The sequence below is a fragment of the Mesorhizobium helmanticense genome, from assembly GCF_003034915.1.
In the GTDB taxonomy this organism is placed as follows: domain Bacteria; phylum Pseudomonadota; class Alphaproteobacteria; order Rhizobiales; family Rhizobiaceae; genus Mesorhizobium; species Mesorhizobium helmanticense.
The window spans coordinates 55837-166608 of record NZ_PZJX01000050.1; the positions used below are offsets into that span (position 1 = coordinate 55837).

Sequence of the window (110772 nt, forward strand, 5' to 3'; positions counted from 1 at the left end):
GATGTCCAGGATGGCCAGGTGCTGATTGACGACCAGGATGTCAGGGACGTGACGCAGGAGAGCCTGCGCGCGTCGATCGGCATGGTGCCGCAGGACACCGTGCTGTTCAACGACACCATCGCCTACAACATCCGCTACGGCCGCATCGACGCCAGCGAGGACGACGTACGCAAGGCCGCCGAGCTTGCCCAGATCGGACCTTTCATCGACCGGCTGCCCGACGGTTACCGTTCGATGGTCGGCGAGCGCGGGTTGAAACTCTCCGGCGGCGAGAAGCAGCGCGTGGCCATTGCCCGCACCATCCTGAAGGCGCCGCCGATCCTGATACTCGACGAGGCGACCTCGGCGCTGGACAGCCACACCGAGCAGGAGATCCAGGCCGCACTCGATCTTGTCAGCAAGGGCCGCACCACCATCGTCATTGCCCATCGGCTGTCGACTGTGATCACCGCCGACGAGATCATTGTGCTCAAGGACGGCCAGATCGCCGAGCGCGGCACCCATGCCGATCTGCTGCGCAAGCACGGCCTCTACGCCTCGATGTGGGATCGTCAGCGCGAGGCGACCGAGGCCGAGGAGCGGCTGCGCATCGCCCGCGAGACCGACGAGCTGGGTGTGGTGGTGCGGCGGCGGACGTCAGAGGTGTCGTAGCGCCACTTTCCTTCTCCCCTTGTGGGAGAAGGTGGCCTCGCGAAGCGAGGTCGGATGAGGGGTGCTGGAAGGATCGCCGCCTTGAAAGCAAGCGATTGAAATCATTCGATATTTTAACACATGGTGTTTCTTCCAATACCCCTCATCTATCTCGGCGCTACGCGCCGATCCACCTTCTCCCACAAGGGGAGAAGGCTAAACCGAAATTCCCGCTTGACCTCAACTTAAGTTGAGATCGTAGACGTCGGCCGAAGGTGCGTCGTGCGCCTGTTTGCGATCGGAGACAGACGAAATGAATCAACTGAATCAAAAGCTTGGCAATGACAGCGTGTTCAGGGTCGACAAGTTCGTCGTCCCGGCCGAGGCCCGCGAGGAGATACTGCGCAAGGTCAGGGCGACGCATGAATTGCTGCGCCTCCAGCAAGGCTTCGTGCAGGATTTCCTGCTCGAGCAATTCTCGGGGCCAGGCGAATTCAACCTCGTCACCATCGTCGAATGGGAGAGCCAGGCGGCCATCGACAACGTCGTGCCGATCGTCAGGGCGGCGCATGAGCGGGCGGGCTTCAACCCGCAGGAGACAATCGCCCGGCTTGGCGTGCGGGCCGACATCGCCAACTATCAGCGCTTGCCCGAGTTGTAGGAAGGTTAGCCCGCGCCTGGCGCCGGGTGAGCCAGGCCACTCCCATTGTTGCGTTGCGGGAAGGGGGGCTTTCGGCTATTGAGGCCGGACCTGAAACAGGGACCGCCCCCATCCCATGAGCTCCATCCAATGAGTATCGTCGATACGATCAAGAATGCGTTCGTTCCGATCCATCGCGAGGGCTATCCCTTCATTGCCGCCTTCGGCGCGGCGACGTTGGTGCTTGGGTATTTCTCCACATTCCTGTTCTGGATTGGCCTCATACTGACGGCGTGGTGCGCCTATTTCTTCCGTGACCCCGAGCGCGTCACGCCCGTCGACGACCGGCTGGTGGTGAGCCCCGCCGACGGCATCATCTCGGCGGTTGGCCCGGCCGTTCCGCCGCGCGAACTGGGTCTCGGCAGTGGCGAGATGACCCGTATCTCGGTGTTCATGAACGTCTTTTCCTGCCATGTGAACCGCGCCCCGGTGCGTGGCCGCATTTCCAGGATCGAGCACCGGCCGGGCAAATTCCTCAATGCCGAACTCGACAAGGCAAGCTCCGAGAACGAGCGCAACGGGCTGGTCATCGACAGCCCCAACGGCACGGTGGCGGCGGTGCAGGTCGCCGGGCTGGTGGCGCGGCGCATCGTCTGCTGGGCCGAGCCCGGCAACGCGCTTGCCATCGGCGAACGTTTCGGGCTGATCCGCTTCGGCTCGCGCGTCGACGTGTTCCTGCCGTCCACCGCGACGCCGCGCGTTGCCGTCGGCCAGACCGCAGTCGGCGGCGAGACCGTATTGGCCGAATTCGGCGGCGTTGCCGCGACGCCGCTCGTGCGGATTTCCTGACCGGTGGGCGCGCCGTTCAAGAAATTCGAGGCGCATGCCAGCGGCGGCCCGCGCATCCGCGAAATCCCGATGCGCATGGTGCTGCCCAACCTCGTCACCGTGCTTGCCATCTGCGCCGGCCTGTCCGGCATCCGCTTCGGCTTCGAAGGGCGCTTCGAGCCGGCGGTGGTCATGGTGCTGCTTGCCGCCTTTCTCGACGGTATCGACGGCCGCCTGGCGCGGATGCTGAAAGCGACCTCCAAATTCGGCGCGCAGATGGATTCGCTGGCCGACATCGTCAATTTCGGCGTCGCGCCGGCATTGGTGCTCTATGCCTTCCTGCTCGATCGCGCCGGCTCGCCCGGCTGGATCGCGGCACTGTTGTTCACCATCGCCTGTGGGTTGAGGCTTGCCCGCTTCAACGTGCTTGACGAGGAGAAGGCCGAACGTCCGCTTTGGCAGAGCGAATATTTCGTCGGCGTACCGGCGCCGGCCGGCGCCGTGCTGGTCATGCTGCCGCTCTACCTCTATTTCCTGCGCCTTGGCCTGGAGCCGAGCCGCCTGGCCGCCTTCATCGGCACCGGCTTCACCATCCTCGTCGCCTTCCTGCTTGTCAGCCGGCTTCCGGTCTATTCCGGCAAGAGCATAAGGATACCGGGCGACAAGGTGCTGCCAGTTATTCTCGGCGTCGTCCTCTATGTGCTGTTGCTGATGACCTACCCCTGGTACACGCTGACCGCGTCGGTCGCCGGCTATCTGATCTTCCTGCCGTTCAGCGTGCGTGCCTATACCAGGCGCGCCAAGCGCGAGGGCGAGAAGGTTCCACCTTCTGATATTGGTTAAGAAACGCCGGGCAAGCCGCTGATCGGATTCAGGCCGCCGCGCTCAGCCCCAGCCTGTCGATCGCCAGCTTGCGGGTCGAGACATAGTCGGTCTTGCCAGAACCCAGCACCGGGATCTCTTCGACCTTGATGATGTCGTTGGGCACCATCAATTCGGCGGCACCTGCCTTCTTGCCGAACTTGCGCAATTCTTCCGCGTCGGCGTCGTCCGCGGTGGTGACCAGCACGATGCGCTCGCCGCGCCGTTTGTCCGGCACCGAGACCGCGGCATGGCGTTCTTCCGGCCACAGCGACTGCACCAGCATCTCCACCGCGCCCAGCGATACCATCTCGCCGGCGATCTTGGCGAAACGCTTGGCGCGGCCGCGAATGGTGATGAAGCCCTCGCGATCGATCGAAACGATGTCGCCGGTGTCGTGCCAGCCCTCGAGCGGCTGCAATTCGCCTGGCCGGTCCGCGGTCATGTAGCCCATCATCAGGTTTGGCCCGTTGAGCCACAACTGCCCGGCATCGCTGATGCCCTCGACCGGTTGCAGCTTCATGCGTATCGCCGGCAGCAGGCGTCCCACCGTACCGTCGCGGCCGTGGATGGCGGTGTTGACGGCGACAACGGGGGCGGCCTCGGTCAACCCGAAGCCTTCGATGATCTCGGCCTGGAAGCGCTCGCGGTAGACGCGGCGCGTCTCCGGCTTCACCGCCTCGGCGCCGGCGACGACGAAGCGCAGGCTGGAGAAGTCGCCGTCCTTGGCGGTGCGCGCATAGTTGGCGAGGAACGTGTCGGTGCCGAACATGACGGTCGGCCGCACCTTGCGCGCGATCTCCGGAATGATCTTGTAGTGAAGCGGCGAGGGATAGAGGAACAGCCTTACCCCGGTGACCAGCGGCAGGATGGTGCCGCCCGTCAGACCGAAGGAGTGGAACACCGGCAGCACGTTGAGCAGGATATCGGCCGGCGAGATGGTGATGCGGGCCTCGGCCTGCATGGCGTTGGCGTAGAGGTTCCGGTGCGACAGCAGCACCGCCTTGGGCGTGCCTTCCGAGCCTGACGTGAACAGGATCACCGCCGGCTTGGCCGAGTCCTGCCGCTGCAGCGGCCAGCGCCAGCGCAAGGCTGCCGCGAACTTCTCCAGCGTGGTCACGCTTTCGCGGATATCCTCCAGCCACAACAGCTTCGCGCCACCCTTCTCGACCGCCGCCACGATGTCGGCAAGGTCGGCCTTTTCGACGAAGGCGCGGGACGAAACCACCGTGCGGATCACCGCCGTGCGCACGGCTGCGGTGACGCTGGCCGGCCCTGCGGTGTAGTTGATCATCGCCGCCACCCGGCCGGCCGACAGCAGGCCGACGAAAGACAACACGACGCCATTGGCATTCGGCAGAAGCAGCCCGACCGCTTCGCCCGGCGCGGTTACAGCTTCGAAGCGGCGGCCCAGCACCCGCGCGCCGATGAACAGTTTTCGGTAGCTCAGCGCGCCCGAGATGACGTCCTCGACGATCGGGTGCGAGGCGCCGACGCGGTCGGCGGCGTCACGCATGGCCAGGAACAGACCGCGATCGAGATCGCTGCCGAACAGGCGGGCCTCGGCAACGCGGTCGAACAGCGCATTGGTGTTCGAGGCCTGGTCGGGGTTTCGCGCCACGAGCTCGGCGATGGTCAATGGCTCCAGCACGCTGATCGACAGGCGCGCAAACCAGTGGCGCGGCGCCTTGTCCGCTGGCGTCAACGACGCCGGCAAGGTGCGCGTACCGGCGACGAAGATCGGCACGATGCTGGCGTTGGCTTGCATGGCGATGCGGGTGACGGCGCGAAACAGGCGAAACGTCTTGACGTCGGGCTCGACCGCGTCGGGCAGGTAGACGGCGAGGCGGCCCTTGCCCTTCAGCACTCGTACCAGCCGGCGGCTGACGAAGACATGCTCGGCGTTGAAGGTGATGGTGCGGCCAAGCTCGCGCCACGGCTCCAGCCAGGGAGACCGCGCCGAGACATCGTCGAGGATGTGCAAAGTGTCATCAGGCAAGAGCGACAGCATCAGCGCCGGCTCGATGCGCGACTGGTGGGAGATGACATAGATGACCGGCGCTGGCGCGTTGCGCGCGATCCTGATGCGGTCGTCGCTGATTCGGTAGGCAAGCTTGAACGGCACATAGAGCAGCGCCTGGGTAAAGCGCAGGCCGAGGCGGAACTTTTCCACCACGCCAATCAGCAGCCAGGCCGCAACGAGGCCCGCAAGCAACGCCAGTGTCAGGATCATTGCCGCATCTCTCCCAACGGATTTTCGCACCACGGCTCTTTCACGGCCGCTTCGGGGGAGAACCTAGCGAAAGTGGGGGAGACGTCAATGCGGAGTGAGGACGCTCTGACCTTCTCCTGCATGGGAAAGGGAAGTCGGCCTCCTCACACTGCCTTCAATCTGCCGCTGATGAAGCGGAATTCCTGCGACTTGCCGCCGAAACCATAGGCGGCCGCGGGGACCTCGTGCACCAGGGCGTAGCTTTCCTCGTGCACATTTCCCAGGATCTGGCCGAAGGCGGCAAAGATCGCTCGCAGATAAGCCTCCAGCTCGAGCTTGGTGTTGGTGCCATCGACGACCTTGATGTCGAGCCAGAAAGTGTTGGCGCTATGCTCGGCCAGTGACTTGCCGCCGGCGAACCAGTGTTGCGGGTCGAGATAGGTGATCGCGACCGCGGTAATCGTCGGGTCCTTGCGCAGATGCGTGGCGGTCAGCCCGGTGACTTCCCTGGCGATTGTCGCGGACAAGGCGGCGTCCGGCTTGCCGGTGACGCTGACATTGATGATCGGCATTTTTCTCTCCTTGGTTTGGGACGGACGGCTATCAACCGCCGAACAAACCATGCCATTACAGCCACATCAAAAAAATCAAATTGTTTTCAAATAAAGGTTCGATAAAATCGAACTATGCAGATGCTCGATCCAGACCTCCTGAAAACCTTCCTCGCTTTCGTCGACGGCGGCTCGCTGGCACAGGCGGCGACGATCGTCGGCCGCTCACCCTCGGCCGTCACCACGCAGATGCAACGGCTTGAGGAAATCGTCGGCGAGCAGCTTCTGACGCCAAAGGGCAGGGGCCGCGGCCTGACACCGGCGGGCGAGGACCTCGTCGGCCACGCCAGACGCATCCTGGCGGCTCATCGCGAGGCTTGGCTGGCGCTGAAGGGCGCGCGGGCTGCCGGGCACGTCGCCATCGGCACGACACAGGATTTCGCCGATAGCGGTTTGCCGGACCTGCTGCGGGCCTTCGCCGTCAGTCATCCGCGCGTCAGGATCGAATTGCGCGTTGGCCGCTCCGCCGAATTGACCCAGGCGCTGCAGGCCGGCGGTCTCGATCTGGCGATCGCCATGCGCCAGGCCTCCGCGCCGGACGAAGTCGGCCTGCTCAGGGAGCCGATGGTGTGGCTCTGTTCACAAAAGGGATTGGCCGTGCGCCAGGACGAGATACCGCTGGCGCTGCTCGATCCGCATTGCGGCTTTCGCGAAGCAGCGATCGCCGCACTTGATGCGGCAGGCCGCCGCTATCGCATCGCGGCTGGCAGCGCCAGCCTGGCCGGCCTGCGCACAGCCGTGAATGCCGGCATCGCGCTGACGTTGAGGACGGCGCGCTTCGCCCACTCCGGCATCGTCGAAGCGCCGCGCGATCTTGCCCTGCCGGCGGTTCCGATTGCCGAATTCGCCATTCGGCTGCGCAAAGGCGCCGAGCGGCCGGCGCAGGATCTTGCCGCGCTGCTGAGCGCAGTCTTTCAATGTCCGCCTGATCGTCGCAAAGAGTGGGCGCCCGCAAGAATGAGCGCTGCAAAGAAAAAGCCGACCTTACGATCGGCTGGAGGTTAGACGGGTCGAGGGGTTTGGGGGGACTTGGGGGTGACCCGTCACGGCCACAATGCCTAAACCCCGTGATGGTTCCATGACTTTGCAGATTTATTTCAGCACATGATCAAAGTGCGGCGCGTTGCCTTGCCACCAGCCAGTCGCGCCCGGCATGGGCGAATACGGCGCAGAGCACGATGGCGCCGCCGATCATGCTGGCGGCCGGCGGAATCTCGGCCAGGAACAGGAAGGCGAACAGGATCGCAAACGGCACTTCGGCCGAACCGAGCAGGCCGGATTCCGCCGCTGGAATGAGGCGCGCGCCCTCCGTCCACAGGATCGAGGCGAGTGCGAAGGAGGCGCCAAAGGTGGCGAGCAGCACGGCATCCCTTGGCGACACCGCCAGCGGATCGGTAACGAGCCAGCCGAGCACGAACAGAAGGAATGCCGCCACCGCACCGGCCCACACCACCGGCGTATCGCGAAAGGCACGCACCATGATCATGTAGAGCGCGCCGCCGATCGTCATCAGCAGCGCCAGCCCGTCGCCCAACAGATGCCCGGTGCCGAAGCCGGACCAGACCATGATGCCCACGCCGCAGAGGGAGACGGCGGCGGCCAACATCGTCTGCAGCCGGAATCTCTCGTGCACCAGAGCCCAGGCCAGCAGCGCGGTGACGAAGGGCGCGGTGGCGTAAATGACGGCGACATTGGCGACGTAGGTGAATTTGAACGCAGAGATGAAGGCGATGCTGGCCAGCGCTCCCTCGACGGCCAGTAGCCAGCCTCGCCAGCCAAGCCGCAGGCTTTCGCGCCCGCCGGAGCGGCGGCGGCGCCAAAGCACATAGAGCGTGATCAGGATCGAGCCGACAAAGCCGCGCCAGCAGGTGATGGTCAGCGGATCGGCATGGATCGACTTGGTCAGCACGCCGGTGAGGCCGAAGACAGCCGCCGACGCCGAAACCAGGATGATGCCAAGGGTTCGCTCGGCGGCGGCGTCGGTGGTGCCCGGCATGCTCAAGACCTCTGTCATTTCGCCAGACTACGCCGTCTCGTCCTGACACCATACTGTCAGCAGGATTGCCAGATCCTACAGCCGCTTGCGGGAATGTTCGTTGCCAACGATCAGCAGGCCGGCCGTGAAGATCAGGGCAGCCTTTGGCCGCGGGACACACTTCGAACGTCGCTGTTGACTTGGCCCCTGGGTCAGCCCCGATAAGATAAGAAAGCGGTCAGCCAGCAACAAGGTGATTCCATGCGCTCCTCCGCCCAGTTCCTGAACGCTTCCGAAGCCGCCAGCCGGCTAGGCGTGTCGGCCAAGGCCCTGCGGCTCTATGAGCAGCGAGGCCTGATCGCTCCGATCCGCACCGCGGCCGGATGGCGGGCCTACGGTCCTGTCGAGATGAGCCGCGCGGCCGAGATCGCGGCATTGCGCGGACTTGGCTTCAGCCTGGCCCAGGTGGCGCGGGTGCTGGAGGGCGACGCCAGAGGCATGGAGCCAGCCTTGGCCGCGCACCAGGCGGTCCTCGAGGGTCGCCTGCGTCAGCTTGTCGGCATTATCGAGAAGATAGGCAGCCTGCGGGATGGCCTCGCTGGAGGCGAAGCGCCAACCATTGCGGAACTGGCGTGCCTGATGATGCCAGATACCGGACCCGGCGTCGCTTTCGACCTTCCCTGGCCCTGGGGTGGCGAGCGGTTCGAACTGGGACCGGTCCGGACGCTGAACTACATCGTCGGTCCGCTGGGCAGCGGCAAGACCCGGCTGGCGCGGCGCCTTGCCGAGAGCCTGCCCAACACCGCTTTCCTTGGCCTGGACCGTTTGGCGGACGGATGTGCTGTGGCTCTTGCCAGCATGGACGCCGATCCGGCGCTAAGGGCACGGGTCGACCGGACGCTGGCCTGGCTCGTGGAGGATGGCGCCGCGGTGTCGGACGCACTGCTTGCCCTCCTCGCTGGGTTGGAAACCGAAGGTCCGGCCGTCCTGGTCGTCGACATGATCGAGCAGGGGCTGGACCAGGCCTCCCAGGAGGCGCTGATTGCCCATCTGCGCCGCCGTGGCCCCGGTGGTCGGCCGCTTTTCCTGCTCACGCGCTCCTGCGCAATCCTGGATCTGGCGGCGGTTGGCATTGATGAACCGATCATCCTCTGCCCCGCCAATCACAGTCCGCCAACCTATGTCGCCCCATACCCCGGCACTCCTGGCTACGAGGCCGTTGCCACCTGCCTGGCCTCGCCTGAGGTGCGGGCGCGGACGGAAGGCGTTGTTGCATGGCGGCCTGAGGTCGCCTGAATCCCTCACTCCAGCTGCGACGCGCTCACTGCGTCGCCTGGTAGAGTTCCGAAGCGGCCTCTTTCAGCGCGCGTCGGCCGTCCGGCCTGAAATACATCATGTGCCCACCCTCCACTACATCGAGGCGGATGGGTTTTGCATCGGTGAGCGACGGGATCTGATTCACCAGATAGCGCGAGGCCAGATAGGGCGTGACGAGATCGGTGTAGCCGTTGACGATCACGACGCCGAGCGCAGGGTTCAACGAGCGCGCCCGCTGCAGATCGTCCATCACCCCGGCATAGCCTTGCCGCGAGGTGCCGTAGTCCCAATTGCGGCTGATCTCGCCGTTGAGCAACCGGTAGCTGACATCGGTGCGGTAGTTCAGCTCGTCGCTGATATAGCCGGTGAAGGCCGAGGTCAGCACCGGTACGCTGCGGTCGAGCACCGGATCCGGGCCGGCGATGCGGGCGCTCTCGGGCGCGATATCTGCCGTGGCGATCGTGCCATCATAGGGACTGAGCACTTTGCCGTTGGCGCGGGCGAACTCCCTGGCGAACAGGCCGGTCGGGATGCGGGCAAAATTCCGCTGGACGAGTTCGAGCGGCAGGCCGGTGATGTCGGCCACGCGCTGGCTGGCCACCCGCCCGCCTTGTTCCAGCCCGCTGGCCAAAGCCGTAAGATAGCCGCCCAGCGCATAGTGCTCGACCTCGGCGAGCTTCTCCTGAAGCGCATGGCCGGTAATGCCTTCGCTGCGCAGGCGTACCGCCGCGAGCGACGGCAGTTCGAGCGCCCAGTGCAGCGGCTCGAATTCGTCGGGCTGCACCAGCATGAACTCCAGCGCCGGCGAGATCAGCACGATACCGTTTGGGCTGATGCCGATATCCTCCTGCAAGGTCCTGGCGAGCAGCGCCGCCCGGAACCCGCCATAGCTTTCGCCGGCGAGGAAGAGCGGCGATGCGGTGCGGCCGTTCTGCGCAAGATAGAGCCGGATGAAGGCGCCTATCGAACTCGCATCCTGGTTGACGCCCCAGAAATCGTGCGTGTTCTGGCCCGGCGCCTCGCGGCTGTAGCCGGTTCCGACGGGATCGACGAAGACGAGGTCGGTCATGTCGAGCCAACTGTCTGGATTGTCGATGAGTTTTTGCGGCGAGGGCAGGAATTGCCCATCGTTTCCGGTGCCGATTACGCGCGGGCCGAGCGCGCCGAGATGCAGATAGGCGGACGCCGCTCCGGGGCCGCCATTGAAGACGAAGGTGATGGGACGCCGCGGCTCCTTCGCCGCGTCGTCTGGCAACCGCCTGACATAGGCGACATAGAAGATCTCCGCTGTGACCTCGCCCTTGCCGGAAAGCAGAGACAACGTGCCGGCCTTAGCCTGATAGTCGAGCTTGCGCCCGGCCAGCGTGATCGAATGGTCTGTGGTCTGCGGTGGCGGCAGCAGCGACAGCACGCCGCCCGTGGGCGCCGGGCGCCCAGCCGTTTCGGCCAGGACAGGCTGCGCGAAGCCGGCAAGCACCAGCAGGATGAGGGAGATCAGTTTCAGCTTGAACGGCATGACAGCTCCGCGAGAACAACTCCCGCATAGGTATGGCCGAGGCGATCGAAGTCAAAGGAAATGGTCTGTGCGGTCCAAGCAATCTGCCACTTCGGTTTCGCTCAAACACAGCGGCTGCTATCAAGGCGCGAAAGACTGTCGAAAGGAACGGAAATGGACGTGACCGCACTCAAGGCCATGCAGGCGCCGCTGAAGGAGGCCTATCGGGACGATGCGTCGCGCGCGCTGATCACGCTAAGGGCCAAGGGCTCGATCGATGACGAGTCGATCGCTTGCAAGGTCGAAACGGGCAGGGCGCTTGCCGTTGCCGGCCTGCATCCCGCAACCGGCGGTTCGGGGCTCGAACTCTGCTCCGGCGACATGCTGCTGGAGGCGCTGGTCGCATGCGCCGGCGTGACGTTGAAGGCGGTGGCGACGGCGCTGGAATTCAGGCTCGGCGCCGCCACTGTGGAAGCCGAAGGCGATCTCGATTTTCGCGGCACGCTTGGCGTGGCAAAAGATGCGCCGGTCGGCTTCCGCGCCATCAGGCTTAATTTCGGCCTCGACACCGACGAGCCGCAGGAGCGCATCGATGCGCTGCTTAAGCTGACCGAACGCTATTGCGTGGTGTTCCAGACCATCAACACCAAGCCGGAACTGACCGTAAGCGCGCGACGTTGACGCTGCCAATCTCCCCCCTTGTGGGGGAGATGCCCGGCAGGGCAGAGGGGCGCGCTGTCCCGCCGGCCTCTCAGCACTGTTCAATCAGACCAAGCCCGTTCGTAACGGATAGATTAAGCGAAGGTCGGCGATCCTTCACGCCCCCCTCTGTCCTGCCGGACATCTCCCCCACGAGGGGGGAGATTGCAGTTGCGGCGCCGCTTCCCTACTGTGCCGATGGTTCCTCGGCATCGCCTTCATCGGTGAAGGGCGAAGCGCTCGGCACACACTGCACTGCCCAGCCGGTCGGCGTCGGCTGCTTCTGGTACTCGGTGACGGCATTGGTGCATTGTTCGCGGGTGTCGAAGGTGCTGGGCAGCACGACCATGCCGCCTTGCGGACCGGCGATCACCAGATACCAGACCAAAGCTACGCTCGAAGCCGCCATGGGAATTTCCTCGCTGTGATTGTTGTGGGAGTCGCGACGATCCTATCAACTCCGCATGACAGACGAAAGCGCGGCCGGGGCGCGGCGATGCGCCACGGCATCACAGCCGCGTGATAGCGCGATCCTCTCCGATTTCCGGAAAGGATCATGCGTTAAGGGTTTGCGAATACCGGCTCAGTTCGTTGCAAAGCAATAGAACAGGCCGTCGCCGCCGGTGCCCTTCAGCGCGTCCTGGCTACAGCCGCCGCGCGAGGCGTGCGAGGAGTTCCACGATTTGGCAGCGGCCGAATCGTCGAGGCCCATACGATCATGATGACCCACCATCGCCGCGCCTTCGGCCCCGCCCATTGTCCAGTCGCCGCAGGTCTGGTCGGCGATCTTCGTTCCATCGGGCTTGGAGCCGGTCAGTATGTCGTGCCGGTTGGGCTTGTCGCCGCGGCCGTTGACGACCTCGCCCTTTTCGTCGAGCGCTGTCTGCTTGGTGATGGCGTTAGCGTCGCTGTGCAGCGAAGCGACGTCGTCGGCGATCTTGACGCCCTTGGCGTCGAACCACGGCCCCTTGCCGATGCGGTCGCGTGCATCGGTGTCGCTGGTCGAGAGATAGGCAGCCCAGGTCTTGCCGGTGACGCCGGCGGCTTCAGCCAGCGAGGCGCAATGCGCGTCCGCACCCTTCAGCCCACCGAGATCGGCACCCTTGCCGGATCCCACGCTGGTGACGAAGAAACTCATCGTCGCATCCTGTGCCGAGGCAACGCCGGCGGCTGCAAGCAAGGTGGCGGCGGTAACGAGAAGCAGTCTGCGCATGATGGTCCTCCGGTTTCGAATGTTACATTCGAAGAACGTAGCCGGAGGCCTATTTCATCCCTCTTGAAGTCAAGTTTATTCCGGCTGCCGGTAGGCGACAAAGCGGTTGTGCTTGGCCTGGAAGATCAGCCCGGTTTCTTTCAGATCGGGGCTCGCCAGCGGCACGATGCGCTTGGCGATCTCAGACGGGTGCGGCAGCGTTTCCGGATCCTCGCCGGGTACGGCCAGCGCCCGCATGGCGGTACGGGTGGCGCCGGGGTCGGCGGCGTTGACGCGTAGCGCCGAGTTTTCCGCCTCATGCGCCCAGGAGCGCATCATGGTTTCGACCGCCGCCTTCGAAGCCGCATAGGGCGCCCAGAAGGCGCGCGCCGAATGCGCGGCGTTGGACGACAGGATGATGGCGCGGCCGGCGTCGGAGAGCCTCAGCAGCGGGTCGACCGAGCGGATCAGCCGCCAGGTCGAGGTGACGTTGATGGTCATCACCTTCTCGAAGGTCTTGGCCTCGACATGGCCGATCGGCGAGATGACGCCGAGCACGGCGGCGTTGGCGACCAGGATGTCGAGCTTGCCCCAGCGCTCATGGATGGCGCCGCCCAGCCGGTCGATGCCTGCCATGTCGGCAAGGTCGAGTGGCACCAGCGTCGCTTGTCCGCCAGCCGCCTTGATCTGGTCGTCGAGTTCCTCCAGCCCGCCGACAGTGCGCGCGACCGCAATCACATGCGCGCCGGCGGCGGCCAGTTCCTTGGCGATGAAATAACCGATGCCGCGAGAGGCACCGGTGACGACCGCGACGCGGCCGGAGAGGTCGAGGGCAGGGGTCACCGGGCAGCTCCGAAGGTTAGTGCTCTATGGCGAACTTTGTCCTGCCCAGTCGACCTGTGCGATTGGCGAAAGAGGAGATGAGAGCTCGATCTCCCGCCTTGCGGGGGAGATGTCCGGCAGGACAGAGGGGGGTGTGAAGGATCACGGCGTACCGAATTGAGCCGATTCGGATGGTAAATCAGCCCGAGGGCACTGCTAGGATTGATTGACAGGCCGGAGGGACAGCACCCCCCTCTGCCCTGCCGGGCATCTCCCCCGCAAGGGGGGAGATCAGATATTCCGCCGGTTTCGCCAATCACAGTTGCGACAAGACCTAAGCCCCGCTCGCCGCCAGCAGCGACAGCGTGCGTACATTGTCGGAGCCTTCGAAGTCGGCAAGCCGCGTCGGGTATTGCCCCGTAAAACAGGCGTCGCAGAATTGCGGCTGCTCATTGTCGCGGCCGGCTTCGCCGACGGCGCGGTAGAGGCCGTCGATAGTGAGGAAGCCAAGCGAATCGACGCGGATGAAATCGGCCATCTCTTCCACCGACATGCGCGATGCCAAAAGCTTCGATTTCTCCGGCGTGTCGACGCCATAAAAGCACGAGGCGCGCGTCGGCGGCGAGGCGATGCGCATATGCACTTCCTTGGCGCCGGCGTCGCGCACCATCTGCACGATCTTCTGGCTGGTGGTGCCGCGCACGATCGAGTCATCGACCAGCACCACGCGCTTGCCTTCGATCATGCGGCGGTTGGCATTGTGCTTGAGCTTGACGCCCATGTGGCGGATCGAATCGCCCGGCTGGATGAAGGTGCGGCCGACATAGTGGTTGCGGATGATGCCAAGCTCGAACGGAATGCCCGCGGCCTGGGAGAAACCGATTGCCGCCGGCGTGCCCGAATCCGGCACCGGCACGACGATGTCGGCCTCCACGGGGCTTTCGAGCGCCAGCTCGGCGCCGATGCGCTTGCGCACCTCATAGACGTTGCGGCCTTCGACCGAGGAATCCGGTCGCGCGAAATAGACATATTCGAAGATGCAGAAGCGGGTCTTCTGCGGCTCGAAGGGGAACAGGCTCTCAATGCCCTTGGCGGTGACGACGACCATCTCGCCGGGCTTCAGGTCGCGCACGAAACGCGCGCCGATGATGTCGAGCGCGCAGGTTTCGGAAGCCAGGATCCAGGCGCCGTCGAGGTCGCCCAGCACCAGCGGGCGGATGCCGAGCGGATCGCGGCAGCCGATCATCTTCTTGGCCGTCATCGCCACCAGCGAGAAGGCGCCTTCGACCTGGCGCACCGCGTCGATGAAGCGCGAATTCAGGTCGCGCTCCTTTGAGGTGGCGACCAGATGCAGGATCGTCTCGGTGTCGGAGGTCGACGAAAAGATCGCGCCCTGTTTCTGCAGCGCGCGCTGCACGGTCATGGCGTTGGTGAGGTTGCCATTGTGGGCGACGGCGAAACCGCCATCGGCGAGTTCGGCGAAAAATGGCTGGATGTTGCGCAGGCCGGCGCCGCCGGTGGTGGCGTAGCGCGTGTGACCGATGGCGCGGTTGCCTTGCAGGCTGTCGATGACATGCTGCTTGGTGAAGGTGTCGCCGATCAGGCCGACATGGCGTTCGACATGGAACTGGGTGCCGTCATAGGAAACGATGCCGGCCGCTTCCTGGCCGCGATGCTGGAGCGCATGCAGACCGAGCGTGACGATGGCTGCGGCGTCCTGCCGGCCGAAAATGCCGAACACGCCGCATTCGTCGTGGAAATGGTCGTCGGCTTCGGCGGAAAGCACGTCGTCTGCGTCTGCCATCTCTTAGAGCCTCATTGTGGAAAGGCGTCATATAATGCAGTCGGTCAGTCAATGCCACTGGCAAATCAGAATGCCGCGTTGTTATGCTTGTCAACTATTCGGTAGCGTTGTCCTCCACACAGGTCGTTGCAAATGCAGGATGAACCCGACGAGGCCGAAGAAGAAGCTTGGTGCGAATCGCAACGCCAATACGTGCTCGGTTATCTGGGTCGCGAGAATTTGAAACATGGCAGGGTGGGAGAATGGCCTGCCTGGCATGTTTATCCGTATGTTGCGGTTTGGGCGATCGAAAGCATCGAGCATCCAGAGTGGGTTGGTTGGTGGGCAATCTCTGGCGACCTACCAACCGACTACATCAGCTGCGGACCGGACGGGACTCCTCGGGCCGCCGTTCGGGACTTCGGCTTGCGCTGGAAGGAAGTGGCGGCAGCAATGGCTGAAGGACGAGAGCACGAAGAATTTACAACCGGCGGCCCTGAACACGCCACAACATTGGCGCCTCTGCTTCGATCGAGGGCAAAGATACTGCTCGACTGGGCGAGTGACGATAGCGTTTGGGATGCTCCCGAAGCGCCCTCGAAAGCTTGACCCAATGCGCTGAGGCAGAACTTCAGTTTGCCGGCGCCGGAGTAGCCGGTGGGGTGGCTGGGGCGTTGTCGGCCGGCGGCGCGTCGGTTTCGCTATCGTCTGGCACCGGGGCTTCGTCGCCGGTTGCCGGGGCATCAGCCGCAGGCGCGTCGGGAGCCGCCGGCGTCTCGGCGCCGGCCTCGGGTGCGGCCGGCTGATTCGGGTTGAGCTGCTTGAGGATGGTGTTTTCCGGATCCTCGGGCAGCATGCTTTCGAGTTTGGCGCCGATCGATTCCAGCAGCGGCCGCGATTTGGCGTTGGCGACCCATCCTGGAGCCTTGGTGCCGGCCAGCCAGTTGAAGAACAGCAAGGCCACCGCGACGACCAGGATGCCGCGCGCCGCGCCATAGAGGAAGCCCAGCGTGCGGTCGAGCGCGCCGATCCTGGAATCGATGATCCAGTCGGCGAGCTTCATGGTGATGACGGAAACCACGATGAGCGCAATGACGAAGACGATGCCGGCGGACGCCGCCATGGCGATCTTCTCATTGTCGATATAGGGCTGAACGTAAGGCAGGACCGGCTTGTACAGGAAGAATGCCGCAGCCGCCGCTGCTATCCAGGCGATGATGGACAGGATCTCGCGTGAAAAGCCGCGAACCATGGCGAGCATCGCCGAGACCAGGGTGAAGCCGACGAGAATTCCGTCAAGCAGCGTAATCGGCATGTCTTTGGCCCCACTCCGATCTCTTTTTCACAACTCGGGCGAGTCGCGTCACTCTTGCTCGTCGGCGCGGCTGCGCCGTGAGCCGGCTATCCGCGCCACGAGGTCGGCCAGTTCGGTGGGCTGGAAAGCGCAGGCCCCTATCCCCCCGGCTCCATTGCCACCAACAAGTTCCTCGCTGCCCAAGGGCAGAACCGCACTTCCAAAACCCAGCTTTTCGGCTTCCTTGAGGCGCTGCTGCGCATGCGCAACCGGCCTCACGGCGCCCGAAAGGCTGATTTCGCCGAAATAGACGCAATCGGCCGGAAGGGCAAGACCGGTGAGCGACGAAACCAGTGCAGCGGCAACCGCGAGATCGGCGGCAGGCTCCGTGATGCGGTAGCCGCCGGCGACGTTGAGATAGACGTCGTGCGTGCCGAAGCGGACCCCGCAATGGGCTTCGAGAACGGCGAGGATCATCGACAGCCGGGCGCCGTCCCAGCCGACGACGGCACGGCGCGGCGTGCCCAGCGACGAGGGCGCCACCAGCGCCTGGATCTCGACCAGCACCGGACGCGTACCTTCCATGCCGGCGAAAACCGCGGCACCCGGCGATTTTGCATGGCGTTCGCCGAGAAAGAGTTCGGACGGATTGGCGACCTCGCGCAGGCCCTTGTCCGACATTTCGAAGACGCCGATTTCGTCGGTCGGTCCGAACCGGTTCTTGACCGTGCGCAGGATGCGGTAGTGGTGGCCGCCTTCGCCCTCGAAATAGAGCACGGCGTCGACCATGTGCTCGACCACGCGCGGCCCGGCGATCTGGCCTTCCTTGGTGACGTGGCCGACGAGCACGATCGCCGCGCCTGTCGATTTCGCATAGCGGATCATCGCCTGGGCGGCGGCGCGCACCTGGGTGACGGTGCCGGGCGCCGAATCGGCCATGTCGGTCCACAAGGTCTGGATCGAATCGAGGATCACCAGGTCCGGCCGCTTGCCGTCGGCGATGGTGGCCAGAATGTCCTCGACATTCGTCTCGGCCGCCAGCTCCACCGGGGTGTCGGCAACGCCGAGCCGCTGCGCCCGCAACCTGATCTGGGCGACGGCCTCTTCGCCCGAGACATAGACGATGCGGTGGCCCTTTGCCGCGAGTGCCGCGGCCGCCTGCGTCAAGAGCGTCGACTTGCCGATCCCCGGATCGCCGCCGACCAGAAGTGCGGAACCGCGGACAAAACCGCCGCCGGTGGCGCGGTCGAGCTCGCCGATGCCGGAAACGATGCGCGGCGCATCCTCGATGTCGCCGGAGAGGCTGGTCAGCACCACGGCGCGGCCCTTGCGCGCGTTGCGGGTGTTGGCCGGGCCTGAACCTATACCGCCTGCCGTGCCTTCCTCGACCAGCGTGTTCCACTCGCCACAGGCGTCGCATTTGCCGGCCCAGCGCTGATGCACCGATCCGCAATTCTGGCAGATGAATTGGACGCGCGATTTGGCCAATCTGCTACCTTCCCGCCAATTGGCGAGGGCCGTGATCTTTCGCGCCCCCCTCTGTCCTGCCGGACATCTCCCCCACGAGGGGGGAGATCGGACTGCGCGTGGGGTTTCGCCAAGTTTCTGTTGCGACCGAGGACAAGCGGCTACTCAAACCTCTCCGCAATATGATGCTCTTCCGCAAGGTCGGAGAAGCGGGTGAACTCGCCCTGGAAGGCGAGGCTGACCGAGCCGGTCGGCCCATGGCGCTGCTTGGCGACGATGACCTCAGCCTTGCCGCGCATCTCGTTCATCTCGTTTTCCCATTTGATGTATTCGTCGGTGCCGGGTTTCGGCTCGCGGTTCTTCAGATAATATTCCTCGCGGTAGACGAACATCACCACGTCGGCGTCCTGCTCGATCGAGCCCGATTCGCGCAGATCGGAGAGTTGCGGGCGTTTGTCGTCGCGGCTCTCGACCTGGCGCGACAGCTGCGACAGCGCGATGATCGGCACCGCAAGCTCCTTGGCCAGCGCCTTCAGCCCGGTGGTGATCTCGGTGATTTCCTGTACGCGGTTCTGCGAGGCCCTGGCGCTCGATCCTTGCATCAGCTGGATATAATCGATGACGATGACGTCGAGGCCGCGCTGCCGTTTCAGCCGACGCGCGCGCGCCGACAATTGTGCGATGGAAATACCGCCGGTCTGGTCGATGAACAGCGGGATCTTCTGCATGGTCTGCGAGCAGGCGACCAGCTTCTCGAAATCCATCTCGCTGATCTCACCGCGGCGGATTTTCGACGACGGGATTTCGGTCTGCTCGGAGATGATGCGGGTGGCGAGCTGTTCCGACGACATTTCGAGCGAGAAGAAGCCGACGACGCCGCCATTGGCCGCCTTGAACGAACCGTCGGCCTGCTGCGCCGGCACATAGGCCTCGGCGATGTTGAAAGCCATGTTGGTGGCAAGCGAGGTCTTGCCCATGCCGGGACGGCCGGCGATGATGATCAGGTCGGAGGGCTGCAGGCCGCCCATGCGGCGGTCGAGATCGCGCAGGCCCGTGGCGACGCCCGACAAATGCCCGTCGCGCATATAGGCGGCGTTGGCCATGTCGACGGCGGTCTTGACCGCGTCGGTGAAGCTCTCGAAGCCGCCATCGTAGCGACCGGTCTCGGCCAATTCGAACAGGCGCCGCTCGGCATCCTCGATCTGCTCGGACGGCGACATGTCGACCGGCGCGTCATAGGCGATGTTGACCATGTCCTCGCCGACGGTGATCAGCGCGCGCCGCGTGGCGAGATCGTAAATGGCGCGGCCGTAGTCGGCGGCGTTGACGACGGTGACAGCCTCGACGGCCAGCCGCACGACATATTGCGCCACCGTCATGTCGCCGACCTTCTCGTCGGCCGGCAGGAAGGTCTTCAGCGTTATCGGCGTCGCTATCTTGCCCATGCGGATAAGCTCGGCCGCAACCTCGAAGATCTTTCTATGCAGCGGCTCGTAGAAATGACCCGACTTGAGAAAGTCCGAGACACGGTAGAAGGCATCATTGTTGACGAGGATGGCGCCGAGCAGCGCCTGCTCCGCCTCGATGTTGTTCGGTGCCTCGCGATAGAGCGGTTGTTCCGCGACGCCGAATTTTCGCGCTGCCTCTGCCATGATGTCCCCGATTTCGATCCCGGCCCCTCGATACCAGAACGAGAAAGAGCCGGTGCTGACTTATATGCATCACTCGTACTCAATCGGCGTTGATGCCCGCTGTTCACAGGAACGGCAAACAGTCCACAGGACAGAATTCCCGGGCTCTGATTCCATTTGACTCGGCAAGGCTGCGATTCTACGCGATGCATTGAACAAATCAAGAACAAAAATCGGAGAGCCGGACGCTGCGCGAGCCATCGGCGCGAGATTAGATTGAGTCGCCCCAGTCGAGCCGTCGCGCCAGCCTGAACGCATCGCCATCGCGCTTGGTGAACAGTTTTTCGCCGGCGCTGCCATCCTTTTGGCAGAGCTTGAGCAGAACCTTGCCTGAACCGGATTTCGGCGGCGCGATCACCCGCGCGGCACGGGATGGGGCAGGGTGCCGCGAGGCGGCGACATAGATGAATTTCTCGTCCTCCCAAGGCACGTCGGCGTCCTTGGCCAGCCGGTGCAGGCGCGAGCGGGCGACGCGACGCGAAAAATGGCACCAGTCGGGCGCGGCGAGCGGGCAGGGCATCTCATGCGGACAAGGCGCAAGAACATGCGCGCCGGCCTCGACCAATTGCCTGCGCGCGGCAAGAATCCGCTGCCAGCCGGCCGGCGTGCCCGGCTCGACGATCAGGAGGGTATCGGCAGTGAGCTGCCAGAGCCTGGCGACGAGCTTGGGCAGCGACGCCGGCGTAATCTCATCCAGCACATAGGCACAGGTGACCAGATCGGCCGGCTTGAGCGCGCCAAGGTCGATGGTGACATCGCCGGCCAGCCAGGCGATCCTGGCCGTGATCGCCTCAGTGGCAAGAGCCTCGCCGACCCGGCGCACCGCGGCGCTTGCCTCGATCAGCACAGCATCTTCGAGGTCGGGCCACAGATCGGCCGTGGCCCAAAGCACCGTACCAGGGCCGGCGCCGACATCGAGCAGGGTTTTCGGTGTGTAAGCGGGCCGCGCCTCGCTGACCGCATCCAGGCAGGCGCGTACGGCGGCGTAGGTCGCCGGCAGCCGCGTCGCCAGATAGGCCTTCACCGCCATCTCCTCGGCCATGTGCAGGCGGCCGTCGCGCAGTTCGGCGCGGTAGCGGTCCGATAGCGTCCTTGCCGCTTGCTTGAGCACAGCCAGCGGCACTTTTTCGAGAATGCGCTCGACACCTTGCCGAAGTGGAGCAGGCAGCTCCATCACGCCCCCCGAGGCGCAAGCAGGATGACCGAGGCGCCAATGATGGAGAGCGCCGCACCGGCGAGATCCCAGCGGTCGGGGCGCACCCCTTCCACCAGCCACAGCCAGCCCAGCGCTGCCGCGATGTAGATGCCGCCATAGGCGGCATAGGCGCGGCCGGCGGCTGACGTGTCGACCAGAGCCAGCAGGAAGCCGAACAAAGCGAGGCAGACGAGGCCCGGCACCAGCCACAGCGGCGACTTTTCCAGCCGCCACCACGCCCAGAACGAAAAGCAGCCGGCGATCTCGGCAAGTGCTGCGGCGACATAGAGGAGATAGGTCATGAAAAAGGTCTCGCGGTGACGAGACCTTTTTCAGCGTGCAGGCCTGCAATGGCAAGCGGCAATGGCGCAGTCGCCGGGTCTATTCCGGATCCGCCACCTTGCGGCGCCGGGCGGGCTTGGCGGCAGGGGCCTTTTCGCGATGCCCCATGTCGCGCATCTCCAGCGCCTTTTCGCATTTGGCCATGTAGTCGCGCGACATCGGCAGCGTGTCGTTCTTCTTGGCGATCTGGATCTGGAAGATCACCAGATCCTGCCAGCGGAAAGCGGCTTCCGAGGCTGCCAGGTAGAACTCCCACATGCGGCAGAAACGCTCGTCATAGATCGCCTTGGCCTTGTCGCGGTTGGCGGCGAAGCGCTGGCCCCAGTGCTTCAGCGTGTCGGCATAGTGCAGCCGCAGGATCTCGATGTCGGTGACGACAAGCCCCGACTTCTCGATCGCCGGCATCACTTCGGACAGTGACGGGATATAGCCGCCCGGAAAAATATATTTGCGGATGAAGGCGCTGGTCGCCCACGGCACCCCGGAGCGGCCGATCGTGTGCAGCAGCATGACGCCGTCCGGCTTGAGCAGCGTCGCCGACTTGTCGAAGAAGGTGCGGAAATGGTTGACGCCGACATGCTCGAACATGCCGACCGAGACGATGCGGTCGAAACGCTCATTGAGTTCGCGGTAGTCCTTCAGTTCGAAGTGCACCCGGTTTTCCAGGCCTTGCGCATGGGCGCGATCGGTGGCGACGCCATGCTGCTCCGTCGACAGCGTCACGCCCTGCACGTCCACGTCGAACGATTTCGCCAGATAGAGGCCGAGCCCGCCCCAGCCGGAGCCGATGTCGAGCACCGTCTGGCCCGCCTTCAGCCTGAGCTTGGCGGCGATGTGGCGTTTCTTGGCGGCCTGCGCCTCGTCGAGTGTCATATCCGGCTGCTCGAAATAGGCGCAGGAATACTGCATGTCCTCGTCGAGGAAGAGCCGGTAGAGGTCGCCCGACAGGTCGTAGTGGCGCTGCACGTTGCGGCGCGCTCGCGCGGCCGTGTTGATCTGCTGCAGGCGACGAAAGGCGTGGCGCAGGCCCTCGATCGCCTTCGACCAGGTGGCGTCGATGCCGCCGCTGCCCATGTTCTGGAAAGCGATGCGCATCAGACCCAGAACGCCGCCTTCAAGGATGTCGAGCTCGCCGTCCATGTAGGCTTCCGGCACCGCCAGCATTGGATCGAAGGTGATGGCACGCTCGGCGTGCCTGGTCTTGATGTGCATGTGTACCGGCTCGCCGGAACCGTCGCCGAAAATCACTGACAGGCCCTTGGGTCCGGTTACCTTGAGATTGCCGGTACGCACCAGGCGGTCAAGTACGCGCTTCAACAGAATATTCATGACCAAACGTCCCCTCTCGGTCAGACAGGCTGTTCGCGCATGAAATCGCTACCGATTTCGGCAAGGAGCATGCGCCCTAGTCAACGTGCCACAACGTCCTTTGCGCGTCCAAACGACGCGCGACGTCGTAGTCTGCAACAATATATAGGGGTTCGAAAAGTTCCTTTTGGCACAAAAATGCCCGGGCGAGAGGCCCGGGCATTGGTCCAGAATAACTGGAAGCCGACAAAATCGATCAGGGGGCCGTTTTGGGCCCCGCAATGCGCAATCAGGCGTTGTCTTCCTCGCCTTCGAGCTCGGCATTGGGGTCGAAGAAATTTTCCGGCCGCGCATTGTCGTTGATGTCTTCGCCATAGATGGCTTCGGCGGTGGTCAGCGTCTCGCCCTTGGCCTGGCGCTCGGCTTCGTCGGCCGTGCGCGCGATGTTGAGCGTGACGGTGACCTCGACTTCCGGATGCAGCGCAATCGCCACATTGGTAAGGCCGATGGTCTTGATCGGCTGGTTGAGCAGGATCTGGTTGCGGTTGACCGAGAAGCCTTCCGCCGTCAGCAGCTCGGCGATGTCGCGGGTCGAAACCGAACCGTAGAGCTGGCCGGTCTCGCCGGCCGAACGCACGGCGATGAAGCTCTTGCCGTCGAGCTTCTCGGCAACCTGCGTGGCTTCCGACTTGCGCTCGAGGTTGCGGGCTTCGAGCTGGGCACGCTGTCCCTCGAATTTCTTCTTGTTGGCTTCGTTGGCGCGCAGCGCCTTGCCCTGCGGCAACAGGAAATTGCGGGCAAACCCGTCCTTGACCTTGACGGTATCACCCATCTGGCCGAGGCGGGAAACGCGTTCGAGGAGAATGACTTCCATGGTTTTGTTCCTTTAGGTTAGGCGCGGACGCCGAATTCATGGGAACAGGTCAGGAAGCTTGAGCGCCTTGGCGCTGGTGTCGCTGTCCTGCCTGTCGGCAGTTAGGATTTCTTTCGAAATCCAACTCGGGATTTGATGTTCGAACCGGCCATGCCCGTCACGGTCGGTGAAAAAAAGCGGGCGGCGAACCGCCCGCTTCGAAAGACTTAGCGTACCACGTAGGGCAGCAGGCCGAGGAAGCGTGCCCGCTTGATCGCCTTGGCGAGTTCGCGCTGCTTCTTCTGGCTGACGGCGGTGATGCGCGACGGCACGATCTTGCCGCGCTCGGAAATGTAGCGCTGCAGAAGACGCACGTCCTTGTAGTCGATCTTGGGCGCGTTGGCGCCGGAGAACGGGCAGGTCTTGCGGCGACGGTGGAACGGGCGCCGGGTCGGGATCTGATTGATGTCGACCATTATTCTGCACCCCCTTCAATGCTGCGTGGCGGACGGTCGCCACGGTCGCGGTCGCCGAAGCTGCGCGGCGGACGATCGCCACGGTCGCCGCGATCGCGGTCGCCGAACGAGCGCGGGCCGCGGTCGCGGTCGCCAAAGCCGCCGCGCTCCGAGCGCTCTTCGCGCTTCTGCATCATCGCCGACGGGCCTTCCTCATGCGCATCGACCTTGATGGTGAGGAAACGCAGCACGTCCTCGGACAGGCCCATCTGGCGCTCCATTTCGTTGAGAGCGGCCGGCGGGCAGGTGATATCCATCAGCGTGTAATAGGCCTTCCGGTTCTTGTTGACCCGGTAGGTGAGAGACTTCAGTCCCCAGTTCTCGACCCGGCCGACGGACCCGCCATTCGCTGATATGACGCCCTTGTACTGTTCGACAAGCGCATCGACCTGCTGCTGCGAGAGGTCCTGCCGGGCAAGAAACACATGTTCGTAGAGAGCCATATAGTTCTTTGCCTTTCTTCGTTTCTCTCCCGGTTCCCGGCGGCAAAAGCCTCTGCAACTTCTCTGACCCGCTGGTCCCGAAGGGGCGGGGAAGAAAGGAGCATCACGAGACGGTCGAGAGCGGAGACACGGGAGGCGGAAGCGCTTCTGGCTTCACGCGAAGATTTTCGAAAAAACCTCCGGCCCTCCGTTCAGCCCCCAGCAAGGACCGGCAGATTGCGGGCGTCTATACAGCAATCCGGCTGGAAGGCAAGGGCAGGCGGAAAATCGGCCGTCGCGCGGACGATATGTCTCTCAGCTCGTATGCGGGCCGAGCTTGTCCACCGTTTCGGGGAAGAAGTCGGGCGCCGCGCGGCGTTTGCCGAACATCATGTCGTACTGCAGCAGGCGGAAATTGTTGATGGCCGGGTCGATGTTCTTTTGCCGTGCCCAGTCGGGGACGGCTTCGCCGGTCGGCGTCAGCAACAGATTGCGGTCGACGACGCGGTAGCGCTCTCGCATCTGGCCAAGGAAGCCGGTGTAGTAGGGATGGCTGATCCCGGCGGTCGTCAGGATATGGTAGGGCAGGAAGGCTGGGCTCACCGCGCCCATGTCCTCGGCCGGACCGGTGCGGTTCGACCAGATGACCAGCGGCGTCTGGTGATGCTGCAGCATCTGGTCGGCCGGCTCCTTGCGCGGCGCGACATTGTCCTTCATGAAGCCGGTCTCGACATAGACCGGGCCAAGCGGCGGCAGATGGTCGCCGAAGAAGGCGATGACCGTCGGCCGCTCGCGTTTCTTGGCCCATTCTATGAGGCGCTCAAGGCCGCGGTCCGCGTCCGAAGAGCCTTCCGTGTAGCTCAACAGCGATTCACGCGCCCACCGGCTGATCGGGGCCTGCACCTTGTGGGTCGGATTGTAGTAGCGGTATGGCTCGTAGGGCCCGTGGTTCTGCAGGCTGACGGCGAAGAAGAAGACAGGATCGGCGCTGGCGTCGGCCTCGCGGATGATCTCGTCGGTCATCGACGCGTCCGATGCCAGCGGCCCGCGCTTTTGCATCGGCGGCAAGGTCTCTTCCGACTTGAAGTCGTTGAAGCCGAAATCTGCGTAGACCGCGCCGCGGTTCCAGAACCAATTGGTGCCCGGATGGATGGCGCGTGCCCGGTAGCCTTCGCTTTTCAGGAAGGTCGCCAGCGAGGGCGTCGGCGAGCGCACATATTGCTGGTAGGGAATGCTGCCTGCCGGCAGGAAGGCGTTGGAAAAGCCGGTCAGCGCCTCGAACTCGATGTTGGCGGTCATGCCGCCGAATTCCGGCGAGAACATGTAGCCCGAGCGCAACGCTCGCACATTGGGGATCGGGTCGGGCGTGATGGTGACGCCCGGCAGCTTGGTCGGATCCCAGAAGGATTCGCTCATGACGACGATGATGTCCGGCTTCTCGGCCGGCATCGTGGCCGTCACACCGGGCCTGTCGATCGCCGCGATCGCCTTGTCGGAATAACCTGCCGGCGCCGAGACATGCGCCATCGGCACATTGAGCGCGAAGGCGAGCGCAAAGCCGTTGGAGGCATAGTTTTCCTTCTGGTCCCACATGATCGGGATGATCTGCAGCCGGTCGCGGGTCCACGAGAAGGTGGCATAATCCATGATCGAGACGAAGAAGGCGAGCAGCGGCACCGTCAGCGCCAACCGGGCGAGGCGGCCCTTGTGGCTGAGTGCCGGCACCCGCCGGCGCCATAGCCGCCAGCCATAGACGAGCAGCGACAGGCCGCCGATGATGCCGACCGCCATGGCGATGGCGGTTCCCGGGCGATCACGCACCAGAAGCGGCATCAGCGCCACGATCTGGCGGGAATAGAGGAAATCGGTCGGATAGAGGGGATCGCCGAGATAGTGAGATTTCTGATGGCCGACAAAGGCCAGCGCCAGCGCCAGCGGCGCGACGATCATCAGGCTCTGGTGGCTGCGGCCAAGCACGGCGTCGAGCCCGACCAGAACCAGCGCGAAGATGATGATGGTGGTCCAGCCCGGCTTGAAGGGCTGCAGGAAGAAGGAGACGGTGCCGGCGAAATCGCCGCGCACGATCAATTCGATCGCAAACACCAGGATGGTGGCGGCGAGCAGGCTGGCGAGGCCATAGCGGATAACCGGCCATTTCCGCCCCGGCAGATAGCCGGTGGACGGATCGCCTTCCAGAAACTGTGGCGCAGCCTTGCCCGCGCTCTTCCTAATCCTTGCCACCTTGATCTTTCCCCGGCCCGTAACATTAGCTTCACTGAAATGTCATCGTACTGTCACGAAAAGCTAGCGCCTGTGGCGAAAATAAGAAGAGCCAGCAAACGATTCGTGAGCGATTTTCATCATGAGTGATCGCCAAAAAGCCTTTTGGAACAGGCGCTCGGCCGCCATCGCTGTTCCGAAACGGCTGCGGATCGGCTCATCACGGGCTTGACTTGGCCGGTTCCCTTGGTCACAGGCAGGGAAAACCAGCCTCTGGGAGCCGCATATGGCCGTCGCATTCACCTTTCCGGGACAGGGCAGCCAAGCTGTCGGCATGGGCAAGGATCTCGCCGAAGCATTTCCGGAATCGCGGAAAATCTTCGAAGAGGTCGACGATGCGCTCGGTGAGAAGCTGTCGAAGCTGATCTGGGAGGGGCCGGAAGAAACGCTGACGCTTACCGCCAATGCCCAACCGGCGCTGATGGCGGTCTCGCTTGCCGCGATCCGGGCGCTGGAATCGCACGGCTTCTCGTTGAAGGACAAGGTCGCCTATGTCGCCGGACATTCGCTCGGCGAATATTCGGCACTTGCCGCCGCCGGTTTCGTTTCGGTCGCGGATGCCGCCCGGCTGCTGCGCATCCGCGGCAACGCCATGCAGGCAGCGGTGCCGGCCGGCGAGGGCGCCATGGCGGCGATCATCGGGCTGGAACAGGCCGATGTCGAAGCCGCCTGCGCTGAGGCGTCCAGGGGGTCAGTCTGCCAGATCGCCAACGACAATGGCGGTGGCCAGCTCGTTATCTCCGGCGCCAGGTCCGCCGTCGAACTGGCGGCAAGACTATGCACCGAAAAGGGCGCCAAACGGGCACTGATGCTGCAGGTCTCGGCGCCTTTCCATTCGGCGCTGATGAAGCCGGCGGCCGAGATCATGCGCGAGGCGCTGGCCGGCGTCGCCAAGCACGCGCCGGTCGTGCCTGTGATCTCCAACGTCTCTGTCACTCCGACCAGCGATCCGGACGAGATCGCGCGGCGCCTGGTCGAGCAAGTGACCGGACGCGTGCGCTGGCGCGAGACGGTGGAATGGTTCGGCGCCAACGGCGTTACAACGCTCTACGAAATCGGCGCCGGCAAGGTGCTGTCGGGACTGGCGCGGCGCATCAACCGCGATATCGCCACCGGTGCCGTCGGCACGGCGGCCGATGTCGAGGTGGCAGTGGTGGCGCTGGCATAATCCACTGGCGATGTGGACGCACCCATGTGAAGGGTGTTCTCTGAAGATCGGGAGACAAAAATGTTCGAACTGACTGGCCGGAAGGCGCTTGTGACAGGCGCATCGGGAGGCATCGGCGAGGCGATCGCCAGGGTGTTGCATGCGCAAGGCGCCATCGTCGGCCTGCATGGCACCCGTATCGAGAAACTCGAGGCGCTGGCCGCCGAACTCGGCGAGCGGGTCAGGCTGTTTCCAGCCAATCTTTCGAACCGCGACGAGGTCAAGGCGCTCGGCCAGAAGGCAGAGGCCGATCTCGAAGGCGTCGACATTCTCGTCAACAATGCCGGGATCACCAAGGACGGGCTGTTCGTGCGCATGGCGGACGCCGACTGGGACAGCGTGCTCGAGGTCAATCTGACCGCCGTGTTTCGGCTGACCCGGGAGCTCACCCATCCGATGATGCGCCGCCGGCACGGCCGCATCATCAACATCACCTCGGTGGTCGGCGTCACCGGCAATCCAGGCCAGACCAATTACTGCGCTTCCAAGGCCGGCATGATCGGGTTTTCCAAGTCGCTGGCGCAGGAGATCGCCACCCGCAACATCACTGTCAACTGCGTCGCCCCGGGCTTCATCGAATCGGCAATGACCGACAAGCTCAACGACAAGCAGAAGGAGGCGATCATGGCTGCGATCCCGACAAGGCGCATGGGCACCAGTGCCGAAGTGGCCTCCGCCGTCGCCTACCTCGCTTCCAACGAGGCTGCCTATGTCACCGGCCAGACCATTCATGTTAACGGCGGCATGGCGATGATTTGACAGTTGCGGAAAACACCCATTTCGCCTTGGACCCAGACCGATTTTCGTGTAATGCGGCCCGCAACCCGGCGGTTCGGGCAAAAACCGGTCCGGCGCCGTAGCGTTTCTGGCAGGACCATCTTTCAGCTTGATTAGCGGCATTCTGCCCGCTAACGAAGACAGACAACCAAAAGACGAGGATGCCCCAAATGAGTGACACCGCAGAGCGCGTCAAGAAGATCGTCATCGAGCACCTTGGCGTCGATGCCGACAAGGTGACGGAGCAGGCGAGCTTCATCGATGATCTGGGCGCGGACAGTCTCGACACGGTCGAACTCGTCATGGCGTTCGAAGAAGAGTTCGGCGTCGAAATTCCCGACGATGCGGCCGAGACCATCCTGACCGTCGGCGATGCCGTGAAGTACATCGACAAGGCCTCGGCCTGAAGCTTTCCGCAGGCATCACCTGGGAGGACCTGCGATGAGGCGTGTCGTCGTCACGGGCCTTGGGCTGCTTTCGCCGTTCGGCATGGGCTTCGAGCATAGCTGGAAGGAACTCCTGACCGGCCGCAGTGCCGCCAAGCGCATCACCGAGTTCGAAGTGGAGGATCTTGCCTGCAAGATCGCCCACGTCATTCCGCGTGGCAACGGCGAGAACGCCACCTTCAATCCGGAGGCCGTTCTCGAGCCGAAGGAACTGCGCAAGATCGGCGACTTCATCCTATACGGGATCGCGGCCGCCGATGAAGCGCTGAAGGACTCCGGCTGGGCGCCGAAGACGCATGAGGAGCAGTGCGCCACCGGCGTGCTGATCGGTTCCGGCATTGGCGGCATCGAAGGCATCGCCGAGAACGCGATGATCCTGAAGGAGCGCGGTCCGCGCCGCATCAGCCCGTTCTTCATCCCCGGCCAGATCATCAATCTCGTCTCCGGCCAGGTCTCGATCCGGCATGGGCTGAAAGGCCCCAACCACGCCGTGGTCACTGCTTGCTCCACTGGCGCCCACGCCATCGGCGATGCCGCCCGGCTGATCATGTGGGGCGATGCCGACGTCATGGTCGCGGGCGGCGCCGAGGCGCCGGTGACGCGGCTGTCGATCGCCGGCTTCGCCGCTTGCCGGGCGCTGTCCACCGAGCGCAACGACGCTCCGCAAACGGCCTCGCGCCCTTATGATCGCGACCGTGACGGCTTCGTCATGGGCGAGGGCGCCGGCGTCGTCGTGCTGGAAGCCCTCGAACATGCCGAGGCGCGCGGCGCCAGGATCTATGCCGAGGTCACCGGTTACGGCCTGACCGGCGATGCCTATCACATCACAGCACCCGCCGACGACGGCGACGGCGCCTTCCGTTGCATGACGGCGGCACTGAACCGGGCCAAGCTGACGCCCGCCGATGTCGACTACATCAACGCGCACGGCACTTCGACCATGGCCGACACGATCGAACTCGGCGCCGTCGAGCGTCTGGTCGGCAATGCCGCGTCGAAAATATCGATGTCGTCGACCAAGTCGTCGATCGGCCATCTTCTGGGAGCGGCCGGTGCGGCCGAGGCGATCTTTTCGATCCTCGCCATCCGCGACAACATCGCGCCGGCCACCATCAACCTCGACAATCCCGAGCGTGAAACGTCGATAGACCTGGTGCCGAACCAACCGCGTGCGCGCCAGATCGACGTGGCGCTGTCCAATTCCTTCGGCTTCGGCGGCACCAACGCCTCGCTCGTCTTCCAGCGTTACAATGGCTGACCGGTCCGCCGACCGGCACGGCCCATGCGTGTCGTCAATTTTGCCATATTCGCCCCTACTCTGCCGCAGGGGATTCGTTGCAAGATCAAACGGTAGGGCGCTATGAACACAAGTCCGGCGGACAACGGAGAATTCGGACAACGGCAATCGCCGCCGCCAGCCCCGATCGTGCCGAAGACGGCCAGCGAAGCCTTGCGGCCTGAAGCCGGTACGCCGCCGCCCAAGCGCTCGCGCGCCTCGCGCGGCCAGTTCGTCGTGTTCATGAACTTCGTCATCACCTCGATAATGCTGGTGGTTCTGGCAGCCGGTGTTGCCCTGTATTTCGGCAAGCAGGAGTTCAACGAGCCCGGCCCGTCGGCCACTGGCGACACATTCCCGGTCAAGCCGAATTCCGGCGTCCAGGATATCGCCGACCAGCTCGAGCGGCGCGGGTTGATCAGCGATGCCCGCATCTTCCGCCTTGGCGTGCGCGCCTATGGCAACGATTCGGCGCTGAAGGCCGGCGAATACGAGATCAAGCCGCGCGCTTCCATGCACGACATCATGGAGTTGCTGAAGAGCGGCAAGTCGGTGATGTATTCGCTGACCATCCCGGAGGGACTGACGGTCGAGCAGGCGCTGCAGCGCATAGCCGACCAGGGCGGGCTTGCCGGCGATATGCCGGCAAGCGTTCCGCCCGAGGGCAGCCTCGCCACCGACACGTTGCGCTTCACGCGTGGCGCGACACGCCAGCAGATGGTCGACAAATTGCTGGCTGACCAGAAGAAGCTGGTCGACGATGTCTGGCAGCGGCGTGCCCCGGACCTGCCTCTGGCCAATGTCGAAGACTTCGTCATCCTGGCCTCGATCGTCGAGAAGGAGACGGGCAAGGGCGATGAACGCTCGCGGGTCGCCGCCGTTTTCCTCAACCGGCTGGCCAAGGGCATGCGGCTGCAGTCGGATCCGACCATCATCTATGGCCTGTTTGGCGGTAAGGGCAAACCCGCCGATCGCCCGATCTACCAGTCGGACATCAAGAAGCCGACGCCCTACAATACCTATCTTATCAATGGCCTGCCGCCGACGCCGATCGCCAATCCCGGCCGCGCCTCGCTGGAGGCCGTGGCCAATCCGTCGAAGACCAACGACCTTTATTTCGTTGCCGACGGCACCGGCGGTCACGTTTTTGCCGCGACGCTTGCCGAGCATAATGAAAATGTCGCTCGTTACAGGGCACTCCAGAAGAAGCAGGCCGAGGACGCCGCCAAGGGCGATGACGCCAAGGTGGACGGTCAAACCGATGCTCCGGTGGAAGGCGGCGACGCCGATGGCGATGCGGGCGCTGCCCAGTAGCGTCAGATATTTGAATCGTCCCTTGCGGATGCCGCAAGGGAGACACTGATATTTTCGACAGGAGCGTCCTAAAGTCGGTTTAGACGTGCGGGAAACGCTTTTGCATTGTAAAGCCGCGTATGGTCCGGTCCGAAGACCGTGTCCGGGATCATGCGCCAGGGGGGACACGCGGCATCATGAATTTGCAAAGCATGACCGGTTTTGCGCGTGCCGTCGCCGAGCATGACGGCACGTCGATCGCCTGGGAGGTCAAATCCGTCAACGGCAAGAGCGTCGAGGTCAGGCTGCGGCTGCCGCAGGGCTTCGAGCGGCTGGAGCCGGCCGTCAGGCAGACGGTACAGAAGCGCTTTGCGCGCGGCAATTTCCAGGCGACTCTGACCATCGGCCGCGCCGCCGGCCAGCAGGTGCAGCCGATTGTTAACGAAGCCTTCCTGAAAGACCTGGCGGGGCTGGCCAAGCGGCTGCAGGAGCAGTTCGGCGTGGCGCCCGCGACAGCCGACGGTCTGCTTTCGCTGCGCGGCGTGCTCGATATTCCCGAAACCACGGAGACCGAAGAAGCACGAGCCGCGCTTGACGCCGCGATAGTGTCAGCGCTGGAGGTTGCGCTGAGCGGGCTGGAGCAGGCGCGCCAGGGCGAGGGCGCCGCACTCCGTTCATTGTTGGCCGGCCATATCGACGCGATCGAGGCGCTGACGCTCAGAGCCGAGGCCGACCCCTCGCGCGAGCCGGCGGCGATCCGCGAAAGGATTGCCGAGCAGGTGCGATTGCTGCTGGACGCCTCCGCCAATCTCGACGCCAGCCGCTTGCACATGGAAGCGGCGTTCCTGGCCACCAAGGCCGACATCCGCGAGGAGATCGACCGGTTGAAGACGCATGTGGCGTCGGGCCGGGTGCTTCTGGCCGGCGGCGGCGCCATTGGCCGCAAGCTCGATTTTCTGGCGCAGGAATTCAATCGCGAATCGAATACGCTATGTTCGAAGTCGAATGCCGCCGCGGTGACCGCCATCGGGCTGGAACTGAAGGCGGTCGTCGACCAGTTTCGCGAACAGGTTCAGAATCTGGAGTAACCCGTGGTTGCCAAGGAGCCCTTGATTGCCATGACCGCAAAGGATTTGGGTTCGCGCATCCGCCGCCGCGGGCTGATGCTGGTGCTGTCGTCGCCATCCGGCGCCGGCAAGTCGACGATCGCGCGCAATCTGCTGGAAAGCGATGGCAGCCTCGAACTGTCGGTCTCCGTCACCACGCGACCGCGTCGAGGCAGCGAGATCGAGGGTGTCCATTACCACTTCCGCACCATGCGCGAATTCGAGCGGCTGCGCGATTCCGACGCGCTTCTCGAATGGGCCGAAGTGCATGGCAATTGCTACGCTACGCCGCGCGAGCCGGCGGAACTGGCGCTGGCGCAAGGCCGCGACATGCTGTTCGACATCGACTGGCAGGGCGCCCAGCAGCTCAAGGAGAAGATGCGCGCCGACATCGTCTCGATCTTCATCCTGCCGCCATCGATGAAGGAGTTGAAGGCGCGGTTGAAGCGCCGCGCCGAGGACCAGGAGCAGGTGATCGAGACGCGGCTGAAGAACGCCCGCAACGAGATCGAGCACTGGAAGGAATATGATTTCGTCATCGTCAACGACGATCTCGACCGTGCCTTCGCCGAGGTTCGCGGCATTGTCACCGCCGAGCGGCTGAGGCGCGACCGCCGGCCCGGCCTGTTCGATTTTGTCTCAGGGCTGTTGGACGAGAAGACAGACTGAGGCGGTGGCGCCTCTCCTTCTCCCCTTGTGGGAGAAGGTGGATTGGCGCGTAGCGCCAAGACGGATGAGGGGTGCTGGCCGGAGCGCTGTTGATGCCAAGCTGGAACACCCCTCATCCGACCGAGCTTCGCTCGGCCACCTTCTCCCACAAGGGGAGAAGGGAAGATCGGCGCTCAAACCGCATTCGTCAGCCGCACGAATTCTTCGACGCTCAAGGTTTCGGCTCGCCGTGTCGGATCGATGCCGGCGCGGGTGAGCAACGCTTCGCCACCGAGGCTTTTCACGCTCTGCCGCAGCATCTTTCTGCGCTGGCCGAAGGCTGCTTCGGTGACGCGGCCGAGTTTTTTCACTTCAGCCGGAAGGGGGCTGGCGCGCGGCACCAGATGCACCACCGAGGATGTCACTTTGGGCGGCGGCGTGAACGCCTGTGCCGGCACGTCGAAGGCGATTTTTGCCTCTGTCCGCCAGCCGGCCAGCACGCCGAGCCGGCCATAGGCATCGCTGCCGGGGCAGGCGACGATGCGCTCGGCTACCTCGCGCTGGAACATCAGCGTCATCGACGTATAGAAGGGCGGCCACTCGGTGACCGTCAGCCAGCGGATCAAGAGTTCGGTGCCGATATTATAGGGCAGGTTGGCGACGATCTTCACGGGACCGCCGCTTGCCGCGCCGGCAAGGGAGGCGAAATCCATCTTCAGCGCATCACCGGCAATGACCTCAAGCCGACCGGGATAATGGTTGGAGACTTCGGCCAGCGCTTCCAGGCACCGCTCGTCGCGCTCGATGGCGATCACCCGTCGTGCGCCACTGAAGAGCAGCGCCCTGGTCAGCCCGCCGGGGCCAGGGCCGACCTCGATCACGGTTGCATCGGCAAGATCGCCTGCGGCGCGCGCGATCTTGCCGGTCAGGTTGAGGTCGAGCAGGAAATTCTGGCCGAGCGACTTCTTCGCCTGCAGCCCGTGGCTCTCGATCACCGCGCGCAGCGGCGGCAGCCCGTCCATGCTCATGCGAAGACGCTCATGCGGCCGCGGCCTTCGTTTCGCTATCGGCCAGCCGGCGGGCGAGTTTCAGCGCCGCAATCAGGCTATCGGCCCGAGCCAGGCCCTTGCCGGCGATGTCGAAGGCGGTGCCGTGGTCCGGCGACGTGCGTATGAAGGGCAGGCCGAGCGTCACGTTGACCGCTTCGTCGAAAGCCAGCGCCTTGGCGGGGATCAGCGCCTGGTCGTGATACATGCAGATTGCCACGTCGTAGCCGGCCCTTGCACGGGCATGGAACATCGTATCGGCCGGCAGGGGCCCGAATGCGTCGATGCCTTCCGCCCTCAGCCTCTCGATTGCCGGGCGGATGATCTGCTCGTCCTCAGCACCCATCGCGCCGCCTTCGCCGGCATGCGGATTGAGGCCGGCAATGGCAAGCCGCGGCCTGGCGACGCCGAAGCGATGTTCGAGGTCGGTGGCGGTGATGCGGGCGGTCGCGACGATCAGGTCGCTCGTCAGCGCCTTCGGCACCTCGGCCAGTGCGATGTGGATGGTGACCGGGACGGTGCGCAACTCGGGGCCGGCAAGCAGCATCACCGGCATCGCGTCCGCGCCGGCATGGAGCGATGCCAGATGCGCCAGATATTCGGTATGGCCGGGAAAGCGGAACCCGGCATCATAGAGCGGCTTCTTGGCGATCGGGCACGTCACGACCGCGGCGGCGCGGCCGCCAAGGCAGTCGGCAACGGCGCGGTCGATAGCCTCGATGATGCCGGCGGCGTTCTCCGGATCCGACTGGCCGGGACTATCGATGGAGCGGGCGGCAAGCGGCGCGATCGGCAGAGCCCGCGAAAAGGTCAGTTGCGCCTGCGCCGGCGTGGTTTCCGCCATCGCCACGCTGGCGCCGAGCCGACGCGCCCTTGCGTCAATTAGTGCCGGATCGGCGAGGAGATAAAAAGGCGGCACACCGGCGCTATCACGCGCCTGCCAGGCGGCGATGGCGATCTCCGGCCCCACGCCGGACGGATCGCCGACACTCAACGCCAGCGGAAGCTTTGCGTCCGGCACGGCTATGTCGACTTCAGCGCTCGACGATGCGGGCTTTCTTCCGCAACTCCTCGACGTACTTCTTGGAGAGTTCGTCGGAGTTCTTGTCGTTCGAGCCTTCGCTCTGGAACACCATCTGGGCGGCCTTGTCGTCCGACACTTCGCGCGACGAGCAGATGCCGATGAACTCGACGCCGCGGTCCGTCTCGCGCGTTGCGGTAGCGCCGCCAACCTTGGTGGCCTTGATCTGCTCGGCCCAATCCGGCGGCAATTGCGGCGCCAGCACCCGGCCGAGGTCGCGGACGGTGACGTCGATCAGGCCCTTGGCGAATTCGCGCGTGGTGTTGCAGCCATTGAAACGCGCGCGCATGGCGTCGGCCTCGCGCTTGCGCTTGGCCAGCGTCGCGCTGCGCTCGGCCGCCGGCACCACGAAAATGACTTGCTGCAGCATGTATTCCATGGCTGAGGGCTTGGCCCCGCCCTTGTCGAGCATGCGCCTGACTGCGTCCTGCTCGCTCACGGAGCCGCCTTCGCCGGAGCGGTAGCGCGCGCTCAGCGCCTGGTTCCAGGCCATCTGGGCGCGGATGAATTCCTTGAAGTGCTCCTTGCTGACGCCGGACTGCGCCATGACGCCATCGAGTTGCTTGAGCTGCATCTTGTTGGTCGTGGCAAAGCGCTGGTAGGCGGCATTGACCTGGGCGTCGCTGATGCGGATGCCGAGACGCCTGGCTTCGGCGACGCGCAGCGTCTGATCGATCATTTCGTCGGCGGCGCTGCCCTTCTTGCGCTGCAGTTTCAGGAACGCGGCCCGGTGCGCGATGTCGCCGGTGGTGATCGGTACGTTGTTGACGACATATTTGATCTCGCTGGCGAAAGCCGGCGACGCCGTTGCGGTGATCGAGACAGAGGCCGCCGCCACCAGCAGCGCCAACCCTGCCGAAAAGAGGTAATTCCTCATCGAAAGCATCCCAATTCTATCCCAGCTTGGCTCATTCTATTCTAATCAAGGGAGACGAAAGCCGTGCCTACTCTATGCGGCGAAACGATGTCGTCGGCGCATCACCCCGAAATCGGAATCGATTTCGGCAACGATCATACGCCAAATTAAAGTTCTATAGCGTCCTTTGCGTGTCCGAAAGGCTGCGCGGGCGCTGTCCATCGAGTCGCTGCTACTGGTCCGTCGCTGCTACTGGATGGTGTCGATGGAGCTTTGCGACGAGCCGAAATCGCCGAGCGTGCGGAACGACAGGTTGAAGCCGATGTTCTGCGACACCTCCTTGGTGTCCAGGTCCCGGGTCTCCGAGAACGTCATCAAATAGGTGAAGCAAGAATCATTATAGGCAAAGCCAACCCCGTCCTTGACCAGGACACTCTGCTCCAGGTCGTAGGTGCCGGTGCCGAAGACGCGCCAGTTCTCGGCAAGATGCGTCGACGCGCCGAGCGTGACTTCGTGGCGATCGGTTTCGAAGCCATAGAGCGGCTGCGCCTGGATGAAGGCATATTTGGCGCTGAGCGAAATCGGCAGGCCGGAATAGGCGGCCTTCACCTCCGCGCGGCGGACCTCGAAGGTCTGCTCGTCCAAACGGCCGCTGATCGAACCGGAGAAGCCGCTGGGGCTATTGAATCCGACGAGGCCGACATAGTCGGAGGTCGAGGTCTCAAGGCCGGAATAGGCGCCGACATTGACCAGATCCGGCGTGGCGAAGGAGTTCTGCCCGCCAAGCTGGTAGGATTGGCCGAACAGCGCGTTGGTGCTCCAGCCATTGTCGTAGGCGCCGGAATAGCGCAGTCCGACATTGGCGCGGCTGCCGCCTTCCATGCGGTCGTAGCCGGAGAACTTGTCGCGTTCGAACAATGTCGTGGCGTCGAAGACGAAACTCTGGGCGTCTTCGTTGGGAACCGCGAGGCCACCGACATATTGCTCGTTTGGACGCACGAAGACTTGCGCCATCGGCTCGAGGATGTGGCTCGAACTTGGCATCGAGAACAGCACCGGCCAGCGCATTTCAAGTCCGGCGGTCGCCATGTAGCGGGCGAGCGAGGTACCCAAATCGTCGCTGACCCCGAGGTTCGTCGCCATCTGGTTGACCGCGGCGAGCGAGCCCGAGGAGGCATTGAGATAGCTGGCATCGCCGCGCAACGCCAGGAGCGGCGTCAGGAGCAGTCCACCATCGGTGGTGAAGGTGCGCTTCCATTCGGCCTCGGCGGTCAGGCGGCCAGATTGCCCCTCGATGCCGCGGACATTGTTGATGGAGGTGGGTATCGCCGAGTCGGCCAGAGCCGTATCCAGCCTGTCGCGGCTGATGGCCCGTGCATTGACATTGAACGACAATTGTCCACCGGCCACGGCCATGTCGGGAATATAGGCGTAGTCGAGCGACGGCAGCACCCAGGGCTGCTTGGCGGCGCGGGCGGTTGGATCGCTGGCGAGTGTGTTTTCCTGGACCTCGAAGCGCATGGCGCGCACGTCGAAATAGTTGCGGCCGTTGAGGCCGGTCAGGTAGATCGAGGACTGGTGAGCATAGTCGTTGAAGTTTTCAATGGCATAAGTACGCGAGAAGTTCTTGTCGGTCTGCAACAGGACGTCCCAGCCGAAGTCCCAGCGCGGATTGATGGCGAACTGGCCCTTCGTGCCCATCATGCCGCGGAACTTGTTGGGGTCGCCGGCAGCGCCAGAATCGACGTTGTGCCCGTTGCTGTCGATGAATTCGTCGGGATCCTGCTGTCGGATGCCGGCGATCTTCAGGCTGTATTGGCCATTGTTGAAACGCTGGCGCCACTCGGCTTCGCCGAGGAAGCCCTGCTTGGTGTAGCCGGAGCCGGTGACGGTGAGGTCGTAGGTCGGCGAGAGCGCAAAATAATAGGGGACTTTGATACCAACGCCGAGGTCGCTCTTGTAAGCGATACCGGGGATCAGGAAGCCGCTCTTGCGCTTGACGGTCGGGTCGGCGATCTCGAAGGCCGGCAGATAGGCCAGCGGAAAGCCGAAGAACTCGAAATTCGAATTCTCGAAGCGAACCGTCTTCTTCTCGCCGTTCCAGATGATCTTCCTGGCCTTGATGCGCCAGGTCGGCGCCTTGTCGGGCTTGTCCTCGCACGGCTCGCAGGCCGTGTACACGCCATTGTGGAACGTCGTCAGCACGCCGCCCATGCGTTCGGCGCTTTCGGCGGCGAAATACGCCTTGTCGACGGTCTCGACACGCAGCGCATTGACGAAACCGTCGGCGAAATCGTCGGTTATGTCGACATGCTGCGAATAGATCTTGGTGCCGTCGCTGTTGACGACCGCGACATTGCCGCTGGCAACCAGGCGCTTGGTGTTGCGGTTGTATTCGACCCGCTGGGCGACGAGGCGGTTGCCGCCATAATCGATCTGGACGCCGCCGACGGCCGTTACCGTGTTGTTGTCGTTGTCATAGACCAGCGTATCGGCAGCCAGCAGCATTTGCGAGCCGGCGGGAACGCTCGCTGCCATGTCGCCGATTTCCTGCGCGGAAACCGGGACATTGACGGGGACGCAGGCAAACAGGCACGCCAAGGCGCTCGCCCCATAGAGGCGTGCCAAACCGGCCTGCCTATGGCTGGGCAAAACCGCTTCCCTCACTAGCCGTCTTCCTTGTACAGCAGGAACGTCACCCCGAAGAACATAGCCACGACAACCGGAACCCATGCAGCCACGGCCGTGGGTACGAATCCCGCTACGCCGAATGCCTTGACCAGCACCGATACGACATAAAGCAGAAACCCGGCCATCACGCCACCCAGAATCATCGTCGCCGATTGCCCCATCCTCGCAAATCGCATTGAAACTGTTGCCGCAATCAGCGTCATGGCGACGAGCAGGAACGGCAGTGCCACCAGCGAATCGAACTGCATGGCAAAGGCATTTGCCTTGAGGCCGAAGGAGCGGGCAACTTCGATTTTGCCGGGCAGGTCATAGAAAGGGATGGTTTCGGGGCGCGCCAGCCGCTCTTGCACAAATTCGGGCTTGAGATTGGTCGCGACCCGGTCGCTCGCCAGCGATTCAATGTTGCCGTCGCGAAACACCTTGACGTCCTGCAACTCCCAGTAACCATCCCGCAAAAAGGCGTGCGCTGCGTCCTTGCGTTCGACGATATCGCCCTGCGGGCTGAGGACGAAGAAGACGGCGTCGGCCATCTCCAGGCCCTGGTTGAGGATCGAGCGCGCACCGATGATTGTGTCGCCCGCGCTGGTTTTCTGCCGGATCCATGGCGCAGCGTCGGCCGACACGGCGTTTGACTTGCCGGAACGGAGCTGGGCCTCGATTTGCTCGGACCAGGAAAAGGCATGCGCGGCGATCGGGTTGATGATCCCCACCGACAGCACACCGAACAGCAGCGCCCCGATGCAGCACGGCAGCAGGAACTGCCATGCCGAAACGCCGGCGGAACGCGCGATGACCAGTTCATATTTGCGATTGAGCGAGACCAGCGTCGCCATCGCCGAGAACAGGCCGACGAACGGCACCGTCTGCAGCATGATCATCGGCATCCTCAGGCCTGAAATGGCAAGCGCCGTCCCGTAGGTGAAGCCCGGCAGGCCGGTCGTGCGGCCGGAAAGCTCGGTGAAATCGATCAGGAACACCAGCGCCAGCAGGCCGATGAAAAACCAGATGGTAATCGTCACGTAGCGGAAGAAGAAGTAGCGACCCAGAGTCCAGCCCATCAGCCGACCTCCTGACCGGAAGTGCCGCGCCTGGCAAAGCGGGCCTTGAAAGCGTTCCAGCCGTCAGTGAAGCGGCTGGCGAAATTCGTCATCCAGTCGGCCCAGGCGACAGGCAGTTCCATGGTCCGGTTGGAGACGATGAACCATATTGCGACCGCGGATGACACGATTGGAACGCCGTAGACCATATAGGCGTATTGCGGAACCTTGTCGGCCTTTCCCGCGGCAAAGAAACCTAGCCAGCGCACGAAAAGCGCAATCGCGATGGCCGTGATCAGAGGATGGACGCGCGCCTCGCGATGCGAGCGCGCATCTCCCGCGACGGCAAGCGCGATCAGCGCGAAAACGAGCGAATAGGACCACTCGGAAAAGCGCTGATTGAGCTCGGCCAGATACCTGTTCGGCCTTTGCTGGTACATCTTGTCGTTGGGGCTCGGGTTGAGCAGGTACTGCGTCGTCCGATCCTTCGGCAAAAGCAGTATGTCCGAGGAAGCCGACATGAAGGCGGACAGATCGAAGGCATAGGAAGTGAAGCGGATGACCGACAGGTCGCCGGTGAGCGTTTCGCGATGGATGACGCCGTCATTCATCATCAGCACCTTCTCGTCGCCGCGTTCGACAATGCTGCCGGTCTTGGCGTAGTAGATGAGGTTGGCGCCTTCCTCACGTGAATCCGCCACAAAGATGCCACCGAGCCGGTTGTCCGGAAGCCGCTCGCCGATCTGCAGGAACAGGCCATCGTCGATCTTGCGAAAAGTGCCTTCCTGGATGATCAGCGACAACAGGTCGGCGCGCGACGACGCCACCAGCTCGCGGTTTTTCTGGCGGGCATAGGGATCGACACCATTGTCGACGGCGAACGAAAAGACGCTGGCTGCCAGCGCCAGAAGCATGATCGGCCTGACGACCGTCCAGCGCGAGGCGCCGGCGGCGTTGATCACCGCCAGTTCCGAATCGGTGTTCATGACGCTGAGCGTCTGGGCGACCGCCACCACCAGGGCGAACGGCACGACGATCGGAACGATCGATGGGATGATCAGCGCCGCGACCTCGAAAAAGGTCAGCGCCGACTGGCCGCTGTCGGTGACGAGGTCGATGCGGGCGAGCACCTGCGTCGTCCACACGATTGCCAGCGTCCAGATGAGCGCCGCGAGGAAGACCGCCAACGCGCGACGCATGATGTAGCGTTCAACGACCTTCATGAAGGCTTTTCTCGATTTTGCCGAACGGCATCATGCCTCCGGACAAGGTAGTCGCCCGGCGGCGCCCGCACAACCGGCTCCATTGGACGGTTCTTTCAAGCGGTTCGATCCGGCTCCCGTCCCACGCCCGTTCAGCGGGTCGCAGTGTCGGCGGCAATGGATAAGAAAAGGCCAACATCGATGGTTAACAAGAGGTTGCGGCAGGAAAGCGGGGCCGGGCCGCGACGAATCGCCCATCGATTCCATGTGCCATATGGGGTGTGATTCCGGCAAAGTCTTGCCAAATGAGGGAAAACGACCAAATGTCGCGCCGACCACGGTTGCGGCCGCCGTGACTATGACAGGTGCAGGTATGGACGTCAGAGAATTGCGCGGTCAAACCGGGGCGGTATCGACCTCGCCCGGCGTGATCGTGATAGGCGCCGGCGCTGCCGGGCTGGCGGCCGCCCATGCGCTAATCGAGGCCGGCGTCCCGACGGTTATCCTGGAAAAGGAAAGCCGGCTCGCCGAACCCTGGCATCGGCGGCACGAACGACTGCACCTCAACACGCATCGCGACCTCTCGGCACTGCCTGGCGTCGGCTATCCCGCCGGCACACCTGCTTTTCCCCACAAAACCGCTGTCATCCGCCATCTGAACGATTTCAGCCGAACACACAGCCTGCCGGTAGAGTTCGACGCGGCCGTCGAGGAGATCGCGTTCAAAGGCGATCATTGGGTTGTCCGGACCAATATCGGCCCCCGGTTGGCGCGCCATGTCGTCATCGCCACCGGGCGCGACCGGCAGCCTTTCATTCCCGCGTGGAAGGGGGCAGGCGCCTTTGCCGGCCGGATCATCCATTCAGCGGATTTTGGCAGAGCCGAGGACTATGTTGGAGAAAAAGTGCTGGTCGTCGGCGCCGGCAATTCGGGCGTCGACGTGCTCAATCATCTTGCTGGTATAGAGACCAGCAATATCTGGCTGTCGGCTCGCAATGGTCCCTCGATCCTGCCTAAGCGCATCGGCAAGATTGCCGTTCACAGGCTTTCGCCGTTCATGGCGCGCCTGCCGTTGTGGCTCGCCGATGCGGCGATGGCCGCGACACAGCGCCTGGTTTTCGGTGACCTGACGAAATTCGGCATGCCGAAAGCGCCCTCGGGAGGCGCGAGCCGCCTGACCTCGGACTACACGGCCATTGCCGCCGACGATGGCGCCGTGCGCGCCATCAAGGGCGGCAAGATCGTAGTGGTGCCGACAGTGCGCGAATTCACCCGCGACGGCGTGATCCTGGGCAATGACAAGCTGATCGCCCCCGATATCGTCATCGCGGCGACAGGCTATCGCACCGGGCTCGAACGCATGGCCGGCAAGCTCGGTGTGCTGGACGGCAACGGCGTGCCGCTTTTCAATGGCGGCGAGACCGACCCGAAACTGCCCGGCCTGTGGTTTACCGGCATGCGGCCAAGCATTCGCGGCTGTTTCGCCAATGCCCGTATCCAAGCCATGGCGATCACGCAGCAGATCGTCGGCCAGGGCTGGTGATTTGCAGCGCGCCGCGATCGTCGCCCGTGAGAGCCCGCAACTGTCATCTCGAAACTGTCATGAGGGATACCAGGGCAAAAACCGGCAAAAAGGTGAACAAAATCAAGGATCGAAAAAGAGGGTGGTTTTTTTGGTCGGAAAACGGGCAAATGTCGTGCATCTTCAACGCGCTCCCCTGAAAACCCAACGCATTTCGCCGAAAGCAGGACATGATGACTTCGAGACCTTCGATCGCCTTCGCCAAATTCGCGGCACCCAAAAAGGGCAGCGTCTTCGTGCTGGTGGCCGACGACAGCAGCCTCGGCGAGGCGGCGAAGGCCTGCGATCCGGCAAAGACCTTGGAGCGGGCGTTTCCGGTGGCCGACTTTTCCGGCAAATTCGCCAGCCTGGTTGAAGTGCTGGCGCCGGAGGGGACATCGCTCGACCGGCTGGTGGCGGTCGGCGTCGGCAAGGTGTCGGGGCTCGACGACTATGGCTGGCTGAAGCTTGGCGGCACCATCGCCGCGTCCCTGCGCAAGGCGGCCGAGGTGGTCGTCGTGCTCGACCTGCCGGGTGAAGCCGGCGGCGGCAGGCAGGCGGCGCAACTTGCCGCTGGCATCCTGCTGCGCAGCTATGCCTTCGACAAATACAAGACGAAAAAGGACAATGGCGACGGCCAGCATGGCGGCAAGAAGGCCGAGCCCAAAAAACCGGTCAAGGTGACCATCCACACCACCGATCCGGCGGCTGCGAAAAGGGCCTTTGCCGACGAGGCGGCGGTGATCGACGGCGTGCTCCTGGCGCGCGATCTGGTCAACGAACCGGCCAACATCCTTGGCCCGGTGGAATTCGCCGCCCGCGCCAGCGAACTGGAAGCGCTCGGCGTCAAGGTCGAGATCCTGGCCGAGAAGGAGATGAAGAAGCTCGGCATGGGCTCGTTGCTCGGCGTCGCGCAAGGCTCGCCGCGCGGCGCCCGCATGGCCGTCATGCAGTGGAACGGCGGCAAGGCCAAGGACAGTCCGGTCGCTTTCGTTGGCAAGGGCGTCACCTTCGACACCGGCGGCAATTCGATGAAGCCGGCCTCCGGCATGGAGGACATGAAGGGCGACATGGGCGGTGCGGCCGCAGTGACCGGACTGATGCATGCGCTGGCCTCACGCAAGGCCAAGGCCAATGTCGTCGGCGTCATCGGACTGGTCGAAAATGCCGTCGACGGCCATGCCCAACGCCCGGGTGACATCGTCACCTCGATGTCCGGCCAGACCATCGAGGTGTTGAACACCGATGCCGAAGGCCGGCTCGTCCTGGCCGATGCGCTGTGGTACTGCAACGACCGTTTCCAGCCGAAATTCATGGTCAATCTGGCGACGCTGACCGGCGCAGTCATGGTCGCGCTCGGCCAGCACTATGCCGGCCTGTTCTCCAACAATGACGAACTGGCGGACAGGCTGACCAACGCCGGGCAGTCGACGCAGGAACGGCTGTGGCGCATGCCTCTCGGCGCCGAGTACGACAAGCTGATCGATTCGAAAAACGCCGACATGAAGAACATTGGCGGCCGCTACGGCGGCGCCATCATCGCGGCGCAATTCCTGCAGCGCTTCGTCAAGGACACGCCTTGGGCGCATCTCGACATCGCCGGCACCGCGATGGGCGCGCCTCCCAGCGAGATCAACCAGTCATGGGGCTCCGGCTTCGGCGTCAGGCTGCTCGACCGGCTGGTGCGCGACAACTACGAGGGGTGAGGTCACTGAAGGCGCAATCATGGCCGAAGTCCTGTTCTATCACCTGACCGAATCGACGCTGGAGGATGCGCTGCCCGGCCTGCTCGAGCGCAGCGTCGATCGCGGTTGGCGTGCCGTGGTGCAGACCGGCACCGAGGAGCGGCGCGACGCGCTGGATCAGCATCTGTGGACGTTCCGGGACGATTCGTTCCTGGCGCATGCGACCGACCGCGAAGCCTATCCCGCCGAGCAGCCGATCCTTCTGACCACCGGTCAGGAAAATCCGAACGAGGCGCAGATCCGCTTCCTCGTCGATGGCGCGCCACCGCCCGAACTTGCCGGCTATGAACGCGCCGTGTTCCTGTTCGACGGCCACGACGCGGCGCAGGTCGAGGCCGCGCGCACCCATTGGAAGACGATGAAGGACGCCGGCCACACAGTGACCTACTGGCAGCAGACGCAGGACCGGCGCTGGGAACGCAAGGCGTGAGGTGCGCCGCCGCTCCCGCCCATATCTCATGGAATGAATGATGCGCTTTCTGTTTCTTCTGATCCTGCTCGCCGGCATTGCCATCGGCATCGCCTATCCCTGGGCGATGAGCAATTTCTCCGGCCATGAGATCGGCACCTGGCGGGTCTATGAGCAGGGCCGGTTCAAGCCGGTGACGGTGCCGCTTGCCGAAAGCGACGCGCCGATCAGGGTGCTGGTCGACCTCACCGCCAGGGCCGAGCGCATCGTCGCCTCGCAACAGCGCACCCTGCTGACATTGACCGCCGCCACCGGCGGCCGGACCGTGCTCGCCTCGACGCTTGCCTTCAACCATTCCGAAAACCCGCGCCAGCCCAGCCCGCAATCGCCGGACAAGATCTTTCGCGATGAAGCGGGCGTGATCCAGACGGTCAGCCCCGGTCCTTATACCTTCACGGCCGGTCCCGGCGACGCCGAGGACATCCCCATGCGCGCCGTGGATCTGGTGCTGCGCGCCGGCGCCGGCGAGGTCGACAGCCGCGCGCAGCCGGTCGGCTTCTCCTTGATGGCGGTCGGCCTGATCGGGCTGGTACTGGCGTTTCGCTTCGGCGGTGGCCGGCCGCAAAACCCGAACTCGCAGCCGCCACCGCCACGCTGGGGCCGCAACGGCTCATCGAGTTAGAGCATGATCCCGAAAAGTGGAATCCGGTTTTCGGAAAAGATCATGCTCAAACAAAAAGATAGGTAGCGGCATGAATTACCGCCACGCCTATCACGCCGGAAACTTCGCCGATGTCGTCAAGCATGTCGTGCTGAGCCGCCTCGTCGAGTATCTGAAGCAGAAGGACAAGGCATTCCGCATCATCGACACCCACGCCGGCATCGGCCGCTACGATCTGTCTTCGACCGAAGCCCACAAGACCGGCGAGTGGCAAGGCGGCATCGGCCGGCTGATCGATGCCCCGCTCGACGCCAAGACTGCGGCGCTGCTGGCTCCTTATCTCGATGTGGTCCGCTCGCTCAATCCGGAGGGCGGACCGGATGGCGGGTTGAAAAAATATCCGGGCTCGCCGCTGATCGCCAGGCAGCTCATGCGCAAGCAGGACCGGCTGTCCGCGGTCGAGCTGCACCAGGACGATGCCGCGAAGCTGAAGGTGCTGTTTGCCGGCGACTTCCAGACACGGGTGATCGAGCTCGATGGCTGGCTGGCGCTTGGCGCGCATCTGCCGCCCAAGGAGAAGCGCGGCCTCGTGCTCATCGATCCGCCCTTCGAGGAGCAGGGCGAGTTCGGCCGGCTCGTCGACGGGCTGCAAAAGGCGCACAAGCGCTGGCCAGGCGGCATCTATGCGCTGTGGTACCCGGTGAAGGACCGCAAGGCGGTGATCGCCTTCAGGAAGGCGCTCAAGCAATCGGGTATCCCGAAGCTGCTCGACATAGACTTCGAGATCAAACCCCCGTCGGCCGAACCCAGCCTCGACGGCAGCGGCATGGTGGTGGTCAACCCGCCATTCACGCTGGAAGGCGAATTGCGCATTGTGCTGCCAGCCCTGCACCGGCTGCTGGTCGTCGAAAAGCCGGCGGACTGGAGGATGGAGTGGCTGGCGGGGGAGTGAACGCCAGCAACCCTTTGTTCATCGACGCCACCGAGATGACTGTGCAACCGCTTGACCGCCGCCGGGCGAATCCGCACAGTGCGCTGAGTCGACCATAAGAGGCTGCCATGACTCGCTTCGCCAGATCCGCCCTTGCCGCATTGATTGCCCTTTGCACACCGCTCGGCACGTCGCTTGGCGTCACACAGGCCGTGCACGCGGCCGACCTTGGCGTCTATTCCGACGACGGCAGCGTCTGCGGCGAGGACTGGGTGCTGAAAAAGATCACCAACCGCTTCAGCTATCAGGTGCATCACGTGCCGCATCTGCCGGATGTCGAAATCGTCGATTTCCAGCGCATTCACCAGCATCGCTATCTGCCGGCCGATGAAACCTGGCCGATCGGCCGCCGCTATTGTGGCGCCACCGTCAGCCTGTCCGACGGCCGCGCCCGCACCATCTGGTATCTGATCGAGGAAGGGCAGGGCTTTGCCTCGATCGGCGACAATGTCGAATTCTGCGTCTCGGGCTTCGACCGCTGGATGGTCTATAACGGCCGCTGCCGCGTCCTGCGCTGAGCGCGGCATTCCTTTTCTAATTCCTCTTTAGCCTGCGGCGACATCGCCGCAGGCTTTCTTTCGGCGTGTTGACAGCCGGTACGATTCTCCGCATAGGTGTGAGACAGACCTGTCTCACCACTGAGTGAATGCCATGATGTCATCGCCCACGCCTGGCAAACGCCAGCATATCGTCGACACCGCTTATGCGCTGTTCAAGCGTGACGGCTTCCACGCCACCGGCATCGACCGGATCATCGCCGAGGCCGACATAGCCAAGATGACGATGTATCGCCATTTCCCGAGCAAGGACGAGTTGATCGTGGAGGTGCTGGAGCATCGCGCCCTGCGTTTCGAGCGCCAGCTCGACCGCCTCGCGCAAGAGGTCGCCACGCCCGAGCAGAAGATTGGAAAAATCTTCGACTGGCACGAGCGCTGGTTCCGCAGCGCCGATTTCCACGGCTGTCTGTTCGCGCATGCGCTGGCCGAATTCGGCGATCCCGGCCATCCGGTGTTCAAGGCTGTTGCCAGGCAGAAGAACGGCTTCAAGCAGCGCATGCAGTCGATCCTCGAGAAGGTGATGGCGCCCAAGCAGGCCGAGAGCGCTGCTGCGGCGCTGCTGATGCTGATAGAGGGTGCGACGCTGATGGCGCAGATGGGGCTGCCCGCCATCGACGATGCCCGCAAGGCGGCCGCCGCCGTCATCGCCAGCGCGCGCACACCGCAATGAGCACGACGGTCATTGCGCTTGCGCTGTTCGCGGCCGTCCTCCATGCGAGCTGGAACGCCTTCCTGCGGACAGGGGCCGACAGGCTGTGGACGGTCACCGTCATGAGTTTTTCCGGCACGCTGGTTGCCATTCCCTTCGCACTTCTCCATGCACCCCCGGCGGCAGCGGCCTGGCCCTATGTCGTGCTCTCGGCCGGCTTGCAGGTCGGCTACAGCGTCTTCCTGGTGGCCGCCTACCGCTACGGTGAACTGGGGCAGGTCTATCCGATCGTGCGCGGCAGCGTGCCGCTGTTGGTCACGCTCGGCGGGTATTTTCTGGCCGGCCAGCAACTCAGTGTGCCGGAGATCCTCGGCGTTGCGCTCGTTGCCGGCGGCATCATGGCGCTTTCACTGGGTAAGGGAAGGGCGTCGACGATTTCGATCCTCTACGCGCTGGCGACGGGCGCGATCATCGCCGCCTATGCGACGGTCGACGCCATCGGCGTTCGCGCTTCACAAGACAGTGGCGCCTATACGGCATGGGTGCTGGTGCTCTACGGCGCCTTGCTGCCGGCGACCTTCGTCGCCTTGCGCGGCAGGCTTGCCGTCGATTTCGGAGCGCCGGAAACCTGGAAGGCGCTGGGCGGCGGACTGTTTGCGCTGCTCGCCTATGGCGTCGTGGTCGCCGCCTTCGCGCTCGGACCGGCCGGCCCGATCACCGCGATCCGGGAAACCAGCGTCGTCTTCGCCGCGTTCATCGGCAGGGTGTTCCTCGGCGAGGCGCTGACGCCAAGGCGCGTCGGTGCCTGCGCTGTCGTCGCGCTCGGCGCCATCTGCCTCGGCTACCGGGCTTGAAGACCAGGGATGGATCCTGAACTGCACGCCGAAACCGAACCCATGGATCGGTTGGGCCGCTGGTTCGCCAGGCTTTGTCAGCGACTTGCGCCAGACAGGTAAGCGCAGATCAGCTCGACGAGCTGCTTCCGCAAATCGGCGGCATCCAGCATGCCCCGGCGCGCTGCGTTATGGATCACGCCCTCGATCGCCGATGACAATACTCGTGCCACGGTCTCGGTGTCTTTCCTGCGCCTGCGATACTGCGCCACGGCGGCAGTGTAGTGTTCGAGATAGCGGGACTGGAATGCGGCATGGGCCGCCCGTGAGCCGCGATCGCCTGGCGCCTCGTCGAGCAGCACCTGGTGCAGCGTCGGGTGGATGCTGTGCGCCGCGATCATGCCGCGCACCAGCTCGCGCGCAAATTGCCTGAGCGGCTTTTCGTCCGCCGCCGCTTCACTGATGACCGACAGCACATGATCGAAATGGCGGCGCCGGATCGCCTCGACCAAGGCGAGCTTGTCGGGGAAATATTGATAGAGCGAGCCGATGCTGACGCCGGCCGCCTCGGCCACCTTGTTTGTGGTGAAGCCGGCCCACCCAAGCTCGCTCAGAATATGAGCACCGGCTTCGATGATTGCTTCGACGGTCGCGATCGAGCGCGCCTGACGCGGCTGCTTGCGCATGCGCGGACGCGATTTTGCAATGCGAGTAGACACGTTTGCTTGTCCCCATGAAAATACGGATATGGAAATATAAACAACATACTCACATTTTCCGGACCGGAAGGAAAACGAATCATGAGCGCCTTGATCTTGCTTCGCGGCCTTTTCGCCTATCAGGCCTGGGCCAGCGACGAACTGCTGGAGAAAATCGCGAGCCTGGATCAGCACGTGCACTATGAGGAACGCCACGCCGCGATACGGCTGATCAATCATTGCCATGTGGTGGCGCGGATTTTTTCGGCGCACCTCGTCGGCGGGAGCCACAGCTATGACGCTGACAACACGGCGGACACGCCGGTGCTCGCCGAATTGCGCGTGGCGGTCGCAGCGTCCGATCGCTGGTACCGCGACTATCTCGAAATCGTCTCACCGGAACAGCTATCGGAACTCGTGCCTTTCGTGTTCACCGATGGTGACAAGGGGTCGATGTCACGCCAAGAAATGTTGATGCATGTTGCTCTCCACGCTAGCTATCATCGTGGCGAGATCGGCCGCATCCTGGTGCAGCTCTCTATCACGCCGCCATGGGACACCTTCGCCGTCCACCTCCATCAGTCCGAGCCTTCACGCCGGCTGCAGGTCGAACCGCTTGGAGCGGCGTGTGTCCCTTTGGATGCGCAAACTGCGCTATAACACTTTGAATATGCTTATTATTTTCATAAGATGAGATCAGTAGGGCAAAAAATGGATTCCGATTTTCGGGCTGATGCACCGGTGCCCGACCGACTGGGGATTGCCAATTTTTCACAACGCCACCTCGACTGCCGAAAGCAAAATCCTGATCTCGAAAAATATGAGCTTTAAGCTCACTTTCGTCGCGCAAGGTGATGCGGCGGCACTCGTCGTGTTGCTTCTGTCCACACCTGTAGTTCGCCGTGTTGGTCAAGACGAAGCGCGCTGCGTTGCAGCTCTTCATGGTCGTCGCGATCAGCAGCCAATGCTTGCGGTGAAGGCCGTTCGAGAAAGTTCCTTCGCTTGTCGAGAAGGCCGACAAAGATAGAGCGCGCGGAATTTCCATCGCAGATCTTCACCACGCAAGCCGAAGATCCCAGATGGATTTCTGCGACAATCCGCATGGTCGTGCGCGTGACGTAACCAAAATTTAAGCTGCGAAAATCATTGTAATGCTTCGCTGGCTAGAAGCACGCGAGTCAGATATGCATGACAAGCCGGGTCACTAATGGCCATCGGCACAACGCAAGGGGCATCGCATGGCTAAGACGTCATCAAAAGCGCCGGCATCCAAGGCACCGGCAAAGAAAGCACCAGTAAAGGCAGCGGCGGCGAAAGCAGCAACTGCGGTTAAGAAAGCAGCACCTGCTGCCAAGCCTAAGGCAAAAGCTGCGCCGGCCAAGAAGCCGGCCGCAAAGGCCGCGGCAAAACCGGCAGTGAAGAAAGCAGCGCCGGCCAAGGCCAAGGCTGCACCGGCAAAGAAGGCCGCACCGGCAAAGAAAGCGGCGCCGGCTAAGAAGCCCGTTGCAAAGGCAGCGGCGAAGCCCGCCGCGAAGAAGGCAGCACCCGCCAAGGCCAAGGCTCCGGCAAAGGCCGCCGCGGCGAAGTCTTCGGCAGCAGTGAAGAAAGCTGCGCCTGCCAAGGCCAAGGCGAAGAAGTAGTCGCGTTTCTTCGCGCGCCGGTGCCGGAACATATGAGGGCGGATACCGTCAAGGTGCCGCGCTCTTTGTTTCGGTATTGATGCGCTCGAAAAGAGGGGCGGAGGTATCTTTCGCAGCTCCCAGGACTTCGCCACGGGGCGAAGTCCGGTGGGGCTTTTTTGTTGTGTCTCGACGGCGGATCGCGCTCACGATTGATGTCGCCTCTGGCAGCCGTTTTTTTTCGCTGCTGGCCGTTGCCTCGTCAAAGGCGATCGGTAAAACGCACTGTCCACAAACAGGAAACCGATCATGCCAAAGCTGCTTTATGCGTCCACGTCCCCCTATAGCTCCAAGGTGCGCATGGCGGCGCTTTATGCAGGCATCGCCATCGACCTCGTGCCCGTCAAGACCGAGGACAAGCCGGCCGAGCTGACCGGCGCCAATCCGCTTGGCAAGATCCCGGTGCTGGTGCTGGACGATGGCCGCTCGATCCACGACAGCCGCGCCATTACCCAGCACCTCAACCGGGTGTCGAAGAACGCGCTGTTGCCGCGCAATCCCGACAAGCGTCTCGATGCTGAAGTGCTGGAGGCGCTAGCCGACGGCATCTGCGACTGCGCGCTGTCGATGGTCTACGAGCGGCGCACCCGCCCTGAGGACATGGTCTATCAGCCCTGGCTCGACCGCCAGTGGGCAAAGATCACCGCGGCACTCGATCTGCTCAACGCCAATCCGCCGAAGCTGCCGAAGAAGATCACCACCGGCCAGATAGCGCTGCGCGCCTGCCTCGGTTATCTCTCGCTGCGCTTTGCCGGAAAATGGGAGAAGGGCCGCAGCCGGCTGATCCGCTGGGCGGCGCGTTTTGATGAGAAGTTTCCGGAATTGAAGCCGGCGATTCCAGGCTAAGCACATCCTGCGACCGGTTTGTTGCCGTCTCGCACAAAGTTCTCGAAACCGGCAAGCTCTTGGGCTACAACGGTTTCCAGCAACGCCTGTGTGAACCCTGCAATGACCAAGACTGATGACGACAGCCCTAATGGCGGACGCAGCGCGCTGTTTGCGCCGCCTGGCGATGCGTCGGGGGCGGAACCGGTTTCGCGTCCGCGCAAGGCGCTGCTGTCCTCCTCCATGGTCGGCTCGACCAATCGCGGCCGCGTGCTGCAGGCGCTGTTCGATCTCGGCCCCACCAGCCGCGCCGAGCTGGCGCGGCTTGCGGGCGTCAATCGCACCACCATTTCCGGCATCGTGCAGCCGCTGATCGACGATCAGGTGTTGATCGAGAGCGACCCGATCCCCGCCAATCCTGGCGGCGGCAAGCCGGCGCGGCCGCTGTGGTTCTCGCCCAATGCCCGTCCGATCTGCGGCGTGCTTTTGATGCCGGACGCGGTCCATGCCTGCGTGGCGACGCTCGACGGCAAAATCGAGGCGGAGCGCAAGATGGCGTTGCCGGACGGCAGGGGACCGGTCGGGCCGATCATCGAGACCATCGCCGAATGCGTCGGCGACACACTCGCCAAGGCGCGGCGCACGCCTTTCGGCATCGGTGTCGGCGTCGGCGGCATGGTCGATACCGATCGCGGCTCGATCGTCACCGTCAACCTGGCGCCGGCGCTCGACCGCTATCCGCTCGCCGACGAACTCGGCCGCCGCTTCGGCCTGCCGGTCAAGCTCGACCACCATCCGCGCGCCTTGCTGGTCGGCGACCGCTGGTTCGGCGCCGGGCGCGGCGTCAGGCAGTTCGCTGTCGTCTATACCGGTGAAGTGCTCGGCGGCGCGTTCTTTTTCGATGGTCATCTCTATCGCGGCACCGCCGGGGCAGGGGGCGAACTCGGCCACACTTTCGTACAACTCGACGGCGAGCTTTGCCGCTGCGGCCGGCGCGGCTGCTGGGACACCATCGCCACACTGAGCTGGCTGCGGCGCGAGGCCAGCCGAGCGGCTCTGCCCGAGCCCGAGCTGATCGATTCGGCTCGCCTCGTCGACATGGCGCAGCACCAGTTGCCGGGGGCGGCCGAGCTGCTCGACCGCTACGCCCGCAACGTCGCCGTCGGCATCGCCAATCTGCAGCAGACGGTGGCGCCCAACATCTTCATCCTGCATGGCGATGTCGTGCTCGGCGGCGACCGGCTGCTCGGCGCGATCGCCGGCCATGTCCGCGCCATGGTCCCGGCCCGGCCCGGCGGTGTGATCGAATTCATCGCCGGCGATGCTGGTGACGGTGCTGCGTTGCTCGGCGCGGCAGGACTGGTGATCTCGGAGCTGCTGCAACTGCCGATTTAGGCCTTCCCTTCTCCCCTTGTGGGAGAAGGTGGATCGGCGCGCAGCGCCGAGACGGATGAGGGGTGCTGGAAGAAACGCCGCGGGGAAAGATCGAGGGATTTTAAGCGGTTAGTTCTTGAAGGCAGCGATCCGTCCAACACCCCTCATCCGACCGAGCTCCGCTCGGCCACCTTCTCCCACAAGGGGAGAAGGGGAAGTCAACGCCGCGCCGCCTACCGCCCCACCAGCCCCGGATAGCTCTGAAACCACGGCTGCATGCGCTCGAACCGCGCCGCCATATTGAGCACACTCGCATCTGCGTGCCGTCGCCCGATGATCTGCAAGCCGACGGGCAGGCCCTGCGCCGTCAGCCCGGCCGGCACCGAGGTCGCGGGATGGCCTGTGTAGTTGATCGGATAGGTCATGCACCATCCAATCAGCGGATCGACCGCCTCGCCATTGATTGACGTCGGTCCGATCGTGTTGCCGTCGGTCGCATTTTTGACCGGTGGAATGGCCAGCGTCGGCGAGACGATCAGGTCATGGGTTTCAAGCAGATCCTGAAGGCCGTCAAAGACGCCGGTGCGCAGCAGGTCGTCGAGTGTGTGCTCGACCGCCGACACTTTGTAGGCGCCCTCCAGCATGGCGAGGAACTGCGGCGTCAGCACCGCCGCGTGCTCGCCCATCAGGTCGATGCCTTCCTGTTTCCAGTACACGGCGATCGCCGCATAGTGGATCGAGATTGTGCGCACCCAGAGCGCCGCCAGTTCCTTGTGGTCCGCCTTGAAATCGGGTTCGACCTCATCGACCTCGATGCCGTTCCGGCGCATGGCATCGACCGCATCGGCAACAACCGCGGCGACATCGGGGTGGACCGGGAAGTTGCCGAGGCGCGGGCTGTAGGCGACCCGCAGCTTTCGCGCCGGCCCGCTGACGGCGCCGACATAGTCGACGCCGTCGTCCGGCAGGCTGAGCGGGTCGCGACTGTGCGGTCCGGCCATGACCTTGGTCATCAGCGCCGCGTCGGCAACGGTTCGGGCCAGCGGTCCGATATGGACCAGCGGATGCCCCCACAGGAAGCCGTCGGGACGCGTCACCGAGGGGATGCGGCCGAAGGAAGGCTTGAAGCCGACGGTGCCGCTGAACGAGGCCGGAATGCGCACCGAGCCGCCGCCATCCGTGCCTTGCGCCAGCGCCGCCATGCCGTCTGCCACCGCCGCAGCGCTCCCGCCCGACGAGCCGCCGGAATTGTAGCCGATCGCAAAAGGCGTGCTGGTCGGCCCGAAGCGCAGATTGTCGGTGATGCCCTTGTGGCCGAACTCGGGCGTGTTGGTCTTGCCGAGCACGATGGCGCCGGCATCGAGCAGGCGCTCGACCGCCGTCGCGCTGTCTTTGGGCACCCGGTTGTGCACCGCCCGCGAACCCATCGAGGTCGGCACGCCGGCGAGATCGTCGAGATCCTTGATGCCGACCGGCACGCCATGCAGCGGCCCGAGCGGAACGCCTGCCATCACGGCCTTTTCGGCGACGCGGGCGGCATCTATCGCTTCGTCGCCGAGCACCAGCGTATAGGCGTTGACGACCGGATTGCGCGCCTCGATGCGGCGCAGATACGCCTCCGTCACCTCGACCGGCGACAGGTCGCGGCGCCGGATGCGCTCGGCCAGTTCGGTGGCCGGCAGGAAACAGAGCTGGTCGTCTGCAGAAGTCATGGAAGTCATTCCGTCTTGTTGGGTTCTATTTGATGAACACTGGATTTGCCGAGCCGCCCGTGCCCTTGCTGACCTTGGCCGGGCTCACGCAGTAGAAACCTTCGTAGCGGCGATCCTCGGCGCAGTCGGCGGCCAGCGCGTCTAGCGACGCCATTTCGGTGAAGACTATGCCGAGATTGCGCATCAGTGCTGCGTGCAGCACCAGCATCAGGCCTGTTTTCGGCTCGTAGGTGGTCTCATTGGCCAGCGTATCGGTGACCAGGTTCGGGATCTGCATCTCGTCGAACCAGCGCACCAGTTCTAGGCTGAAGGTCAGGCCCGGTTCCCAATAATCGTCGCCAACGCTCCCCGCCGCCAGCGCGCCGACCCAGCCGGTGCGGACAAGCAGGATGCTGCGCGGCAGGATGTCGACGCCTTGCGCCCGCGCGCATTCCATCAGGTCGTGATGCGTAAAGGTCTCGGCGCGCTCCAGCGCCGGCTTGCCGCGGAAGCGGGCGACGTCGAGCAGCACGCCGCGGCCGACGATGCCGCGCTCGGCGATCGGCATGATGCCGGCCCTGGTCATGCCGCCATTGGTGCTGCTGGCTGGGAATCCGTTCCACAGCTTGTCGTCGAACCACATGTGGCCGAGCGCGTCGCAATGCGTGCCGGCCTGGGCGAAGCCGGTGACATAGTCGTCGGCGAATTCGAGACCGCCGGCGAGCGGCTGCCAATGGCCATTCACGAAGCCGGCCTTGTCGGCAACCATGAAATGCTTGGCCGGCCAGCGGCCGGGAAACACCGGGTCGCCCTCGTGGGTGGCGATCGGCACGCCGAGCGTGAAGGTGCGGCCGTCGCGCGCCGCCGAGAGCCCGCGCTTGACCTCGTCCGATGTCAGGTAGTTGAGCGCGCCGATCTCGTCGTCGGCGCCCCAATGGCCCCAGCGGTTGGGCGCATCGGCCAGCAGCCGGTTGAGCGTCATTGCGTCGGTTGCCCTCATGCGCCGGCCTCCAGCGCGGTGGCGCGGGCCGGCATCGCCTCCTTGGCGCCGGTGATGTAGGCGACCACCTCTTCCATGTTGGTGGCGGCGCTCGGAAGATCGGCGGCCTTGCGGCCCCGGCGCATCACTACAACGCGGTTGCAGACCTGCCAGAGGTGATCGAGATTGTGGGTGACCATGACGATGGTCAGCCCCTTGGCGCCGAGCCTCCTGATGAGGTCGAGCACCTCGCGCGATTCGCGCACGCCGAGTGCCGCCGTCGGCTCGTCGAGCAACAGCAGCTTATGTCCCCAGAAAGCGCCGCGCGCGATCGCCACCAACTGGCGCTGGCCACCCGACATGCGCTCGACCGTCTTTGAGCGCACGCCGGGGATGTCGATGTGCAATTCATCGAGACCCTTGATCGCGGTGTCGCCCATCGATTTCAGGCGGATCCAGCGCAGCAGGGCAGGGCCGCGGCCGAGCGCGAGCTCGCGCCCGAGGAAAAAATTCTCGGCGGCAGTGAAGGTGCCGATCAGCGACAGATCCTGATAGACCGTCTCGATGCCGAGCCGCTGCGCCTCGGCGGGCGGCGACAGTCTTCGCGGCTGGCCTTCCAAGATCACCTCGCCGGACGTCGGATCATGCGCGCCGGCCAGGATCTTGATCAGCGTCGACTTGCCGGCGCCATTGTCGCCGACCAGGCCGACGATGTCGCCCTTGGCAATATCCAGCGAAACATCGTCCAGCGCCTGGATGCCGCCGAAGCTTCGGCAGATGTGGCGGAGCGAAAGCAGCGTTGATTGTGCCATCTCGCTCACCCCCGTCCGTAGCGGCGGCCGATGCCGCCGAGCGCCACGGCGACGACGAGCAGGCAACCGGTGAACAGGAACTGGGTGAAGATCGGCGCACCGATCATGGCAAGCCCATTGTTGCCGACCGCGACCGTCAGCACGCCGATCAAGGTGCCTAAGATGTGAAACTGACCTTCCCTGAGCGCCGCCGAACCGAGGAAGGCGGCCGAGAACGAGGTCAGCATGAAGCCGTCGCCTGCCGTCACCTGGCCGGAGCCGAGATTGGAAGCCATCAGCACGCCGCCGATGGCAGCACAGGTGCTGGCGATGGCGAAGGCGACGATGCGGCTGCGATCGACTGCGACACCGGCACGGCGCGCCGATTCCGGGCTGACGCCGATCGCCTTGATGTGCTGGCCCTGCACCGTCCGGTTGAGGATGACCCATAGCAGCGCCAGCACCACAGCCATGATGATGACCAGATGCGGCACCCCTGCGATGCGGCCAATGGCGATATTGGTGAATTCCCGGCTCTGCGTAAGTTGCAGCGGAATCCCGCCCGAATAGGCGTAGTTCAGCCCGACGACGATGGTGCCGGTGCCGAGCGTGGCGATAAAGGCGTTCACGCCGATCTTGGACACGACGATGCCGTTGACGATGCCGATCAGCGTGCCGAGGCCGACGACAAGGACGATGGCGAGCGGGATCGACAGCCCGCTGAAGCTCAACAACCCGACGACGAGCAGCCCGCAGAAACTCGCGACATAGCCGATGCTGAGGTCGAAATCGCCGGCCACCAGCGGCACGGTGAGGCCGGCGGCGACAATGGTGCCGATCGCCATGTCATTGATGATATTGCGAAAATTCCCGATCGTGGCGAAGGTTCCCGGTTGCAGGACCGAGAAGATCAGCAGCATCGAGCCCAATACGATGATGGTGCCGTAGGTGCCGAGCAGGCGCATCAGCATGGCGCGCCGTTCGCGCGCGCCGGGTGACGGATATCCGGCTTGCGTTGACGGCAAGGCGCGGGGCACCTCTGCCGGAGCGGAGGTTTCAGGCAGTGAATGGTCAGCTTGCATGGCGGCTCTCATGATCGGACTTCGATCTGGCCGGGCTGGCCCGGCCAGATCCGCAATCTGCAAGGCTTACTGCGGATTGTCCTTCATGAACTGGTCGACATTGTCCTTGGTGACGAGCGTGTAGCCCGGCACGAAGGATTTCGGCTGCCACTTGTCCCCGGCCGACAATATGTCGGGGATCTGGTCGACCAGCATCTTGCCGGCCGAGGTCAGGTCGACGCCGAGCGTGGCGGTCATCGTCCCGTCCTTGACCGCTTGCACGGCGGGCGCCGTGGCGTTGAAGGAATAGACCTTCACGTCGCTGCGGCCGTTTTGCTTCAACGCGGCGATCGCGCCCATGGCGTTGTCGTCATAGCAGTTGAAGATCGCGAACGGCCCCTTGGCGTTGGCATTGGCGGCAAGCCAGGCGCTGGTCGCGGCCTGCGAGGATTCGGCAGCACCCGGGATGCTGATCTCGTGCGAGGTCGCCTGCAGCCCCGGATTGGCCTTGACCGCCGCGTCGAAGGCGTCGGCGCGCTCACGGCACGGGATGCCGGGATGATAGGTGAGGTCGAGCACGGTCCCGGTGTTGCCGATGTCCTTCAGCATCAATTCGAGCAGCGGCGGCGCGGCGCCCGTGCTTGCCGAAAGCGCGATGCCGTCGGCCATGCCGCCGCCGGCCGAAAGCACCGGGATCTTTGCATCCGCCGCCGCCTGCAGGCCGGCGGCGAGGCCGGTCGAATCGAACACCGTGACGATGATAGCGTTCACCTTCTTGGTCGCCAACTGCTTGATGCTGGTGATCGCCTGCGAAGGATCGCCATTGGCGTTGAGCGTTTCCACAGTCCAGCCCTTGGACTGGGCCTCCTTGGTCATGGTGTCGACCATCTGGTTGGTGTCGACATCGGACGTCGAGAAGGTGACGATGCCGATCGTCAGCTTGTCATCGGCGGCAAGTGCGGCCGGCGCGAAGGATGCCGCGACGAGCGCCGCGGTCGAGAATTTCTGAAAGCGGTTCACTGCATTCCCCTTTTTTGACCGAGTGTTCCTGCCCGCAACTTGACCTTCTCAGCCTCGGCTGAACGTCGTCACAGATCGAACTGTTTGTTCGTGCGAGCCACGTACTAACTATAGCCATAAGCCTTGATTGGGAGCAACGGCTAATTTCGTTGGGGGTTGGGAAGAGGGGAGTGCGGCGGGCGTCGCGGAAAAGAGGACGTCAAAAAGGCGGACGTCGCACAAGGGCACAAAAAAAGCCGGGCGCGAGGCCCGGCTTTTTCGTGTCGTGGCTTGAACGACTTAGAACTTCATACCGACGCCGAAGGTGACGCGGTTGTCGGTCGACTTGACCTTGCCGATACCGTCGAAGTCCTTGCTGCCGAAATCGGTGTAGCGATATTCAACACGGCCGAACACATTGTCGGTGATCTTGATGTCAGTACCGAGACCGGCCGTCCAGCCGAGCATGGTGTTGGTGTCGCTGATGCCAGCGGCTTCGATCTTCTGGTTCCTGAGCGCACCACCGGCGGTGCCGTAGAGCAGGATCTCAGGGGTGACCGAGTAGCCGAGACGAGCGCGCAGCGAGCCTTCGAAGCCGCCCTTGGACTCGATGCCAGCATCGTCGCCCTTGACATCGGTGTAGCCGAGATCGGCTTCAGCACCGTAAACGAAGTTCTCCTGCTGCCACTGATAGCCGCCGAAGACGCCGCCGACGAAGCCCTTGGTGCCGACGTCGACGCCGACATCCTTGGCATCGGCATGGCCGCTGAAGCCGTAGCCGACGCTTACACCGGCATAGGGACCGGCCCAGGAAGCGACGGGAAGGCTTTCGATCGGCGCCGACGGTGCCGGCGGCTCTTCCGAAACGACGTCCGCGGCATAGGCGGTTCCACTGAGGGCGAAGAGCCCAAGCGCTACCGCCAGCGGTCGCGCGAATTTAAGATTGGCTTGCATTGTTCTTTACTCCTTAAGCCACAGGCACAGGCTTGCTTTTACGAGCGCCCTCAACCCGTCCGGGGGGAGAAACGGGTCTGGCGCTCTACGGTTCCAAATGTCGTGTCAAAATGCGGCTGAAGCGAACCTGAACTTGGGTCATTCCCCGGCACGAATGAGGCCGAACCTTGACGTTGCATCCGCGCAACAGATGGTGTCAGGAGGCTTTGCCATGCTGCGCTGCACACCGCTTGGTGCAAGGAGTCCAGCACCCTATATTGCGGTCCGGCAGGCCGAGTCCCGGCCGGAGTCGAAAGACCGGTCCGGCCGCTTTGCCACAATGCTGCCCAAGGTACGAACGGCATTTAACCCTTGGCCGGCCATATTTTGCCGGCGGGCTGAAATCGGAGCCCCGATTAAGGATTGACAGGATGAACAAGGCCGCAGGAACGGCGCTGGTAACGGGTGGAGGCAAGCGGATCGGCAAGGCGATCGTCGAGGATCTGGCCGCAAACGGTTTTGCCGTGGCGATTCACTGCAACCGCTCGCGAGCCGAGGCTGAGGCGCTGGCGGAAAAGATCAAGGGCCAGAATGGCCGCGCCGCAGTGGTTGCCGCCGACCTGACCGACATGGCAGCGGTTGGCGACCTGATCGGCCGCGCCGAAGCGGCACTCGGACCTGTCACGCTGCTGGTCAACAACGCCTCGCTATTCGTAAACGATACGGTTCAGGATTTCGACTGGCTTGCCTGGGACCGGCACTTCGCCATCCATGTCAAGGCGCCGGCGCTGCTGGCGCAGGCCTTCGCTCGCGCGCTGCCGCAAGGGCAGGAGGGGCTGATCGTCAACATGATCGACCAGCGCGTCTGGCGGCCGACGCCGCGCTATTTCTCCTATGCGCTGTCGAAGTCGGCGCTGTGGACGCAAACCCAGATGCTGGCGCAGGCGCTGGGACCGCGCATTCGCGTCAACGCCATCGGTCCTGGCCCGACGCTGAAGAACATGCGCCAGGAAGACCATGATTTCGACAAGCAGGTCGACGGCCTGATCCTGAAGCGCGGCCCGGAATTGCCGGAATTCGGCGCCACCATCCGCTATCTCTGGGCGGCGCGCTCGGTCACTGGCCAGATGATCGCGCTCGATGGCGGCCAGCACCTTGCATGGCAGACGCCGGATGTGACAGGCATGGTGGAATGAGTCCCGTAGACCAGAAACCCAAGACACGCGGCACCGCTGACGACTTGCCCCCCGATGTCGATCTCGAGGACGAGGCTGTCGAGGAGATCGTCACGCCGGCCGGCCCGGATGTGGCCTTCACCGCCATCGACTGGACGCCGCATGCCGGCGATGCCGACGGCATGGTCGGCGCCGAGGTCATCCAGACGCTGGTTAAGCGGCTGCCCAATGCGCCCGGCGTCTACCGCATGATGAACGCCGCCGGCGACGTGCTCTATGTCGGCAAGGCGCGCAGCCTGAAGAAGCGGGTGACCAACTACGCCCAGGGCCGTTTCCACACCAGCCGCATCGGCCGCATGGTGCGCGAGACGGCGACGATGGAATTTGTCGTCACCCGCACCGAGATCGAAGCGCTGCTGCTCGAAGCCAATCTTATCAAGCGCTTGCGGCCAAGATTCAATGTGCTGATGCGGGACGACAAGTCGTTCCCCTATATTCTGCTCACCGGCGACCATGTCTCGCCCGGCATCTACAAGCATCGCGGCGCGCGCTCGCGCAAGGGCGACTATTTCGGCCCCTTTGCTTCGGCGGGCGCGGTCGGCCGCACCATCAATTCGCTGCAGCGCGCCTTCCTGCTGAGGAGCTGCACCAACTCTTTCTACGAAAACCGCACCCGGCCCTGCCTGCTCTACCAGATCAAGCGCTGCGCCGGGCCCTGCACCGGCGAGATCTCGCACACCGGCTATGCCGAGCTGGTCGCCGAGGCCAAGGATTTCCTCTCCGGCCGCAGTCAGAAGGTGAAGACGGAAATCTCCGCCGCCATGCAGCAGGCCTCTGAAAATCTCGATTTCGAGCGCGCCGCCATCTATCGCGACCGGCTGGCGGCACTTTCACATGTGCAAAGCCATCAGGGCATCAACCCGCAGACCGTCGACGAGGCCGATGTCTTCGCCATCCATCAGGAAGGCGGCCAGGTCTGCATCCAGGTGTTCTTCTTCCGCACCGGGCAGAACTGGGGCAATCGCGCCTATTTCCCCAAGGCCGATCCGGCGCTGGAGGGATCGGAAGTGCTGGGCTCGTTCCTGGCGCAGTTCTATGACGACAAGCCGCCGCCGCGCGCCATACTGCTCTCGCACGCCGTCGAGGAGCAGGAACTGCTGGCCGAGGCTCTTTCCACCCGCGCCGGCCGCAAAGTGTCGATCTCGGTGCCGCAGCGCGGCGAGAAGAAGGACCTGGCCGACAATGCGTTGCAGAATGCCCGCGAGGCGCTCGGCCGCCGGCTGGCCGAAACCTCGACGCAGGCGCGGCTGCTTACCGGTTTTGCCGAGACTTTCGGCCTGGCGAAGCCGCCGGTGCGTATCGAGGTCTACGACAATTCGCACATCATGGGCACCAACGCCGTCGGCGCCATGGTCGTTGCCGGACCGGAAGGCTTTGTGAAGAACCAGTACCGGAAATTCAACATCCGCTCGACCGAGATCACGCCGGGCGACGATTTCGGCATGATGCGTGAAGTGATGGAGCGGCGCTTCTCCAGGCTGCTGAAGGAACATGGCGATACGCCGCAAAGCGCCGAGACCACGGGCGAGGCGGAAGACGACATCGAGGACGTCAGCGGCTTTCCGGCCTGGCCCGACGTCATCCTCATCGACGGCGGCCAGGGCCAGATGACGGCGGTGCGCAAGATCCTTGCCGATCTCGGCATCGAGGATCGCGTCGTGGCCATCGGCATCGCCAAGGGCCAGGACCGCGACGCCGGCCGCGAGCGCTTCTTCGTCAAGGGCAGGGACTCGTTTTCGCTGCCGGTGCGAGATCCCGTCCTCTACTTCGTCCAGCGGCTACGCGACGAGGTCCACCGCTTTGCCATCGGCTCACACCGTGCCCGCCGCAAGAAGGAGATGGTCAAGAGCCCACTCGACGAGATCAGCGGCATCGGTCCCGGCCGCAAGCGCGCGCTGCTCATGCATTTCGGCACCGCCAAGGCGGTCAGCCGGGCGGCGATCGAGGATTTGTTGGTGGTCGACGGCATCTCCGAGCAGGTGGCGAAGCTGGTCTACAATCATTTTCACGAGAGCTGATGGATTCGGCTATTTTCGGTTGGTCCATCGACTCTCGCCTGTTGACCCCCCACATTCGCTTCTGATTTGAGTAGGCAGGCAGAAAGAGTTTCGAAAATATGGCCCAGCGCGCGTTCAACCTGCCCAACATGCTCACCTACGCCCGCATCATCGCGGTGCCGCTGGTCGTGCTGTGCTTCTTTCTCGAGGGACATCTGAAGTCGAGCGACTTCGCCCGCTGGTCGGCGCTTATCATTTTCCTGCTGGCCTCGATCACCGACTATCTCGACGGCTATCTGGCGCGCGCCTGGCAGCAGACCTCGAATATCGGCAAGATGCTCGACCCGATCGCCGACAAGTTGCTTGTCGCAACTTGCCTGCTGCTGCTGGCGGCTGACACCGATCGCCATGCGGGCATCGCCGGCTGGTCGCTGTGGGCGGCGATCATCATCCTGTGTCGCGAGATATTGGTCTCGGGCCTGCGCGAATATCTAGCGGCACTGAAGGTCTCGGTGCCGGTGACGCAACTGGCAAAGTGGAAGACCGCCATCCAGATGGTCGCCATCGCCTTCCTGCTGGCGGGACCTGCCGGCGACAAGATCTTCCCGCTGACCACGCAGACCGGCCTGGTGCTGCTGTGGATCGCCGCACTTGTCACGCTCTACACCGGCTATGATTATTTCCGCGCCGGCCTCAAGCACATCATGGATGAGTAGCATGTCGACGAGGCTCATCTATTTCGCCTGGGTGCGCGAGCGGATCGGCAAGCCGCAGGAGGATGTCGACCTGCCTGATGGCATCGAGACAGTCGCCGACCTCCTGCGCTGGCTGAAATCGCGCGGTGAGGAATACGAGCATGCGCTGCAATATCCCGATGTGATCCGCGTCGCCATCAACCAGGAACATGTCGAGCACCGCGAGAAAATATCAGGCGCGCGCGAGATCGCGCTATTCCCGCCGATGACAGGTGGCTGAAAATGGCGGCCGCGGTCGTGCCTGTCGTGCGCATCCAGGCCGGCGATTTCGATATCGCCGCCGAGATCGCCAGGATGACGCAAGGCCGCGCCGACATCGGCGCCGTTGTGACGTTCTCCGGCCTCTGCCGCGATGAAGCGGGCAGGCTTTCGGCACTCGAACTCGAACATTATCCCGGCATGGCCGAGGCCGAGATCGCCCGTATCGCCGGCGAGGCAACCGAACGCTGGCCGCTGCAGGGGCTGACCGTCATCCACCGCCATGGCAAGGTCCGTCCCGGTGAGAACATCGTGCTGGTGGTCGCGGCCTCCGCGCACCGGCAGGCCGCATTCGAGGCGGCGAACTTCCTGATGGATTATCTGAAATCGCGCGCGCCTTTCTGGAAGAAGGAACATCGTGGCGACGGCTCGGAAGGCGGCTGGGTCGACGCCAAGGAGAGCGATGAGGTAGCCGCAAGCCGCTGGAAGGGGCCTACGCACGAATAGTGCTGCGCGGTTGTCACGGAACCACCGCAATCCTGCGAGACCTTCTGCCCGGTTTGGTGTGCCATGGGGAGCAGGATCGTGCTGGACAGGATCGCCGAATTCTTCATCTTCGGTTTCGTGCCGCTGGTCGTCGGCATGCTGGCCGTTCCGGAGCCGTCTGTCGCCGCAGAGAAAGTCTTGAAGGGCGAAGTGCTGTATCGCGAGCGCATCGCGCTGCCGCCCAACGCCGTGCTCTCGGTCCAGCTTGCCGATGTGTCGCTGGCCGACGCGCCGGCGGCGATCCTCGGCGAACGCAAGGTGGCGCCGGCCGGCCAGGTGCCGATAAAATTCGAGATCAGCTTCGATCCCCAGGTGATCCGGCCCAATATGATCTATGCGCTGCAGGCGCGCATCACCGTAGACGACCGGCTGATGTTCATCTCTGACACGCGCCATCAGGTCGACCCGCTGAGCGACGCACCGCAGACGGTCATGCTGAAGATGGTGACGCCGAGCGACAAGCCGGCCGCGGTGTTCGGGCAGAGCTGGCTTGTCGAATATATCGACGGCATCGGCGTGATTTCAGAGCCGCAGGCGACGTTCAGGATCGGCGAGGACGGCAAGGCCGGCGGCAGCGGCCCCTGCAACGTCTACTTCGCCACCGCCAAGGTCGATGGCTCGACGATCGCCGTCAGTGGCATCGGCTCGACCTTCAAGGCCTGCGCGCCCGATATCATGGCCGAAGAGAAAGCGCTGTTCGAGGCACTGGCCAAGGCGGCGTCCTACCATGTCGATGCTGGCAAGCTTACCATCGCCGACAAGGACGGCCGAGATATTTTGCGGTTCAACGCCGCGAGCTAGGCAGACGCCATCAGGCCGGTTGCCCGAACACCGCCCCATAATGATAGGGCGGCACCTCGACCAGTTCCGAAAGTTTCAGGCCGCCAGCCTCGGCATCCGCGATGGTCTGTTCCGGAGACAGCCTCAGTTCGGTCCTCGGCCCGCGCGGCTCGTCCAGCACCGTGGTTTTCTCGCGCGGCCGCTGGTGCCAGTTGACGATGGCAAAGCGCCCGGCCGGGCCAAGCGTCGCGCCCACGGCGCGCGCCAGCCGCGGCCGGTCAGGCACGCCATGGAAGGCATTGGCCATGAAGACGAAGTCGACCGGTCGAGATACCAGGCTGGCGAGTTCGTAGGCGTCGCCGGCGATGAATTCGCAATTGGCCGCGCCGGCGTCGATCAGCCGGCGCCGGGCGATCTCGAGCAGACCGGCGTCGATATCAATGGCGATAACGTGGCGGGCCATCCTCGCGATCGGCAGGGTGAACCAGCCGTCGCCGCAGCAGAGATCGACCACATCCATGCCTGGCGTCAGCCCGGTTGCAGAGAGCACGCCTGCGGGGTCGGGCCACAGCGCTTCCCACCAGCCGCTGTTCGGCATCTCCGTGCCCTGGAAGAAGCCGGGAATGGCGCTGGTCATGGTCGGGTCGGTTCCACCTTGTGTCCCAACCTACCTTATCGTAGCCGAGATCTCAGCGGGAGTGCGGACGGTTCGGCATTCCAACAAAAAGGCCGACGAAACGCCGGCCTTTTCGATCGGATTTGGCGATGCCGGCTCAGCCGACGATCTCGGTGTCCGAGAACCAGTATTTGATCTCCTGCGCGGCGGTTTCCGGCGCGTCGGAGCCATGCACGGAATTCTCGCCGATGGACAGCGCATGCACCTTGCGGATGGTGCCTTCGGCGGCATTGGCGGGATTGGTGGCGCCCATCACTTCACGGTTCCTGGCGATGGCGTTCTCGCCTTCCAGCACCTGCACGATGGTTGGTGCGGACGACATGAACTCCACCAGTTCGCCGAAGAACGGACGGTCCTTGTGGACGGCATAGAAGCCTTCCGCCTCGCGGCGGCTCATCCACACCCGGCGCGAGGCGATTACGCGCAAGCCGGCATCTTCCAGCATCTTGGTGATGGCGCCGGTAAGGTTGCGCCGCGTCGCGTCCGGCTTGATCATGGAAAAGGTGCGTTCGAGCGCCATGCGATGGTCCTTGTGATGAGAAATGGAACTTGAGGTGGCGGGCTCTATACAAGCCGCCCGGCCCATTGCCAAGGCCCGCGGCGGGAGACTCGCGCCAGTAGTGGATCAGCGCACCATGATGATGGGAGGTCGCCGGACCTCCCAGCCCTCTCGTTCCAGTTCGGGCACGTTGCGCTGCTGCGAGGGGTAACCGAGGCAGAAGTAGCCGATCAGTGTCCATTGCGGCGGCGTGTCGAGGATCGTCGCCATCTCGACCGGATCGAGGATTGAGACCCAGCCCATGCCTAGGCCCTCGGCGCGCGCCGCCAGCCACAGTGTGTGGACCGCCATCACCGCCGAGTACTCGATGGTGGCGGGCATTGTCATGCGGCCGAGCCCGTGCCCTTGCCCGGTTGCGTGATCGGCAAAAACCGCGAACTGACAAGGCGCCTCATTCAGGCCGGCGAGCTTCAGGCCCGCATAGAGCGTGGCGCGTTCGCCGCAGAACGATGCCAAGGCCTGCGCATTGCAGCGTTCAAAGCAGGCTTTGACGGCCTCACGGCGCTCCGGGCTCTCGACCACGACAAAGCGCCAAGGCTGGCTCAGCCCAACGGAGGGCGCAAGGCTGGCGAGGCCGAGCAGCCGCCCCAGCGCGCCTTCCGGAAGCGGCGTCGGTTCAAACCGTCTGACATCCCGGCGCCACAGGAAGAGATCGACCAGCGCGGCGCGAAAATCGTCGGGGAATTGCGGACCTGGCGTCAATGCGTCGCTGCCTTTGTAGGGGAGTAGGGGAGTAGGGCAGTAGGGAAAAGTCACTACGGCGCGCATACCTACTGCCTTACTGCCCTATGCTGCGGCTGCCGCCACCTTGCGGCCGAGGCCATCATGCAGGTCGAGGCAGCGCTCGAACCACTGCGCCACGAGGTCGCTGTCGTCGAGCAGGCGGTAGGGTGTAGCGATACGCGCCCATTGCAGTGCGCCGAAGACGATATAGTCGGCAAACAGCGGCGACTGGCCGCCGATGAATGGCTGGTAGGCGAGCATCGAGCGCAGTGGCTCCAGCGCGGCACGGAAGGCGGCCAGCCCGGCGTCGCGCGCCGCCATGACCTCTTCCAGCCTCTTGCCGAAACGCTGCTCGCGATTCGTTCGGAAATAGGCGGCGTTCGCCTCATCCTGCATGGCGTGCAGGTCCATGATCGCCGCTGACGTGACATAGGGATGGATGGTCAGTTGCGACCAGCGTTCGATGAAGCGCGCCATCGCCTTGCCGCCCTCGCCGGCAAACAATGTCGGTCGCTCGGGATAGGTTTCGTCGAGATAGAGCGCGATGGCGAAGGAATCGGCGACGACACGATCGCCGTCACGGATCACCGGAACGGTCTTCGAGACGCCGCCTTCGACGGCGGGCACTTCGAGAAAGCGCGTCGGCACGCTTGATATGTCGAGTCCCTTGTGGGCAAGCGCCATCGCTGCTTTCCAGCAATGCGGGCTGAACGGACGCGCGGCATCGCGTCCGACGAGGTCATAGAGCAGAATGGTCATTGGCGGCGGCGTCCTTGCGGTCTAGTTAGGCAGGCGAAACGAGATTTCGAGAGAAAGATGAAGCAGCATTTCATGATGTTTGCGGCCTACAATCAATGGGCCAATGGCCGCATCTACGATGCCGCGGACGACCTGACCGATGAGGAGTTCAATCGTGATGTCGGCGCCTTCTTCGGGTCGATGATGCGAACCCTCAACCATCTGCTCATCGCCGATCGCATCTGGATGAAGCGCTTCACCGGCGAGGGCGACGCGCCGACCAGTCTCGACGCCGTCCTGCACCGGGCCTTGCCCGTGTTGCGCATGGCGCGCGAGGCCGAGGACAAGCGGATCATCGACTGGGTCGGGGCCTTGAGCGAGAAGGCGCTGACCGGCCGCTTCACCTACATGACCGTCTCCGACATGCGCACGGTTTCGCAGCGACTGGCGCCAGCGCTCGGTCATGTCTTCAACCACCAGACCCATCACCGCGGCCAGGCGCATGCGATCCTGACCATTCTCGGCCGCCCGAGCCTGGGATTGGACCTGACGTTGTTTCAGCGCAGCGAGGAGGGCAGGGCCTTCGCCTGATTTCTGGGCCGGAACGTAACGAGCGCCCCCAAGAGACGAATGATGGGGTGATTGGCGAGATTGCAAAACGCGCCAAAACATCATATTCAGCGCGCGGCCTTGAGGGTGGCCGCTCTGCAGCAACAGCGAAAGTTAGCACGCATGACCAATGAACCCTTGCGCCTCGTGGCATTCCTTGCCGTGGTTCTGGCGCTTCTCAATTCTGGATACCACTTCCATCAGGGCGACGTCGTGGCGACCCTGTATTTCATGGTCGGCGCCATTCTCGTGACCGCGGTGACCCGGCTGAGCGTCAGCAGGCGCCTGATCTAGCGCCGGCATCAACCAGCGCCCAATGGGCGCGTCGTCCGCTGATCATGATCGAATTGAAGGCAAAGTCTTAGGACTTCGTTTGCGCTCCCGCTTCACAATAGAGAATGATCCCGAAAAGTTGCAGGCTTTTCGGACAAGAGCATGCGCAAGAAACAAAGACTTGGAGCAGGATGACCGACTCAGTTTTGCATTTCATCCTGCTCTGGGCTGGGTGAAGCCGGAGCGACGGCATGCGGATCGATTTGTCTCCCACGAGCTGGGGCAGGGTGGTGGCGGTCACCGTTGCCGGCACGGCTGTCTGCATCGCGGCCGCCTTCTTCGTCGATTCCTTCAATTTCCCTTATCTGTCGCCCGACGCGCTGTGGCGCGCGCAATTGACCGACCTCTTGCTGCCGCTGGTGCTGGCCGGCTCGTTTTTCTTCTTCCTGATGTTCAAGATGCGCGAGCTGGCGATCGCTAAAAAGGAGCTGACCATCGTCGCGGCGACCGACAGCCTGACGGCGGTGTTCAATCGAGGCGCGTTTTCAATGCTGGTCGAAGCCTATCTCGAACAGGCCCGTTCCCATTCCGTCGTCGACGCCGGCGCCTTGCTGATCGTCGACGCCGACCATTTCAAGACCATTAACGATCGCCTCGGCCACGACTGCGGCGATCAGGCGCTGAAGCTGATCGCCAGGACGATCCAGGGACAGCTTCGTGGCGCCGACATCGTCGGCCGCATTGGCGGCGAGGAATTCGCGGTCTTCCTTCCCGGAGCCGACCCGTCGCAATCCCGGCTCGTCGCGGAGGGAATACGACGGCGAATCCGGGAAACTGAATTTTCCCCGGACGGGCAGCCTTGTCCGCTCTCGGTGAGCATCGGCGGCGTCGCCTTCAGCGGGCCGACCACTTATGCCGAAATGTTTTTGGTGGCGGACAGACATCTCTACAAGGCCAAATCGAACGGCCGCGACCAGGTCAGCTTTGAAACGGCAGGGTCGAATGGTTTGCCTGGCGGCCAGATGATGACGGTTCATTGAGATATTTCTGGCGCGGATCGATCGCTGGAGCCATCGGCCGAGCCATTGCCGGCAAGGCGATGTGATCTTCCCGCTCCGAAACGCAGCCTCAACCTGAGACCTGGTTGCCTGATGTCAGGTGGCGTAGCCGCCAAAGCCGCGCGCGACCGGCTTGACCGAGACGGCGGGCTGGACGGGCGGCCACAGGATGCCGGCCGTCACCGCAAAGGTGATCAGTGCATCGCGCGCCGCCTCAGCCGAGATTTCGCCGGCGCGTGCCGCTTCGCAGGCCTTCACCGCTGCGCCATAACTCAGCCGGCGCCGCGACGGCGGAAACTCGGTCAGGAACTCATGCATGTCGAACAGCGACGCGATCATGCGCTTGTGACCGGCGCCAACAGTGACGGCAACCGGGGTGAAGAACATCCTGTCGTGCATACGGGCCTCTCGATTTGGACGAAGATGACGGCGGGCGCCGCCAGCGACTTGGGGATCGGACGCCTTGAAACGCGGATGGTGGCGCAGGGTTCCATCTCACGCGGAAGGATTTGCGTTTCTCGGGACGAGTAGGGCAGTAGGGAAAGTGGCTTCGGCAACGCTCACAAGGGCGTGTCCATATACTCCCCTATTTCCCTACTGCGTTACTTCCCTAGTTGCTCAGCGATCGATCCTTGCCGCCTGTTGCGGGGAATAGCGCTCTCCCTGCACGGCAATCGCCGAAACCGCGTTTTCGATATTGCGAAGATCGTCTGCCGTCAGCGCAACAGCGGTCGATCCAATGTTCTCCTCGAGGCGATGGAGCTTCGTGGTGCCGGGGATCGGAACGATCCAGGGCTTCCGGGCCAGCAACCAGGCGAGCGCGACCTGTGCTGATGTCGCCTTCTTCTCGGTTGCGATCGCGCCGATCTTATCAACCAGCGCCTGGTTCGCCTTGCGCGCCTCCTCCGCAAAGCGGGGGACGGTGTTGCGGAAGTCGCTGCTGTCGAACGTCGTGTCGGCGTTGATGGCGCCGGTGAGGAAGCCCTTGCCCAGCGGACTGAAGGGCACGAAGCCGATCCCCAGTTCTTCGAGGACCGGCAGGATCGCCTCCTCGGGTTCGCGCCACCAGAGCGAGTATTCGCTTTGCAGCGCGGCGACCGGCTGCACCGCATGCGCGCGTCTTATATTGCGCACGCCCGCCTCGGAGAGGCCGAAATGCTTCACCTTGCCCTGTTGGATCAACTCCTTCACCGTGCCCGCCACATCCTCGATAGGCACGACCGGATCGACGCGGTGCTGGTAGAGAAGGTCAATGCGGTCGGTTCTCAGCCGCTTGAGCGACGCCTCGACGACGTCGCGAATATGCTCCGGGCGACTGTCCATGCCGCTGTGTCCGGCTGTGCCAGGGATGTCGATTCCAAACTTGGTGGCGATCACCACTTGGTCGCGGATTGGCTGCAATGCCTCGCCGACGACCTCTTCGTTCTTGAACGGTCCATAGACCTCCGCGGTGTCGAAGAAGGTGATCCCCCGCTCGAACGCCGTCCGGATCAGACGGACCGCATCCGCCGTCTCCATGGGCTGCCCGTAGGATTGGCTCATCCCCATGCAGCCAAGTCCAATGGCCGAGACTTCCAGGCCACTGTTGCCAAGTTTGCGCTTCTGCATTGTTTTGCTCCTTGTAGTGGGAATGATGAAAGGGCCGGCGGATGGGTTGGCTAGAAGAGAGCTCTCGCCGGTGCCCGACGCAAGCCGGAACCGTCCCCTCCAGCCTGAACGCCCCTCCGTAGATCAGCCCGGATATTGCTCGTCGGAGACCTTCTCCATCCAATCGACGACCTTGCCGTCGAGCGCCTCGGCAATCGCAATATGGGTCATGGCCGTGGCGGGTGAGGCGCCGTGCCAGTGCTTCTCGCCCGGCGCGAACCAGACGATGTCACCGGGGCGGATTTCCTCGACCGGGCCGCCTTCGCGTTGCGCGAGACCGGCGCGCCGGCCGTCACGATAAGCGTCTGGCCGAGCGGATGCGTGTGCCACGCGGTGCGGGCGCCGGGCTCGAAGGTAACAGTGGCGCCGCCGACGCGGGCGGCATCCCTTCCCTTGAAAGGCGCATCGATGCGCACCTGGCCGGTGAAATAGTCGGCGGGGCCCTTCGCCGACGGCTGCGACCCGCTTCTCGTGATGTTCATTGCCGGCTTCCTTCGATTGGTCAGCAGACCGTGCGTAGCGATCCTGCCTCATCTTGATGGGCACGATGTAGGGGCTGCGTCGTTGAGGGACTAGGTGGTATAATGTGCATGAACCTATGAGAATGATTCATATATGCCGCGCAAAAACCTCAACGACCTCTTGGCCTTTCTCGCCGTGGCGCGCGAGCGCAGCTTCACCAGGGCGGCCGCCCAGCTCGGCGTCTCGCAATCGGCGCTCAGCCACGCCATGCGCGCGCTGGAAGAGCGGCTGGGGCTCAGGCTGCTCACTCGCACCACCCGCAGCGTATCGCCGACCGAGGCCGGCGAGCGGCTGCTGCGCGCCATCGGCCCGCGTTTCGAGGAGATCGACACGGAATTGGCGGCCCTGAGCGCCTTTCGCGACAAGCCGGCCGGCACGCTACGCATCACCGCCGCGGAGCATTCGGCCGAGACCATTATTTGGCCCGCGCTAGCGACGCTGTTGCCCGACTATCCCGACATCAAAGTGGAGGTCATTATCGACTATGGCCTGACCGACATCGTCGCCGAGCGCTATGATGCCGGCGTTCGCCTGGGCGAGCAGGTTGCCAAGGACATGATCGCGATCCGCATCGGGCCTGACATGCGCATGGCGGTGGTCGGCGCGCCGTCCTACTTCGCGCGGCGTGAGCGACCGCGCACGCCGCGGGATCTGACCGAACACAGCTGCATCAATCTGCGCCTGCCGACCTATGGCGGCATCTATGCCTGGGAATTCGAGAAGGATGGCCACGAATTGAAGGTGCGGGTCGAAGGCCAGCTGGTGTTCAACAATATCGGGTTGCGGATGAACGCAGTGCTGGCAGGTCTCGGACTGGCGTACCTGCCAGAGGATCGGGTGCGGCAGCATCTTGCCGACGGACGGCTGCTGCGCGTGCTTGCCGATTGGTGCCCGCCCTTTTCCGGCTACCACCTTTACTATCCGAGCCGCCGGCAGCACTCGCCGGCCTTCGTCGTGCTGGTCGAGGCGCTGCGGTATCGGGGTGAGGTGAATAGTGAATAGTTACCTGATCACACCGCTCACTCACTTCCACATGCCACGCATGCGGGCGCCGAGATCGATGCGAACCTGCGGCTGGCGGCGCGGATCGTCCTTGGCCTGGACGCTTGCCCACGCCGTCTGCTCGAAGGCGCCCAAGATCGAGGCCGGGATAAAGCGGCTGCGCGAGGCATAGACGTGGCGGTCGCCGCGCGCTGCCTGGCCATGGACGAAAAACCGCTGCGGCATGACCAGGTGCAGGCTGTCCTTGGCCCGCGTCATCGCCACGTAGAGCAGCCGGCGCTCCTCGTCGACTTCTTCCTTTGAGCCGACGCCAAGGTCGATCGGTATGCAGCCGTCGACGGTGTTGAGCACGAAGACGTTCTTCCATTCCTGGCCCTTGGCCGAATGGATGGTCGACAGGATCAGATAATCCTCATCGCGGTGCGGCGGCCCGGCTTCGTCGCTGGTCGCGTCCGGCGGGTCGAGCGTCAGCTCTGTGAGAAAGCGCTCGCGCGAAGCGTAGCCCGCGGCGATCTGTTCAAGCTGCAAAAGGTCCGCCCGGCGCATCGTTGCATCCTCGTGGATGCGTTCCAGATGCGGCTCGTACCAGAGCCTGATTTGTTCGAGGTCGGCCGGCCATTTTTTGGACCCGGCCCGCAGCTGCGAGAACAGCGCGACGAAACCCGGCCAGTCCTCCGCGGCCCTTTGCGGTGGCCGATAACGGGCAAGGCCCATCGCCTCGTCGAGCGACGTCGCCATCGTCTCGACGATGGCATTGGCCGCCGAAGGCCCGATACCGGGCAGAAGCTGCAGTACGCGAAAGCCGGCGACGCGATCGCGCGGATTCTCGGCGAAGCGCAACACGGCCAGCATATCCTTGACATGGGCGGCGTCGAGGAATTTGAGGCCGCCGAATTTGACGAAGGGGATGTTGCGGCGCGTCAGCTCGATCTCCAGCGGCCCGCTATGGTGCGAGGCGCGAAACAGCACGGCCTGCGCCTTCAGCGCCGTGCCCGTCTCGCGCTCGGCCAGGATCGCCTGGCAGACGTAACTCGCCTGCTCGGTTTCGTCGCGGACGTTGACCAGCTTCGGCTTTTCCGCCGATTTGCGCTCCGACCACAGGTTCTTCGTGAAGCGTTCCGACGCCTCGCCGATGACCGCATTGGCGGCGGCCAGTATGGTCTCCGTGGAGCGGTAGTTGCGCTCCAGCATGACGATCTCGGCCGGCTGCGCGAACTGCTTGGGGAAATCGAGGATGTTGCGCACTTCAGCCGCGCGAAACGAATAGATCGACTGCGCATCGTCGCCGACCACCGTGAGACCGGAGCCGTCGGGCTTCAGCGCCGTCAGGATCGAGGCCTGCAGCCGGTTGGTATCCTGGTATTCGTCGACCAGGACATGGTCGAAACGCCCGCCGAGATGCGCCGAAATCTCCGGCTCGCTGGCCATCTGCGCCCAATAGAGCAGCAGATCGTCGTAATCGAGCACGTTCTGCGCCTGCTTGGCCTCGACATAGCCGGCGAACAGCGCCTTGAGCTGTTCGGCCCAGCCGGCGCACCAGGGGAATACCGAACCCAGGACCTCGCCAAGCGGCGCCTGGGCGTTGACGGCACGCGAATAGATCGCCAGGCACGTGCCCTTGGTCGGGAAACGGGCTTCGGTTTTGGAGAAGCCGAACTCGTGCCTGACAAGGTTCATCAGGTCGGCGGAATCCTCGCGGTCATGGATGGTGAAGGCCGGGTCGAGGCCGATCTCCAAAGCATAGTCGCGCAGCAACCTGGCGCCGATGCCGTGGAAGGTGCCGGCCCAGGTGAGCGCATCGGTGATGATTGAGGCATCGCGGCCCAGCACCTCGCCGGCGATGCGCTCGACCCGCTTGGCCATTTCGGATGCTGCGCGGCGCGAAAACGTCATCAAAAGGATACGGCGCGGGTCGGCGCCCCTGACGATCAGATGCGCCACGCGATGCGCCAGCGTGCTGGTCTTGCCGGAACCGGCGCCGGCAATCACCAGCAGCGGCCGGGAGACCATGCCGTCGCCATGTTCGACCGCCAGCCGCTGCTCGGCGTTGAGCTTGGCGAGGTAGGCAGGCATGAAGGTCGAATCACGGGCAGCGAGGTTCATTGCCCATCAAGCATCGTTTCTGCTTTGTTCGCAACGGTTTCAGCGCAGGACTTGCATTCACCGAGCTATTGGCTGGAGCGGGAAGAGGTTTGGCTGCGCGGCAAGGCCCTAACGCCGGGGTTCCACCCCCATCGCCGCCGACTGACGTCTTAAAACTTTCCGATCATCCCGTGGCGGCAGGAACGGTTCGAAATCGTCGGGCACATTGTCAATCACCTTTTTGGCGATGCGATAGGCCGCGTAGGCGATAGTCCCGGCTATGAGCAGGCGGATCATGATCGCAGTCCTCCATTGGTGTGAACCAACCAGAGAGGAGGCGTTTTGTTCCCACGCAACCAAATCGGCACACGTCTCGTTTGCCCAAGGAGAAGAGAGTGGGGTGAAAGGAGGTTGCTATGATGAAGTTCTCAATCCCGCTGGCCTTGGCAGCAGCGCTGGCTGTTGCTGCTTGCGACAACAACATTCAACCGACCAAGGCCCCCGTCGATCAAAACCCGCAAGTCGACAAGAACCCGGTACCCAAGTCGACGACCGGTGGCGATCAACCCGGCACGCCCCCGGCCCAGTGACTGGCTGCCGCGAGATGAGAGCGGTGGCCGGCGCCGCTTGGGAGGGGAAGAGATGGCGCCGGCCAGGCGGGTATCAGATCCGCCGCACAGCAAGAGATAGCTGAGTCTTGCCGCTGCGTCATGGCGCGATCACGGAAGACCGGCCGCCTTCCACCGGTAACACAGCCGAGCCAATGGCATCGAGTCGTCCACGGTTGCCGTTTTTGCGCCCCATGCGACCGAACCGGCGCCCCAGGCCTTGCGAAGCGGCGACGTCCTGTGCGAAAGCGCGGCCATGCTTGTTATCAACGACCTTTCGCTGCGCATGGCCGGACGTCTGCTTTTGGACCATGCCTCGCTGACCTTGCCGGCCGGCACCAAGGCCGGGCTTGTCGGCCGCAACGGCACCGGCAAGACGACCTTGTTCAAGGCGATCACCGGCGATTTCCCGTCCGAGACCGGGTCGATCAGCCTGCCGAGGAACACCCGCATCGGCCAGGTCGCGCAGGAAGCGCCGGGCACGGAAGAGCCGCTGATCGAGATCGTGCTCAAGGCCGACCTCGAACGCTCCGCACTGCTCGAAGAGGAAAAGACGGCGACCGATCCGCACCGCATTGCCGACATCCACATGCGGCTGGCTGACATCGACGCCCATTCCGCCGAGTCCCGCGCGGCCACCATTCTTGCCGGCCTCGGCTTCGACGATGCGGCACAAAGACGTCCGGCTTCGTCCTTCTCCGGCGGCTGGCGCATGCGCGTGGCGCTCGCCGCGGTGCTGTTTTCCGAGCCGGATCTATTGCTGCTCGACGAGCCGACCAACTATCTCGACCTCGAAGGCACGCTATGGCTGGAGAACTACGTCTCAAAATATCCGCACACCGTGCTGCTGATCTCGCACGACCGCGACCTGCTCAACCGCGCCGTCAACTCGATCGTCCATCTCGACCAGAAGAAGCTGACCTTCTGGCGCGGCGGCTACGACCAGTTCGAGCGGCAGTACACCGAGCAGAAGGAATTGCAGGAGAAGGGCCGCGTCAAGCAGGAAGCCGCGCGCAAGCACATGGAATCCTTTGTCGAGCGGTTCCGAGCGAAAGCTTCCAAGGCAAGGCAGGCGCAATCGCGCATCAAGGCGCTGGAGAAGATGAAGCCGATCGCCGCGATCGTGAACGATACGGTGCGGCCGTTCTCCTTTCCCGAGCCGGTGAAGACTGTCGCGTCGCCGATCATTGCGCTGAACAATGTCAATGTCGGCTATACCGAGGGGCAGCCGATCCTCAAGAAGATGACGCTGCGCATCGACGCCGATGACCGCATCGCGCTGCTCGGCGCCAACGGCAACGGCAAGTCGACTTTCGCCAAGCTTTTGTCGGGCCGCCTGAAGCAGGAGAGCGGCACCATGACGGTGGCGCCTGGCTTGAAAGTGGCGATCTTCGCCCAGCACCAGCTCGACGATCTGCGGCCGGAGGAAAACGCCTATGAACATGTACGCCGGCTGATGCCGGAGGCGCCGGAATCGAAGGTGCGCGGCCGCGTCGCCCAGTTCGGTCTCACCACCGAAAAGATGAACACCGCCGCCAAGGACCTGTCCGGCGGCGAGAAGGCGCGCCTTCTGATGGGCCTGTCGGCCTTCGAGGGGCCGAACCTGTTCATCCTCGACGAGCCGACCAACCATCTCGATATCGACAGCCGTGAATCGCTGATCCATGCGCTGAATGAGTTTCCCGGCGCGGTCATCCTGATCTCGCACGACCGCCATCTGCTCGAAGCGACGGCCGACCGGCTGTGGCTGGTCAAGGACGGCGCGGTCAACCCGTATGACGGCGACCTCGAGGACTACAAGACGCTGGTCACCGGCGTGTCCGGCGACCGCCGCGGCAAGCGCGAGGCGGAGAAGGCTTCGAAGGCCGACCGCCGCCGCGATGCGGCAGCGCGCCGCGCCGCCTTCGAGCCGCTGGCCAAGGAAATCCGCGCCACCGAAGCGCTGATGGACCGCATCCGCAAGCGCATCGACCTGATCGAGGACGAGCTCGCCAATCCGGCGGTCTATGAAAAGGATCCCTCGACCGCGACACGACTGGCCAAGGAACGCTCGCAGCTTGCGCAACAGCTGGCTGGCCACGAGGAGAAATGGCTGACCATGTCGGCGGAGTATGAGGAAGGCACGGCGGAGTAGGAGTGCAGTTCTTCCCTTCTCCCTCGAGGAAGAAGGGAAAGGCTGCCCCGGTTCATCCAGCGGCATCCCATTCCGGTGCGAAGGGTGGCCGGACGAAGCGCTGGTCTTTCGGCAGAGCGGCGATAGCGGCGCGATCCATGTCATCGAGCCGGATGCCCAGCGCATCAAGATTGGAATAGGCGCACCGATCTCCTCCACGGCGCGGCGGATCATCGGCAGGTTGAAGTTGCACACGCCGATCGCACGTGTGAGGCCGCGCTCCCGCAGCAACATCAATGCCTCCAGCGTCGCCGCCATGTCCATGTCTCTCGACGGCCAGTGGATCATGTAGAGATCGACATGGTCGAGCCCAAGCTTGCCCATGCTGGTATCGAAGGCGCGAGAGAGAGCATCCGGCGCAAGCTGGTCGTGCCAGACCTTGGTGGTGATGAAGAGCTCGTTCCGGTTCACGCCGGACGCCGTAATGGCAGCGCCGACGGCGGCCTCATTCTCGTACATCGCCGCCGTGTCGATATGCCGGTAGCCGAGCGCAATCGCGCTCTCGACGACCGGCTGGGCGTCGCCCCCTGGCATACGGAACGTGCCGAAACCGAGGCGCGGAATCGCAACGCCCTGTGTGGCGATTGAGTCCATGATGGTGTCCTTTCGCGGATGTGACGGCGGCAGGGCACACGCCCGAGACGGTTTTCCGTCCGGAGTTGCGTCAAAACAAAGAGACAGAGCGGTTCGGCGTTTCCGTGAAACGATGAACCGCTCTAGGCGGTTGCCTTTGGCCGGCTCGCCTCGACGAGGTCGGCGATGACGCTGTCGAGCGTCGTCGTCCCTTTGACCGCCGACCGGCCGTGATCGCTGAACTCGATCCAACCCTCGTTGAAGCCATCGAGCATCCGGATCCGAGGCAACGGATTTTGCGTGCCCTGAGAACGAAAGATCTGCTCCCAGTTCTCGCGCGGCACCGTCTCGACCCATACCGGGCGCTCCAGCACCGTGGCGAAGGCGCGGGCGATATCGTTGGGCGAGACGCGGGCAGCCCCCTCCAGCTCGACGATCCGCGTCCCGATCCAATCCTCCCGGAGAAGCGCTGCGGCCAGGCGCCCGACATCTTGCGTCGCGACCATCGCGAACAGCTTGTCGGCCGGTTGCAGGAAGCTGCGCAGCACGCCTTCGTCGCACACCGAGGGAACGTCCCAGAGTGCATTCTCCATGAACCAGCCGGGCCTCAGGAAGGTGATGGGAAGACCGATCTCCTGCAGCGACTGCTCCATCAGCGTGCGCGGGGTCAGCAGGTTCTCGTGCGGCGCATCCGCGCCGATGGTCGACAAGCAGACCACCTTGCGGGGACGCGCCTCGGCCAAAGCCGCCGTCACGGCCTCGATGACGCGCTTGGCCTCGGGAAAGCCGGGCTCCGGATCGAACTCGGAGGGCGGCAGGATGAAGACGCCCGTGGCACCTCTGAAGGCTGAAGTCAGGCTTGCCGCATCGTCCATCTCGGCCAGGGCGATGTCACAGCCCCGGGTTCTCCACTCCGCCGCCTTGGCCTCGTCGCGCAGAACGGCGCGGACAGGCAGGCTTTCGGCGAGAAGGCTGCGCGCAAGCGCGCCGCCGACCTTGCCGGTGATTCCGGTGATTGCATACATGGTGGTTCTCCAGATGTTGATGTCGATCGCGAGGGCTCAGGCGAGCCCGGCATAGAGGCCGCGCTCGAAAGCGCCGTAGAGCGCGACGACCCGCTCGTCGTAGAAGGGCAAGACCTGGGTGAAGAGCGCGCCGGTGACGTGCTTCACCGGGTCGAGCCAGAAGTAGCAGTTGAGCAGACCTGCCCAGGAGATGCTGCCGGCGGAGCGCCCGTTCGGTCCCGGCTGCATGTTGATGTCGAAAGACAGACCCCATTTATGCGGCTGTCCCGGGAACTGGTCGAAGCTGCGCGAATAGGGCGATTGCGCCGAGTGCATCTCCTGGACGTTCAGCTCGCCGATCTGGTTCTGCATCATCATGGCGACGGTCTCCGGACGCAGGATTCGGACGCCACGCAGCGCGCCGCCGTTCAGCAGCGCCTGCAGGAACGCTATGTAGTCCCGTGGCGTCGAGAAGGCGCCGCCGCCGCCCATGAAGAACTCCGGCCGCTGCGGCATCTCGAAGGGCGCCGGCTCCAGCCCGCCATCGGCACGGCGGCTGTGGAAGCTGGCGACGCGCCGCTTCTGCCCGGTTCCGATCAGGAACCCTGAATCTTTCATGCCGAGCGGAGCAAAGATGTTCTCGCGGAAGTAGATTTCGAGCGATTGGTCCGACACCGCTTCCACCAGCTTGCCGACCCAATCCATGCTGATGCCGTATTCCCACCGCTCGCCAGGTTCGAATTCGAGCGGAGCGGTGAAAGCGGCGTTCTTGCAGGTCGCGATGTCGGGCATGCCCGTCACCTTCTCGTAGCGGGTCAGAGCCTCGCTCCAGATCGAGTAGGTGTAGCCGGAGGTATGCGTCAGCAGATGGCGTACCTTGATCGCGCCCCTGGCCGGCCGCAGTCGCGGGGTTCCATCCTCGGCGAAGCCCTCGAGGATTTGCGGCGAGGCCAGTTCAGGCAGGTACTTCGCCGCATCGTCGTCCAGATGCACGCGGCCCTGTTCGATCAGCTGCATGCAGGCTGTTGCCGTGAAGGCCTTGGTCATCGACAGCAGCCAGAACACCGTGTCGAGCGTCATCGGTGCTCCGGTCGCCACATTCGCCTTGCCGAAGGCACCCTCGTAGACCATGCCTTTCGGCGTGGCCGCGACGGCGATGACGCCGGCCACGTCGTTCTTCGAAACGCCTTCACGCAAGGCGGCGTCGATCGCCTTGAACCGCATTGACGAACCGGCTGGCGTTGTTTTGGCCAAAGCGGGGCTGACCGCATCGAGAGCCAGAATAGCCCCCAGCATTCCCCCGCGCTGAAGCATCGTTCTGCGTGTGAGGTAGGTCATGGCTAACTCCTTTCCGGATCGAGGGAAATCCGACTCGCCTGGCCTCTCTTGGCCGGCGCTGCGGCGACGCCGTGTTTGTATGTCCCGCCATTGAGTGATTCACGCGCATTAAGATCAATGTTATGATGACTGAAAATCACCGCTCTCCGCCATCCGGCGAAGCGGACGGGGCTCGTGGAGGCGAAGGGAGATCGAATGGTTTTCGACACGCGGCTTCTCACCGGCGTCGGGGTCCTGGTAGCGGTTACAGAGGCCGGGAATTTCGCCCGCGCCGCGGAGATGCTTGGCCTGACGCCATCAGGGGTGAGCCGGGCGGTCGCGCGTCTGGAGGCGCGGGTTGGCGTGCGACTCTTCGATCGCAATCCGCGTGAGGTCAGCCTGACCGAGGAAGGACGCCGCTTCCATGCGCAGGTGATGCCGCTTCTCGCAGGCCTGGATGAGGCGGCGGCCGAGGCCGCGGGCGCGGCGGCGGTCGTGCGCGGCCGGCTGCGCGTATCGGTGGACCCGTGGTTCGCACGCATGGTGCTCGCAGCCGGGCTGCAGCGGTTCCTCGCCCGCTATCCGCTGCTGTTGCTGGATTTCTCGACCAGCAATTATCGCGAGGAGATGATGACCGGCGTGGACGTGGCGGTACGCTTCGGGCCGCCCGATGCATCATCACTCATCATACGTAAGCTCCTGGAAACCCGGATCCTGACCGTTGCGGCGCCGGCCTATCTCGAACGGCACGGCCAGCCGCAATCGCCGCACGACCTCGTCCATCACGAGGCGCTTCTCTTCCGTGATCCTCAGACTGGTCTTCCTTTTCCATGGGAGTTTCACCGAGGCGGGGAGATCGTCAAGGTCAAGATCTCAAGCCGCCTGGTGTTGGATGATCCTTCCGTTGCGGTAACGGCCTGCGTGGCCGGCCAAGGCATTTTCCAAAGCCTCGCCATCGGCCTGGCGCCGTTCCTGGCGCGGGGAGAGCTCGTGCCGATCCTGCCGGAGTGGTCGGAAGAACTTTATCCGCTCTACGCCTACCACCCCTCGCGTCATCTGCCGCCGGCGAAGGTCAGAGCATTTCTCGATTTCATCCAGGAGATTGCCGTTGGCTTGTGATCGATACCCGGCTTCTACGGTGACGCCACATCTCACTGCACTGCGACCGAAATAGTCGTATGATCGCTTTGCTTGCAGGATCGCCGTGAGGTGCGGTGCGCCATTCAAGCGCATTGGCCGCGTGCAACTGGCCCTACACGTCGCCGTCACAAACGGCTAGTTTGCCCAAATGAATCAGCACGCCAAGCTCAGGATCGGCCATTCCGCCTGTCCGCATGATTGCCCGTCGACCTGCGCGCTTGAGGTCGAATTGCTCGATGCGAGACGCATCGGCCGCGTCCATGGCGCCAAGGCCAACAGCTACACATCAGGCGTCATCTGCGCCAAGGTCGCCCGCTATGCCGACCGTATCCACCACCCCGACCGGCTGCTGAAGCCGCTGGTGCGGGCCGGCGCCAAAGGCGACGGGACGTGGAAGGACGCGAGCTGGGAGGCGGCGCTCGACCTTGTCGCCGAAAAGTTCATTGCGGCGGAAGCAAGATACGGCTCGGAGACGGTCTGGCCCTACTTCTATGCCGGCACTATGGGGCTGGTGCAGCGCGACGGCATCGAACGGTTGCGCCATGCGAAGAAATATTCCGGCTTCTTCAGCTCGATCTGCACCAATCTGGCCTGGACCGGCTGGATGATGGGGGCAGGCGCCCTGCGCGGTCCCGACCCGCGCGAGATGGGCAAATCCGATTGCGTAGTGATCTGGGGCACCAATGCCGTGGTCACCCAGGTCAACGTCATGACCCACGCCATCAAGGCGCGCAAGGAACGCGGCGTCAGGATCGTCGTCGTCGACGTCTACGAGAACGCGACGATGAAGCAGGCCGACCTCGGCCTGGTGCTGAAGCCCGGCACCGACGGCGCGCTGGCCTGCGCGGTGATGCATGTGCTGTTCCGCGACGGTCTTGCCGACCGCGCGTATCTGGAAAAGTACACCGACGATCCGAAGGGACTGGAAGCGCATCTGCGGACAAAAACGCCGGAATGGGCGGCCGCGATCACCGGGCTTTCAGTCGCCGAGATCGAAGCCTTTGCCCGTCTGGTCGGTACGACCAAGAAGACCTATTTCCGCCTCGGCTACGGCTTTTCGCGCCAGCGCAACGGCCCGGTCAACATGCACGCCGCGGCCTCGATCGCGGCGGTCACCGGCTGCTGGCAGTATGAGGGCGGCGGCGCCTTCCATTCCAATTCCGGCATCTTCAAGCTCAACCAAGAGCTGCTGGAAGGCACGAAGATGCGCGATCCCTCAATCCGCCATCTCGACCATTCGCGCATCGGCCCGGTGCTGACTGGCGCAAGGGATGCGCTCTATGGCGGCCCGCCAGTGACAGCGCTGCTGATCCAGAACACCAATCCGGCCAATGTCGCGCCGGAACAGCGGCTGGTGAAGCAGGGCTTCCTGCGCGACGACCTTTTTACTTGCGTGCATGAGCAGTTCATGACCGACACGGCAAAGCTCGCCGATGTCGTGCTGCCGGCGACGATGTTCCTGGAGCATGATGACATCTACAAGGGCGGCGGCAACCAGCACATCACGCTGGGGCCGAAGCTGATCGATCCGCCGGAAGGGCCGCGCACCAATCATTTCGTCATCGAGGAACTCGGCAAGCGCCTCGGCGTCGCAGACCAGCCGGGCTTTGGCCTGACCGAAAAGCAGCACATCGACATCATCCTGGGCAAGCGCGGGCTGGGCAGTTTCGACAGTCTGAAGGAAGACAAGTGGGTCGACCTGCAGCCGGATTTCGAGGCCGCGCATTTCATCACCGGCTTCGGCCATGCCGACAAGAAGTTCCATTTCCGCGCCAACTGGACCGGGCAGGCGGCGCCCAATCGGCCGCCCAAAAGCATGGGCCTGTTCGGGCCGGTGGAACGGTTGCCGGAATTTCCCGATCATGTCGACCTGATCGAGGTCGCGGACGAGGCGCACCCGTTCCGGCTGACGACCTCGCCGGCCCGCAATTTCCTCAACTCGAGCTTTGCCGAGACGCCGGTGTCCAAAGCCAAGGAAAGGCGGCCGGAACTCCTGCTGCACCCGGACGACGCGGCAGCACTCGGGCTTGCCGATGGCGGCCGTGTCGAGGTCGGCAATCAGCGCGGCGAAGTGGTGCTGCACGCGAAATTCTTCGACGGCATCAAGCGCGGCGTGGTGGTGGCCGAAGGCATCTGGCCGAACAGTGCCCACGAGCGCGGCGAGGGCATCAACGTGCTGACCGGCGCCGACGCCCCGGCGCCCTATGGCGGCGCCGCCGTGCACGACAACAAGGTCTGGCTCCGGGCGCTTTGAGCGGGCTCGCCAACCACCAATCAGGGTCATCGTAGAGCTGCCATCTTCTTCGCCAAGGAGTACATCACGCGACTTTTCGCGAGACTGGCATCAAAACCGAACCGTTCGGTTCGATTTCTGTTGACGCATTGTGCAGTACGGTGTGAACGCTGGCTCAGCAAATCTGGGCGCTCGCGCACGGCGCGTTCGCCTAACCATATGATATCGCTTGGTAAGACTGTGGCGGAGGTAATCATCCTCCAGTTTTCAACCGCCGTATCAGAGGTTTTTCAGGCACAACTTCGTGACTGGAAATGACAGCACTGCCGACCCATCTCGAGGTGGTCCGAGCGACGCGAATTCCTCCCAAGGCACGCCACTAGACGGACAGAACATTAAGAGACTGGAATAATTGACATGACCAAGATCGCTCTTACCGCCGCCGCCATCCTCGTTGCCACCGGCAGCGCTTTCGCCGGCAGCGACCACTATGGTTCGGATAACGTCAATCAGCCGGCTGCCGCGGTTACCGCGCCTGCCAATGTCGACCGCACGACGACCGCTTCGATCCGCAAGCCCGCCGAGCATAACGTCGTCAAGTCGACGTCCGATGTCGTCCAGCCCGAATCCGGCCAGGGTATCTGGGGCCGCTAAGCGCGGACCCGATCGCCAACACGTAGAACCATCGAACGGTCAGCGGTTCTCAAAACCTCAAAGCGGCGGGCTTGTCCCGCCGCTCTGTTTTTGTGGGCCAGCTATCGGCGGGCGGAGCTTGAATCAGATCGGTTGCAGCCTGAGCCAGGTCCTTGTTCGGCATGAGCTTTTCAAATCGCGACCGGCCGGGCCGAACTCAGCCCAGCTCCTTCACCCGCAGGCAATGTGTCAGCCGGGCGCCGCCAAAAGCGAGACCGGCCCAGTTGCCGTCGACTTCGAAACGGGCAAGTGCCGCGGTTGGGAATTTCTCTTCGAGCTTTCTCGCCGCCCCGGCATCCGAACCGACGCCGGCAAGCCGCCGCGCGAACTCCTCCAGCCCGGGATTGTGGCCGACCACCAGAAGGGTGCCTGCGGCCGCATCCGCCTGCCGCACCTTGGCGAGGATATCGGCAGCCATGGCTTCATAGAGCGCCAGGACGAATTCGACCGGCGGTTTCGCCTTCCATTGCGCTGAAACCAGCCGCCATGTGTCACGGGTGCGCAGCGCTGGCGACACCAGCGCCAGGTCCGGCAACCAGCCGCGCTTGGCCAGCGCGCGTCCAACCAGCGGCGCCGCCTTCAGCCCGCGCCCGGTAAGCGGCCGCTCGAAATCGGCAAGTGCCGGGTCATCCCAACTCGACTTGGCATGGCGGAGGAGCAGAAGTTGCTTCGTTGTCGCCATGCCAGCCTCCTTCTGCTCAGGGTGTAATCCGCGCCAGATGTTCCAGGTCCGTCTCCTCGCGCAGCGGGTCGGGCGCCATCACCACCGACGTGCTATTGTCGGCATCGTCGGCGAAATGCGCAAGCACGGTGCGGCCGCCTTCCATGCGCGCCTTGCCCTCGGCGACCAGGCCTAACGCCAGCGGATAGAGCCGGTGTTCGGCCTTGAGCACGCGCGCTGCCAGCGTATCCTCATTGTCGCCCACCATCACTGGCACCGCCGCCTGGGCGATGATCGGGCCGTCGTCCATGTCCAGCGTGACGAAATGCACCGTGCAGCCATGGATGCGCATGCCGGCGCGCAGCGCCCGCGCATGCGTGTCCAGCCCCTTGAGGGCCGGCAGCAGGGCAGGGTGGATGTTGATCATCCGCCCCTGCCACTTCTCGACGAAGCGCGCGCCGAGGATGCGCATATAGCCCGCCAGCGCCACGATCTCGGCGCCGAAGGCGGCCAGCGCGGCGTCGATCGCGCCGTCATGCGCCTCCTTGCCGGCATAGTCGGATCGCGAAATCACCTTGGTGGGGATGCCGCGCGCCGCCGCGATGCCGAGGCCGGCCGCATTGGCCCGGTCGGAAATGACGCCGACGATCTCGGCCGGATAGGCGGGGTCGGTTGCCGCGGCGATCAGCGCCGTCATGTTGGAACCGCGTCCCGAAATCAGCACCACGGTGCGTTTGCGCGCGTTCATAGGTCGATCGAGCCTCGATAGATCACGCCGGCGTCGCGGCGCGGTACGATGCGGCCGATCGGCGTTACCGTCTCGCCGGCCTCCTGCAACACGGCGGCGACCTGCGCCGTCTGGCCGGAGGCGACGACGAGGATCATGCCGACGCCGCAGTTGAAAGTGCGCATCATCTCTTCGGGCGCCACGCCGCCGGTCTTCGCCAGCCACGAGAACACCGGCGGTACCTCGATGACGTCGAGGTCGAGTTCGGCCGAAAAATCCTTCGGCAGGACGCGCGGGATGTTCTCGGGAAAGCCGCCGCCGGTGATGTGGGCCAGCGCCTTGATGCCATGCGTGTTGCGGATCGCCTTGAGGATCGACTTGACATAGATGCGGGTCGGCTCGAGCAGCGCCTCGGCCAATGTCGCCTCGTCGTTGAAGGGCGCCGGATCGCTCCATGAAAGGCCGCTGGTGGCAACGATGCGGCGGACCAGCGAAAAGCCGTTCGAATGCAGGCCCGACGAGGTGAGGCCGAGCAGCACGTCGCCCTCGACGATGTCGTCCGTGGGCAGAAGCTGGCCGCGTTCGGCAGCGCCCACGGCAAATCCGGCAAGGTCGTAGTCCTTGCCGTGATACATGCCGGGCATTTCCGCCGTCTCGCCGCCGATCAGCGCGCAGCCGGCCTGGCGACAGCCTTCGGCAATGCCGCCGACGATCGCAGCGCCTTGGTCGGGGTCGAGCTTGCCGGTGGCGAAATAGTCGAGGAAGAACAGCGGCTCGGCGCCCTGCACGACAATGTCGTTGACGCACATGGCGACGAGGTCGATGCCGATCGTGTCGTGCTTGCCGGCATCGATGGCGATCTTCAGCTTGGTGCCGACGCCGTCATTGGCGGCGACCAGCACCGGATCGGTGAAGCCGGCCGCCTTGAGGTCGAACAGGCCGCCGAAGCCGCCGATCTCGCCGTCGGCGCCTGGCCGGCGCGTCGCGCGCACCAGCGGCTTGATCTTCTCGACCATCAGATTGCCGGCATCGATATCGACGCCAGCCTCGGCATAGGTGAGCCCGTTCTTGCGCTTGTTCATGTCTGGCGCTTTGCTCATCTGTTGCGCTTGCCCATCGCTGTTCCCTGCGGGCTCTTCGCATGAACGGTTTTGCCCCGCAAGGCAAGCAGGCGATGCTGGTGTTTCAGTTGGAAACTGGCCGAACCGGGCTCGATACACTCCAGCAGTAGAAAGAAATGCCCGCCAGCGCGGCGGCGAGGGTACCGACGGTCGCCACCGATCTGATTTCTCCATCAAACGGCAGGGCTCCATACGAGAAACCAGCGACGATCAAGGTTGCCGCCGCCGTCCAGAGACCCGGGCTTGCGGCAACTGACCGCGCGAAAACGAAGGCCACGACAACGGCCGTCAACCAGAGGGGCCAAGACACCAGAAGGCCAGCGGCCAGCACAAGAACGAAACCGGTCAAATGGTCATTCAAGGCGGCGTAGCGCTGGGGAGTTGCGAATGATGCGAAAAGTGCGAAAGTCAGCAGACTTTCGATCACTCCGGCCAGATAGCAGAGCGTGACACGCAGGATGATGGTGATTCTCTGTGCCATCCTCATCTTCGATTTGTTCTCCCATGCCGGATTGCTGCGACCAAACAATGCCCGAGCACCACCACCGGAAAATACCTACTTTTCCTGTCTAGGCAAAACCATGGACAGCTTGCCTTTCGCCCTTGGTTCTTGCGCCCACCCGTCATCTCCATCATGTATCAGCCAATAAAAGCGACGGGACATCGCCTTGACCATCCCCAACCTGATCACGATCATGCGCTTGGTGCTGGTGCCGGCCGTGGTGCTGGCGATGCTCAACATGCGCTGGGACTGGGCCTTTGCCGGCTTTCTCGTCGCCGGCATTTCCGACGGCGTCGACGGCTTCATCGCCCGCCATTTCAACCAGCAGTCGCAGCTCGGCGCCTATCTCGACCCGATGGCCGACAAATTGCTCCTGGTCTCGGTGTTCGTCGTCATGGGCTTCATCGGCGAGCTGCCGCTGTGGCTGGTGGTGACGATGGTGTCGCGCGATGCGTTGATCGTCTGCGCCGTGCTGTTGTCCACCGTCATGGCCCATCCGGTCGAGATGAAACCGCTGTTCGTGTCCAAGGCCAACACCGCCATCCAGATCGCGCTGGCCGCCGTGGTGCTGGGCGAACTCGCCTTTGGCATTCGCCTCGACCCGCTGAGGCCGGCGCTCATAATCCTGTCCGGGGTCTTGACCGTGGCTTCGGCCGCGGCCTATCTCGTGGCTTGGCTGAGGCATATGAGCGGCTATGGCGAAGGCTCCACACCGGGCAACTGAAGACGAAGCCGCCGCGGCGGCGGTGGTCGACTATGCTGCGTCCGTGGCATTGCGCCGGCAGATATTCTTCTGGCTGGCGACGGCCGTGCTGCTGGCGCTGTTCCTCTATGTCTTCAGCGCCATCCTGTTGCCGTTCGTCGCCGGCATGGTGCTGGCATATTTCCTGGATCCCGTCGCCGACCGGCTGCAGCGGCTCGGCCTGTCGCGCCTCATGGCGACGGTGGTCATCCTCATTGGCTTCATCGTCGTCCTGGTGCTGGCCTTCGTCATCCTGGTTCCGGTGCTGGCCTCGCAGATGGCCGATTTCGCTAGCAAACTGCCGGAATATCTGACGCGATTGCAGGCGCTGATCACCAGCTTCGACCCGCAATGGCTGGAACAGAAATTCGGCGTCGACGCCAATGGCCTGCGCGACGGGCTGAATTCACTGCTCACCTCCGGTTTCGGCCTGCTGACAACGGTGTTCACCTCGATCTGGAGTTCCGGCGTGGCGCTGGTGTCGATCGTCAGCCTGTTCGTGGTCACGCCTGTCGTCGCTTTCTACATGCTGCTCGACTGGGACCGCATGGTGGCGATCGTCGACAGCTGGGTGCCGCGTGACTATGTCAAGACCGTCAGGGCGATCGCCAACGACATCAACACCGCCACCGCCGGTTTCGTGCGCGGCCAGGGCACGCTCTGCCTGGTTCTGGGCGCCATGTACGCCACCGGCTTGACGCTGACCGGACTGAACTTCGCCATCCTCATCGGCCTGTTCGCCGGGCTGATCTCCTTCATCCCCTATGTCGGCTCGCTGACCGGGCTGGTGCTGGCCGTCGGCGTCGCCTTCGTCCAGTTCTGGCCCGACTGGACCATGGTCGCGGCGGTGGCCGGCGTGTTCTTCGTCGGTCAGTTCATCGAGGGCAACATCCTGCAGCCGCGGCTGGTCGGCAAAAGCGTCGGCCTGCATCCGGTGTGGCTGATGTTTGCGCTGTTTGCCTTCGGTGCGCTGTTCGGCTTCGTCGGCCTGCTGATCGCGGTGCCGGCTTCGGCGGCGGTCGCGGTTCTGGTGCGCTTTGCGATCGCCCGCTATCTCGAATCGCCGCTCTACAAGGGGCACGGCGCCGAGCCGGCTCCGCCGCTGCCGCCCAGCCGCCGCAGGGGGACGCCGCGCGGCTGAGAGGGATGAGCGACAACAAGATCGATCCGCCACGCCAGTTGCCGCTCGATCTCGGCCACGGCACCGGCTATTCGCGCGATGATCTCGTCGTCTCCGGCACCAACAGCCAGGCGGTTGCGCTGGTTGACCGCTGGCCGGACTGGCCCTCGCCGGTGGTGGTGCTGGCGGGACCGGCCGGCTCGGGCAAGACGCATCTGGCCTCGATCTGGCAGGCCCATGCCGGCGCGGTGGCGGTCGATGCCGGCCGCATCGGCGGTTGCATCGCCGAGCTCGGCGCCCGCCCGGCCTTGATCGACGATGTCGACGCCGGCCCGGTCGATGAAGAAGGGCTGTTCCATCTGATCAATACGGTGCGCGGCGCCCACTCGACCCTCTTGTTGACCGCGCGGCGCTTCCCATCCGCCTGGGGTGTTCGGCTGCCCGATCTGGCCTCGCGGCTGAAGGCGGCGGCGACGATCGAGATCCACGAACCCGACGACCTGCTTCTCGCGGGCGTCATCACCAAGCTGTTCGCCGACCGTCAGATCGAGGTCGAGCCGCATGTCGTGCAATATCTGGTGCGCCGCATCGAGCGCTCGCTGGCGACCGCCATGCGGGTCGTCGAGCGGCTCGACCGCACCGCGCTCGAACGCAAGACGCCGATCACCCGCGCCCTCGCCGCCGAGACCGTCAGCGCCATGGATGAAGGGCAGGGCGCGTTCGATATCTAGGGGTAGGAAAAAATCGCTTCTTCCCTTGAAGGCGAGGGAAAAGGGGGCACAGCCGCTGTCCCATTTCGGGAAACAATAGCTGGCATCCATCTTGCAACGCCCAGCTTGCCGGCTAATCCCGGTCCTGATGCGTATCAATCAGGTAGTAGGCTCGCCGGGAGTGTAGGCGGTTGGGGTTCTCGCCCGGCGAGCTCGCTTACAGACAGTTTTGATTTAAGGGGGGAGATTGGATGGTCGGAGTGGAGAGATTCGAACTCCCGACCCTCTGGTCCCAAACCAGATGCGCTACCAGGCTGCGCTACACTCCGAACGGTCTGTTGCCTAGTGATTTCGGCTCGGCAACGCAAGTGCAAAAACCTTGCCGCCGCCCCCATTGCGCAGTAATGACGGGCCAGAGGTAGCGACGCTGCCTTGCACAGCAACGAGGTGGCCATGTCCGCGCGCATTTTCAGCCCAGCCAAAACCGCGATGCAATCCGGCAAGGCCAAGACCGGCCACTGGGTGCTCGAATTCGATCCCGAGATGCGCAAGAAGATCGATCCGCTGATGGGCTATACCACCTCGGGCGACATGCGCAGCCAGATCAGGCTCACCTTCGACACCAGGGAAGAAGCGGTCGCCTATGCGCAGAAGGAGGGCCTCGCCTACCGCGTCGAGGAGCCCAAGGAAACCAAGCGCCGCCAGATTTCCTATGCGGAGAATTTCCGCTATGACCGCAGGACGCCCTGGACGCATTGACCGGCAACGCCGGGAGGTGATTCCAGCGCATAGTTTCAGCCGGCCCCCAGGTCGGCCCAGCGGTCCCGTAGCTCAGCTGGATAGAGCACCGGCCTTCTAAGCCGATGGTCACAGGTTCGAATCCTGTCGGGATCGCCACTCATCTTTCTGCACTTAATCATTTCAATGCCTTACGAGCGTGTTTGTCCAACCTTGTCTTGCGGTTGGGAAAATTGTGTTCACGGTCTGACCTATCCGGCATCGAGTCGACGGCCTGGTCGGCGAGCTTCATTTGGTCAGCGGCGCGCGTGTAGCGGCCGACTTCCTGCAGAGTTGCATGGCCAGTAAGAGCCTGAATTTGGTTTGTGCTTCGCCCAGCATCCGCCACCCGCTTGGCGGCCGATTTGCGCAAACCGTGGGCTGAGCGTCCCTTAAGACCAGCAGTATCGCACCACTCGCGGAACAGATTTCCGAACCCGGCCGGCGAGAATGGCGCACCGTTTTCGGTCACAAGGAAGGTCAGGTTCGTTCGCTCCGTGTGGGCAAGGGCGTCCGCAAGCGCCTTATGGATTTTCAGTTCCAGCCTAGCGCCGGTCTTCGATTGGCGGACAGCAATGCGGTTTGCGACAACATGTTGCCACCCCATCCGTACGACGTCGCCGCGGCGCTGGCCGGTGTAGAGCAGCAGTGCCATAGCCAGGCGGGCGCGGGTCCCAATCGGATGCGCCTTCTCATAGGCGGCGATGTCGGCTTCAGACCACGTCGCAAACCCTTTCGTGGCGACCTTGAAGCCTTTTATACCGCGTGCCGGATTGCGCTCGATCAGTTCGATGTCCATCGCAAAGTCGAGCAGCAGCCGCAGCGCCTTCAGCAGGTTGTTCGCAGCGTGCGGCGTTGACGCCATACCGCCGATGATTGCCTTGACGTGCTTGCGCTCGATCAGGCGGACAGGATCCGCGCCGGCCTTGCGGACGAAGCGATCTATGATGCCGCGACGCACGGCCTTTGTGGAATCGCGCAGACCAATGAATTCGGGCGATTGGTAGTAGGAGAGGGCGAGGGCGGCGAGGCTGCCCGGCTTGTGGCGCGAAGCCCCTATATGCTGGCTTGCCGCCTTCACACCGGCGAGAGCGGCCTGGTACTCCTGCCAGAATTCCTCCGTGTCGAGCGGCGCATGCAGATATGTCGAATAGAGGCCCTTGCGGAAGCGCAGACGCGTCTTTCCATGCCGGTCTGGCGCCGGGCTGACATGCAAGGGCAGGCCGTGTCTATTCCGCCTTGCCATCGCTCAGAAACCTATCCCATGGGTTCGCGTGAACCGATTCAGCTTTTTCCTCAACGGTGATGACGCGCACGCCGTTCTTCGTGGTCACGTAGGAAAAAACGGTGAGGCCAGCGGCTTGAGCCGCTTTCAGCGCCCGAGTTATCTCAGCCAGGGTGACCGACGGAGAGCGGGGCATTTTCTAGCTATCGCTCTGCGATCGCAGCGACGTCGAATAATTCCGACGTAGCCACAACAAGATCGTCGTCGCTAGTTGCCTCGGCGAGCGGTCTTTCCAAAAGGATGCGCTTGCCTACCGACCTTAGATGGTCCGCTCCGATGACGAACCGATTGCCCGCCGAGATCGAATCGATAGAGCGAAATAGCCTATCGCTGTCTTCCTCTGACAAATGCTGGAGTTCATCGGAACTGCTAAACAGAAATCGGACGTTCGTTAGAGACCGACGATCGAACGTCATCCACGCTGCCTGCCCATCCTCCTGCAATTCGAAACTTCTGATTTTAAAGCCGGCCGTTTCATAGCCCTTGTTCATAGCAACAACCATAAACGATGCCAGCAAGCGCGCCTCCCCACGAAAGGCCTCTGACAATCCTGGATGATCGGGATGCCTGATCAGCCTACAATTGGAAAATAGTGACTGTGCGACGTCTAATGCATCTGCCGGTCGCCGAGAAACAAGAGTGAGAAAATGGAACATGCCTTCGGCAATTTCCATGTGCGGTGCAGATTGCCCTCTCGGGCCAGTTGAGATCTTAAGCCGCTGATCTTCCGACGTGCGGGATATGTCCCGAAGGGGCCGGCAGCGCTGGTCGATCTCACTCAACGGCCGGCCGGTGATCGAAGCAAGATACTGCTGGAGTTCTCGGGAACGCATGTTCGAAAATCCTTTCGGCAAATTTTCCCGAAATCTATCTCTGCCGAGCGAACTCCGTCAATAGCAAATCTTACCAATTAACTGTTTCAGTGCTATTACTCGTGAAACATTTGCCGTCCCCAGACCGGAAAATTTACCGGTCTGGGGCATTAACTCGCATAAGTATCAGCCGGTTACACTGCCTGTTCCCCGTGGAACAAGCGCTCGCTTCGCCTTTCGGGCGGCTGCCCTCAGTTTTCGTTCTTTCTCTCGCCTCCGATAAACTCGACGCCAAGCCGCATCGATCATCTTGTTGAACTCGATGCGGAGCCGGGCCGCGACTTCCGGTGGCAAAAGAGCTAATCGCTCCTCGATACTCATGCTCGCGGCAATAGAAGCAGCAGCAGCGGGAGCGGCCACAGGTGCAGCACGAGTTACCGGCAGCGCCAGCGCCGGCAGGGCTGGCAATGCCATTGCGGCTGGAACCGCGGCGAAATATCCGAGCAAGACCCGGCGAGACATGTTTGCGGCGCTCATCATTTCTGCACCACCAAACAAAACCCGACTTGGTGGTAGACCTGAATTCGCCATTCGCCACCGTGTAGCGCCTGCATCGATTTGGCCAGTGCAGCTGCATCCGCATTGATCCGGCGCGCCTCGTCGAGAGCCGCATCGATTCCCGTGTGGAGTTGCGCGAGCGCGCGGCTGTTTGTGTCGCTCATGACCGCACCTTCACCAGATCGAGGACGATTCTTTTGAAACGGGGATCGGTTCTGCCGTAGTGAGTGGCGCGGACGTCGGTCCCCCTCGCATCGCTGCAAAACCAGATGTTCCACGTCTCGTCGGGTCCGATGTGCTCATTCATCAGGGCATTGAGCTCGAGGATGCGCTGTTCGACCAGCGCCAGGCCAACGGCAGCTTTCTCCGGTCTGGAATAAGCAGCGAACGCGCCGGCCGGCAGCGCCAGGGTGGCCGGCAATGCCGTGAACGCGCCTAGGATCGAACGGCGTGAGAAACGGTGATCGGTCTTCTGAGGTGTCATGGTCTTTTGCTCACTGGATATGGGCTATCACGGCCCGCATGGCGATCGGCGCCAAAGCCGGGGGGTGATAACCTGCCAGTGAGACAGGCCGGTGGCTTTTAACCGCGAGGTCTGGACAGCACCACCGCCCCCGGCCTATAGAAGGCCGTTCGCGGCAGCCGCCAAGCTGCGCGTCATCCCGCAAGCGGGATTAACGACTTATAAGATCGCGCCAACGATTTTAGGTCGTCACTGGTCCGGGTTATCACGCCCACGGACACGATGCTCTCATTCGGTTAACAATTCAAGACGCCCTCGCGGGGGCGAAGCTTTTGAAACTGCTCTTTGCGATGCTCGATGAACCTTGGTTGTATCTCTTATGATCTCAATCACGCGATCGACTGGGACGAGTACGGCTATGCCAGAACTCATTAAGTCGAGGAAATGATCGCGCCGATTCGGCCTCGTCCGTTCGCGAAAAAAGATCCTCGCTCAGGCCGAGAGGGTGTCAGCGGACCTCCAAGGCATTCGGATCACCTCGCGGCCTGGTCTTTTAGTTTGCGCCATTCACCGACGGTCTTCCAAAGCCTTTCTCTTCGGTTCTCCACACCCACTCCCATAATCATGCCTTTGCCGTTCGGAACAAGTGAAATCCCATTTTCATGCATAGATAGGGACATTCGCGCAAACGCCAGGTTTTCCACATCGTTGTTGGTTGAGACAAAACGAATTTTCTTTTCCGTGATCTTGATTTCCTTCGACTTAAACCAGAGAGAGCCCGTAAGTTTCATTGGAATCAACTTAGCGTTAAGCGAAAGGTTTACAGACCCCTTCTTCTGCCTGATCGTAAGAATCTGCCAGTCGGCTACGATATCCCATGCAAAAGGATTGCCAGAAACCCACTCATTTTCATCAATTTGGCAGAGAAGAGGACCGTCTTCGGAGTACAGCTTAAGGGAGAGGCCTACGGCGCCCTCAGCGATGGACAATCCGATTACCTGCTCTTCATCAATGCTGAGGATTGGACCATTGTTCACCACCAACACCGAGCCTAACTCGATTGCGGGATAGTCCTGTTTTACGGCCAGCAAGCCCCTTGCTAGTCTTCGCTGAATGTTGAAGGGACTGGCTTGGTCTCGGCGCTGCTCACTTAATGGGTACGCACCTTTAGTAGCCATGTCATGATGCGTAGGACAAAGAGCCATCATGTCGTCTGGCCGGAAATGCTCCTCAACTGACCATTCTATGATGTGGTGATACTGAAGGATCGGAAGACCACACAAACAGCATCCGAAGCCGGCTCTCTGCCGGAGTATCCGTTTGACGCCATCGGGCGTCGGCGGTCGCGCCTCGTCTTGATCACTCATGATGTTGCCCCCCCCTAGTCTCCAGCCTATTCGATTGTCGAGCCAATGGACAAAATTTTGGAGACAATAGCTTAATCGGGCGCAGCCTGCGATCTCGTTGAACGATTAGTCGCGGACGATCCGATTGGAAATGCAGTCGGCGGTTATCTAGGTCAGCTGAGCGAAGCCGCCGATCAATCCACTAACTTACATTAGCTCTCACGAAGAAAGGAAGCCTTGCGGCCCTGAGGAAATGACACTCATTCTGCTCGCCAACGGGAAATACCACAGCATTATAGCCAGCGACCGTCGACTGACCGCCAACGGGCGTTTGGTCGATAGCGCAGCAAACAAGGCAATAGTTCTGCAGGCCCCGGGTTACCGCCTATTGTTCGGCTTTACAGGCCTGGCTGAGGCGGGGCGATACAAGACCCGCAAGGTTCTTACTGATGCAATCTCCAGCCTTGCGCCCACATGCCCGACCATCGAGGCCCTGATAAGGGGCTTGCGAGATGTCTTTGACAACGAATTCAGGAACGCACCAGTAAGGAACATCCGCGAAGCATTGCGTTCTTTGGCAATCGGCTTCGTTGGGGCCGTGATTTCCGGGCAACAAAGTAAAGCCGTTTACGGCTCGATCATGAATATCGATCATTTCGGAGAATCCAAAGCGGTAGGCAGTTTCAAGATGCAAGGGCACATCACCGGTCGAGGTCTCGGGGTGTTGGGTGCAAGGTCGGCTGTTAGCGAGGCAGACGAGCAGGAAATTCTTGCACTAATCGACAGAGACGCCCCCCACGGGGTAATCGCTGGGAAAATGGCCGACCGGATCAGAGTGGCAGCTGCCAAGCCTCAAGCCTCGGGTACCGTCGGAGACATGATCAGCTGGGCAGCGATCAATCGCAGGACGTTAGCTGTTGAGTTTGGGCAGTACCCTCAAAGCACCCTAGAGTCTTCTTCCCCGACGTTCATATTCGTGGATATGTGGGGAGAGGTTTCAACGGTTGAAGGGATAAGCGTGATCGGTCCGGAAGCGAAATACAAGCTGCCGTTTTTCGAGCGGGGGCAACCTTGCCCTTGTGGCGGAGGGGCGCAATACAGGCGCTGCCACGGTAGGAAGTTTGAGCGCCATGGCGGTGTGCCTTCGCCAATTACAACCGGCGATGATCCGTTGATTTATCCGCCAGGATACGAAAGTTGGGGACAACAGACCGCATAAGCAAGCTGATTGCCCTACGCGAGGATCCCAAGCCCGTTCTTTCCGAAGCTTGCGTACTCCGCCCACTTGCGCAACTCTGCTGTCGAGAGGGTCTGCTATGGGGCTGTTTGATTGGCTATTCGGCCGCGCGGAGAAACCCGTCACGGAGTCGGAAATCTGGACACCATCAGAGAATGGCAACCCGATGATCGTATCGGGAACAACGCGGATCACCGTATTCCCTCAGGATCGCGGCTGGAAATACTGCATTGCTGAGATCGACGACCGTCGCGAGCCGATTTTCTCTGAGGTCTATGGTTCGGAGCGCGCCGCCAAGGATGAGGCCTTGGCGCACGTTCGCGGCGGACCGCCGCAACACCATCCACTTTCGGCGCAAACTGATGAGAACCGAAGGAAGCGATGGGAAGCGCACGTCAACGATCGAGAGCGGCTGATCGCTGAAATCAAAGCGCACCTCTCTTCGAATCCGGATCTCGGGATTTCTGCGCTTCGGAGACCTGAAGCCAAGATTGCAAGCCACCTGAAGCAACTCAATTGGCAGGACGCTGAACTGCACCGAGCAGGGGTATCCGACCGCACGATCGCTATGACACGCGGACAGGTCCTTGCCTTATCGGATTTGCAGCTCGAAGTCGGCTCGCGGATTGCGGCAAGACAGGCTGCGCGGATGTCGAAACAACCAAAAATCTAACGGCACCAGGCGTGTTGGTGGCGGCGGGGGAAAGCCATGGAAGATAGTGATGCTGACGCCTACGAACCGATGCCTATTGAGGTCATTGGAATAGATGTTCCGGAGGATGGCGACATCGCCTCGATATGGGTTGTCGACAAATCTGGCAAGAAAATCGCGCTTCAAATCGGCTTTCAAGACGCTGGCAAGATGCTGCTCAACGCCTCTCGCGCTTTCCAGATGCTTGGCTACCGCTCGAGTGGCGGCCATCTGCCGGTGATCCCTGCGGAGCGGGTTGAGGTGACGTCTGATCAGGACCGGAAGACGTTGGCTCTCCACATAGGATTCGGCCAGACAGGGATTGTGGGTTTTTCGCTTTCAGCCAATCAAGCTTCAGAGGCGGCGAGAAAAATACAAAATGCCGCAAGCCGGCTCGGTCGACGTAAACCGCGTCCGCATTGATCATCACCTTCCGGGTTCTCCTCGATCGTCGCGCACCGCCACGGGCGCTTTCCGCGCCAGATGATCGGCGAAGCACCCGCTATATTCCTTCATTCCGATATGGCGGAACCTGAGTTTTGTGTCCGCGTAAATCTGGCCACCTAAGTCCAACCAGCGAAGGCAGAACGAATAATCCTCGCCGAAAAGGCGGCGTGTCCCATCCGGCATTTCGCGCATCTGCGGATTGAAGAGCCCGACGAAATTATCTGGATCGGCGCCTGTCTTGTAAGCGTCCGCCTCGCGATAGGCGGCTGCCATTTGCTCCGCGGCGGACCTCGTCACTCGCATGAAACCGGCCGGGATCGCCGCGACCTCAAGCAATCCGTTACTGTCAGGCAGTCGGCTCTCGTCGAGCCGGCCGTAGGGAAATTGGCCAACGACATCGTCGGCTTTAAACGGGCCGCGCGACGGTTGAACGAAGCGGTCATCTTCAGCCCTGGTTGCGATAGTCGCGAACGATACGGGTCGAAATGCCGTCGGCGGTGATCGACGTCAGCTGAGCGAAGCCGCCGATCGACGGATGAACACGCTGGGCGTCGACCAGGCGAGGCATTTCCGCCAATGGGTCATCAGCGCCAAACACCTCGTCGAACAGGCTCTGTGAGACCGGCGGCGTGGCGAGGACCTGCGGAATATCAAAGACCTCCCAGGGCTCCCCCAGGCCGTTCTTGCCGTGGTTGGACACCATGTACGCGGCCGGTCCTTTCGATCCGATACCAGCCACGACGACATCGAACTCGGCCGCCAGCGTCTCCACCTGCCAAGGCTCGCCTTGCTGCCCGCATATCCACTGTAAGCGAGAGAGTTCGCCAACTAGATCGTCGAAGTCGGACGTTCCCTCGGCGCAAAGCATCAGTGACATCAGGCCCAGGAGCCGGGCTGGTCCGCGCGTTGCCACCGCGGCGGTGAGATGTGGGAGGGGCATCACCTTGGCCACCGTTCCAAATGCGAGGCCTGCACCTACGCGGCCGTCCGTGAGAAGGTGCACGGAATCGGCAAGCTTCAGAATATTGATTGCCGTCATATTTTCACCTGGACGCCTGGCACCACTGCTGTCGTGGCAATCGCGGACGCGATACCTGCGGCGACATTGAGCGCCGCACCTCCGAAGAGGCCAAGGCCGCCACTGCCAAGGATGGCGGTGAAGATTGGCGTGAAGATCGGGTCGGCCTTGTGCTGATCGCGCAAGGCTTCGACGCGGCGCCGGTACTGCGGGTCGACGTCGCATTGCCGGCGCATCTCCTCCATCCAAGGCGTGTCCAGCAGTCCCGAGCTCGCCGACGGCGCCTTGGGATGCAGGGCCTCGGAAAGCGCTTCCTCAAGCGGCGTCTGAAGGCGGAATGGCGGTTTTTTGATCATTAGCGTTTCTACCTTTATCTTTCCGATGGCCGACGGCTCGGGTCACAGAACTGCGCTGGTCGAAGGCCGATGATATTCACCATACGGCCCCGAATAGACCGCGTAGAGCACCGCCTCGAGTTCTCGCAGTGGCACGTCATAGCGCAGGGCTTCGATGCGCTTGATCTCGGCGTCGATCTCCCTTGAGACTACGGCAAAGCCTGCAATCGCGAGCATGCGCTCGGCACGTTGCAGGTCATCGGCGGCGCGATCGGATCGCCTGGCGGTCATTGGCCACTCCGGATCCTGATCAGGTCGAGTTCTCGGGCGCGGTGGCGCGCGGCTGCACTCTTACCAGATTGGCCGCTGCTATCCTCGATCAACGCCTCGGCGTTCGCCGGCACGGTGACAATGGAAAATTCCAGAAGCTCCTGCTCGATGAAATCAATGCCGTACTTTCGGCCGGGCTCTGTAGCGAAGGCGTATTTGAGGGGCATAAATCCGACGGATGTCGCCCGAACGAATCGTTCGTCGACAAGCTTTCGAACGCTGCCAGCCAAAGGGCTTGCATCGGCGGGAGCAAACTTCATCGTTGCCTTCAGCGCGCCGGCTTCGATCCAGACTTTCGTGGCACGGCCGACCGGAACCAGTCCTTGGTTGTGCTGCCAAAGCACCACTGGGTTCCTGCGGTAAGCCTCCAGCTTCCAACCCGACACGGCGATCGTGTCGCCCATTCTGTCGACCGCCGCCGTCGAAATGATAAACGTGTAGGTTTGTCCATCGCTCTCTTGCACGGCCCGCACCGCGGTCGGCGCCGCTGCCCGCGTTGCTACCGCGACGGCAACATCGCTTGGGCAGTCGTCGAAGCCTATATGGGCAGCAATGCGCGCCGTATCCTCGGCCCGCCAAGCGACACGGTTTTCGGAGCCCTGAAGGCGACGCCGAAGCATCTCGACGCGATGTTCTGTGGCAGCGCTGAGCATCACTCGCCAATCAGGCCGACGATCGGGCCGGCGGTCGTTGCGTCGCCGAGATCGTGCACGTTGATGTCCATGCGCTCGGTGCCCTTGAAGGCGACCTGGTCCTCGACGAATTTGTATTCGGAGGACACTGCGACAGTGACCTGGCGGCGGTCGCCGAGTGTCGCGGCCAGCGACAAATCGCCGAAGCACAGCATAACCTGGCCGGAAAGATCGGTGGCGACCTGCGGAAGGACCTGCGTGAGCTCCACCGGAAATCCCATGAAGGTCAGCATGTTTCGTCCGTCGACGTTCTGAACGACGATACCGCCGGCGGAGGCAGCCAGACGGCACAAGGTCAGAGCGAAGCCGAGGTTGGATACAAACCAGCGCGCGCCGGGCATCGCGTAGGCAGGCAGCTTCGATATCAAAGTCGTCAGGTCCGTGATGTCGATTTCGGCGAAGGTATCGTGTCCGGCTGCGGCGATGGAGGCGCTGCCGGCCTGCGATGCATTGAGCAGGCGCGGACAGATGCCGGTGATCCCGCCATAGGTCGACGTGCCATCGCCGTTAAAGCCAGCCGTGTCTTCGGCAAGGGCCAGCGCCTGGGCAAACTCGGCCAAGAACCATTCGCCGAGGTCGATCGCGGCGTCCTCGTCGATCTCGCTCGATGCGCGGCTCAGTGCCGCCAGCTTCTTCGCCACCATGGCGATGCCGTCGAGCGCGCCGGTAGATTCGGCAGGTGCCTGGCCCTGGTCGACGAAGTAGGCAATAACGCCGCCAGTGCGGCGGGGTACATTGGCCAGGTCGGAACGCATCGGCGCGACGTGGCCAGCGCGGCGGAAAACACCATAGACCTCCCGAAGCGCGATCAGCTCGGGAAGAAACTCTATCGGTACCAGCACGCCGCCAGCCGTGTTCGTCGTCTCGCTCGCGGCGCGACTTAGGATTAGGCCTTCCCGTTGGCAAAACGCTTTCGCGTCTGCATAGCCGAGCAGGCCGCGGACCCATTGGCCGCAGCGGAACGCCTTGGCCTCGCTGCGGAATGCCCGCATCGGTGCTGTGCGTACAAGGTTGATCGCGTTCATGGCTGGACCTCTCCGGGCGTGACGATGCCGCTCTTCACGGCCTGTTCGATGAAGGTTTTCGCCTCGCCGAGGAACGGCCGGCCGAGGTTGATGTTGGCAAGCGGGCCAAGCGCCGACACGCCTGCGAAGGTTTTCAGAAATTCGTCGGCTCTGGCGTTGAGGTCGCGAAGCGCGACGAGCGCTTTGACGCGTTCGACATTGAGCTGATCCCACTCGCGACGGCGACGCGTGAATTCGGCGGTGAAGTTTTCGATCTGCTCGGCCTGTTGCTGCTGCGCTGCCAGGCTGAGCGCGATGTCGAGCGCCGCCAGCTCTTGCCGCGCGCTGAGAAGGTCGGGCTCTGCAGCGCCAGGTGCCTTCTCGCCGGTCAGAAGCTCGCGAGCCCTGACGGTGGCCAGGGCAGCGGATCCTGGCTGAGCCATGCCCCGGCTTTCGAGGAGGAGAATCCTTTTCATCAATGCGGCGCGCTGCGCTTTCAGCGCCTCGATCTTCGCGTCGAGCGAGGTTCGTTTCAGGGCGGCACGATCGGAGTGCTGTTCGGGTTTTGCCATGGTGCTCGGAAGCCGGAGAATTTTCATAGGCGTAAGGTTCCCATCGTTGTTGGGTATTTCAAACCGATTTTCTTACCCAGCTAAGTCAAGGATTTTGCGGATAGATTCGGCGCTGGGCACTCGGCCGCCGTTGCTGACCAAGAGCTGAAAGAACATGCCAGAGCGCCCGCTCGGCGGCTGGGCGGAGCGCTGATCGGCCCGGAACTGGCGGGCGGCATAGAGAGCAAGCTCACGGCTGATCTGACGGGCGAATGCACGCGTACCGGCGTCAGGTTCATCGATCGCGGATAGAGCCTGCAAGGCAGAGAGACGCGCGCGCCGCCGCAGGACAGAACCCCATCCTGGCGCCAACCCGAGCCCCATTTCGATTGTGGCGCCGGTCGCTATCGCTGCATCGATCGCCTTGACCAGGATGGCGGCGTCTTCTGGTGCCAGGGGCGATCCTGCGGTCAGGCGAGCGCGGATACGCTGGATGCGCTGCAGCGGCCCGGGTCTGATCACTGGTTCTGGCCTTTGGCGCCAGCGGCCTTGTGACGGCGCCGGGCGCGTTCTTCGCGGCATCGTTGGCCACAAACCGTCGGTACTGCGCGCCCGCCGGCCTGAATGTGCGCATACATGGCCCCGCAGACCGCGCACTTTCGGGTGACGACACGCTTTGAGGCGCGATGGAAGAAACCGCGCGCAGTGCGTGCGCCATCAGTCATCGAAATCGGTCTCGGCCTTTGGCATGGCGCGCCCGTCGCGGCCGATCCCGAAGCGCTCGAGCTCGCCTGCGGCGGCCCGTGCCCTCAGGTCCGCGAGCTCCTGCCTGGCTGCGGCGTTGTAGACGTTTGAGTATCGGCGCCGGCCCTCCAATCGGCACGCCTCGCTGCATCTCGTCGATGGCTTCCGGCGCCCAGCCTGCACCGCCTGGAAGTCATTGCCGCAGACGGCGCAGGTGACCGTAACCAGTCGCCGCTCGACCGTGCAAATTAAATGGTCCCCGGAGCCCGGCCGCGTAAGCTGGCTCTGCCTTTTCATCAATCTTTTCAGTGTCTTATCGATAACCATGTCTGGCTCCTTGGCCACACTCCCCAAAATCCGGCGAGAAGAAAAAAAACCTCTGAGTGGCCCCCAAGCGGTTAGGGACCCCCGTTCGCCGTAGAGATTTGACCCGCCCCCCCGTCCTCTTCGCCTCCGATGGTCGCGGATGCGTTGAACAGTTCGGGGTAGAGATGGGGGTTGGCGCGCTGAAACCGCGTTGGCCGCTTCACTGCCGGCCTGGCTGGCGTCGATGCTGCCGGCCTCGGCTGGATAGGCTTGGGCCGCTCGGGCAGCGCCTTCCACATCTTCTCGGCGAGATACCTGTTGAAGCCGCAGATCAGTTTTCGTCCGGCCGATCGGTTGACGGCGATGAACCTTTCGATCTCGCTGCCGGCCTCAATGCGTTCATCGGGCGAAAGCTTGTTCCATGCTTCTCGTGCTGCCTTCGGACTGTCGACAACAGGCCAACGTTTCAGTGCTTGATCGAAGTCATCCATCGCGCGCTCTCTCTCAACTGATGAATCTTCTGACGAGTCGGGGCGCATGGGTGCGCCCCGTGGGGGCGCATGGGTGCGCCCCGTCGGCTGACTGATAGGGGGCGCATCGGTGCGCCCCGTCTGGCCTGTGCCAGGGGGTGCATGGGTGCGCCCCGTCTCACTGGTTTTGCGGGTCGCGCCAATGCGACCCGTCTCGACCTTATTTCGGCGTCGTTCATACGCCTTTTCGAACTCTGGCAGCCTGGAGAATGTGTCCAGCCTGGCCACGTTCATTTCGTAGTGTCTGGTCATTCCGGGGGCGCCGCCGTTCTTGTTTCCGACGACGCGAATCCACCAATCGCCCGCTGCTTCATCATCGTCGGTGGCGGCCATGAGCTTGCGCAGAACCCGTTTTGCCTGCGATCGGCTGACGCGCATGGCCTCGGCGAGCAAGTCAATCGACGGAAAGAGGCTATCGCCATCGTCATTGCACCAACTGGCCATGACCAGCATGCAGGTAAATTCGCTGCCGGAAACCGGCGCGCGCTGCATCACCTTGGTCATCACGTCGATGCTCACGAGCGCCGCCCAGCTGCCTTGCGGGAAGACTTTCGCGGCTCGCGAGCGGACGGACCTACAGGTTCGCCATCGCCCGTCACCTCAGCCTCATAGCCCCAATGATCCCAGCCCTGGCGCGGCGAACGGCAGAACATTTCCAGCCTCGGCGTGCCCGGCCACAGCCGCTCGATCTGCTCGGCGAAGAAATCCGGCTTGGCGCTGTGCCCGCCGACGGGATGCGCGGTCAGCTTCTGCGGTTGCGTGCCGGGCAGCGGCGCCGGAAAATCGCCGCGCGTGCCGATCAGCAGCAGCTCCAGATTGTCGAAGGACCAGTAGCCGGTGCCGAGCTGCCGGCCGGGATACTGCTTCTCCCAGCCCCAGAAACTCTTGAACTCGAAACCCCATGCCCGTATGCAGGCCAGGCCGTTGGCGAGGTCGGTCACCCACAGGAACAGCGCCGCGTTCTTGGCTGCCGGGCAGCCGAGGTCGAGGATCGCCGGCAGGTCCATCGTCGGATAGTGGTTTTCGGCGCTCTTCTCGCGGCCGGTCACTTCCGAATGGACAAGGAATTTCCATGGCGGATCGGCATAGATGATCGGAAAGGTCGGGCCTTCGGCGCCATCCTTCCACCAGATCGGCGCAGTAGCCTGGCCGCGCTCGGCGACGATATCCAGATGCGCGACGCGCACGCTGTGCGCGAGCTTCTGCTTTTCGGCGCGGATGATCTTCGCGCCCTTCATGTATTCGCCGACGTTCGGCTGGTCCGGCACGAAGGCGGTCTTGATCGCCTTGCTCGCCGGTTGGCGAACGCCATCCTTCCCCTCGACCTCTTCGTGGTGCGGAATTTCCGCACCAGCGACCAGCTTTCGACGCACCGCCGAAACCGTTTTGTCATCGACGCCAAGCATGGCGGCGATCGCCCGCGACGATATCGACGGCGTATCGCGCAGCTGGTCGCCGATGACGGCTCGCTTTTGTGCCGAGGTCAGGTGCCGGCGGGCGAAGTTCAGCTCGCGCGACAGCGTCCGCTTCTCGACCTCGGACAGCCCCTTGCGCACGAAGCGCGGCCAGTCGACCAGCCCGAGGCTTTCGCAGATCTCGACACGGTGATGCCCGTCGATGATCTCGCCGGCTTCGTCATACTCGACCGGCACCAGCACGCCATGCGCGATGATCGAGCGTTCGAGCGACTGGAATTCTTCCGGCGAAAGGCGCGGCAGGAGCTGGTATTTCATCACACCATCCCGAGCGCGGGGTGATCCGGGAATCATTTGCTTTCCCCGATTCGCTCCGCCGAACGCGCCTCGCGCAGCACGGCGATGGCCTGCAATGGCGTCAGACCAAACTGGGCCCGAAGCGCAGGGATGATTGGATGCTCGCAGGTGGCAGAGTTCGCTCGATACCAGGCTGCCGCGATCTCAATTGCGGCGCTCGACTGATGGCAGAGACCGGTGGTTCCGCCGATCGGAAGGTTGGGAAGACGCGAAAATTCAGTTGTGTTTTCAATGGGCCGTTTTTGCCCGTTGGGAAAACTAAGCTCTTGAGCTAATTGGACTGTGGTGCTTCTGTCGGGATCGCCAATCTTTTCAATGGCTTATGTGGACCTGCACGAACGCGGCGCTTTTGCGGGACGCCACATTCAGGTCAAGAGCTTCGACAATTTCGCTGATGCTTCAGCTTACGCGCGGCCCATGGCAGCCAATCAGCGGCCCTAGCCGGTTTGCTTTGTGAAGTCGTGGCGGCGCGCGCGAACATGTGCGAGCAAATTCGCTTCGTTGACGACGCCATGCTGAAAGAGGCTCAGTATGGTCGAAGCCAGAACATGCTTGTCGATCGATGTGCTGTACCATTTTGCATCGGCGGTTACTTGATCGGCCACCCGTTGGCAGAGTGCCCTGTCTTCGGCGTCAAGAAATTGACTTGGTGCTGGCATCACGACCGTTGGCAGGGCGAGAGCAGCGGTCCGGTGCCCGCTCCGGTGCGGACAGATGTCGGCACCGGGCCTCGCCGGTTGGGGGTGGGGGGCTCCGGCTGCAGATACATGCACCATCACTAGTATCGCCGAAGCATGCAAACGAAGGAGGACGCGCCCGCACTTCTATCCGCGGCTCGGCAATGGCTGATAATCCAGCGGTGGGCGCAGCGGTCCCGTAGCTCAGCTGGATACAGCACCGGCTTCGAATCCCGTCGGGATCGCCAATTTATTCTGGGTCCATTCTGGACACATATGCTCCAATTTGCACCGGAAAGGCTGGCGAAGCCGGTCTTTTTTCGGATATCGCTGATCGTCCGGATGCTTTCGGCGAAGGGATTCGCCGACGTCGCGGACACCTCAAGTGCCTGCGTTCATTCCATGTCCGCGGTCGAAGAGGGGTGGACCGTATTCGCCAATGGCGGGGGCGGGCCGATCTGAACGGGGCGATCTGAACGGGGCGATCTGCGAATGACATTGATGGGCGCGGCCGCGTTGCTGATCCTGATCCTGACCTATGCCGGCGTTGCCATCGGCACGATCCCCGGGTTGCGCCTCGATCGGGCGGGCATCGCGCTGCTGGGCGGCGCGGCGATGATCGCCATCGGCGCGCTCTCCATGGAGGACGCCTACCGCGCCATCAGTTTCGACACCATCACGCTGCTGCTCGGCATGATGATCGTCGTCGCGCATCTGAAAGTGTCGGGCGCCTTTCGTGCGCTCGGCGCTTTCGCCATCGAGCATGCGCATGCGCCTTTCATGCTGCTGGTCATGGTGACGGTGCTGACCGGTGTCCTGTCGGCCTTCCTGGTCAACGACGCGATCTGCCTGGTGATGGCGCCGATCGTCGTCCACGTCACCCGCGTCATCAACCGCAACCCGGTTCCCTATCTGATCGCCACGGCCACCGCGTCGAATTGCGGCAGCGTCGCCACCATCACCGGCAATCCGCAGAACATGGTCATCGGCGCCCTGTCGGGAATTTCCTATCCGGCTTTTTCGGCCGCACTTGCGCCGGTGGCGCTGTTCGGCCTCGTCGCCGTCATCGTCATCGTGCGCATCGTCTACCGGGCCGAATTCGCGCGCCAGACCGAGCTCAGCCCCGAAGTCTATCGCGGCCGCATGCTGCCGGGCCAGGTGCTGAAAGCGGTGGTTGTCTGCATCGGGCTGGCGATCGCCTTCTTTGCCGGGGTTCCGGTCGCCAAGGCGGCACTCATCGGTGGCGCCATCCTTCTGGTCACCCGCGCCATCAAGCCATCGCGCATCTACCGCGAGATCGATGGGCCGCTGCTGTTCATGTTCGCCGGCCTGTTCATCGTCGTCGCCGGCGCAGAGAAGACGCTGCTCACGCCCGACATCATCGCCTCGGCAAAAGACCTCGGCCTGGGCGATGTCTGGCGGCTGTCCGGCTTCACCGCGGTGCTGTCCAACATCATGAGCAATGTTCCGGCGGTGCTGGCGCTGCGGCCGTTCATTCCCGGCCTCGAGAATCCCGAGCGCGCCTGGCTGGTGGTGGCCATGAGCTCGACCTTGGCCGGCAATTTCACGCTGCTCGGTTCCGTCGCCAATCTGATCGTCGCCGAGCAGGCGCGGGCGGCGGGCAAAACACTGTCCTTCATGGCCTTCTTCAAGGTCGGCCTGCCGCTGACGCTGGTGACGCTGCTGGCCGGGACGGCGTGGATGGCCGCGATGCCTTGATTGTCGCTAGAGCATGATGCCGAAAAGTGTGAAGCGGTTTTCGGACGACATCATGCTCTATCTCTTTGATTTAGAGCCGGATTCAGATTTCAGGTCGACTTGACCTGAAATCATCCGGCTCTAAGGCATCATCTCGGCCTGATGCGCGCTCATCGGAGCCATGTTCTGGTTGAGATGACCCATGATCCATATCGACCCCAGCACGACGAGCGTGACGATCAGCACGCCGAAGGCAAGCGCCAGCACGTTGTTGGTGTTGTCCGAGCCCGTGGTCAAATGGAGGAAGAAGACGAGGTGCACGCCCATCTGCGCTATCGCCAGCACCACCAGGGCCGAGATCACCGCCGGCTGGTAGATCAGGCCGGTTTGCGCCGCGAGGAAGGAGGCGATGGTCAGGAGGATCGCCAGGCCGAAGCCGAGCAGGTAGCCCGGCAGCCCTCCTGCCGGCTCGTGCTCGGTGATGCTCTCCTCGCCAGGTGCTGAATCGCGGCGATCGAGGTCTTCGTCGATCCGGCTGTCGATGTCGGTCATGACGATGCTCCGAGCAGATAGACCAGGGTGAAGATGGCGACCCAGATGATGTCGAGCGCGTGCCAGAACAGGCCGAAGCAGTGCAGCCGCCGCAATATTTCCGGCCGGAAGCCCTTGACCCAAAGCTGCGCCATCATGGTGCCGAGCCAGAGCAGGCCAAGGCCGACATGGGTGCCGTGGCAGCCGACAAGGGCGAAGAAGGCGGACAGGAAGGCGCTGCGCGAGGGGCCGGCCTGCTCGGCGGCCATCGCCGCGAACTCCTGCACCTCCAGGAACAGGAAGGCCGCCCCGAGCAGGCCGGTGACGAGAAGCCAGAACTGGGTGGCCGCCATCGACCGGCGCTGGGTCGCGAGCGTTGCGAGACCACCTGTAAAACTCGAGGTGAGCAGAAGCCCCGTCTGCACCGCAACGCGCGTGAGGTCGAACAATTCCTTGCCGGTCGGTCCGCCGGCCGTCGCCTTGGCCAGCACGGCGTAAGCAGCGAAGAAGGCCGAGAACATGATGATGTCGGACAACAGGAAGATCCAGAAGCCGTAGGCCACGGTGACGAATTTCGAGGCCGGGCCGCCTTGTCCGTGGCCGGTCGCCCAGCCATGTGCGTTCCCGTGGCCATGGCCCGGTCGGTAAGCATCGCTTGTCGCGCTACCGGCGGCGATGTCGCTGGAAAAGGCGCCTGTCGCGTCGCTCATGCCACGCGCTCCCGCCTGCGCAGCCAGGCAAGCTCTGCGGCCTTGCGCTCGCCGTCGATGCGCGCGACCTCGTCCGCGGGGATCTCGTAGTCGCCATGGTCGCGCCACGCGAAGACGACGAAGGTGGCGTAGGCGCCGATGAAGCCGACGATCGCCAGCCACCAGATGTGCCAGATCAGCGCGAAGCCGATAAGCGTGCTGAAGAAGGCGGTGATGAATCCTGTCGGGCTGTTGCGCGGCATCTCGATCGGCTCGTAGCTCTCTTCGTCGGCCGGGCTCTGTTCCTCGAGGGCCCGCTGCTTGACCGTCCAGTAGGGTTCCTCGTTCTCGACCTGCGGCAGCCGCGCATAGTTGAAGACGGGCGGCGGCGAGGCGGTCGACCATTCTAGCGAACGTCCGTCCCAGGGGTCGCCCGTATCGTCGCGCAGCTCCTCGCGGCGCCGGATCGAGACGACAAGCTGGGTAATCTGGCACGCGGCGCCGGCGATCATCACCAATATGCCGAACGCCGCCACCTTGAGGTACGGCGCCCAGATGTCCATGTCGATGTGCTGAAGACGCCGCGTCATGCCGAGCAGGCCGACCGCATAGAGCGGGGCGAAGACAAGGATATAGCCGGCAAGGGTGACCCAGAACGCCGCCTTGCCCCAGCCCTCATGCAGTCGGAAGCCGAACGCCTTGGGGAACCAGTAGGTGAAGCCGGCGAAGGCGCCGAACAGCACGCCCGAAATGATGACGTTGTGGAAATGCGCCACCAGGAACAGCGAATTGTGCAGCATGAAGTCGGCCGGCGGGACGGCGAGCAGAACGCCCGTCATGCCGCCGATGGTGAAGGTGGTCACGAAGCCCAGCGCCCACAGCATCGGCGTGTCGAAACGGACGCGCCCGCCATACATGGTGAAGAGCCAGTTGTAGACCTTCACGCCGGTGCCGACGGCGATGACCGAGGTGGCGATGCCGAACGCCGCATTGACGTCGGCTCCAGCGCCCATGGTGAAGAAGTGATGCAGCCAGACCATGAAGGAGACGATGCAGATGAACAGCGTCGCCGCCACCATTGAGCGGTAGCCGAACAGCGGCTTCGAGGAGAAGGTCGAGAAGATTTCGGAATACAGCCCGAAGGCGGGGAGCACCAGGATGTAGACTTCCGGATGGCCCCATGCCCAGATGAGGTTCACGAACATCATCTGGTTGCCGCCGGCTTCGTTGGTGAAGAAGTGGAAGCCGAGATAGCGGTCGAGCGTCAGCATGGCGAGCGTCGCGGTCAGGATCGGGAACGCCGCGACGATGAGCAGGTTGGAGGCAAGCGACGTCCAGCAGAACATCGGCATGCGCAGGTACCCCATTCCCGGCGCGCGCATCTTGAGGATGGTCGTCACCAGGTTGACGCCGGTCAGAAGCGTGCCGACGCCGGAGATCTGGATCGACCATAGATAGTAGTCGACGCCGACGCCCGGCGAATAGGTCGTCTCCGACAGTGGCGCGTAGGGCAGCCAGCCGGTACGCGCGAACTCGCCGACGACGAGCGAGATGTTGACCAACAGGGCGCCGGTTGCCGTCAGCCAGAAGCTGACCGAATTCAGCGTCGGGAAGGCGACATCGCGGATGCCGAGCTGCAGCGGCACGACGAAATTCATCAGCCCGATCATGAAGGGCATCGCCGCGAAGAAGATCATGATCGTGCCATGGGCCGAAAAGATCTGGTCGTAATGCTCCGGCGGCAGATAGCCGGGCCCGTGAATGGCCAGCACTTGCTGCGTGCGCATCATGATGGCGTCGACAAAACCGCGCAGCAGCATCAGCATCGCCAGCACGATATACATCACGCCGATGCGCTTGTGGTCGACGGAGGTTAGCCACTCGCTCCAGAGATAGGGCCAATATCCCTTCACGCTTATCCAGCCCAGCACTGCCGCTGCGGCCAGGAAGACGATGAGTGCGGCGCCGAGCGGGATGGGCTGATCGAAGGGAATGGCCGACCAGTCGAGCTTGCCGAGCAT

General features: G+C 63.3%; 116 protein-coding genes, 2 tRNA genes and 2 pseudogenes (1 of these 120 only partly in view). 50 read left to right on the top strand and 70 right to left on the bottom strand.

Annotation, left to right across the window (positions count from 1 at the left end; all coding sequences use genetic code 11):
- The 4 genes from C9427_RS26670 to C9427_RS26685 form a co-directional block, all read left to right on the top strand.
- Positions 1-651: the final stretch of an ABCB family ABC transporter ATP-binding protein/permease gene (locus C9427_RS26670; protein WP_107652052.1), read on the top strand. The gene continues 1239 nt to the left of window position 1, outside the view; 651 of the gene's 1890 nt are visible here — the last part of the coding sequence; its start codon lies beyond the left edge, outside the window; its stop codon occupies positions 649-651.
- A 292-nt stretch (positions 652-943) separates the two neighbouring features.
- Complete coding sequence (locus C9427_RS26675) at positions 944-1291, top strand: antibiotic biosynthesis monooxygenase (protein ID WP_107652053.1); 348 nt, start codon at positions 944-946, stop codon at positions 1289-1291.
- 90 nt (positions 1292-1381) lie between these two features.
- Complete coding sequence (locus C9427_RS26680) at positions 1382-2119, top strand: phosphatidylserine decarboxylase (protein WP_280954160.1); 738 nt, start codon at positions 1382-1384, stop codon at positions 2117-2119.
- Between the two features lie 3 nt (positions 2120-2122).
- The gene (locus C9427_RS26685) at positions 2123-2941 is read left to right on the top strand and encodes a CDP-alcohol phosphatidyltransferase family protein (protein ID WP_107652055.1); all 819 of its coding nucleotides are present in this window, start codon (positions 2123-2125) and stop codon (positions 2939-2941) included.
- A 28-nt stretch (positions 2942-2969) separates the two neighbouring features.
- Here C9427_RS26685 and C9427_RS26690 read toward each other — a convergent pair whose 3' ends face one another.
- Together C9427_RS26690 and C9427_RS26695 are read right to left on the bottom strand one after the other, a co-directional pair.
- Positions 2970-5192, bottom strand: a complete 2223-nt coding sequence (locus C9427_RS26690) for an AMP-binding protein (RefSeq protein ID WP_107652056.1) — start codon at positions 5190-5192, stop codon at positions 2970-2972.
- 143 nt (positions 5193-5335) lie between these two features.
- On the bottom strand, positions 5336-5743 hold the full coding sequence (locus C9427_RS26695; protein WP_107652057.1) for a tautomerase family protein: 408 nt from the start codon (positions 5741-5743) through the stop codon (positions 5336-5338).
- A 114-nt stretch (positions 5744-5857) separates the two neighbouring features.
- On the opposite strand from C9427_RS26695, the gene C9427_RS26700 reads away from it, so the two are divergent.
- The gene (locus tag C9427_RS26700) at positions 5858-6787 is read left to right on the top strand and encodes a LysR substrate-binding domain-containing protein (protein ID WP_107652058.1); all 930 of its coding nucleotides are present in this window, start codon (positions 5858-5860) and stop codon (positions 6785-6787) included.
- Positions 6788-6890: 103 nt separating this feature from the next.
- Here C9427_RS26700 and C9427_RS26705 read toward each other — a convergent pair whose 3' ends face one another.
- Positions 6891-7778 (bottom strand): DMT family transporter, encoded by an 888-nt coding sequence (locus C9427_RS26705; protein ID WP_167434494.1) that lies wholly within the window; start codon positions 7776-7778, stop codon positions 6891-6893.
- Positions 7779-8018: 240 nt separating this feature from the next.
- On the opposite strand from C9427_RS26705, the gene C9427_RS26710 reads away from it, so the two are divergent.
- The gene (locus C9427_RS26710) at positions 8019-9053 is read left to right on the top strand and encodes a MerR family transcriptional regulator (protein WP_107652060.1); all 1035 of its coding nucleotides are present in this window, start codon (positions 8019-8021) and stop codon (positions 9051-9053) included.
- 25 nt (positions 9054-9078) lie between these two features.
- On the opposite strand, the gene C9427_RS26715 is transcribed toward C9427_RS26710, so the two are convergent.
- Positions 9079-10590, bottom strand: coding sequence for a S10 family peptidase (locus C9427_RS26715; protein WP_107652061.1), 1512 nt, complete (start codon positions 10588-10590; stop codon positions 9079-9081).
- A gap of 153 nt (positions 10591-10743) precedes the next feature.
- On the opposite strand from C9427_RS26715, the gene C9427_RS26720 reads away from it, so the two are divergent.
- Entirely contained in the window at positions 10744-11250 is a 507-nt protein-coding gene (locus C9427_RS26720) for an OsmC family protein (RefSeq protein ID WP_107652062.1), read from the top strand.
- Positions 11251-11455: 205 nt separating this feature from the next.
- Here the strand turns inward: C9427_RS26720 and C9427_RS26725 are convergent, their stop codons facing one another.
- The 4 genes from C9427_RS26725 to purF all read right to left on the bottom strand — a co-directional run bounded on the left by C9427_RS26725 (position 11456) and on the right by purF (position 15086).
- Positions 11456-11677, bottom strand: coding sequence for a hypothetical protein (locus C9427_RS26725; protein WP_107652063.1), 222 nt, complete (start codon positions 11675-11677; stop codon positions 11456-11458).
- Between the two features lie 174 nt (positions 11678-11851).
- Positions 11852-12481 carry a hypothetical protein gene (locus C9427_RS26730; RefSeq protein WP_107652064.1) on the bottom strand — a complete coding sequence of 210 codons (630 nt, stop codon included), beginning with the start codon at positions 12479-12481 and terminating at the stop codon, positions 11852-11854.
- Positions 12482-12556: 75 nt separating this feature from the next.
- Positions 12557-13303: an SDR family NAD(P)-dependent oxidoreductase gene (locus C9427_RS26735; RefSeq protein WP_107652065.1), complete on the bottom strand. Its 747-nt coding sequence runs from the start codon at positions 13301-13303 to the stop codon at positions 12557-12559.
- A 313-nt stretch (positions 13304-13616) separates the two neighbouring features.
- Positions 13617-15086 carry an amidophosphoribosyltransferase gene (purF, locus tag C9427_RS26740; protein ID WP_107652066.1) on the bottom strand — a complete coding sequence of 490 codons (1470 nt, stop codon included), beginning with the start codon at positions 15084-15086 and terminating at the stop codon, positions 13617-13619.
- 132 nt (positions 15087-15218) lie between these two features.
- Here purF and C9427_RS26745 point away from each other — a divergent pair, with 132 nt between their 5' ends.
- Positions 15219-15674 (top strand): DUF4826 family protein, encoded by a 456-nt coding sequence (locus tag C9427_RS26745; RefSeq protein WP_107652067.1) that lies wholly within the window; start codon positions 15219-15221, stop codon positions 15672-15674.
- A gap of 22 nt (positions 15675-15696) precedes the next feature.
- Here C9427_RS26745 and C9427_RS26750 read toward each other — a convergent pair whose 3' ends face one another.
- From C9427_RS26750 to C9427_RS26795, 10 genes are all read right to left on the bottom strand, one after another.
- Positions 15697-16380, bottom strand: a complete 684-nt coding sequence (locus C9427_RS26750) for a CvpA family protein (RefSeq protein ID WP_107652068.1) — start codon at positions 16378-16380, stop codon at positions 15697-15699.
- A 48-nt stretch (positions 16381-16428) separates the two neighbouring features.
- A complete protein-coding gene (radA, locus tag C9427_RS26755; protein ID WP_107652069.1) occupies positions 16429-17847 on the bottom strand; it encodes a DNA repair protein RadA in 1419 nt (472 codons plus the stop codon).
- Between the two features lie 140 nt (positions 17848-17987).
- Positions 17988-19478 carry a replicative DNA helicase gene (locus C9427_RS26760; protein WP_107652070.1) on the bottom strand — a complete coding sequence of 497 codons (1491 nt, stop codon included), beginning with the start codon at positions 19476-19478 and terminating at the stop codon, positions 17988-17990.
- Positions 19479-19728: 250 nt separating this feature from the next.
- Complete coding sequence (locus C9427_RS26765; RefSeq protein ID WP_107652071.1) at positions 19729-20691, bottom strand: small ribosomal subunit Rsm22 family protein; 963 nt, start codon at positions 20689-20691, stop codon at positions 19729-19731.
- Positions 20691-21014 carry a YnfA family protein gene (locus C9427_RS26770; protein WP_107652072.1) on the bottom strand — a complete coding sequence of 108 codons (324 nt, stop codon included), beginning with the start codon at positions 21012-21014 and terminating at the stop codon, positions 20691-20693. Before C9427_RS26770 ends, C9427_RS26765 begins: the two co-directional genes overlap by 1 nt.
- A gap of 79 nt (positions 21015-21093) precedes the next feature.
- Positions 21094-22383 (bottom strand): cyclopropane fatty acid synthase, encoded by a 1290-nt coding sequence (locus tag C9427_RS26775; RefSeq protein ID WP_107652073.1) that lies wholly within the window; start codon positions 22381-22383, stop codon positions 21094-21096.
- A 268-nt stretch (positions 22384-22651) separates the two neighbouring features.
- Positions 22652-23236: a 50S ribosomal protein L9 gene (gene rplI / locus C9427_RS26780; protein ID WP_107652074.1), complete on the bottom strand. Its 585-nt coding sequence runs from the start codon at positions 23234-23236 to the stop codon at positions 22652-22654.
- A 206-nt stretch (positions 23237-23442) separates the two neighbouring features.
- Complete coding sequence (gene rpsR / locus C9427_RS26785; protein WP_006203718.1) at positions 23443-23691, bottom strand: 30S ribosomal protein S18; 249 nt, start codon at positions 23689-23691, stop codon at positions 23443-23445.
- The gene (rpsF, locus tag C9427_RS26790; RefSeq protein ID WP_097573413.1) at positions 23691-24173 is read right to left on the bottom strand and encodes a 30S ribosomal protein S6; all 483 of its coding nucleotides are present in this window, start codon (positions 24171-24173) and stop codon (positions 23691-23693) included. The genes rpsR and rpsF overlap by 1 nt, the downstream gene beginning before the upstream one ends.
- A gap of 294 nt (positions 24174-24467) precedes the next feature.
- Positions 24468-26393: an LTA synthase family protein gene (locus C9427_RS26795; protein ID WP_107652075.1), complete on the bottom strand. Its 1926-nt coding sequence runs from the start codon at positions 26391-26393 to the stop codon at positions 24468-24470.
- Positions 26394-26658: 265 nt separating this feature from the next.
- Here C9427_RS26795 and fabD point away from each other — a divergent pair, with 265 nt between their 5' ends.
- From fabD to gmk, 7 genes are all read left to right on the top strand, one after another.
- Positions 26659-27600: an ACP S-malonyltransferase gene (fabD, locus tag C9427_RS26800; RefSeq protein WP_107652076.1), complete on the top strand. Its 942-nt coding sequence runs from the start codon at positions 26659-26661 to the stop codon at positions 27598-27600.
- 60 nt (positions 27601-27660) lie between these two features.
- The gene (fabG, locus tag C9427_RS26805) at positions 27661-28398 is read left to right on the top strand and encodes a 3-oxoacyl-[acyl-carrier-protein] reductase (RefSeq protein ID WP_107652077.1); all 738 of its coding nucleotides are present in this window, start codon (positions 27661-27663) and stop codon (positions 28396-28398) included.
- 188 nt (positions 28399-28586) lie between these two features.
- Positions 28587-28823: an acyl carrier protein gene (locus C9427_RS26810; protein ID WP_006203723.1), complete on the top strand. Its 237-nt coding sequence runs from the start codon at positions 28587-28589 to the stop codon at positions 28821-28823.
- A gap of 34 nt (positions 28824-28857) precedes the next feature.
- Positions 28858-30120 (top strand): beta-ketoacyl-ACP synthase II, encoded by a 1263-nt coding sequence (gene fabF, locus C9427_RS26815; RefSeq protein ID WP_107652078.1) that lies wholly within the window; start codon positions 28858-28860, stop codon positions 30118-30120.
- Between the two features lie 102 nt (positions 30121-30222).
- Positions 30223-31452: an endolytic transglycosylase MltG gene (mltG, locus tag C9427_RS26820; protein ID WP_107652079.1), complete on the top strand. Its 1230-nt coding sequence runs from the start codon at positions 30223-30225 to the stop codon at positions 31450-31452.
- A gap of 176 nt (positions 31453-31628) precedes the next feature.
- Complete coding sequence (locus C9427_RS26825) at positions 31629-32519, top strand: YicC/YloC family endoribonuclease (RefSeq protein WP_107652167.1); 891 nt, start codon at positions 31629-31631, stop codon at positions 32517-32519.
- Positions 32520-32549: 30 nt separating this feature from the next.
- Entirely contained in the window at positions 32550-33206 is a 657-nt protein-coding gene (gene gmk / locus C9427_RS26830) for a guanylate kinase (protein ID WP_107652080.1), read from the top strand.
- 173 nt (positions 33207-33379) lie between these two features.
- Here the strand turns inward: gmk and rsmA are convergent, their stop codons facing one another.
- From rsmA to lptF, 6 genes are all read right to left on the bottom strand, one after another.
- Positions 33380-34213, bottom strand: a complete 834-nt coding sequence (rsmA, locus tag C9427_RS26835; RefSeq protein ID WP_107652081.1) for a 16S rRNA (adenine(1518)-N(6)/adenine(1519)-N(6))-dimethyltransferase RsmA — start codon at positions 34211-34213, stop codon at positions 33380-33382.
- A gap of 10 nt (positions 34214-34223) precedes the next feature.
- Entirely contained in the window at positions 34224-35252 is a 1029-nt protein-coding gene (gene pdxA / locus C9427_RS26840) for a 4-hydroxythreonine-4-phosphate dehydrogenase PdxA (RefSeq protein ID WP_107652082.1), read from the bottom strand.
- A gap of 13 nt (positions 35253-35265) precedes the next feature.
- Positions 35266-36198, bottom strand: a complete 933-nt coding sequence (locus tag C9427_RS26845) for a peptidylprolyl isomerase (protein WP_167434496.1) — start codon at positions 36196-36198, stop codon at positions 35266-35268.
- Positions 36199-36417: 219 nt separating this feature from the next.
- Positions 36418-38835, bottom strand: a complete 2418-nt coding sequence (locus tag C9427_RS26850) for an LPS-assembly protein LptD (protein WP_167434497.1) — start codon at positions 38833-38835, stop codon at positions 36418-36420.
- Entirely contained in the window at positions 38835-39920 is a 1086-nt protein-coding gene (gene lptG / locus C9427_RS26855) for an LPS export ABC transporter permease LptG (protein ID WP_208636425.1), read from the bottom strand. Before lptG ends, C9427_RS26850 begins: the two co-directional genes overlap by 1 nt.
- Positions 39917-41119 carry an LPS export ABC transporter permease LptF gene (lptF, locus tag C9427_RS26860; RefSeq protein ID WP_107652084.1) on the bottom strand — a complete coding sequence of 401 codons (1203 nt, stop codon included), beginning with the start codon at positions 41117-41119 and terminating at the stop codon, positions 39917-39919. Before lptF ends, lptG begins: the two co-directional genes overlap by 4 nt.
- 352 nt (positions 41120-41471) lie before the next feature.
- On the opposite strand from lptF, the gene C9427_RS26865 reads away from it, so the two are divergent.
- From C9427_RS26865 to C9427_RS26900, 8 genes are all read left to right on the top strand, one after another.
- A complete protein-coding gene (locus C9427_RS26865) occupies positions 41472-42641 on the top strand; it encodes a flavin-containing monooxygenase (protein ID WP_107652085.1) in 1170 nt (389 codons plus the stop codon).
- A gap of 212 nt (positions 42642-42853) precedes the next feature.
- Positions 42854-44365 carry a leucyl aminopeptidase gene (locus C9427_RS26870; RefSeq protein ID WP_107652170.1) on the top strand — a complete coding sequence of 504 codons (1512 nt, stop codon included), beginning with the start codon at positions 42854-42856 and terminating at the stop codon, positions 44363-44365.
- A gap of 19 nt (positions 44366-44384) precedes the next feature.
- Positions 44385-44834 (top strand): DNA polymerase III subunit chi, encoded by a 450-nt coding sequence (locus C9427_RS26875; protein WP_107652086.1) that lies wholly within the window; start codon positions 44385-44387, stop codon positions 44832-44834.
- A 40-nt stretch (positions 44835-44874) separates the two neighbouring features.
- A complete protein-coding gene (locus C9427_RS26880) occupies positions 44875-45495 on the top strand; it encodes a hypothetical protein (protein ID WP_107652171.1) in 621 nt (206 codons plus the stop codon).
- A 70-nt stretch (positions 45496-45565) separates the two neighbouring features.
- Positions 45566-46426 (top strand): 23S rRNA (adenine(2030)-N(6))-methyltransferase RlmJ, encoded by an 861-nt coding sequence (locus C9427_RS26885; protein WP_107652087.1) that lies wholly within the window; start codon positions 45566-45568, stop codon positions 46424-46426.
- Between the two features lie 107 nt (positions 46427-46533).
- Positions 46534-46983 carry a hypothetical protein gene (locus tag C9427_RS26890; protein WP_097573361.1) on the top strand — a complete coding sequence of 150 codons (450 nt, stop codon included), beginning with the start codon at positions 46534-46536 and terminating at the stop codon, positions 46981-46983.
- Between the two features lie 133 nt (positions 46984-47116).
- Entirely contained in the window at positions 47117-47692 is a 576-nt protein-coding gene (locus C9427_RS26895) for a TetR/AcrR family transcriptional regulator (protein ID WP_107652088.1), read from the top strand.
- A complete protein-coding gene (locus C9427_RS26900; protein WP_107652089.1) occupies positions 47689-48525 on the top strand; it encodes a DMT family transporter in 837 nt (278 codons plus the stop codon). The genes C9427_RS26895 and C9427_RS26900 overlap by 4 nt, the downstream gene beginning before the upstream one ends.
- Before the next feature lie 77 nt (positions 48526-48602).
- Here C9427_RS26900 and C9427_RS26905 read toward each other — a convergent pair whose 3' ends face one another.
- Positions 48603-49190 carry a TetR/AcrR family transcriptional regulator gene (locus tag C9427_RS26905; protein ID WP_107652090.1) on the bottom strand — a complete coding sequence of 196 codons (588 nt, stop codon included), beginning with the start codon at positions 49188-49190 and terminating at the stop codon, positions 48603-48605.
- A 114-nt stretch (positions 49191-49304) separates the two neighbouring features.
- Between C9427_RS26905 and C9427_RS26910 the strand changes: the two genes are divergently transcribed.
- Entirely contained in the window at positions 49305-49862 is a 558-nt protein-coding gene (locus tag C9427_RS26910; protein ID WP_107652091.1) for a DinB family protein, read from the top strand.
- 173 nt (positions 49863-50035) lie between these two features.
- On the opposite strand, the gene C9427_RS33895 is transcribed toward C9427_RS26910, so the two are convergent.
- Together C9427_RS33895 and C9427_RS34480 are read right to left on the bottom strand one after the other, a co-directional pair.
- A complete protein-coding gene (locus C9427_RS33895; RefSeq protein WP_146172599.1) occupies positions 50036-50305 on the bottom strand; it encodes a hypothetical protein in 270 nt (89 codons plus the stop codon).
- 101 nt (positions 50306-50406) lie between these two features.
- Positions 50407-50976 carry a hypothetical protein gene (locus C9427_RS34480; RefSeq protein WP_208636424.1) on the bottom strand — a complete coding sequence of 190 codons (570 nt, stop codon included), beginning with the start codon at positions 50974-50976 and terminating at the stop codon, positions 50407-50409.
- 154 nt (positions 50977-51130) lie between these two features.
- Here C9427_RS34480 and C9427_RS26920 point away from each other — a divergent pair, with 154 nt between their 5' ends.
- Together C9427_RS26920 and C9427_RS26925 are read left to right on the top strand one after the other, a co-directional pair.
- A complete protein-coding gene (locus C9427_RS26920) occupies positions 51131-51727 on the top strand; it encodes a glutathione S-transferase family protein (protein ID WP_107652093.1) in 597 nt (198 codons plus the stop codon).
- Positions 51728-51829: 102 nt separating this feature from the next.
- The gene (locus C9427_RS26925; protein WP_107652094.1) at positions 51830-53101 is read left to right on the top strand and encodes an ROK family protein; all 1272 of its coding nucleotides are present in this window, start codon (positions 51830-51832) and stop codon (positions 53099-53101) included.
- A 212-nt stretch (positions 53102-53313) separates the two neighbouring features.
- Here the strand turns inward: C9427_RS26925 and C9427_RS26930 are convergent, their stop codons facing one another.
- From C9427_RS26930 to C9427_RS26955, 6 genes are all read right to left on the bottom strand, one after another.
- On the bottom strand, positions 53314-54792 hold the full coding sequence (locus C9427_RS26930) for an amidase (protein ID WP_107652172.1): 1479 nt from the start codon (positions 54790-54792) through the stop codon (positions 53314-53316).
- A 25-nt stretch (positions 54793-54817) separates the two neighbouring features.
- Complete coding sequence (locus C9427_RS26935) at positions 54818-55771, bottom strand: cyclase family protein (RefSeq protein WP_107652095.1); 954 nt, start codon at positions 55769-55771, stop codon at positions 54818-54820.
- Positions 55768-56562, bottom strand: a complete 795-nt coding sequence (locus tag C9427_RS26940) for an ATP-binding cassette domain-containing protein (protein ID WP_107652096.1) — start codon at positions 56560-56562, stop codon at positions 55768-55770. The genes C9427_RS26935 and C9427_RS26940 overlap by 4 nt, the downstream gene beginning before the upstream one ends.
- Before the next feature lie 5 nt (positions 56563-56567).
- Positions 56568-57623 carry an ABC transporter permease gene (locus tag C9427_RS26945; RefSeq protein ID WP_245437183.1) on the bottom strand — a complete coding sequence of 352 codons (1056 nt, stop codon included), beginning with the start codon at positions 57621-57623 and terminating at the stop codon, positions 56568-56570.
- 66 nt (positions 57624-57689) lie between these two features.
- Positions 57690-58622, bottom strand: a complete 933-nt coding sequence (locus C9427_RS26950) for a sugar ABC transporter substrate-binding protein (protein ID WP_107652097.1) — start codon at positions 58620-58622, stop codon at positions 57690-57692.
- A 279-nt stretch (positions 58623-58901) separates the two neighbouring features.
- Positions 58902-59555, bottom strand: a complete 654-nt coding sequence (locus C9427_RS26955) for an outer membrane protein (protein ID WP_107652098.1) — start codon at positions 59553-59555, stop codon at positions 58902-58904.
- Between the two features lie 410 nt (positions 59556-59965).
- Between C9427_RS26955 and C9427_RS26960 the strand changes: the two genes are divergently transcribed.
- The 6 genes from C9427_RS26960 to C9427_RS26985 all read left to right on the top strand — a co-directional run bounded on the left by C9427_RS26960 (position 59966) and on the right by C9427_RS26985 (position 65066).
- Entirely contained in the window at positions 59966-60730 is a 765-nt protein-coding gene (locus C9427_RS26960) for an SDR family oxidoreductase (protein WP_107652099.1), read from the top strand.
- Complete coding sequence (gene uvrC, locus C9427_RS26965; protein WP_107652100.1) at positions 60727-62787, top strand: excinuclease ABC subunit UvrC; 2061 nt, start codon at positions 60727-60729, stop codon at positions 62785-62787. The genes C9427_RS26960 and uvrC overlap by 4 nt, the downstream gene beginning before the upstream one ends.
- 98 nt (positions 62788-62885) lie before the next feature.
- A complete protein-coding gene (gene pgsA / locus C9427_RS26970) occupies positions 62886-63482 on the top strand; it encodes a CDP-diacylglycerol--glycerol-3-phosphate 3-phosphatidyltransferase (protein WP_097573323.1) in 597 nt (198 codons plus the stop codon).
- A 1-nt stretch (position 63483) separates the two neighbouring features.
- The gene (gene moaD, locus C9427_RS26975; protein WP_107652101.1) at positions 63484-63741 is read left to right on the top strand and encodes a molybdopterin converting factor subunit 1; all 258 of its coding nucleotides are present in this window, start codon (positions 63484-63486) and stop codon (positions 63739-63741) included.
- 2 nt (positions 63742-63743) lie between these two features.
- Positions 63744-64226 (top strand): molybdenum cofactor biosynthesis protein MoaE, encoded by a 483-nt coding sequence (locus C9427_RS26980; protein ID WP_107652102.1) that lies wholly within the window; start codon positions 63744-63746, stop codon positions 64224-64226.
- A gap of 78 nt (positions 64227-64304) precedes the next feature.
- Entirely contained in the window at positions 64305-65066 is a 762-nt protein-coding gene (locus C9427_RS26985; protein WP_107652174.1) for a YbaY family lipoprotein, read from the top strand.
- Between the two features lie 10 nt (positions 65067-65076).
- Here the strand turns inward: C9427_RS26985 and C9427_RS26990 are convergent, their stop codons facing one another.
- The 4 genes from C9427_RS26990 to C9427_RS27005 all read right to left on the bottom strand — a co-directional run bounded on the left by C9427_RS26990 (position 65077) and on the right by C9427_RS27005 (position 67762).
- Positions 65077-65682, bottom strand: coding sequence for a class I SAM-dependent methyltransferase (locus tag C9427_RS26990; RefSeq protein WP_107652103.1), 606 nt, complete (start codon positions 65680-65682; stop codon positions 65077-65079).
- A 136-nt stretch (positions 65683-65818) separates the two neighbouring features.
- Complete coding sequence (gene ndk, locus C9427_RS26995) at positions 65819-66241, bottom strand: nucleoside-diphosphate kinase (protein WP_010915217.1); 423 nt, start codon at positions 66239-66241, stop codon at positions 65819-65821.
- A 105-nt stretch (positions 66242-66346) separates the two neighbouring features.
- Positions 66347-66982, bottom strand: coding sequence for a 5,6-dimethylbenzimidazole synthase (bluB, locus tag C9427_RS27000; protein ID WP_107652104.1), 636 nt, complete (start codon positions 66980-66982; stop codon positions 66347-66349).
- Positions 66983-67066: 84 nt separating this feature from the next.
- The gene (locus C9427_RS27005; RefSeq protein ID WP_107652105.1) at positions 67067-67762 is read right to left on the bottom strand and encodes a glutathione S-transferase family protein; all 696 of its coding nucleotides are present in this window, start codon (positions 67760-67762) and stop codon (positions 67067-67069) included.
- A 57-nt stretch (positions 67763-67819) separates the two neighbouring features.
- Here C9427_RS27005 and C9427_RS27010 point away from each other — a divergent pair, with 57 nt between their 5' ends.
- From C9427_RS27010 to C9427_RS27015, 3 genes are all read left to right on the top strand, one after another.
- Positions 67820-68332, top strand: a complete 513-nt coding sequence (locus C9427_RS27010) for a DinB family protein (protein ID WP_107652106.1) — start codon at positions 67820-67822, stop codon at positions 68330-68332.
- Positions 68333-68473: 141 nt separating this feature from the next.
- Complete coding sequence (locus C9427_RS34205) at positions 68474-68644, top strand: hypothetical protein (RefSeq protein WP_167434498.1); 171 nt, start codon at positions 68474-68476, stop codon at positions 68642-68644.
- Positions 68645-68874: 230 nt separating this feature from the next.
- Positions 68875-69663 (top strand): GGDEF domain-containing protein, encoded by a 789-nt coding sequence (locus C9427_RS27015; protein ID WP_107652107.1) that lies wholly within the window; start codon positions 68875-68877, stop codon positions 69661-69663.
- 114 nt (positions 69664-69777) lie between these two features.
- On the opposite strand, the gene C9427_RS27020 is transcribed toward C9427_RS27015, so the two are convergent.
- From C9427_RS27020 to C9427_RS27030, 3 genes and pseudogenes are all read right to left on the bottom strand, one after another.
- Entirely contained in the window at positions 69778-70080 is a 303-nt protein-coding gene (locus tag C9427_RS27020; RefSeq protein WP_107652108.1) for a DUF982 domain-containing protein, read from the bottom strand.
- A 219-nt stretch (positions 70081-70299) separates the two neighbouring features.
- Positions 70300-71289 (bottom strand): aldo/keto reductase, encoded by a 990-nt coding sequence (locus C9427_RS27025; protein WP_107652109.1) that lies wholly within the window; start codon positions 71287-71289, stop codon positions 70300-70302.
- Positions 71290-71412: 123 nt separating this feature from the next.
- A pseudogene (locus tag C9427_RS27030) lies at positions 71413-71810 on the bottom strand ((R)-mandelonitrile lyase).
- A gap of 133 nt (positions 71811-71943) precedes the next feature.
- Between C9427_RS27030 and C9427_RS27035 the strand changes: the two are divergent.
- Positions 71944-72852, top strand: a complete 909-nt coding sequence (locus tag C9427_RS27035; protein WP_107652110.1) for a LysR family transcriptional regulator — start codon at positions 71944-71946, stop codon at positions 72850-72852.
- 21 nt (positions 72853-72873) lie between these two features.
- Here the strand turns inward: C9427_RS27035 and C9427_RS27040 are convergent, their stop codons facing one another.
- Together C9427_RS27040 and C9427_RS34210 are read right to left on the bottom strand one after the other, a co-directional pair.
- Positions 72874-74955 carry an ATP-dependent helicase gene (locus tag C9427_RS27040; RefSeq protein WP_107652111.1) on the bottom strand — a complete coding sequence of 694 codons (2082 nt, stop codon included), beginning with the start codon at positions 74953-74955 and terminating at the stop codon, positions 72874-72876.
- Between the two features lie 108 nt (positions 74956-75063).
- Positions 75064-75231: a hypothetical protein gene (locus C9427_RS34210; protein WP_167434499.1), complete on the bottom strand. Its 168-nt coding sequence runs from the start codon at positions 75229-75231 to the stop codon at positions 75064-75066.
- 119 nt (positions 75232-75350) lie between these two features.
- On the opposite strand from C9427_RS34210, the gene C9427_RS34215 reads away from it, so the two are divergent.
- Positions 75351-75524, top strand: a complete 174-nt coding sequence (locus tag C9427_RS34215; protein ID WP_167434500.1) for a hypothetical protein — start codon at positions 75351-75353, stop codon at positions 75522-75524.
- 274 nt (positions 75525-75798) lie between these two features.
- Positions 75799-77676 carry an ABC-F family ATP-binding cassette domain-containing protein gene (locus C9427_RS27045; protein ID WP_107652175.1) on the top strand — a complete coding sequence of 626 codons (1878 nt, stop codon included), beginning with the start codon at positions 75799-75801 and terminating at the stop codon, positions 77674-77676.
- A gap of 52 nt (positions 77677-77728) precedes the next feature.
- Here the strand turns inward: C9427_RS27045 and C9427_RS27050 are convergent.
- From C9427_RS27050 to C9427_RS27060, 3 genes and pseudogenes are all read right to left on the bottom strand, one after another.
- Positions 77729-78309: pseudogene (locus C9427_RS27050) on the bottom strand (aldo/keto reductase).
- Positions 78310-78431: 122 nt separating this feature from the next.
- Positions 78432-79313, bottom strand: a complete 882-nt coding sequence (locus C9427_RS27055; RefSeq protein WP_107652112.1) for an NmrA family NAD(P)-binding protein — start codon at positions 79311-79313, stop codon at positions 78432-78434.
- 36 nt (positions 79314-79349) lie between these two features.
- Positions 79350-80630 (bottom strand): serine hydrolase domain-containing protein, encoded by a 1281-nt coding sequence (locus tag C9427_RS27060; protein WP_107652113.1) that lies wholly within the window; start codon positions 80628-80630, stop codon positions 79350-79352.
- Positions 80631-80825: 195 nt separating this feature from the next.
- Between C9427_RS27060 and C9427_RS27065 the strand changes: the two genes are divergently transcribed.
- From C9427_RS27065 to C9427_RS27075, 3 genes are all read left to right on the top strand, one after another.
- Positions 80826-81728: a LysR family transcriptional regulator gene (locus C9427_RS27065; RefSeq protein ID WP_107652114.1), complete on the top strand. Its 903-nt coding sequence runs from the start codon at positions 80826-80828 to the stop codon at positions 81726-81728.
- Between the two features lie 169 nt (positions 81729-81897).
- Entirely contained in the window at positions 81898-84003 is a 2106-nt protein-coding gene (locus tag C9427_RS27070) for a molybdopterin-containing oxidoreductase family protein (protein WP_107652115.1), read from the top strand.
- 396 nt (positions 84004-84399) lie between these two features.
- Positions 84400-84636 (top strand): DUF680 domain-containing protein, encoded by a 237-nt coding sequence (locus tag C9427_RS27075; RefSeq protein WP_107652116.1) that lies wholly within the window; start codon positions 84400-84402, stop codon positions 84634-84636.
- Between the two features lie 196 nt (positions 84637-84832).
- Here C9427_RS27075 and C9427_RS27080 read toward each other — a convergent pair whose 3' ends face one another.
- The 4 genes from C9427_RS27080 to C9427_RS27095 all read right to left on the bottom strand — a co-directional run bounded on the left by C9427_RS27080 (position 84833) and on the right by C9427_RS27095 (position 87665).
- Complete coding sequence (locus C9427_RS27080; protein WP_107652117.1) at positions 84833-85357, bottom strand: SixA phosphatase family protein; 525 nt, start codon at positions 85355-85357, stop codon at positions 84833-84835.
- A 16-nt stretch (positions 85358-85373) separates the two neighbouring features.
- The gene (gene purN, locus C9427_RS27085; protein WP_107652118.1) at positions 85374-86084 is read right to left on the bottom strand and encodes a phosphoribosylglycinamide formyltransferase; all 711 of its coding nucleotides are present in this window, start codon (positions 86082-86084) and stop codon (positions 85374-85376) included.
- The gene (gene purM / locus C9427_RS27090; RefSeq protein ID WP_107652119.1) at positions 86081-87163 is read right to left on the bottom strand and encodes a phosphoribosylformylglycinamidine cyclo-ligase; all 1083 of its coding nucleotides are present in this window, start codon (positions 87161-87163) and stop codon (positions 86081-86083) included. Before purM ends, purN begins: the two co-directional genes overlap by 4 nt.
- A gap of 85 nt (positions 87164-87248) precedes the next feature.
- On the bottom strand, positions 87249-87665 hold the full coding sequence (locus C9427_RS27095; protein WP_146172600.1) for a hypothetical protein: 417 nt from the start codon (positions 87663-87665) through the stop codon (positions 87249-87251).
- Between the two features lie 187 nt (positions 87666-87852).
- On the opposite strand from C9427_RS27095, the gene C9427_RS27100 reads away from it, so the two are divergent.
- Genes C9427_RS27100 through hdaA form a run of 3 tightly spaced genes read left to right on the top strand, consistent with a single transcriptional unit; the run spans position 87853 to position 90279 of the window.
- Entirely contained in the window at positions 87853-88410 is a 558-nt protein-coding gene (locus C9427_RS27100) for a CDP-alcohol phosphatidyltransferase family protein (RefSeq protein WP_107652121.1), read from the top strand.
- Positions 88382-89569, top strand: a complete 1188-nt coding sequence (locus C9427_RS27105) for an AI-2E family transporter (protein ID WP_107652122.1) — start codon at positions 88382-88384, stop codon at positions 89567-89569. Before C9427_RS27100 ends, C9427_RS27105 begins: the two co-directional genes overlap by 29 nt.
- Positions 89570-89574: 5 nt before the next feature.
- Positions 89575-90279, top strand: coding sequence for a DnaA regulatory inactivator HdaA (gene hdaA / locus C9427_RS27110; protein ID WP_107652123.1), 705 nt, complete (start codon positions 89575-89577; stop codon positions 90277-90279).
- A 231-nt stretch (positions 90280-90510) separates the two neighbouring features.
- Here the strand turns inward: hdaA and C9427_RS27115 are convergent.
- Positions 90511-90587: transfer RNA gene (locus C9427_RS27115), tRNA-Pro, on the bottom strand.
- A 124-nt stretch (positions 90588-90711) separates the two neighbouring features.
- Between C9427_RS27115 and C9427_RS27120 the strand changes: the two genes are divergently transcribed.
- Positions 90712-91017, top strand: coding sequence for an ETC complex I subunit (locus tag C9427_RS27120; RefSeq protein WP_097575469.1), 306 nt, complete (start codon positions 90712-90714; stop codon positions 91015-91017).
- A gap of 61 nt (positions 91018-91078) precedes the next feature.
- A tRNA-Arg gene (locus C9427_RS27125) sits at positions 91079-91155 on the top strand.
- A gap of 19 nt (positions 91156-91174) precedes the next feature.
- On the opposite strand, the gene C9427_RS27130 is transcribed toward C9427_RS27125, so the two are convergent.
- The 6 genes from C9427_RS27130 to C9427_RS27160 form a co-directional block, all read right to left on the bottom strand.
- Complete coding sequence (locus tag C9427_RS27130) at positions 91175-92251, bottom strand: site-specific integrase (RefSeq protein WP_245437184.1); 1077 nt, start codon at positions 92249-92251, stop codon at positions 91175-91177.
- Positions 92252-92463: 212 nt separating this feature from the next.
- Positions 92464-93153, bottom strand: a complete 690-nt coding sequence (locus tag C9427_RS27140) for a hypothetical protein (RefSeq protein ID WP_107652126.1) — start codon at positions 93151-93153, stop codon at positions 92464-92466.
- Between the two features lie 165 nt (positions 93154-93318).
- Positions 93319-93672: a hypothetical protein gene (locus C9427_RS27145; RefSeq protein ID WP_107652127.1), complete on the bottom strand. Its 354-nt coding sequence runs from the start codon at positions 93670-93672 to the stop codon at positions 93319-93321.
- Positions 93669-93854 (bottom strand): hypothetical protein, encoded by a 186-nt coding sequence (locus C9427_RS27150; RefSeq protein WP_107652128.1) that lies wholly within the window; start codon positions 93852-93854, stop codon positions 93669-93671. The genes C9427_RS27145 and C9427_RS27150 overlap by 4 nt, the downstream gene beginning before the upstream one ends.
- Entirely contained in the window at positions 93851-94174 is a 324-nt protein-coding gene (locus tag C9427_RS27155) for a hypothetical protein (protein WP_107652129.1), read from the bottom strand. Before C9427_RS27155 ends, C9427_RS27150 begins: the two co-directional genes overlap by 4 nt.
- 512 nt (positions 94175-94686) lie before the next feature.
- Positions 94687-95520, bottom strand: coding sequence for an HNH endonuclease signature motif containing protein (locus C9427_RS27160; protein WP_146172601.1), 834 nt, complete (start codon positions 95518-95520; stop codon positions 94687-94689).
- Positions 95521-95752: 232 nt separating this feature from the next.
- Here C9427_RS27160 and C9427_RS27165 point away from each other — a divergent pair, with 232 nt between their 5' ends.
- The 3 genes from C9427_RS27165 (at position 95753) to C9427_RS27175 (ending at position 97850) form a co-directional block, all read left to right on the top strand.
- Positions 95753-96718: a YecA family protein gene (locus C9427_RS27165; protein WP_107652131.1), complete on the top strand. Its 966-nt coding sequence runs from the start codon at positions 95753-95755 to the stop codon at positions 96716-96718.
- Positions 96719-96815: 97 nt separating this feature from the next.
- Complete coding sequence (locus C9427_RS27170; protein WP_107652132.1) at positions 96816-97409, top strand: hypothetical protein; 594 nt, start codon at positions 96816-96818, stop codon at positions 97407-97409.
- Positions 97410-97445: 36 nt separating this feature from the next.
- Complete coding sequence (locus tag C9427_RS27175; RefSeq protein ID WP_107652133.1) at positions 97446-97850, top strand: hypothetical protein; 405 nt, start codon at positions 97446-97448, stop codon at positions 97848-97850.
- A 3-nt stretch (positions 97851-97853) separates the two neighbouring features.
- On the opposite strand, the gene C9427_RS27180 is transcribed toward C9427_RS27175, so the two are convergent.
- The 11 genes from C9427_RS27180 to C9427_RS27230 all read right to left on the bottom strand — a co-directional run bounded on the left by C9427_RS27180 (position 97854) and on the right by C9427_RS27230 (position 105117).
- The gene (locus C9427_RS27180; protein ID WP_107652134.1) at positions 97854-98147 is read right to left on the bottom strand and encodes a hypothetical protein; all 294 of its coding nucleotides are present in this window, start codon (positions 98145-98147) and stop codon (positions 97854-97856) included.
- A gap of 172 nt (positions 98148-98319) precedes the next feature.
- Positions 98320-98913 carry a hypothetical protein gene (locus C9427_RS27185; protein WP_107652135.1) on the bottom strand — a complete coding sequence of 198 codons (594 nt, stop codon included), beginning with the start codon at positions 98911-98913 and terminating at the stop codon, positions 98320-98322.
- Positions 98910-99248: a hypothetical protein gene (locus C9427_RS27190; RefSeq protein ID WP_107652136.1), complete on the bottom strand. Its 339-nt coding sequence runs from the start codon at positions 99246-99248 to the stop codon at positions 98910-98912. The genes C9427_RS27185 and C9427_RS27190 overlap by 4 nt, the downstream gene beginning before the upstream one ends.
- Positions 99249-99290: 42 nt before the next feature.
- Positions 99291-99518 (bottom strand): hypothetical protein, encoded by a 228-nt coding sequence (locus tag C9427_RS27195; RefSeq protein ID WP_107652137.1) that lies wholly within the window; start codon positions 99516-99518, stop codon positions 99291-99293.
- Positions 99515-100210 carry an HK97 family phage prohead protease gene (locus C9427_RS34935; protein ID WP_107652138.1) on the bottom strand — a complete coding sequence of 232 codons (696 nt, stop codon included), beginning with the start codon at positions 100208-100210 and terminating at the stop codon, positions 99515-99517. Before C9427_RS34935 ends, C9427_RS27195 begins: the two co-directional genes overlap by 4 nt.
- Positions 100210-101274 (bottom strand): phage major capsid protein, encoded by a 1065-nt coding sequence (locus tag C9427_RS27205; RefSeq protein WP_107652139.1) that lies wholly within the window; start codon positions 101272-101274, stop codon positions 100210-100212. Before C9427_RS27205 ends, C9427_RS34935 begins: the two co-directional genes overlap by 1 nt.
- A complete protein-coding gene (locus C9427_RS27210; RefSeq protein ID WP_107652140.1) occupies positions 101271-101825 on the bottom strand; it encodes a hypothetical protein in 555 nt (184 codons plus the stop codon). The genes C9427_RS27205 and C9427_RS27210 overlap by 4 nt, the downstream gene beginning before the upstream one ends.
- Positions 101826-101897: 72 nt before the next feature.
- Entirely contained in the window at positions 101898-102326 is a 429-nt protein-coding gene (locus tag C9427_RS27215; RefSeq protein ID WP_107652141.1) for a hypothetical protein, read from the bottom strand.
- Between the two features lie 195 nt (positions 102327-102521).
- Positions 102522-102875, bottom strand: a complete 354-nt coding sequence (locus tag C9427_RS27220; protein WP_107652142.1) for a hypothetical protein — start codon at positions 102873-102875, stop codon at positions 102522-102524.
- 71 nt (positions 102876-102946) lie between these two features.
- Entirely contained in the window at positions 102947-103903 is a 957-nt protein-coding gene (locus C9427_RS27225; RefSeq protein WP_107652143.1) for a helix-turn-helix domain-containing protein, read from the bottom strand.
- Positions 103900-105117, bottom strand: a complete 1218-nt coding sequence (locus tag C9427_RS27230) for an MT-A70 family methyltransferase (protein WP_107652144.1) — start codon at positions 105115-105117, stop codon at positions 103900-103902. The genes C9427_RS27225 and C9427_RS27230 overlap by 4 nt, the downstream gene beginning before the upstream one ends.
- 1208 nt (positions 105118-106325) lie before the next feature.
- Between C9427_RS27230 and C9427_RS27245 the strand changes: the two genes are divergently transcribed.
- On the top strand, positions 106326-107552 hold the full coding sequence (locus C9427_RS27245) for an anion transporter (protein WP_107652147.1): 1227 nt from the start codon (positions 106326-106328) through the stop codon (positions 107550-107552).
- A gap of 120 nt (positions 107553-107672) precedes the next feature.
- On the opposite strand, the gene cyoD is transcribed toward C9427_RS27245, so the two are convergent.
- The 3 genes from cyoD to cyoB are packed head-to-tail and all read right to left on the bottom strand — an operon-like array spanning position 107673 to position 110772.
- On the bottom strand, positions 107673-108083 hold the full coding sequence (gene cyoD / locus C9427_RS27250) for a cytochrome o ubiquinol oxidase subunit IV (RefSeq protein ID WP_107652148.1): 411 nt from the start codon (positions 108081-108083) through the stop codon (positions 107673-107675).
- On the bottom strand, positions 108080-108772 hold the full coding sequence (locus C9427_RS27255) for a cytochrome (ubi)quinol oxidase subunit III (protein WP_245437185.1): 693 nt from the start codon (positions 108770-108772) through the stop codon (positions 108080-108082). The genes cyoD and C9427_RS27255 overlap by 4 nt, the downstream gene beginning before the upstream one ends.
- The gene (cyoB, locus tag C9427_RS27260) at positions 108769-110772 is read right to left on the bottom strand and encodes a cytochrome o ubiquinol oxidase subunit I (protein WP_167434501.1); all 2004 of its coding nucleotides are present in this window, start codon (positions 110770-110772) and stop codon (positions 108769-108771) included. The genes C9427_RS27255 and cyoB overlap by 4 nt, the downstream gene beginning before the upstream one ends.

Excerpts from the sequence above, each read along its gene's own strand:
- C9427_RS26675 (WP_107652053.1), top strand. The coding sequence starts at position 944 with ATGAATCAACTGAATCAAAAGCTTGGCAATGACAGCGTGTTCAGGGTC.
- C9427_RS26690 (WP_107652056.1), bottom strand. The coding sequence starts at position 5,192 with ATGATCCTGACACTGGCGTTGCTTGCGGGCCTCGTTGCGGCCTGGCTG.
- C9427_RS26695 (WP_107652057.1), bottom strand. The coding sequence starts at position 5,743 with ATGCCGATCATCAATGTCAGCGTCACCGGCAAGCCGGACGCCGCCTTG.
- C9427_RS26700 (WP_107652058.1), top strand. The coding sequence starts at position 5,858 with ATGCAGATGCTCGATCCAGACCTCCTGAAAACCTTCCTCGCTTTCGTC.
- C9427_RS26705 (WP_167434494.1), bottom strand. The coding sequence starts at position 7,778 with ATGCCGGGCACCACCGACGCCGCCGCCGAGCGAACCCTTGGCATCATC.
- C9427_RS26710 (WP_107652060.1), top strand. The coding sequence starts at position 8,019 with ATGCGCTCCTCCGCCCAGTTCCTGAACGCTTCCGAAGCCGCCAGCCGG.
- C9427_RS26715 (WP_107652061.1), bottom strand. The coding sequence starts at position 10,590 with ATGCCGTTCAAGCTGAAACTGATCTCCCTCATCCTGCTGGTGCTTGCC.
- C9427_RS26720 (WP_107652062.1), top strand. The coding sequence starts at position 10,744 with ATGGACGTGACCGCACTCAAGGCCATGCAGGCGCCGCTGAAGGAGGCC.
- C9427_RS26725 (WP_107652063.1), bottom strand. The coding sequence starts at position 11,677 with ATGGCGGCTTCGAGCGTAGCTTTGGTCTGGTATCTGGTGATCGCCGGT.
- C9427_RS26730 (WP_107652064.1), bottom strand. The coding sequence starts at position 12,481 with ATGCGCAGACTGCTTCTCGTTACCGCCGCCACCTTGCTTGCAGCCGCC.
- purF (WP_107652066.1), bottom strand. The coding sequence starts at position 15,086 with ATGGCAGACGCAGACGACGTGCTTTCCGCCGAAGCCGACGACCATTTC.
- C9427_RS26745 (WP_107652067.1), top strand. The coding sequence starts at position 15,219 with ATGCAGGATGAACCCGACGAGGCCGAAGAAGAAGCTTGGTGCGAATCG.
- C9427_RS26750 (WP_107652068.1), bottom strand. The coding sequence starts at position 16,380 with ATGCCGATTACGCTGCTTGACGGAATTCTCGTCGGCTTCACCCTGGTC.
- C9427_RS26760 (WP_107652070.1), bottom strand. The coding sequence starts at position 19,478 with ATGGCAGAGGCAGCGCGAAAATTCGGCGTCGCGGAACAACCGCTCTAT.
- C9427_RS26765 (WP_107652071.1), bottom strand. The coding sequence starts at position 20,691 with ATGGAGCTGCCTGCTCCACTTCGGCAAGGTGTCGAGCGCATTCTCGAA.
- C9427_RS26770 (WP_107652072.1), bottom strand. The coding sequence starts at position 21,014 with ATGACCTATCTCCTCTATGTCGCCGCAGCACTTGCCGAGATCGCCGGC.
- C9427_RS26775 (WP_107652073.1), bottom strand. The coding sequence starts at position 22,383 with ATGAATATTCTGTTGAAGCGCGTACTTGACCGCCTGGTGCGTACCGGC.
- rplI (WP_107652074.1), bottom strand. The coding sequence starts at position 23,236 with ATGGAAGTCATTCTCCTCGAACGCGTTTCCCGCCTCGGCCAGATGGGT.
- rpsR (WP_006203718.1), bottom strand. The coding sequence starts at position 23,691 with ATGGTCGACATCAATCAGATCCCGACCCGGCGCCCGTTCCACCGTCGC.
- rpsF (WP_097573413.1), bottom strand. The coding sequence starts at position 24,173 with ATGGCTCTCTACGAACATGTGTTTCTTGCCCGGCAGGACCTCTCGCAG.
- fabD (WP_107652076.1), top strand. The coding sequence starts at position 26,659 with ATGGCCGTCGCATTCACCTTTCCGGGACAGGGCAGCCAAGCTGTCGGC.
- fabG (WP_107652077.1), top strand. The coding sequence starts at position 27,661 with ATGTTCGAACTGACTGGCCGGAAGGCGCTTGTGACAGGCGCATCGGGA.
- C9427_RS26810 (WP_006203723.1), top strand. The coding sequence starts at position 28,587 with ATGAGTGACACCGCAGAGCGCGTCAAGAAGATCGTCATCGAGCACCTT.
- fabF (WP_107652078.1), top strand. The coding sequence starts at position 28,858 with ATGAGGCGTGTCGTCGTCACGGGCCTTGGGCTGCTTTCGCCGTTCGGC.
- mltG (WP_107652079.1), top strand. The coding sequence starts at position 30,223 with ATGAACACAAGTCCGGCGGACAACGGAGAATTCGGACAACGGCAATCG.
- C9427_RS26825 (WP_107652167.1), top strand. The coding sequence starts at position 31,629 with ATGAATTTGCAAAGCATGACCGGTTTTGCGCGTGCCGTCGCCGAGCAT.
- gmk (WP_107652080.1), top strand. The coding sequence starts at position 32,550 with ATGACCGCAAAGGATTTGGGTTCGCGCATCCGCCGCCGCGGGCTGATG.
- rsmA (WP_107652081.1), bottom strand. The coding sequence starts at position 34,213 with ATGAGCATGGACGGGCTGCCGCCGCTGCGCGCGGTGATCGAGAGCCAC.
- C9427_RS26845 (WP_167434496.1), bottom strand. The coding sequence starts at position 36,198 with ATGCTTTCGATGAGGAATTACCTCTTTTCGGCAGGGTTGGCGCTGCTG.
- lptF (WP_107652084.1), bottom strand. The coding sequence starts at position 41,119 with ATGAAGGTCGTTGAACGCTACATCATGCGTCGCGCGTTGGCGGTCTTC.
- C9427_RS26865 (WP_107652085.1), top strand. The coding sequence starts at position 41,472 with ATGGACGTCAGAGAATTGCGCGGTCAAACCGGGGCGGTATCGACCTCG.
- C9427_RS26870 (WP_107652170.1), top strand. The coding sequence starts at position 42,854 with ATGACTTCGAGACCTTCGATCGCCTTCGCCAAATTCGCGGCACCCAAA.
- C9427_RS26875 (WP_107652086.1), top strand. The coding sequence starts at position 44,385 with ATGGCCGAAGTCCTGTTCTATCACCTGACCGAATCGACGCTGGAGGAT.
- C9427_RS26880 (WP_107652171.1), top strand. The coding sequence starts at position 44,875 with ATGCGCTTTCTGTTTCTTCTGATCCTGCTCGCCGGCATTGCCATCGGC.
- C9427_RS26885 (WP_107652087.1), top strand. The coding sequence starts at position 45,566 with ATGAATTACCGCCACGCCTATCACGCCGGAAACTTCGCCGATGTCGTC.
- C9427_RS26890 (WP_097573361.1), top strand. The coding sequence starts at position 46,534 with ATGACTCGCTTCGCCAGATCCGCCCTTGCCGCATTGATTGCCCTTTGC.
- C9427_RS26895 (WP_107652088.1), top strand. The coding sequence starts at position 47,117 with ATGATGTCATCGCCCACGCCTGGCAAACGCCAGCATATCGTCGACACC.
- C9427_RS26900 (WP_107652089.1), top strand. The coding sequence starts at position 47,689 with ATGAGCACGACGGTCATTGCGCTTGCGCTGTTCGCGGCCGTCCTCCAT.
- C9427_RS26905 (WP_107652090.1), bottom strand. The coding sequence starts at position 49,190 with ATGCGCAAGCAGCCGCGTCAGGCGCGCTCGATCGCGACCGTCGAAGCA.
- C9427_RS26910 (WP_107652091.1), top strand. The coding sequence starts at position 49,305 with ATGAGCGCCTTGATCTTGCTTCGCGGCCTTTTCGCCTATCAGGCCTGG.
- C9427_RS33895 (WP_146172599.1), bottom strand. The coding sequence starts at position 50,305 with ATGCGGATTGTCGCAGAAATCCATCTGGGATCTTCGGCTTGCGTGGTG.
- C9427_RS26920 (WP_107652093.1), top strand. The coding sequence starts at position 51,131 with ATGCCAAAGCTGCTTTATGCGTCCACGTCCCCCTATAGCTCCAAGGTG.
- C9427_RS26925 (WP_107652094.1), top strand. The coding sequence starts at position 51,830 with ATGACCAAGACTGATGACGACAGCCCTAATGGCGGACGCAGCGCGCTG.
- C9427_RS26930 (WP_107652172.1), bottom strand. The coding sequence starts at position 54,792 with ATGACTTCTGCAGACGACCAGCTCTGTTTCCTGCCGGCCACCGAACTG.
- C9427_RS26935 (WP_107652095.1), bottom strand. The coding sequence starts at position 55,771 with ATGAGGGCAACCGACGCAATGACGCTCAACCGGCTGCTGGCCGATGCG.
- C9427_RS26940 (WP_107652096.1), bottom strand. The coding sequence starts at position 56,562 with ATGGCACAATCAACGCTGCTTTCGCTCCGCCACATCTGCCGAAGCTTC.
- C9427_RS26945 (WP_245437183.1), bottom strand. The coding sequence starts at position 57,623 with ATGCAAGCTGACCATTCACTGCCTGAAACCTCCGCTCCGGCAGAGGTG.
- C9427_RS26955 (WP_107652098.1), bottom strand. The coding sequence starts at position 59,555 with ATGCAAGCCAATCTTAAATTCGCGCGACCGCTGGCGGTAGCGCTTGGG.
- C9427_RS26960 (WP_107652099.1), top strand. The coding sequence starts at position 59,966 with ATGAACAAGGCCGCAGGAACGGCGCTGGTAACGGGTGGAGGCAAGCGG.
- uvrC (WP_107652100.1), top strand. The coding sequence starts at position 60,727 with ATGAGTCCCGTAGACCAGAAACCCAAGACACGCGGCACCGCTGACGAC.
- pgsA (WP_097573323.1), top strand. The coding sequence starts at position 62,886 with ATGGCCCAGCGCGCGTTCAACCTGCCCAACATGCTCACCTACGCCCGC.
- moaD (WP_107652101.1), top strand. The coding sequence starts at position 63,484 with ATGTCGACGAGGCTCATCTATTTCGCCTGGGTGCGCGAGCGGATCGGC.
- C9427_RS26980 (WP_107652102.1), top strand. The coding sequence starts at position 63,744 with ATGGCGGCCGCGGTCGTGCCTGTCGTGCGCATCCAGGCCGGCGATTTC.
- C9427_RS26990 (WP_107652103.1), bottom strand. The coding sequence starts at position 65,682 with ATGACCAGCGCCATTCCCGGCTTCTTCCAGGGCACGGAGATGCCGAAC.
- ndk (WP_010915217.1), bottom strand. The coding sequence starts at position 66,241 with ATGGCGCTCGAACGCACCTTTTCCATGATCAAGCCGGACGCGACGCGG.
- C9427_RS27005 (WP_107652105.1), bottom strand. The coding sequence starts at position 67,762 with ATGACCATTCTGCTCTATGACCTCGTCGGACGCGATGCCGCGCGTCCG.
- C9427_RS27010 (WP_107652106.1), top strand. The coding sequence starts at position 67,820 with ATGAAGCAGCATTTCATGATGTTTGCGGCCTACAATCAATGGGCCAAT.
- C9427_RS34205 (WP_167434498.1), top strand. The coding sequence starts at position 68,474 with ATGACCAATGAACCCTTGCGCCTCGTGGCATTCCTTGCCGTGGTTCTG.
- C9427_RS27015 (WP_107652107.1), top strand. The coding sequence starts at position 68,875 with ATGCGGATCGATTTGTCTCCCACGAGCTGGGGCAGGGTGGTGGCGGTC.
- C9427_RS27020 (WP_107652108.1), bottom strand. The coding sequence starts at position 70,080 with ATGCACGACAGGATGTTCTTCACCCCGGTTGCCGTCACTGTTGGCGCC.
- C9427_RS27025 (WP_107652109.1), bottom strand. The coding sequence starts at position 71,289 with ATGCAGAAGCGCAAACTTGGCAACAGTGGCCTGGAAGTCTCGGCCATT.
- C9427_RS27035 (WP_107652110.1), top strand. The coding sequence starts at position 71,944 with ATGCCGCGCAAAAACCTCAACGACCTCTTGGCCTTTCTCGCCGTGGCG.
- C9427_RS27040 (WP_107652111.1), bottom strand. The coding sequence starts at position 74,955 with ATGAACCTCGCTGCCCGTGATTCGACCTTCATGCCTGCCTACCTCGCC.
- C9427_RS34210 (WP_167434499.1), bottom strand. The coding sequence starts at position 75,231 with ATGATCCGCCTGCTCATAGCCGGGACTATCGCCTACGCGGCCTATCGC.
- C9427_RS34215 (WP_167434500.1), top strand. The coding sequence starts at position 75,351 with ATGATGAAGTTCTCAATCCCGCTGGCCTTGGCAGCAGCGCTGGCTGTT.
- C9427_RS27045 (WP_107652175.1), top strand. The coding sequence starts at position 75,799 with ATGCTTGTTATCAACGACCTTTCGCTGCGCATGGCCGGACGTCTGCTT.
- C9427_RS27055 (WP_107652112.1), bottom strand. The coding sequence starts at position 79,313 with ATGTATGCAATCACCGGAATCACCGGCAAGGTCGGCGGCGCGCTTGCG.
- C9427_RS27060 (WP_107652113.1), bottom strand. The coding sequence starts at position 80,630 with ATGACCTACCTCACACGCAGAACGATGCTTCAGCGCGGGGGAATGCTG.
- C9427_RS27065 (WP_107652114.1), top strand. The coding sequence starts at position 80,826 with ATGGTTTTCGACACGCGGCTTCTCACCGGCGTCGGGGTCCTGGTAGCG.
- C9427_RS27070 (WP_107652115.1), top strand. The coding sequence starts at position 81,898 with ATGAATCAGCACGCCAAGCTCAGGATCGGCCATTCCGCCTGTCCGCAT.
- C9427_RS27075 (WP_107652116.1), top strand. The coding sequence starts at position 84,400 with ATGACCAAGATCGCTCTTACCGCCGCCGCCATCCTCGTTGCCACCGGC.
- C9427_RS27080 (WP_107652117.1), bottom strand. The coding sequence starts at position 85,357 with ATGGCGACAACGAAGCAACTTCTGCTCCTCCGCCATGCCAAGTCGAGT.
- purN (WP_107652118.1), bottom strand. The coding sequence starts at position 86,084 with ATGAACGCGCGCAAACGCACCGTGGTGCTGATTTCGGGACGCGGTTCC.
- purM (WP_107652119.1), bottom strand. The coding sequence starts at position 87,163 with ATGAGCAAAGCGCCAGACATGAACAAGCGCAAGAACGGGCTCACCTAT.
- C9427_RS27095 (WP_146172600.1), bottom strand. The coding sequence starts at position 87,665 with ATGGCACAGAGAATCACCATCATCCTGCGTGTCACGCTCTGCTATCTG.
- C9427_RS27105 (WP_107652122.1), top strand. The coding sequence starts at position 88,382 with ATGGCGAAGGCTCCACACCGGGCAACTGAAGACGAAGCCGCCGCGGCG.
- hdaA (WP_107652123.1), top strand. The coding sequence starts at position 89,575 with ATGAGCGACAACAAGATCGATCCGCCACGCCAGTTGCCGCTCGATCTC.
- C9427_RS27120 (WP_097575469.1), top strand. The coding sequence starts at position 90,712 with ATGTCCGCGCGCATTTTCAGCCCAGCCAAAACCGCGATGCAATCCGGC.
- C9427_RS27140 (WP_107652126.1), bottom strand. The coding sequence starts at position 93,153 with ATGCGTTCCCGAGAACTCCAGCAGTATCTTGCTTCGATCACCGGCCGG.
- C9427_RS27145 (WP_107652127.1), bottom strand. The coding sequence starts at position 93,672 with ATGATGAGCGCCGCAAACATGTCTCGCCGGGTCTTGCTCGGATATTTC.
- C9427_RS27150 (WP_107652128.1), bottom strand. The coding sequence starts at position 93,854 with ATGAGCGACACAAACAGCCGCGCGCTCGCGCAACTCCACACGGGAATC.
- C9427_RS27155 (WP_107652129.1), bottom strand. The coding sequence starts at position 94,174 with ATGACACCTCAGAAGACCGATCACCGTTTCTCACGCCGTTCGATCCTA.
- C9427_RS27160 (WP_146172601.1), bottom strand. The coding sequence starts at position 95,520 with ATGAGTGATCAAGACGAGGCGCGACCGCCGACGCCCGATGGCGTCAAA.
- C9427_RS27165 (WP_107652131.1), top strand. The coding sequence starts at position 95,753 with ATGACACTCATTCTGCTCGCCAACGGGAAATACCACAGCATTATAGCC.
- C9427_RS27170 (WP_107652132.1), top strand. The coding sequence starts at position 96,816 with ATGGGGCTGTTTGATTGGCTATTCGGCCGCGCGGAGAAACCCGTCACG.
- C9427_RS27175 (WP_107652133.1), top strand. The coding sequence starts at position 97,446 with ATGGAAGATAGTGATGCTGACGCCTACGAACCGATGCCTATTGAGGTC.
- C9427_RS27180 (WP_107652134.1), bottom strand. The coding sequence starts at position 98,147 with ATGGCAGCCGCCTATCGCGAGGCGGACGCTTACAAGACAGGCGCCGAT.
- C9427_RS27185 (WP_107652135.1), bottom strand. The coding sequence starts at position 98,913 with ATGACGGCAATCAATATTCTGAAGCTTGCCGATTCCGTGCACCTTCTC.
- C9427_RS27190 (WP_107652136.1), bottom strand. The coding sequence starts at position 99,248 with ATGATCAAAAAACCGCCATTCCGCCTTCAGACGCCGCTTGAGGAAGCG.
- C9427_RS27195 (WP_107652137.1), bottom strand. The coding sequence starts at position 99,518 with ATGACCGCCAGGCGATCCGATCGCGCCGCCGATGACCTGCAACGTGCC.
- C9427_RS34935 (WP_107652138.1), bottom strand. The coding sequence starts at position 100,210 with ATGCTCAGCGCTGCCACAGAACATCGCGTCGAGATGCTTCGGCGTCGC.
- C9427_RS27205 (WP_107652139.1), bottom strand. The coding sequence starts at position 101,274 with ATGAACGCGATCAACCTTGTACGCACAGCACCGATGCGGGCATTCCGC.
- C9427_RS27210 (WP_107652140.1), bottom strand. The coding sequence starts at position 101,825 with ATGGCAAAACCCGAACAGCACTCCGATCGTGCCGCCCTGAAACGAACC.
- C9427_RS27220 (WP_107652142.1), bottom strand. The coding sequence starts at position 102,875 with ATGGTTATCGATAAGACACTGAAAAGATTGATGAAAAGGCAGAGCCAG.
- C9427_RS27230 (WP_107652144.1), bottom strand. The coding sequence starts at position 105,117 with ATGAAATACCAGCTCCTGCCGCGCCTTTCGCCGGAAGAATTCCAGTCG.
- C9427_RS27245 (WP_107652147.1), top strand. The coding sequence starts at position 106,326 with ATGACATTGATGGGCGCGGCCGCGTTGCTGATCCTGATCCTGACCTAT.
- cyoD (WP_107652148.1), bottom strand. The coding sequence starts at position 108,083 with ATGACCGACATCGACAGCCGGATCGACGAAGACCTCGATCGCCGCGAT.
- C9427_RS27255 (WP_245437185.1), bottom strand. The coding sequence starts at position 108,772 with ATGAGCGACGCGACAGGCGCCTTTTCCAGCGACATCGCCGCCGGTAGC.
- cyoB (WP_167434501.1), bottom strand. The coding sequence starts at position 110,772 with ATGCTCGGCAAGCTCGACTGGTCGGCCATTCCCTTCGATCAGCCCATC.